101 protein-coding genes and 4 pseudogenes (2 of these 105 cut by a window edge) are annotated in these 115,343 nt (G+C 42.5%); 25 read left to right on the top strand and 80 right to left on the bottom strand.

Annotated features, from left to right (window positions below; translation table 11 throughout):
* From pfkA to OW255_RS14860, 13 genes are all read right to left on the bottom strand, one after another.
* Positions 1-810, bottom strand: partial view of a 6-phosphofructokinase gene (gene pfkA, locus OW255_RS14800; RefSeq protein WP_024838423.1) — the 5' portion only. 165 nt of this gene lie to the left of the window's left edge; the window shows 810 of its 975 coding nt (coding positions 1-810); its start codon is at positions 808-810; its stop codon lies beyond the left edge, outside the window.
* A gap of 60 nt (positions 811-870) precedes the next feature.
* A complete protein-coding gene (locus tag OW255_RS14805; RefSeq protein WP_268114492.1) occupies positions 871-4,353 on the bottom strand; it encodes a DNA polymerase III subunit alpha in 3,483 nt (1,160 codons plus the stop codon).
* A gap of 155 nt (positions 4,354-4,508) precedes the next feature.
* Positions 4,509-4,766, bottom strand: coding sequence for an HPr family phosphocarrier protein (locus OW255_RS14810; RefSeq protein WP_024838425.1), 258 nt, complete (start codon positions 4,764-4,766; stop codon positions 4,509-4,511).
* Between the two features lie 29 nt (positions 4,767-4,795).
* On the bottom strand, positions 4,796-5,764 hold the full coding sequence (gene whiA, locus OW255_RS14815; protein ID WP_024838426.1) for a DNA-binding protein WhiA: 969 nt from the start codon (positions 5,762-5,764) through the stop codon (positions 4,796-4,798).
* 2 nt (positions 5,765-5,766) lie between these two features.
* A complete protein-coding gene (gene rapZ / locus OW255_RS14820) occupies positions 5,767-6,648 on the bottom strand; it encodes an RNase adapter RapZ (RefSeq protein WP_024838427.1) in 882 nt (293 codons plus the stop codon).
* A gap of 19 nt (positions 6,649-6,667) precedes the next feature.
* Entirely contained in the window at positions 6,668-7,579 is a 912-nt protein-coding gene (gene murB, locus OW255_RS14825; protein WP_268114493.1) for a UDP-N-acetylmuramate dehydrogenase, read from the bottom strand.
* An 8-nt stretch (positions 7,580-7,587) separates the two neighbouring features.
* Complete coding sequence (gene hprK / locus OW255_RS14830) at positions 7,588-8,520, bottom strand: HPr(Ser) kinase/phosphatase (RefSeq protein WP_024838429.1); 933 nt, start codon at positions 8,518-8,520, stop codon at positions 7,588-7,590.
* Between the two features lie 73 nt (positions 8,521-8,593).
* The gene (uvrC, locus tag OW255_RS14835; protein WP_268114494.1) at positions 8,594-10,462 is read right to left on the bottom strand and encodes an excinuclease ABC subunit UvrC; all 1,869 of its coding nucleotides are present in this window, start codon (positions 10,460-10,462) and stop codon (positions 8,594-8,596) included.
* Between the two features lie 9 nt (positions 10,463-10,471).
* Complete coding sequence (locus tag OW255_RS14840) at positions 10,472-10,990, bottom strand: DUF1653 domain-containing protein (RefSeq protein ID WP_268114495.1); 519 nt, start codon at positions 10,988-10,990, stop codon at positions 10,472-10,474.
* 15 nt (positions 10,991-11,005) lie between these two features.
* The gene (locus OW255_RS14845; RefSeq protein WP_268114496.1) at positions 11,006-12,367 is read right to left on the bottom strand and encodes a putative glycoside hydrolase; all 1,362 of its coding nucleotides are present in this window, start codon (positions 12,365-12,367) and stop codon (positions 11,006-11,008) included.
* 119 nt (positions 12,368-12,486) lie between these two features.
* The gene (locus tag OW255_RS14850; RefSeq protein ID WP_268114497.1) at positions 12,487-13,257 is read right to left on the bottom strand and encodes a GNAT family N-acetyltransferase; all 771 of its coding nucleotides are present in this window, start codon (positions 13,255-13,257) and stop codon (positions 12,487-12,489) included.
* 15 nt (positions 13,258-13,272) lie between these two features.
* Positions 13,273-13,833: a DNA-3-methyladenine glycosylase I gene (locus OW255_RS14855; protein ID WP_268114498.1), complete on the bottom strand. Its 561-nt coding sequence runs from the start codon at positions 13,831-13,833 to the stop codon at positions 13,273-13,275.
* Positions 13,833-14,705, bottom strand: coding sequence for a methionyl aminopeptidase (locus tag OW255_RS14860; RefSeq protein ID WP_268114499.1), 873 nt, complete (start codon positions 14,703-14,705; stop codon positions 13,833-13,835). The genes OW255_RS14855 and OW255_RS14860 overlap by 1 nt, the downstream gene beginning before the upstream one ends.
* A gap of 182 nt (positions 14,706-14,887) precedes the next feature.
* Between OW255_RS14860 and OW255_RS14865 the strand changes: the two genes are divergently transcribed.
* Positions 14,888-16,366 (top strand): DUF1846 domain-containing protein, encoded by a 1,479-nt coding sequence (locus OW255_RS14865; protein ID WP_024838436.1) that lies wholly within the window; start codon positions 14,888-14,890, stop codon positions 16,364-16,366.
* Between the two features lie 78 nt (positions 16,367-16,444).
* Here OW255_RS14865 and OW255_RS14870 read toward each other — a convergent pair whose 3' ends face one another.
* The 7 genes from OW255_RS14870 to OW255_RS14900 form a co-directional block, all read right to left on the bottom strand.
* A complete protein-coding gene (locus OW255_RS14870; protein ID WP_268114500.1) occupies positions 16,445-16,984 on the bottom strand; it encodes a CarD family transcriptional regulator in 540 nt (179 codons plus the stop codon).
* Positions 16,985-17,223: 239 nt separating this feature from the next.
* On the bottom strand, positions 17,224-17,874 hold the full coding sequence (gene deoC, locus OW255_RS14875; protein WP_024838438.1) for a deoxyribose-phosphate aldolase: 651 nt from the start codon (positions 17,872-17,874) through the stop codon (positions 17,224-17,226).
* A gap of 19 nt (positions 17,875-17,893) precedes the next feature.
* A complete protein-coding gene (locus OW255_RS14880) occupies positions 17,894-19,219 on the bottom strand; it encodes a pyrimidine-nucleoside phosphorylase (protein WP_024838439.1) in 1,326 nt (441 codons plus the stop codon).
* 15 nt (positions 19,220-19,234) lie between these two features.
* Positions 19,235-19,666, bottom strand: coding sequence for a cytidine deaminase (locus tag OW255_RS14885; RefSeq protein WP_268114501.1), 432 nt, complete (start codon positions 19,664-19,666; stop codon positions 19,235-19,237).
* A gap of 12 nt (positions 19,667-19,678) precedes the next feature.
* Positions 19,679-20,854: a phosphopentomutase gene (locus OW255_RS14890; protein ID WP_268114502.1), complete on the bottom strand. Its 1,176-nt coding sequence runs from the start codon at positions 20,852-20,854 to the stop codon at positions 19,679-19,681.
* A gap of 54 nt (positions 20,855-20,908) precedes the next feature.
* Positions 20,909-21,244, bottom strand: a complete 336-nt coding sequence (locus tag OW255_RS14895) for a cyclic-di-AMP receptor (RefSeq protein WP_026891808.1) — start codon at positions 21,242-21,244, stop codon at positions 20,909-20,911.
* 112 nt (positions 21,245-21,356) lie between these two features.
* Positions 21,357-21,935 carry an NUDIX hydrolase gene (locus tag OW255_RS14900; protein ID WP_268114503.1) on the bottom strand — a complete coding sequence of 193 codons (579 nt, stop codon included), beginning with the start codon at positions 21,933-21,935 and terminating at the stop codon, positions 21,357-21,359.
* A gap of 87 nt (positions 21,936-22,022) precedes the next feature.
* Between OW255_RS14900 and OW255_RS14905 the strand changes: the two genes are divergently transcribed.
* Positions 22,023-22,616, top strand: coding sequence for a ferritin-like domain-containing protein (locus OW255_RS14905; protein ID WP_268114504.1), 594 nt, complete (start codon positions 22,023-22,025; stop codon positions 22,614-22,616).
* Positions 22,617-22,643: 27 nt separating this feature from the next.
* Here the strand turns inward: OW255_RS14905 and OW255_RS14910 are convergent, their stop codons facing one another.
* The 5 genes from OW255_RS14910 to OW255_RS14930 all read right to left on the bottom strand — a co-directional run bounded on the left by OW255_RS14910 (position 22,644) and on the right by OW255_RS14930 (position 28,467).
* Positions 22,644-24,554 carry an endonuclease MutS2 gene (locus OW255_RS14910; RefSeq protein ID WP_268114505.1) on the bottom strand — a complete coding sequence of 637 codons (1,911 nt, stop codon included), beginning with the start codon at positions 24,552-24,554 and terminating at the stop codon, positions 22,644-22,646.
* A 318-nt stretch (positions 24,555-24,872) separates the two neighbouring features.
* Positions 24,873-25,904 (bottom strand): NUDIX domain-containing protein, encoded by a 1,032-nt coding sequence (locus OW255_RS14915; protein WP_268114506.1) that lies wholly within the window; start codon positions 25,902-25,904, stop codon positions 24,873-24,875.
* Positions 25,894-26,319 carry a ty transcription activator TEC1 gene (locus OW255_RS14920; protein ID WP_268114507.1) on the bottom strand — a complete coding sequence of 142 codons (426 nt, stop codon included), beginning with the start codon at positions 26,317-26,319 and terminating at the stop codon, positions 25,894-25,896. Before OW255_RS14920 ends, OW255_RS14915 begins: the two co-directional genes overlap by 11 nt.
* Positions 26,320-27,188: 869 nt before the next feature.
* Complete coding sequence (locus OW255_RS14925; RefSeq protein ID WP_024838448.1) at positions 27,189-27,929, bottom strand: MerR family transcriptional regulator; 741 nt, start codon at positions 27,927-27,929, stop codon at positions 27,189-27,191.
* Between the two features lie 64 nt (positions 27,930-27,993).
* Positions 27,994-28,467 carry an LURP-one-related/scramblase family protein gene (locus OW255_RS14930; protein WP_268114508.1) on the bottom strand — a complete coding sequence of 158 codons (474 nt, stop codon included), beginning with the start codon at positions 28,465-28,467 and terminating at the stop codon, positions 27,994-27,996.
* 768 nt (positions 28,468-29,235) lie between these two features.
* On the opposite strand from OW255_RS14930, the gene OW255_RS14935 reads away from it, so the two are divergent.
* From OW255_RS14935 to OW255_RS21100, 3 genes are all read left to right on the top strand, one after another.
* Positions 29,236-29,709 (top strand): hypothetical protein, encoded by a 474-nt coding sequence (locus OW255_RS14935; protein WP_268114509.1) that lies wholly within the window; start codon positions 29,236-29,238, stop codon positions 29,707-29,709.
* A 21-nt stretch (positions 29,710-29,730) separates the two neighbouring features.
* On the top strand, positions 29,731-30,624 hold the full coding sequence (locus OW255_RS14940) for a hypothetical protein (RefSeq protein WP_268114510.1): 894 nt from the start codon (positions 29,731-29,733) through the stop codon (positions 30,622-30,624).
* A gap of 89 nt (positions 30,625-30,713) precedes the next feature.
* A complete protein-coding gene (locus tag OW255_RS21100; RefSeq protein ID WP_268116615.1) occupies positions 30,714-31,022 on the top strand; it encodes a BclA C-terminal domain-containing protein in 309 nt (102 codons plus the stop codon).
* A gap of 240 nt (positions 31,023-31,262) precedes the next feature.
* On the opposite strand, the gene OW255_RS14950 is transcribed toward OW255_RS21100, so the two are convergent.
* The 3 genes and pseudogenes from OW255_RS14950 to OW255_RS14960 form a co-directional block, all read right to left on the bottom strand.
* Positions 31,263-31,490, bottom strand: a complete 228-nt coding sequence (locus tag OW255_RS14950; RefSeq protein ID WP_024838451.1) for a hypothetical protein — start codon at positions 31,488-31,490, stop codon at positions 31,263-31,265.
* A gap of 191 nt (positions 31,491-31,681) precedes the next feature.
* Positions 31,682-32,326 (bottom strand): endonuclease III, encoded by a 645-nt coding sequence (nth, locus tag OW255_RS14955; protein WP_035318555.1) that lies wholly within the window; start codon positions 32,324-32,326, stop codon positions 31,682-31,684.
* A gap of 59 nt (positions 32,327-32,385) precedes the next feature.
* Positions 32,386-33,624 (bottom strand): annotated as a pseudogene (locus OW255_RS14960) (endonuclease Q family protein); the annotation flags it as partial.
* A 285-nt stretch (positions 33,625-33,909) separates the two neighbouring features.
* Here OW255_RS14960 and OW255_RS14965 point away from each other — a divergent pair.
* Positions 33,910-34,137: a hypothetical protein gene (locus OW255_RS14965; protein ID WP_268114511.1), complete on the top strand. Its 228-nt coding sequence runs from the start codon at positions 33,910-33,912 to the stop codon at positions 34,135-34,137.
* Positions 34,138-34,264: 127 nt separating this feature from the next.
* On the top strand, positions 34,265-35,275 hold the full coding sequence (locus OW255_RS14970) for a DUF6612 family protein (protein WP_268114512.1): 1,011 nt from the start codon (positions 34,265-34,267) through the stop codon (positions 35,273-35,275).
* Between the two features lie 53 nt (positions 35,276-35,328).
* On the opposite strand, the gene OW255_RS14975 is transcribed toward OW255_RS14970, so the two are convergent.
* Positions 35,329-36,510: an MFS transporter gene (locus OW255_RS14975; protein ID WP_268114513.1), complete on the bottom strand. Its 1,182-nt coding sequence runs from the start codon at positions 36,508-36,510 to the stop codon at positions 35,329-35,331.
* Positions 36,511-36,624: 114 nt separating this feature from the next.
* On the opposite strand from OW255_RS14975, the gene OW255_RS14980 reads away from it, so the two are divergent.
* Positions 36,625-37,542: an AraC family transcriptional regulator gene (locus OW255_RS14980; protein WP_268114514.1), complete on the top strand. Its 918-nt coding sequence runs from the start codon at positions 36,625-36,627 to the stop codon at positions 37,540-37,542.
* Positions 37,543-37,648: 106 nt separating this feature from the next.
* Here the strand turns inward: OW255_RS14980 and OW255_RS14985 are convergent, their stop codons facing one another.
* The 16 genes from OW255_RS14985 to ulaG all read right to left on the bottom strand — a co-directional run bounded on the left by OW255_RS14985 (position 37,649) and on the right by ulaG (position 51,994).
* Positions 37,649-37,852 carry a hypothetical protein gene (locus OW255_RS14985; RefSeq protein ID WP_024838457.1) on the bottom strand — a complete coding sequence of 68 codons (204 nt, stop codon included), beginning with the start codon at positions 37,850-37,852 and terminating at the stop codon, positions 37,649-37,651.
* Positions 37,853-37,920: 68 nt separating this feature from the next.
* A complete protein-coding gene (locus OW255_RS14990) occupies positions 37,921-38,574 on the bottom strand; it encodes an ABC-2 transporter permease (RefSeq protein ID WP_268114515.1) in 654 nt (217 codons plus the stop codon).
* On the bottom strand, positions 38,571-39,419 hold the full coding sequence (locus OW255_RS14995) for an ABC transporter ATP-binding protein (protein WP_268116616.1): 849 nt from the start codon (positions 39,417-39,419) through the stop codon (positions 38,571-38,573). The genes OW255_RS14990 and OW255_RS14995 overlap by 4 nt, the downstream gene beginning before the upstream one ends.
* A 5-nt stretch (positions 39,420-39,424) precedes the next feature.
* Positions 39,425-39,796 (bottom strand): GntR family transcriptional regulator, encoded by a 372-nt coding sequence (locus OW255_RS15000; RefSeq protein ID WP_024838460.1) that lies wholly within the window; start codon positions 39,794-39,796, stop codon positions 39,425-39,427.
* A 91-nt stretch (positions 39,797-39,887) separates the two neighbouring features.
* Positions 39,888-41,564: a methyl-accepting chemotaxis protein gene (locus OW255_RS15005; RefSeq protein WP_268114516.1), complete on the bottom strand. Its 1,677-nt coding sequence runs from the start codon at positions 41,562-41,564 to the stop codon at positions 39,888-39,890.
* A 281-nt stretch (positions 41,565-41,845) separates the two neighbouring features.
* Positions 41,846-42,877: a tocopherol cyclase family protein gene (locus OW255_RS15010; RefSeq protein WP_268114517.1), complete on the bottom strand. Its 1,032-nt coding sequence runs from the start codon at positions 42,875-42,877 to the stop codon at positions 41,846-41,848.
* 150 nt (positions 42,878-43,027) lie between these two features.
* Entirely contained in the window at positions 43,028-43,984 is a 957-nt protein-coding gene (locus tag OW255_RS15015) for an L-lactate dehydrogenase (RefSeq protein ID WP_024838463.1), read from the bottom strand.
* A 73-nt stretch (positions 43,985-44,057) separates the two neighbouring features.
* On the bottom strand, positions 44,058-44,894 hold the full coding sequence (locus tag OW255_RS20860; RefSeq protein ID WP_326498133.1) for a methyl-accepting chemotaxis protein: 837 nt from the start codon (positions 44,892-44,894) through the stop codon (positions 44,058-44,060).
* A 141-nt stretch (positions 44,895-45,035) separates the two neighbouring features.
* Positions 45,036-45,755: an L-ribulose-5-phosphate 4-epimerase gene (locus OW255_RS15025; protein WP_326498134.1), complete on the bottom strand. Its 720-nt coding sequence runs from the start codon at positions 45,753-45,755 to the stop codon at positions 45,036-45,038.
* 13 nt (positions 45,756-45,768) lie between these two features.
* The gene (locus tag OW255_RS15030) at positions 45,769-46,818 is read right to left on the bottom strand and encodes a hypothetical protein (protein WP_268114518.1); all 1,050 of its coding nucleotides are present in this window, start codon (positions 46,816-46,818) and stop codon (positions 45,769-45,771) included.
* A gap of 13 nt (positions 46,819-46,831) precedes the next feature.
* Positions 46,832-47,677, bottom strand: coding sequence for an L-ribulose-5-phosphate 3-epimerase (locus tag OW255_RS15035; protein ID WP_268114519.1), 846 nt, complete (start codon positions 47,675-47,677; stop codon positions 46,832-46,834).
* Between the two features lie 63 nt (positions 47,678-47,740).
* Positions 47,741-48,502: a DeoR/GlpR family DNA-binding transcription regulator gene (locus OW255_RS15040; protein WP_268114520.1), complete on the bottom strand. Its 762-nt coding sequence runs from the start codon at positions 48,500-48,502 to the stop codon at positions 47,741-47,743.
* Positions 48,503-48,598: 96 nt separating this feature from the next.
* Positions 48,599-48,901: a PTS sugar transporter subunit IIB gene (locus tag OW255_RS15045; RefSeq protein ID WP_268114521.1), complete on the bottom strand. Its 303-nt coding sequence runs from the start codon at positions 48,899-48,901 to the stop codon at positions 48,599-48,601.
* Positions 48,902-48,912: 11 nt separating this feature from the next.
* On the bottom strand, positions 48,913-50,397 hold the full coding sequence (locus tag OW255_RS15050; RefSeq protein WP_268114522.1) for a PTS ascorbate transporter subunit IIC: 1,485 nt from the start codon (positions 50,395-50,397) through the stop codon (positions 48,913-48,915).
* A gap of 17 nt (positions 50,398-50,414) precedes the next feature.
* Entirely contained in the window at positions 50,415-50,870 is a 456-nt protein-coding gene (locus tag OW255_RS15055) for a PTS sugar transporter subunit IIA (RefSeq protein ID WP_268114523.1), read from the bottom strand.
* A gap of 20 nt (positions 50,871-50,890) precedes the next feature.
* On the bottom strand, positions 50,891-51,994 hold the full coding sequence (gene ulaG, locus OW255_RS15060) for an L-ascorbate 6-phosphate lactonase (RefSeq protein ID WP_268114524.1): 1,104 nt from the start codon (positions 51,992-51,994) through the stop codon (positions 50,891-50,893).
* 492 nt (positions 51,995-52,486) lie between these two features.
* Between ulaG and OW255_RS15065 the strand changes: the two genes are divergently transcribed.
* Positions 52,487-53,341 carry a DUF4238 domain-containing protein gene (locus tag OW255_RS15065; RefSeq protein ID WP_268114525.1) on the top strand — a complete coding sequence of 285 codons (855 nt, stop codon included), beginning with the start codon at positions 52,487-52,489 and terminating at the stop codon, positions 53,339-53,341.
* Positions 53,342-53,443: 102 nt separating this feature from the next.
* Here OW255_RS15065 and OW255_RS15070 read toward each other — a convergent pair whose 3' ends face one another.
* Together OW255_RS15070 and OW255_RS15075 are read right to left on the bottom strand one after the other, a co-directional pair.
* Positions 53,444-55,330 carry a heavy metal translocating P-type ATPase gene (locus OW255_RS15070; protein ID WP_268114526.1) on the bottom strand — a complete coding sequence of 629 codons (1,887 nt, stop codon included), beginning with the start codon at positions 55,328-55,330 and terminating at the stop codon, positions 53,444-53,446.
* Between the two features lie 117 nt (positions 55,331-55,447).
* On the bottom strand, positions 55,448-55,666 hold the full coding sequence (locus OW255_RS15075; RefSeq protein WP_268114527.1) for a cation transporter: 219 nt from the start codon (positions 55,664-55,666) through the stop codon (positions 55,448-55,450).
* A gap of 161 nt (positions 55,667-55,827) precedes the next feature.
* On the opposite strand from OW255_RS15075, the gene OW255_RS15080 reads away from it, so the two are divergent.
* From OW255_RS15080 to OW255_RS15090, 3 genes are all read left to right on the top strand, one after another.
* Positions 55,828-56,193 (top strand): ArsR/SmtB family transcription factor, encoded by a 366-nt coding sequence (locus OW255_RS15080; protein ID WP_268114528.1) that lies wholly within the window; start codon positions 55,828-55,830, stop codon positions 56,191-56,193.
* 13 nt (positions 56,194-56,206) lie between these two features.
* A complete protein-coding gene (locus OW255_RS15085) occupies positions 56,207-57,061 on the top strand; it encodes a helix-turn-helix domain-containing protein (RefSeq protein ID WP_268114529.1) in 855 nt (284 codons plus the stop codon).
* 132 nt (positions 57,062-57,193) lie between these two features.
* Positions 57,194-58,594 carry a L,D-transpeptidase family protein gene (locus tag OW255_RS15090; protein WP_268114530.1) on the top strand — a complete coding sequence of 467 codons (1,401 nt, stop codon included), beginning with the start codon at positions 57,194-57,196 and terminating at the stop codon, positions 58,592-58,594.
* Between the two features lie 72 nt (positions 58,595-58,666).
* Here the strand turns inward: OW255_RS15090 and OW255_RS15095 are convergent, their stop codons facing one another.
* The 9 genes from OW255_RS15095 to OW255_RS15135 form a co-directional block, all read right to left on the bottom strand.
* Positions 58,667-59,971, bottom strand: coding sequence for an acyl-CoA thioesterase/bile acid-CoA:amino acid N-acyltransferase family protein (locus OW255_RS15095; protein WP_268114531.1), 1,305 nt, complete (start codon positions 59,969-59,971; stop codon positions 58,667-58,669).
* Between the two features lie 17 nt (positions 59,972-59,988).
* A complete protein-coding gene (locus OW255_RS15100) occupies positions 59,989-60,453 on the bottom strand; it encodes a MarR family winged helix-turn-helix transcriptional regulator (protein WP_268114532.1) in 465 nt (154 codons plus the stop codon).
* A 256-nt stretch (positions 60,454-60,709) separates the two neighbouring features.
* Positions 60,710-62,143 carry a protein adenylyltransferase SelO gene (locus OW255_RS15105; RefSeq protein ID WP_268114533.1) on the bottom strand — a complete coding sequence of 478 codons (1,434 nt, stop codon included), beginning with the start codon at positions 62,141-62,143 and terminating at the stop codon, positions 60,710-60,712.
* A 317-nt stretch (positions 62,144-62,460) separates the two neighbouring features.
* Positions 62,461-62,589, bottom strand: a complete 129-nt coding sequence (locus OW255_RS15110) for a hypothetical protein (RefSeq protein ID WP_268114534.1) — start codon at positions 62,587-62,589, stop codon at positions 62,461-62,463.
* Between the two features lie 263 nt (positions 62,590-62,852).
* Positions 62,853-63,254 carry a hypothetical protein gene (locus OW255_RS15115; protein WP_268114535.1) on the bottom strand — a complete coding sequence of 134 codons (402 nt, stop codon included), beginning with the start codon at positions 63,252-63,254 and terminating at the stop codon, positions 62,853-62,855.
* A 404-nt stretch (positions 63,255-63,658) separates the two neighbouring features.
* Positions 63,659-63,793, bottom strand: a complete 135-nt coding sequence (locus tag OW255_RS15120) for a hypothetical protein (protein WP_268114536.1) — start codon at positions 63,791-63,793, stop codon at positions 63,659-63,661.
* 183 nt (positions 63,794-63,976) lie between these two features.
* A complete protein-coding gene (locus tag OW255_RS15125) occupies positions 63,977-64,990 on the bottom strand; it encodes an AbiH family protein (RefSeq protein ID WP_268114537.1) in 1,014 nt (337 codons plus the stop codon).
* Positions 64,991-65,037: 47 nt separating this feature from the next.
* Complete coding sequence (locus OW255_RS15130; RefSeq protein WP_268114538.1) at positions 65,038-65,364, bottom strand: hypothetical protein; 327 nt, start codon at positions 65,362-65,364, stop codon at positions 65,038-65,040.
* Positions 65,364-65,555 carry a LysR family transcriptional regulator gene (locus OW255_RS15135; protein WP_268114539.1) on the bottom strand — a complete coding sequence of 64 codons (192 nt, stop codon included), beginning with the start codon at positions 65,553-65,555 and terminating at the stop codon, positions 65,364-65,366. The genes OW255_RS15130 and OW255_RS15135 overlap by 1 nt, the downstream gene beginning before the upstream one ends.
* A gap of 160 nt (positions 65,556-65,715) precedes the next feature.
* Here OW255_RS15135 and OW255_RS15140 point away from each other — a divergent pair.
* Positions 65,716-65,970: pseudogene (locus OW255_RS15140) on the top strand (tyrosine-type recombinase/integrase); the annotation flags it as partial.
* Complete coding sequence (locus tag OW255_RS15145) at positions 65,906-66,151, top strand: hypothetical protein (RefSeq protein ID WP_268116654.1); 246 nt, start codon at positions 65,906-65,908, stop codon at positions 66,149-66,151. The pseudogene OW255_RS15140 and the gene OW255_RS15145, both read left to right, overlap by 65 nt.
* A 91-nt stretch (positions 66,152-66,242) precedes the next feature.
* Here the strand turns inward: OW255_RS15145 and guaA are convergent, their stop codons facing one another.
* Both guaA and uvrA read right to left on the bottom strand, forming a co-directional pair.
* The gene (gene guaA, locus OW255_RS15150; RefSeq protein WP_024838486.1) at positions 66,243-67,784 is read right to left on the bottom strand and encodes a glutamine-hydrolyzing GMP synthase; all 1,542 of its coding nucleotides are present in this window, start codon (positions 67,782-67,784) and stop codon (positions 66,243-66,245) included.
* 552 nt (positions 67,785-68,336) lie between these two features.
* Positions 68,337-71,162 (bottom strand): excinuclease ABC subunit UvrA, encoded by a 2,826-nt coding sequence (gene uvrA, locus OW255_RS15155; RefSeq protein WP_268114540.1) that lies wholly within the window; start codon positions 71,160-71,162, stop codon positions 68,337-68,339.
* Positions 71,163-71,822: 660 nt separating this feature from the next.
* Here uvrA and OW255_RS15160 point away from each other — a divergent pair.
* Positions 71,823-72,275, top strand: coding sequence for a GNAT family N-acetyltransferase (locus tag OW255_RS15160; RefSeq protein WP_268114541.1), 453 nt, complete (start codon positions 71,823-71,825; stop codon positions 72,273-72,275).
* 123 nt (positions 72,276-72,398) lie between these two features.
* Here the strand turns inward: OW255_RS15160 and OW255_RS15165 are convergent, their stop codons facing one another.
* From OW255_RS15165 to OW255_RS15205, 9 genes are all read right to left on the bottom strand, one after another.
* The gene (locus OW255_RS15165; protein ID WP_268114542.1) at positions 72,399-75,767 is read right to left on the bottom strand and encodes an ATP-binding protein; all 3,369 of its coding nucleotides are present in this window, start codon (positions 75,765-75,767) and stop codon (positions 72,399-72,401) included.
* Positions 75,748-76,398 (bottom strand): DUF4194 domain-containing protein, encoded by a 651-nt coding sequence (locus OW255_RS15170; RefSeq protein WP_268114543.1) that lies wholly within the window; start codon positions 76,396-76,398, stop codon positions 75,748-75,750. Before OW255_RS15170 ends, OW255_RS15165 begins: the two co-directional genes overlap by 20 nt.
* Positions 76,395-77,756, bottom strand: a complete 1,362-nt coding sequence (locus OW255_RS15175) for a Wadjet anti-phage system protein JetA family protein (protein ID WP_268114544.1) — start codon at positions 77,754-77,756, stop codon at positions 76,395-76,397. Before OW255_RS15175 ends, OW255_RS15170 begins: the two co-directional genes overlap by 4 nt.
* Positions 77,757-77,975: 219 nt before the next feature.
* A complete protein-coding gene (locus OW255_RS15180) occupies positions 77,976-80,126 on the bottom strand; it encodes a methyl-accepting chemotaxis protein (protein ID WP_268114545.1) in 2,151 nt (716 codons plus the stop codon).
* A gap of 226 nt (positions 80,127-80,352) precedes the next feature.
* Positions 80,353-82,329: an ATP-dependent zinc metalloprotease FtsH gene (gene ftsH, locus OW255_RS15185; protein WP_268114546.1), complete on the bottom strand. Its 1,977-nt coding sequence runs from the start codon at positions 82,327-82,329 to the stop codon at positions 80,353-80,355.
* Positions 82,330-82,469: 140 nt separating this feature from the next.
* Complete coding sequence (locus OW255_RS15190) at positions 82,470-83,450, bottom strand: ABC transporter permease (protein WP_024838494.1); 981 nt, start codon at positions 83,448-83,450, stop codon at positions 82,470-82,472.
* 16 nt (positions 83,451-83,466) lie between these two features.
* The gene (locus tag OW255_RS15195) at positions 83,467-84,567 is read right to left on the bottom strand and encodes an ABC transporter permease (protein WP_081752422.1); all 1,101 of its coding nucleotides are present in this window, start codon (positions 84,565-84,567) and stop codon (positions 83,467-83,469) included.
* Positions 84,564-86,093: an ABC transporter ATP-binding protein gene (locus tag OW255_RS15200; protein WP_024838496.1), complete on the bottom strand. Its 1,530-nt coding sequence runs from the start codon at positions 86,091-86,093 to the stop codon at positions 84,564-84,566. Before OW255_RS15200 ends, OW255_RS15195 begins: the two co-directional genes overlap by 4 nt.
* Before the next feature lie 116 nt (positions 86,094-86,209).
* Entirely contained in the window at positions 86,210-87,469 is a 1,260-nt protein-coding gene (locus OW255_RS15205; RefSeq protein WP_024838497.1) for a BMP family ABC transporter substrate-binding protein, read from the bottom strand.
* A 425-nt stretch (positions 87,470-87,894) separates the two neighbouring features.
* Here OW255_RS15205 and OW255_RS15210 point away from each other — a divergent pair, with 425 nt between their 5' ends.
* The 7 genes from OW255_RS15210 to OW255_RS15240 all read left to right on the top strand — a co-directional run bounded on the left by OW255_RS15210 (position 87,895) and on the right by OW255_RS15240 (position 96,983).
* Positions 87,895-89,499, top strand: coding sequence for a CTP synthase (locus OW255_RS15210; RefSeq protein WP_024838498.1), 1,605 nt, complete (start codon positions 87,895-87,897; stop codon positions 89,497-89,499).
* A gap of 203 nt (positions 89,500-89,702) precedes the next feature.
* On the top strand, positions 89,703-90,884 hold the full coding sequence (locus OW255_RS15215) for an ABC transporter substrate-binding protein (RefSeq protein WP_268114547.1): 1,182 nt from the start codon (positions 89,703-89,705) through the stop codon (positions 90,882-90,884).
* 122 nt (positions 90,885-91,006) lie between these two features.
* Complete coding sequence (locus OW255_RS15220; protein WP_024838500.1) at positions 91,007-91,888, top strand: branched-chain amino acid ABC transporter permease; 882 nt, start codon at positions 91,007-91,009, stop codon at positions 91,886-91,888.
* A 10-nt stretch (positions 91,889-91,898) separates the two neighbouring features.
* A complete protein-coding gene (locus OW255_RS15225) occupies positions 91,899-93,002 on the top strand; it encodes a branched-chain amino acid ABC transporter permease (protein ID WP_024838501.1) in 1,104 nt (367 codons plus the stop codon).
* The gene (locus tag OW255_RS15230) at positions 93,002-93,868 is read left to right on the top strand and encodes an ABC transporter ATP-binding protein (RefSeq protein ID WP_268114548.1); all 867 of its coding nucleotides are present in this window, start codon (positions 93,002-93,004) and stop codon (positions 93,866-93,868) included. Before OW255_RS15225 ends, OW255_RS15230 begins: the two co-directional genes overlap by 1 nt.
* The gene (locus OW255_RS15235) at positions 93,855-94,565 is read left to right on the top strand and encodes an ABC transporter ATP-binding protein (protein WP_024838503.1); all 711 of its coding nucleotides are present in this window, start codon (positions 93,855-93,857) and stop codon (positions 94,563-94,565) included. The genes OW255_RS15230 and OW255_RS15235 overlap by 14 nt, the downstream gene beginning before the upstream one ends.
* 339 nt (positions 94,566-94,904) lie before the next feature.
* Positions 94,905-96,983, top strand: a complete 2,079-nt coding sequence (locus OW255_RS15240) for a M6 family metalloprotease domain-containing protein (RefSeq protein WP_268114549.1) — start codon at positions 94,905-94,907, stop codon at positions 96,981-96,983.
* Positions 96,984-97,111: 128 nt separating this feature from the next.
* Here the strand turns inward: OW255_RS15240 and OW255_RS15245 are convergent, their stop codons facing one another.
* From OW255_RS15245 to rimP, 10 genes and pseudogenes are all read right to left on the bottom strand, one after another.
* The gene (locus tag OW255_RS15245; RefSeq protein WP_268114550.1) at positions 97,112-98,155 is read right to left on the bottom strand and encodes a C40 family peptidase; all 1,044 of its coding nucleotides are present in this window, start codon (positions 98,153-98,155) and stop codon (positions 97,112-97,114) included.
* A gap of 57 nt (positions 98,156-98,212) precedes the next feature.
* Positions 98,213-99,166, bottom strand: a complete 954-nt coding sequence (locus tag OW255_RS15250; protein WP_024838505.1) for a bifunctional riboflavin kinase/FAD synthetase — start codon at positions 99,164-99,166, stop codon at positions 98,213-98,215.
* A 2-nt stretch (positions 99,167-99,168) separates the two neighbouring features.
* On the bottom strand, positions 99,169-100,071 hold the full coding sequence (gene truB / locus OW255_RS15255; RefSeq protein ID WP_024838506.1) for a tRNA pseudouridine(55) synthase TruB: 903 nt from the start codon (positions 100,069-100,071) through the stop codon (positions 99,169-99,171).
* Positions 100,072-100,082: 11 nt separating this feature from the next.
* Entirely contained in the window at positions 100,083-101,033 is a 951-nt protein-coding gene (locus OW255_RS15260) for a DHH family phosphoesterase (RefSeq protein ID WP_268114551.1), read from the bottom strand.
* A gap of 12 nt (positions 101,034-101,045) precedes the next feature.
* Entirely contained in the window at positions 101,046-101,408 is a 363-nt protein-coding gene (gene rbfA, locus OW255_RS15265; RefSeq protein WP_268114552.1) for a 30S ribosome-binding factor RbfA, read from the bottom strand.
* Between the two features lie 88 nt (positions 101,409-101,496).
* Positions 101,497-104,547: a translation initiation factor IF-2 gene (gene infB / locus OW255_RS15270; RefSeq protein WP_268114553.1), complete on the bottom strand. Its 3,051-nt coding sequence runs from the start codon at positions 104,545-104,547 to the stop codon at positions 101,497-101,499.
* A gap of 52 nt (positions 104,548-104,599) precedes the next feature.
* Positions 104,600-104,932 (bottom strand): annotated as a pseudogene (locus OW255_RS15275) (L7Ae/L30e/S12e/Gadd45 family ribosomal protein); the annotation flags it as partial.
* Positions 104,925-105,194, bottom strand: coding sequence for an RNase P modulator RnpM (gene rnpM, locus OW255_RS15280; RefSeq protein ID WP_026893349.1), 270 nt, complete (start codon positions 105,192-105,194; stop codon positions 104,925-104,927). The pseudogene OW255_RS15275 and the gene rnpM, both read right to left, overlap by 8 nt.
* A gap of 23 nt (positions 105,195-105,217) precedes the next feature.
* Positions 105,218-106,396, bottom strand: a complete 1,179-nt coding sequence (nusA, locus tag OW255_RS15285) for a transcription termination factor NusA (RefSeq protein ID WP_026893348.1) — start codon at positions 106,394-106,396, stop codon at positions 105,218-105,220.
* A gap of 29 nt (positions 106,397-106,425) precedes the next feature.
* Positions 106,426-106,893 carry a ribosome maturation factor RimP gene (gene rimP, locus OW255_RS15290; protein ID WP_026893347.1) on the bottom strand — a complete coding sequence of 156 codons (468 nt, stop codon included), beginning with the start codon at positions 106,891-106,893 and terminating at the stop codon, positions 106,426-106,428.
* 265 nt (positions 106,894-107,158) lie between these two features.
* On the opposite strand from rimP, the gene OW255_RS15295 reads away from it, so the two are divergent.
* Both OW255_RS15295 and OW255_RS15300 read left to right on the top strand, forming a co-directional pair.
* A complete protein-coding gene (locus OW255_RS15295; RefSeq protein WP_268114554.1) occupies positions 107,159-107,926 on the top strand; it encodes an ABC transporter ATP-binding protein in 768 nt (255 codons plus the stop codon).
* The gene (locus OW255_RS15300) at positions 107,919-108,716 is read left to right on the top strand and encodes an ABC transporter permease (protein ID WP_268114555.1); all 798 of its coding nucleotides are present in this window, start codon (positions 107,919-107,921) and stop codon (positions 108,714-108,716) included. The genes OW255_RS15295 and OW255_RS15300 overlap by 8 nt, the downstream gene beginning before the upstream one ends.
* A gap of 118 nt (positions 108,717-108,834) precedes the next feature.
* On the opposite strand, the gene OW255_RS15305 is transcribed toward OW255_RS15300, so the two are convergent.
* Positions 108,835-109,452, bottom strand: coding sequence for a helix-turn-helix domain-containing protein (locus tag OW255_RS15305; RefSeq protein ID WP_268114556.1), 618 nt, complete (start codon positions 109,450-109,452; stop codon positions 108,835-108,837).
* Positions 109,453-109,982: 530 nt separating this feature from the next.
* Here OW255_RS15305 and OW255_RS15310 point away from each other — a divergent pair.
* Positions 109,983-111,114 (top strand): annotated as a pseudogene (locus tag OW255_RS15310) (IS3 family transposase).
* A gap of 466 nt (positions 111,115-111,580) precedes the next feature.
* Here OW255_RS15310 and OW255_RS15315 read toward each other — a convergent pair.
* Both OW255_RS15315 and OW255_RS15320 read right to left on the bottom strand, forming a co-directional pair.
* Positions 111,581-114,142 carry an SIR2 family protein gene (locus OW255_RS15315; protein ID WP_268114557.1) on the bottom strand — a complete coding sequence of 854 codons (2,562 nt, stop codon included), beginning with the start codon at positions 114,140-114,142 and terminating at the stop codon, positions 111,581-111,583.
* A gap of 471 nt (positions 114,143-114,613) precedes the next feature.
* A protein-coding gene (locus OW255_RS15320) for a pirin family protein (protein WP_268114558.1) crosses the window boundary here: on the bottom strand, positions 114,614-115,343 show its 3' portion. The gene runs 287 nt beyond the window's last position; the window shows 730 of its 1,017 coding nt (coding positions 288-1,017); its start codon lies beyond the right edge, outside the window; the stop codon is at positions 114,614-114,616.

Below are 115,343 nucleotides of genomic sequence, written 5' to 3' on the forward strand. Positions count from 1 at the left end.
GGAAGCGTAAACACGGTCTTTACAGGTAGGCGCTCCGCCTCTTTGCATATGACCAAGAATGGTAGCTCTTGTCTCAATTCCGGTAGCGGCTTCAATTCTTCTTGCCATAGAAGAAGAATGACCGATGCCCTCTGCATTGATAATAATGTGATGCTTCTTTCCGCGCTTTCTGTTTTCGATAATCCGGTTGATTAAAGACTGTTCATCTCCATCATACCGCTCTGGTAGAAGGATATCCTCGGCTCCGTTTGCAAAACCGCACCAAAGGGCAATGTATCCTGCATTACGGCCCATAACCTCGATGATGCTGCAGCGCTCATGAGAAGTAGAGGTATCACGTACCTTATCAATGGCTTCCATCGCCGTATTCACAGCTGTGTCAAAGCCAATGGTATAATCCGTGCAAGCAATATCCAAATCAATGGTTCCCGGAAGTCCAATGGTATTAATTCCAAGTGCAGACAGCTTACCCGCTCCACGGAAGGATCCGTCTCCGCCGATTACCACAATGCCGTCAATGTTATTCTTCCGGCAGATTTCGGCGCCTTTTTTCTGCCCTTCGGCAGTGGTAAACTCCTGACATCTGGCTGTATAAAGAATCGTTCCTCCGCGATGGATGATATCAGACACACTGGTGCTGTCCATATCCACGATTTCTTCCTGCAGAAGGCCCGCGTATCCCCTCATGATTCCCTTTACCTTTAATCCTTTATGGATTGCAGTCCTGACAACAGCGCGAATTGCAGCATTCATACCTGGTGCATCGCCGCCGCTGGTTAAGACGCCAATGGTTTTCACTTGATTTGCCATAGTAACTTCCTCCTGATTTATGGATACTAATATTGTTTTTCAATACGTACACGTTGTATTCTAATTCATTTTGCCAATCTTTTCAAGTTTTTTTTCCACAACTTTGACATTTTTTTCACCAAGTTTCTTGGCTAAATGACGAATCAGCTCTTCATCGGCGTTGACATTGCGATTGCTAGGAAGAACCTTTTTTGCCCGTTCTTTTTCCAGATAGATGATAACAGAATCACTACCTTCTGATTCCTTTAATTCTTCTAAAAGCTCCCGTTCACTGCCTGCATAAGCGTCTTTGTCCGGGAATTTAAGCCAAAGCTCCTTAGGAAGAACGGAAAAGGGAATTACCCGCTCGCAGACCAGTTTTCCTACAGGATCATCACCAATGGATACTCTTCCCTGGATAAATACTTTGGATTCTTCTATAAAAACGTCACGTTTGCTTTCATAATCCTTGGGAAACACGATTACTTCCACAGAACCAAGCAGATCTTCCAGAGTAATAAAAGCCATCATTTTGTTGTTTCTTGTAGTTTTTACTGTTTTCCCGGTAATCATTCCTCCGATGGTCACATAAGAACCGTCCTGCACCTTTGCGGCTCCGATTTCCTCATCTACAATAAAGTCATTGGTGACCGCAGTGATATTGTTTCTCCAGGTCTCCTCATAGGCTTCCATGGGATGACCGCTTAAGTAAATGCCAAGGGTCTCCTTTTCAAATGCCAGGATATCCTCTTTGATAAACTCTCCCACATCCGGAAACGTAATCTGGTAGTGAGTCTTTTCCTCTTCTCCTGCAAAATCAAAAAGAGTCATCTGGCCTTCCATGGTATTTTTACGATCCTTGCTCCTTTGATCTAAAAGCTCCGGAGCAATCAAAAGCTTCTGCTTTCTCGTCCCTGGAAGGGTATCAAGGGCTCCTGATTTAATGAAGTTTTCCAGGGTCCGCTTGTTGACTTCCTTGTTGCTCATCCGGTCGATAAAATCTTCCATGTCATGAAACACCCCATTTTGCTGGCGTTCCTGAACAATAAGTTCCACCACGGATCTTCCCACACTCTTGATGGCAGAAAGGCCGTAACGAATGGATCCTCCTGACACAGAAAATCCGCTTTCTCCCTCATTAATATCAGGGGGAAGAATCTGAATGCCCATCTGTCTGCAGTTTAAAATATATTCCGATACCTTTGTTACATTATCCATAACAGAAGTCAGTAAAGCTGCCATAAACTCCTGAGGATAATAGTACTTTAAATAAGCTGTCTGATAGGAAACCACTGCATAAGCGGCCGCATGAGACTTGTTAAAGGCATACTTGGCAAAATCGATCATCTCATCGTAGATGCGGTTCGCCACCTTTTCATCTATGCCATTGGCAATACAACCGGTAACTCCTTCCTCCGGATTACCATAAACAAAGTTCTGGCGCTCCTTTTCCATGACGTATGTCTTCTTCTTTGACATGGCTCTGCGGACAAGATCGCTTCGGCCCATGGTGTAACCAGCCAGATCCCGCACGATCTGCATAACCTGCTCCTGATAAACAATACAGCCGTGTGTCGGCCTTAAGATAGGTTCGAGCTGAGGACAGTCAAAGGTGATCGACGCCCTGTCATTCTTCCCTTTTAAGTATTTGGGGATAAAGTCCATAGGACCTGGACGATACAGGGAGATTCCGGCTATAATGTCCTCCAGGCTTTCTGGCTTTAACTCTTTCATAAAGCTTTTCATACCAGAACTCTCCAGCTGGAACACGCCTTCGTCTTTTCCGGTACCAATGGAATTTAAAACAGCCTTATCATCATAATTAATAAGGTCCATATCAATGATAATATCCCTGTTTTTCTCCACTTCTGCGACTGCCTTCTGGATAACGGTCAGGGTACGAAGTCCCAGGAAATCCATCTTTAACAGTCCCAGTTCTTCCAACGTTGTCATGGTAAACTGAGTCGTGATGGTTCCGTCCGCAGCTCTTGATAAGGGGACGTATTCATCCACTGAATTCTTACTGATTACTACTCCTGCCGCATGCATAGAGGTATGCCTTGGCAATCCCTCCAGACGCATAGACATATCAATTAAGTATTTGACCTCTGAGTCCTCATTGTAGGCACTACGAAGGTCAGGGCTTTGTTTTAGGGCCTTCTCAAGGGTCATGCCAAGATCACCCGGGATCATCTTTGCAATGGCGTCACAGCGGGCATAAGGCATATCAAGCACTCTTCCAACGTCACGGACCACACCCTTTGCTGCCAGAGTACCAAAGGTCACGATCTGAACCACCTGATCCTTTCCGTACTTCTCCACCACATAATCGATGACTTCCTGCCGCCGTTCGAAGCAGAAGTCAATATCGATATCCGGCATGGATACTCGTTCCGGGTTCAGGAAACGTTCAAACAGAAGGTTATAGCGTATGGGATCAATATTGGTGATGCCCAGACAGTAGGATACAATACTGCCGGCGGCAGACCCTCTTCCTGGCCCCACCATAATGTCCTGGGATCTGGCATAATGGATAAAGTCCCAAACGATTAAGAAGTAATCCACGTAACCCATGGAGTGGATGACATCCAGCTCATAATCAAGCCTCTCCTTTAAGGTTCCGTCATCCTCCGGATAATGCTGTTTAAAACCATCGGTACACAGTTTATTTAAATAAGACCAGGAATCAAACCCTTCCGGCACCTCATATTTAGGAAGCTTGGTCACACCAAACTCGATATCTACGTTACAGCGGTCTGCGATTTTCTGAGTGTTGTCAATCGCCTGAGTGGCAAAAGAAAACAAGGTTCTCATCTCTTCCTCAGACTTGCAATAATACTGGCCCCCCTCATAGCGCATCCGGTTCTCATCTGCAACCTTTTTCCCCGTCTGAATGCATAAGAGGATGTCGTGTGGCGCCTCATCTTCTGCATAGGTATAATGGATATCATTGGTCGCCACCAGGTCAATCCCGAGTTCCTGACTCATGCGGACCAGTCCCTGATTGACGGTCTGCTGGGCCGGTATTCCATGGTCCTGAAGCTCTAAAAAGAAGTTTCCCTTTCCAAATATCTCCTGATAATGAAGGGCTGCCGCCTTTCCCTGATCGTAAAGACCACGGCTTATGTACCGCTGGACCTCGCCTGCCAGACATGCACTAAGAGCTATGATTCCTTCGTGATACTTCTCTAAAATCTCATAATCCACTCTTGGTTTATAATAAAATCCATCCACAAATCCCTTGGAAACAATCTTCATCAGGTTTTGATACCCTTGGTTGTTTTCCGCAAGAAGTACCAGATGGTAGTATCTGTCTTCTCCGCTGTTTACCTCCCGGTCAAATCTTGAACCGGAGGTCACATATACCTCGCACCCAATAATGGGCTTGATTTCCGCTTCTTTGGCTGCTCTGTAAAAATCGATCACACCATACATGACACCATGGTCTGTGATCGCTACACTGTCCATACCAAGTTCCTTGACTCTGTGCACAAGCTCTTTGATTTTACTGGAACCATCCAAAAGACTGTATTCTGTATGGACGTGTAAATGCGTAAATGCCATCTGTCGTATCTCCTTCTTTCCTTATTTCTTCTATTATAGCACAAAGGGAGTCGCCCTGAAACATCTTATCCCAACTTTTCAAAAACAACAAGAGGCGGAGCTTCCATACCGTTCTATGGAAATCTCCGCCTTATCATCTACCTATTATTTCAGAATCACTCATGATTGCTTAAATATTTCTCAATCTCGGTAACAGCCTGTTCCTCATCCGTACCTTCCGCTGTGACCGTAATCTGTTCCCCAGCCGCAAGACCAAGGGTCATCATCCCCATAATGCTCTTTGCATTGACTCTTTTGGATTCGATCTCAACATAGATGTTGCTGTCATACTGACTTGCAACCTGAACTAACATAGCTACCGGTCTGGCTTCTAAGCCTGATGCGAGTTCCACGGTGACTGTTCTTCTTACCATAATTATCCTCCTCATTCCTATGAACGAATCTATTCCATTCTGCTGCCCATACCTGCGGTGCGCAGACGCCCTGCCAGATCACAAAGTTTTCTCAGCCGGTGATTCACTCCTGATTTTCCCACTGGTGGGTCAAGCGCTTCTCCAAGCTCCTTTAAGGTAGCTTCCGGTCTTTCAAGTCTCTCTCTGGCAATCTCCCTTAAATTGTCGGGGAGATTATCAAGTCCTATTGTATCTTTGATATACTCTATATCTTCTATCTGCTTAACCGCAGCGGATACCGTTTTGTTAATGTTGGCAGTTTCGCAGTTTACCTGACGGTTTACGCTGTTACGCATGTCCTTTAAAATCCTGATATTTTCAAGCTCCATTAGGGTAACCGGGGCTTCCATCACATTTAAGATATCTACGATCTGGTTTCCCTCTTTGATATAGACCACGTAATAACGCTTTCTTTTTACAATTTTTGCTTCAAGGCCAAAGGTGGCAATAATATTCTTTAACTGCTCTGCTTTCTCTTCTGTTGCACAAACGATTTCAAAATGATAGAATTTCTCAGGATCGCTAATGGAACCTGAGGATAAAAAAGCTCCTCTGATAAATGCTCTTCTACAGCAGGACTGCTGGATGACTACATTCTGTACTACATTTAAGTTTTCCCCAACTTCTCCGTTTTCATCAAGAAGCTTTACTGCATGCAAAACCCTAAGGGCATCCTCATGCTCCCGGATTGTAACGGTATACGTCCGGTTCTTATTCAAGTAAGCGTTTCTTCTAATAGAAACATCAGTACTTATATTAAATGTTTTTTTCAATAATGTAAAGTACTTTCTTGCAACTGCTACATTTTCCGTATGAATTTTAATGGTGTATCTGTCTTCTTCGGATATGATTATTTTCCCGCAAAGACTGATAATAGCGGCCATCTCCGCAATCTGACAATGCCTTGCCGGACTGATCTGCCGGGAAAGCTCTTCTTTTAACTTGGAAGAAAATGACATGTCTAGCCCATCCTTTTCCGTATACTATCCTTATCAATATCTCTGTGCTCTATCTTAAGCCCGAATTCCTCACTGGGCTTAAGCCTGTCATAGACTGCTTTTGCAATGGTTACGGAACGGTGCTTGCCTCCGGTACAGCCAATGGCTATTACCAGCTGGTTTTTCCCTTCCTGCACATAATTGGGAATGAGAAAGTCCAGCATATCATATAGCTTGTCCAAAAACAAGTCAGCGGTTCCATGTTGCATGACATAGTCCCGCACGATCTTTTCTTCTCCGGTTTTGTGCCGAAGGTCTTCCACATAATAAGGATTTGGGAGAAATCTCACATCAAACACCAGGTCTGCATCAGAAGGAATCCCATATTTAAAACCAAAGGAAAGCAGAGTAATGTATAGATTCCGGTACGATTCATGGTTAACAAAAATCTTCTCCAGTTCCTGTCTCAATTCTTTTGTAAGAAGCTTGCTGGTATCTATAATATAATCTGCCTCTTCCTTTAAGAACGCCAGCTTTCCCCGCTCTTTTATGATACCACTGTCAATCCGACCACCTGCTGCCAGAGGGTGCGCCCTTCTGGTCTCCTTATACCGCTTGATGAGTGTCTCATCACCAGCATCCAGGAAAAGGATCTCAAAGGGCACCCGGTTTCTGGACCATTCATCAAAAATCCGATTCAGTACCGACAGATCTTCTCCGCTTCGGATATCAATTCCAAGAGCAGCATTGGGTATGCCGTCCGGATTGTTAAGGGTCAGTTCTGCGAACTTTTCAATCAGAGGGATGGGAAGATTATCCACGCAGTAAAACCCCATGTCTTCCAACATCTTTAACGCCTGCGTCTTGCCTGCTCCAGACATGCCAGTTATTATTACAAGCCTCACGTTGTTCTCCTTTGCACTGTTAGAACTTACCCAGCGTCTTTACTTCCATCTCAAGCTCTACTCCGGATTTTTTTCTTACCCGTTCCTTTACTTCCTCACAAAGTGCCTTAATATCCGCCGCAGTGGCATGATCTTTATTGATCACAAAACCGCAATGCTTATCTGATACCTGTGCACCACCCAGGGTAAATCCCCTCAGTCCTGCATCTTCAATCAGCTTACCTGCAAAATAACCTTCCGGTCTTTTAAAGGTACTGCCTGCACTGGGATATTCCAAAGGCTGTTTTTCTTTTCTTCTTCCGGCAAGTTCATCCATCCTGCTCTTAATAGAAACCGGATCTCCCTCCTTTAACCGGATTTTGGCATCCAGTACCACGTATTGCATTGGTATGATGCAGCTGGTTCGATATCCAAGATTCAGCTCTGGAGCTGGAATTTCTTTTACTTCGCCCTCAGGAGTCAATACCCTGACAGAGCGCAGCACCTCTTTCATCTCAGAACCATATGCACCGGCATTCATTACAACCGCTCCTCCCAGTGTACCCGGGATGCCTGCTGCAAATTCAAACCCTGTTAAGGATGCCTTATAAGCCTCCTGGGCAATCCGGGCTAAAGAAAGTCCGGCACCAGCCTGAACAATCCCTGTTTCCCGGTCCACTTCACAGCCTGCAAAGCCGTCCATGGATATCACAACTCCGTCAAACCCTTCATCTCCCACCAGAAGATTGCTTCCATTTCCCAGAATGAAATAAGGAACCTCTTCTTCCCGGCATACACGCAGAACACCAGAAAGCTCCTTTTCGTCGGTTGGAGTTACAAAGCAGGCAGCAGGTCCGCCTACCTTGAAGGATGTATGCTTTCGCATCTCTTCCCCTACTTTTATATGGTTTTTATCGGCTGCACCAAGAAGTTTTTCATAAATATCAGTCATCAGACACCTCAATCATCCTGTTTTCTTGACAGGTTTGCCTGGACGCGGTTATATAATTCCTGAGCCGCGTTGTACCCCATCTTCTTTTGTCTGTAATTAACAGCCGCTGATTCAACGATAATGGCCAGGTTACGTCCTGGACGTACTGGAATGGAATGACACACCACCCGGTTTCCTAAAAATTCCGTATACTGGTCTTCAATCCCCAGTCTGTCATATTCTTTATCTTTATCCCAGTCTTCTAATTTAATTACCATATCAATGGCCTGGGTATCTTTTACGCTTTCCACACCGAACAGGGTCTTTACATCAATGATTCCAATTCCCCTTAATTCGATAAAATGCTTTGTAATTTCCGGAGCTCTTCCGATCAGGGTCGCATCACTTACCTTACGAATCTCCACAACATCATCGGTCACCAGACGATGTCCTCGTTTGATCAGTTCCAGAGCTGCTTCGCTTTTTCCGATACCGCTCTCTCCCATGATAAGCACGCCTTCACCAAAAACATCCACTAAAACACCGTGAATGCTGATGCAGGGAGCCAGCTTAACTTTTAACCAGCGGATAATCTCTGCCATTAAGTCAGATGTGGTCTTATCTGAAACAAGGCAGGGAACGCCGTAATGGTTGCAAAGAGCCAGGATATCCTCATCAGGAACCTGGCTGCGGCTGTATACCAGGCACGGAATCTGACAGGCTAAAAGCTTATCGTACATCTCAAGCTTTCTCTCTCTGCCCATCTGATTGATATATTCCTGCTCCACATAGCCGATGATCTGCACTCTTTCATTATCAAAATGATCAAAAAATCCAGTAAGCTGCAGTGCCGGACGATTGACATCAGGATGGCTTAATACAATTTTATCCGCATCAATCTCCGGAGTCATATTCCTAAGACTCATCTTTTCGATCAAATCCGTAATCGCTACTCCATGCATGGCGAAACGCTCCTTTTTCCATCTGTTTTTTTCATACTAACACAGATTCCGTATTTTGAAAAGCTTATAATGGTCAATGAAAAAAATCATAAACGCTCTTAGCCGCTCTGGCGTTCATGCCCGGAACTTTTAAAAGTTCCTCCATGGAAGCTTCTTTTATAGGCTCCAGCCCTTTAAATTCACGCATAAGCGCTTTTCTGCGGTTTGGCCCAATTCCTTCAATATCATCAAGGATGGACTTCACCTGTCCCTTGCTTCTTAAGCTTCTATGGTATTCAATTGCAAACCGATGGGCTTCATCCTGGACTCTTGTTATCAGCTTAAAGCCTTCAGAATGCCGGTCAATGGGAATCTCCACATTGTTATAGTAAAGTCCCCTGGTACGATGGTTATCATCCTTTACCATACCGCAGACGGGAATTGCAAGCCCCAGATCCTGAATAACCTGAAGCGCAATATTTACCTGCCCCCGGCCGCCATCCATCATAATGAGATCCGGAAAACGGGTGAAGCTTCCAAACTCTTCATCCACGCCCTTTTCCTTTAGCTCCTCTGCTTCCTTTAATCCATGGGAAAACCTTCTGGTCAGCACCTCATGCATGGAGGCATAGTCATTGGCTCCCTTTACCCATTTTATTTTAAACTTTCGATAATCATTACGCTTTGGTTTGCCATTTTCGTAGACTATCATAGAGCCTACTGACTCGAAACCGCTGATATTTGAAATGTCGAACGCTTCAATTCTCCTGACTTCCGTAAGCCCAAGCCAATTGCCCACTTCGTTCATGGCTCCAATGGTACGCAGCTCTTCCCGTTTGATCTTTTCCTTATCCTGAGATAAAACAAGGGCAGCGTTCTTCTCCGCCAGCTCCACCAGACGTTCCTTCTGGCCCTTTCTTGGAACCATGATTTTCACCTTCTGGCCTCGCTTGGCAGACAGCCATTCTTCGATTACCGTATCATCCTCAAGTGCAGTCTGTACCCACAGCTCCTTGGGAACAAAGGGCGTTCCTGCATAGAACTGCTTTACAAAGCCAGTCAGAATCTGCTGGTTATCCTCAGCTGCTCCAATATTTACATGAAAATGCTCCCGGCCGATCAGCCTGCCTTCCCGAACAAAAAATACCTGAACAACGGCATCCTTTTCATCCTTAGCCATGGCAATGATATCCCGGTCTTCCATACCGCTGTCCGTAATCTTCTGCTTTTGGGCGATCTGCTTTACGCTGTTTAACAAATCCCTGAATTCAATGGCCTTTTCATAATCCATCTCTTCTGAGGCAGCCTGCATCTTCTCCTCTAACATGGTAATGACCGGACTGTATTTCCCGCCCAGAAATTCCAGGGCCTGACTAATAGACTTTCCGTAATCTTCCTTGTTAATATAGCCCTGGCACGGAGCCTGACACTGCTTAATATGGTAATTTAAGCATGGCCGTTCCTTGCCGATATCTCTGGGCAGATTCCGGTTGCAGGTTCGTATCTGATATAGCTTATGAATCAGCTCTATGGTATCCTTCACAGCTCCAGCGCTGGTGTAGGGACCAAAATACTTGCATTTGTCCTTTTTCATCTCTCTGGAGAACAAGACACGGGGAAAGTCCTCGTTTACCGTAACTTTAATATAAGGATAGGTTTTATCATCCTTAAGCATGGTATTATAGCGAGGACGGTGCTCCTTGATCAAGTTGCATTCCAATACAAGAGCTTCCAATTCCGAGTCTGTTATAATGTATTCAAACCGGGCGATCCTCGACACCATCTGTTCGATTTTTGCCGTCTTGTTTCTGCTGCTTTGGAAATACTGCCTGACCCTGTTTTTTAAGCTGATTGCTTTTCCTACATAGATAATTTCGTCCCTCCTGTCATGCATGATATACACTCCAGGCTGGGACGGCAGTTTTTTTAATTCTTCTTCTATATTAAATTCGATGTGGTCCATGAAAACGAATCACCTCAATCTTGATCCATCGTACTTATTTTGCAGTTCCAGATGCCGTTTAATTGCGTAATACTTCTCTTCCGGCTCAGAATCCAGCCGTCCAATCTCCAGTATTTCACAAATAGCAAGAAGCTCTTCCGGTGAAAATTCATCCTTTCTGTCGAAAAGAACCTCCAGTTTCTCATGATACGTCCTTGCGTCAAGAAAAGCAAGAAGATTTTTATTGGTTCCCCTTAAATCTTCCGAATGACTCTCTGCGGGAGCCTCCTCCTGGGGGACTGTTTCCGGAGCTGCTTCTATGTTTATCTTCTCAAACCGGTATTTTTGCTTTACTTCTGGATACTTCTCATGATCCACCTCACTGACAAACATATCAAAAGGGCGGACATATACCTGATAGGTACCGTAAAGTGCCTGATATACCACCATCTTTTCCCTTGTTTCCGAGTGAGTGGCTACCGATACGATCTGATACATCTTATCTTTAAAATGTCTGTAAAAATCTCCTGGCCTGGGTTCTTTTTCCATGGCTTTCCTCACTTCCTAATTCCTGGAACCACCTGTGGTTACAATCACAACATTTGGTTTTTTCCTGACGTTCGTTTTTTTATCTTCAGAGCTTTCAGACGTGGGCTCTTCCTCAGCCACCTTTCCCTCCAGGCTTTCATAAGCCTTACTGGTCTCCGCCTGGGAGGCACTGGCAGACGGCCTTAAGCGCTCCAGCTCTTTTTGTTCTTTTTCCCCTTCTTCTTTGGTAAGAAGTCCTTCCCAGGTATAGCGGTTGGAGGCACTCCAAAGAATCCACTCATCATATCCGGCATCGTAGACCGCCTGAATCTGAGCTCTTACCTCCTTGGGTCCATAAGGAATATAATGATCCAGATATGAGGCAGTAAAGTCCTGAAGCCAGGGTCTTACCACTGCCTGCTTTCTGCCCTCTTTCCTATTTTCCAGAAGCTCCTTTTTGGAAAGCTCCAAAGCTGCCAGAACGGTATTGTAGGGCTCTGTATCTGGATGATCAATATTAAAGTTTCCATCGCTGTAGTGGGATGGATAAATCATAGGGCAGATGTAGTCCAGATGCTCTGCCATGTCATAATAAACTTGTCCCACTCGCTGCGCATCCACATTGCTTCCAATAATAGTGCCAAATACATCAGCCGAAACATAAATATCATGAGCAGAAAGCTTTTTGTATGCGTATTCTATAAATTCCGTAATGACATCTGTCTTTGAGCGGCCCCTTGTATCCTTCTCGTCAAACACCACCTGATTCATGGAGCTGTCTGTTGCAAAACGGATATAATCAAACTGAACCTCATCAAAGCCAGCCACCGACGCCTGGGTCCCAACTTCCACAAGGTAATCCCAGACCTCCTGGCGATAGGGATTGACCCAGGGAAGTCCTTTGTTGTCCCGGTGAAGGCTTCCGTCCTGATTTTTCAATCCCCATTCCGGTTTCTTTTCTGCCAAATAAGGATCGCGGAAAGCCACGACCCTGGCTATGGTATAAAGCCCTCTGGATTTCAGTTCTTTCATCAGGGCATCCATATCCTTGATGCATCGATCCTCAGCACCGATTTCCTGTACCGTGGGAGCCCCGTCCATGGCAAAGGTAATACGCCCATCATCATTTTTCACATCAATGACAACCGTATTGATCTCAGTTCCCTTAATCTTATCAAGGATTGCCTCCATGCCTTCGGAGCCTGCCATATAGCCGGAGATGTAGATTCCCCTCACCTTTACCGGCTTCTTCCCAGGCTGGGCCGAAACCTTAACGGCACTCTCTTCCACTTCTTTCCTGGAGGATTCTGTTTCCTCTGATTCGGTAACCTTTTTGTATCTGCTGCATCCGGATGCCACTAACGAGCACACAATTACTGCCAAAAGCCATCTTTTCATAATACTCTGTTCACTTTCTCTATGGTTTAAGGTGTTGTATTGTAATAATTATTTAACATTTTACCACAAATTGTAAAATTTACCAGTTAAAATGTTATATATGCCGGATGCAGTCGTTTTTAATATCCGTTTATTTCGTATGCCGTATATTCGTAGTCCCTTTCATAACCAAGCTTTTGGGCCAGGGCAACAGAGCCTGGATTCTGGGCGTCCCAGCTTGGGTAAAGTCCTCTTTTTAAACATTCCAAAATCAGTTTTGCTCCGCAGGCAAGGGCAGATCCCCGCCGCCTGTAGTCTGATCTTGTATCGATTTCTATTTCAATGCCACCAGGATAGGCCGAATAAGATGATGCTCCCGCAATCACCTGACCGTCTAAAAGCACGGCAACTCCAAGCCCCATTTTCTCGTATTCCTCATAGGTTTCAAAAAGGGAGCATAAATCTCTGGACCAGCTTTCCGCTAAAATCTTATGATACAGATTCCGGTTAATCATCTCCATGGTAAATGGCTCAGACAGATTATTTACAATGCTTTCTAAATATTCTTTATTAAATCCGCGGCCATGCTTTTTAATGGCGTACCTAGTCACTTTTTTCGCCTGGTTCTTCCAGACCTCTTCGATCTTAGCCGCCCATGCTTCATCTCTTGGAACCATGATGATAAAATCAGATTCTCTTCCCTCTGGCTTATTGCGGATCAGCTCCTCCAGGGGTTCTCCTGAAAAAAAGCAGAAATCTCCCAGGACGATCTGAGCGGATTTTGGTGGTTCACCATCATCTGCATAGGCTCTTCCCATAACACCACCCAGACAGGACCATATCATGGTTTCTTCCCAGCCAGCAAAGAGCTCTTCTATCAAAGAAGTATCTTTTAATTCAATAATTCCCAATCTTTTTCACTCCTTCTATGGGTTTCCATGGTAGCAGAAGCAGGAAAGCTGGTGATCATTAACCACACCAACTGCCTGGAGGTAGGAATAAATGGTCACTGAGCCGACAAAGCCCATGCCTCTCTTTTTTAAATCCTTGGAAAGGCTGTCAGATAACGGGGTCTTCACTGGGAAATTATCATCCTGGTTCACAATGATTTTCCCATCGGTAAAGCCCCATAAGTATTTGGAAAAGGAACCAAATTCCTTTTGAATCTCAATAAATATACGTGCGTTCTTAATGGCTGCTTCCATCTTCTTACTGTTTCTTATAAGTCCCTGATTCTGCATCAGCTCTTCCAGCTTCTCTTCACCGTAGGAAGCCACCTTTTCCACATCAAAGTTGTCAAAGGCCTCCCGGAATTCCTCCCGCTTCCTTAATATGGTAATCCAGGAGAGGCCAGCCTGAAATGTCTCTAAAAGAAACATTTCATAAAGCTTTTTATCGTCGTATACCGGAACTCCCCATTCTTCGTCATGGTATTTTACATAGACCGGTGATTTTTCATCCACCCAAAAACATCTTGTTTTCTCCATTATCTGGCTAGCACCTCCGGGCCGTCTTCTGTAATTAAAATGGTGTACTCCCACTGGGCAGAAAGGCTGCCATCCTGGGTATAAATCGTCCAGCCATCCTTGCTGTCTTGCACCACATCTGCTTTACCGGCATTGACCATAGGCTCAACGGTAAAGATCATGCCCGGAACAAGCAGCATATCGGTTCCCCGCGTACCAATGTGGCTGACCCATGGCTCTTCATGGAAATCAACACCTACGCCATGGCCTCCGATTTCTCTTACCACAGTATATCCATTGGCATATACGTATTCGGAAACAGCGGCTCCAACGTCTCCCAAATGTCCCCAGGCCCTGCATTCCTTAAGGCCAAGGTCCAGGCTTTCCTTTGCAACACGTACAAGTTTTTCTGCCTCTGGAGATACCTTGCCGATGCAGTACATTCTGGAAGCATCTGCGTAGTACCCGTTTACAATGGTAGTTACATCTACATTGATAATATCCCCTTCCTTAATGATGCGCTTCGGACTGGGAATTCCATGGCATACCACATCGTTAATAGAGGTACATACACTCTTTGGATATCCTTCAAAATTAAGGGGGGCTGGAATACCTCCCAGGCGAATGGTATTTTCATGAACCAGGGTATTGATATCCTGTGTCGTCATTCCTGCCTTTATATTCTCACTGACAATGTCAAGAATCTGATTGTTTATAACGCCAGCATGACGGATGCCCTCAATCTGGGCCGGTGTTTTTATCATATGGTGCTCCGGAACCTCATCACCCATCACTGCATAATTTTCTAATCTTTGGTCAAAAGCCAGATGGCAGTTTTTATATTTCTTACCACTGCCGCACCAGCATGCGTCGTTTCTTCCTGTTTTAAGCATTTCGTACCTCCTTCTTACTACACCGTTTTAACATGTTTAGCCAGGAATGTAAAGTGTTTCGCTCAAATAAAGAAACAAGAGAAAATCTCATGGCTTTTACATCCTTTCTATGATACAATTTATTGATATTAAAGGCAAAGAGTTTATGAAGGCTCAAAACAGGAAACACAATGGAGGAACAAATGAAATTTGGATTTGACAACAACAAGTATTTAAACATGCAGTCAGAGCATATCAAGGAGCGGATCGGTCAATTTGGGGACAAGCTTTATCTGGAGTTCGGTGGCAAGCTGTTTGACGATTATCACGCTTCCAGGGTACTGCCGGGATTTGAGCCTGACAGCAAACTCCGCATGCTGATGCAGCTTTCTGACCAGGCAGAAATTGTTATCGCTATCAGTGCAGCCGATATCGAAAAGAATAAGATCCGTCACGATCTTGGCATCACTTATGATGTGGATGTATTCCGCCTCATTCAGTCCTTTACGGATAAGGGACTCTATGTAGGAAGTGTAGTCATCACCCAGTATTCCGGACAGAAGTCTGCTGATGTATTTAAAAGCAAGCTGGAAACCATGGGAATCCGTGTATACCGCCATTACATCATTGACGGTTATCCAAGCAATATTCCTTTCATTGTCAGCGATGAAGGCTATGGAAGAAATGATTATATAGAAACAACAAAACCTCTTGTCATCATCACAGCACCCGGACCAGGAAGCGGAAAGATGGCTACCTGCTTATCCCAGCTTTATCATGAAAATAAAAGAGGGATCAAAGCTGGCTACGCGAAGTTTGAGACCTTCCCCGTTTGGAACCTTCCATTAAAGCATCCGGTGAACCTTGCCTACGAGGCAGCTACCGCTGATTTAAATGATGTTAACATGATTGACCCATTCCATCTGGAAGCGTACGGCACCACCTCCGTTAATTACAACCGTGATGTGGAGGTTTTTCCTGTATTAAGTGCTATCTTTGAAGAAATCTATGGAGAATGCCCCTATAAATCACCTACGGACATGGGTGTGAATATGGCTGGTTTTTGTATTATAGATGATGAGATCTGCAGAGAAGCTTCCATGCAGGAAATTATAAGAAGATATTATCAGGCGCTCTTAAGACTGGCTAAGGATACTGGCTCCAAGGATGAAGTCTATAAGATCGAGCTTATATTAAAGCAGGCAAAAATCACAACTGACAAGCGTCCGGTGGTTAAGGCTGCCAATGAACGGGCAGAAGCAATGGGCTCTCCCTGTGCGGCCTTACAGCTGGAAGACGGAAGAGTTATCACAGGAAAGACCACCAACCTTCTTGGTTCCTCTGCTGCTCTTTTACTTAACGCAGTCAAGGCATTAGGAGATATCCCTCACGATGTACATCTAATCGCTCCTTCCGCCATTGAGCCTATCCAGAAATTAAAAACTTATTATCTGGGAAGCAAAAATCCAAGACTGCATACAGACGAGGTCTTAATTGCCTTATCAACCTGTGCCGCCACAGACCCCAATGCACAAATTGCACTGGAGCAGCTGCCTAAATTAAAGGGATGCGAGGCTCATACTTCAGTCATTCTTTCTGATGTGGATATGAAAACCTTTAAAAAATTGGGAGTTCATCTGACCTGCGAGCCGCTTTACGAAGAAAAGAAAATTTATCATTAAGCCAGGTCTTACCATTTCAGCCCAGGCAAAGAATAGAAAAAATGCGTCTTGAAATTCAGACGCATTTTTGTACTTCTATCACGATTTTATATCAACCGATGCAACAGGACTATCCTCTTGACTTACCTGCTCTTCCACAAGACCTTTCACCTTGGTCCGATCCATCAAAAGAGCAGCAGCAAGTTCTCCATAAAGAAGCTCCTGAGCCATATTAAAATAGAAATCATCCTTTGCCGTACTCTTCTTTCCTTCTGCCAAACGCTTCTGTTTCTTTAAATAGAGCGTCTTAATAATCTGCATCCAGCCAGTACCTTCATTTCTCTGCATGATCTCCTTGTATTTGCCTTCTCTTTGTCTGTCATCTACCACCCAAATGGTTTCTATGTCTGGAATCTGGTCAATCAGTTCCAATGCCTCTTCTTTGGTAACAGCAGGTCTTATGGCTGCTTTTTTATTGTCTACCGGTGTATAAACCGCGCTGTGCTGCTCCTCGTAAAGCGGCTTTAGCGTATAATAAAGCCGGTCTTCCTGGGCCGCAGACATAGCAAGACTTCCAATGGCGTTCACCTTGCAAATACCATGGGTACCATACATAACCAGATCGTTTACCTGAAACATAATGCATTCCTCCTGACTGAAAAACAACACAATATTGCCAATGTTACAACTACTCTCCTATAAGTATAACACTTTACACCATGTTTTGTCAGTATTTTTTTGTTTTTTAGTCATTTTCGTGAAATATTACCAGATACAACCCTTGTATTATTTGTGCAATTTAAGTAATTATCCCATAAAAATCACCCTAAATATCCAAACATTACCAAAATGTCAGATATTTAGGGTGCTTTTTATGGTCAGTCTTTTTTAGCTGCCAGCTTAACTGCTGCACTTGCACCTACCCGGCTGCATCCAGCTTCAATATAAGCCCTTAAATCTTCCAGAGTGCGCACTCCGCCTGCTGCCTTGATTTTTACCTCTGGCCCGATGTGCTCTTTAAACAGCTGGATATCAGAAAGAGTCGCACCAGCAGTTCCAAATCCGGTAGAGGTCTTAATATAATCAGCTTTTGCAGCAGTTACTGCTTTGCACATGGCGATCTTCTCTTCTTCTGTGAGATAACAGGTCTCAATAATGACCTTTAAGATCTTGTCTCCTGTTTCCTGCTTTAACAAACGAATTTCTTCTTCTACTTTTTCATAATCTCCGTTTTTCACGTCAGCGAGATTGATTACCATATCCACTTCATTGGCTCCGTCTTCAATGGCTTTCTTGGTCTCAAGAACCTTTGACTCTGTAACACTGTAGCCAAGTGGAAACCCTACTACCGTGCATATATTCAGATTTGGAAATTCCTTATGAACTCTGCTGATATAACAGGGTGGAATGCATACAGAAGCAGTTTTATATTCCAAAGCCTCCTGACAAAGCACCTTAATCTCATCCCAGGTTGCAACCGCCTTTAATACGGTATGGTCTACATAGCTTAACATTTCTAAATCAGTCATTTGTTTGATTTCCTTTCTATTATACAAGACGCTCTGCGCCTGCTTTTGTAACTCTTGCATAGATGAGAGGCTCTGTGGCCGGCTTTTCATCACTGATGGTGACTGCACTTATAAATTCCTCTACGGAAGCCAAAAACAGCTCTTCCTTAGAAGTATAGAGCACTGCCATAACTTCTCCCTCCGCTACGCTTTGGCCCACCTTCTTTTTAAGAGCAATTCCGGCAGCAAAATCAATTTCACTCTCCTTCGTGATTCTGCCAGCTCCAAGCATGGAAGATGCAATGCCGCAACGCTCCGTATCCATATGAGTGATGTAGCCACCTTTTGGCGCTTTTACCTCCAGCTTAAAGGGAGCCTTTTGAAACAGAGAAGTATCTTTTATTACGGAAGAATCACCCCCCTGTGCTTCCACCATGGCAATCAGGCGCTTTAGTGCACTTCCATCAGCTATGGTCTTTTCTGCCATGGCCCTGCATGCGGAAAGATCACCTTTTCCTGCCAGAAAGAGCATGCCGGAAGCAAGCTGTAAGCATACCTCTGTCAAATCCTCCGGGCCATCTCCTTTTAAGGTATCCACTGCCTCTATGACCTCCAGGCTGTTGCCGATGAGACTTCCAAGAGGAATATCCATATTGGTGATCAGCGCCATGGTTTTCTTCCCTGCGTGTTCCCCAATAGCCACCATCTTTTCAGCCAGGGTAATGGAATCATCAAGGGTTTTCATAAATGCTCCACTGCCTGTCTTTACATCGAGAAGAATGCAGTCACTTCCTGCTGCCAGCTTTTTGCTCATGATGGAGGCTGCAATGAGGGGTATGCTGTCTACCGTGGCAGTCACGTCCCGAAGGGCGTAAAGCTTTTTATCGGCGGGTGCCAGATTGCCGGACTGCCCGATGACAGAAAGTCCTGTGTTGTTTACCACCTGAAAAAATTCTTCTTCCGTAAGGGTCGTACGCATCCCGGGTATGGACTCCATCTTATCAACCGTTCCACCGGTATGTCCAAGACCCCGTCCAGACATCTTTGCAACCTTGACTCCGCAAGCCGCCACAATAGGTGCCACCACCAGGGTGGTCTTGTCTCCAACACCGCCTGTGGAATGTTTATCCACCTTTATGCCTTCAATGGGAGATAAATCCACCATATCACCGGAGTGAGCCACTTCACTGGTCAAAGTGGCTGTCTCCTTATCATTCATTCCATTGAGATAAATGGCCATCAGCATTGCTGACATCTGATAATCAGGAATCTCCCCCTTTACATAGCCATCTATCATAAAACGGATTTCCTCTTCACTGAGAGTTTCTCCGTTTCTCTTTTTTGCAATTACATCATACATCCTCATGGTTTCCCTGTCCCCTCATTCACTGGATTTTAAATTATCATTTGTAAATCCCATCGGAAGTATTTCCTTTAAGGTATAGACCGAGGTCTTTTCTCCTGCTCCCAGGATAATTTGAAATTCATCAGGATCGCAAAACTCTGCCATGACCTGCCTGCAAACTCCGCAGGGAGCACAAAAATCTCCTTCTTTCCCTTTTTTATTGCCTACGATGGCAATGGCCTCAAATTCTGTAACGCCTTCTGAGACCGCCTTAAAAAATGCCGTCCGCTCTGCGCAGTTGGTAGGGGAGAAGGAGGCATTCTCGATGTTACAGCCTCTGTAGACCGTTCCGTTCTTTGCCAGAAGAGCCGCTCCCACACAAAAGTCCGAATACGGTACATATGCATTTCTTTGCGCCTCATAGGCCTCTGCCACCAACCTGTTTTTCGTTGCTTCCTCAAGCTTCATGGGCACCTCCTGTTATTTTGCTACCTCATCTAAAAAGCTCTTGCCTGCGATGTCACCCTTTACTCCAAATAAATCAAGAACCGTAGCAGCTATGTCTGCAAAGGTATCTCTTGTGCCAATGGAAACGCCTGCTTTGATTCCCTCTCCATAGATGAGCATTGGTGTGTATTCTCTGGAATGGTCGGTACTTGGAGTTCCAGGGTCACAGCCATGGTCAGCGGTTATGATAAGGACATCATCTGCTCTCATGCCTTTCATGAATTCACCTAACTGCACATCGAAATCCGTAGCAGCCTGAGCATAGCCCTTTACATCGTTTCTATGGCCGTATACCATATCAAAATCCACCAGATTCACAAAGCATATGCCATTAAAGTCATCCTTTTGCGCTTCCAGTGTCTTAATCATGCCATCAGTATTATTCACAATAGAAGTTGTTTTATCAATTCCTTTTCCTGCAAAGATATCGTATATCTTTCCAATTCCAATGGTATCAAAGCCAGCCTCTTTCAGGCAGTCCAGCATGGTAGTCTTAGGCGGAAGAAGGGAAAAATCATGACGGTGAGGGGTCCGTTTAAAATCAGGGTAAGTCCCGTCAAATGGTCTGGCAATTACCCGGCCAAGGCTGTGCTTTCCAGTCAGTAACTCTCTTGCAATCTTACAATAGCGGTAAAGCTCCTCAAGAGGCACCACTTCTTCATGAGCAGCAATCTGGAACACGCTGTCTGCCGAAGTATAAACAATCAAATCCCCAGTCTCTACATGCTCTTTTCCGAAATCTCTGATGACATCGGTTCCGGAGTAAGGCTTATTACAGAGAATTCCTCTGCCCGTCTGCTTCTTAAATTCAGAAAGGATTTCCTCTGGAAATCCGTTGGGATAGGTGGGAAGAGGCTCTTCGGATATAATTCCGGCAATTTCCCAATGGCCTATGGTGGTGTCCTTTCCCTGGGACTTTTCTGTCATGCGTCCGAAGGAACCCACAGGCATCTCTTCTTTTTCTCCTGCTGTTACGCCATCTATGTTGAACATTCCCAGTTTTTTCAAATTAGGGGTGTAATACTCGTCTGCTTTTGCAATGCTTCCTAAGGTATTGCTTCCTTCGTCATGAAATTTCGCAGCATCTGGTGCTTCTCCAATCCCAAAGCTGTCTAATACAATTAAAAATACTCTTTTTGTCTCTGACATATTCATACCTCCTGTTACGAAAAGGGATTGCTCTGCAATCCCTTCGACATTTCGTCAAATTTTTTCAAATCTTTCCACATCTGTTACAAATATAGTAGCGCCGCCCAGTTCAACCGTGGTCGGCATCATCATAAAACCAGAGGATACGGATGCCAGGTTGGGAGCCGGTACATTATATGTTATCTTCTGGCGTTTCCCACAGGTGTCTTTAATCAGATTAATGACCACTTCTACCTGCTCGTCTTCTGTACCTATCATCAAAGTCGTATTTCCCTTTTTTAAGAAGCCGCCTGTAGTGGCAAGTTTTGTCACGCTGTACTGGTGTTCATTCAGTGCATCGGTCACCCGGTTTCCATCATCGGAGCTAACGATAGCATAAATTATCTTCATATCTACCACCTCACTTTTCATTTGGCAAAACTGCATTTATTAGATGGTTCTATTATAAAGCATAATCAGGAAAAATAAAACAACCAATCCTAAAATTTTTATAAGTTTTCTGTTAATAAGCAAGATTCTGCATTTTATAAAGAAGCTTTTGATAAATTCTCTCGCTCATCCATGGTTCATTCACCGCATGCAAGCATTCACTGAGCGCAAACCAGCCGACTGCACTGTTTTCATCCTCTTTGTTACGGATAGACAGCGTGTCATCCGCCTCCAACAGATACGTCACATTCAAATGAAGATGAGAAGAGACATAAGCTCCTTTTTTCTCATGACCGTCCACCGTGAGAATCTCCAGAGAAAAAATGTCCTTGCTCACCGGCACGACTTTGCTGATTCCAGTTTCTTCCATGGCCTCTCTAAGAGCTACCTTTAGAAGATCCTTTTCTCCGTCCGCGTGTCCTCCGGTCCAGGCCCAGGAACCATAGATGTTATGATAAGCCATCAGGGTTTTGGTGCGGGAGGGATTTACCACCCAGCCGGAAGCCGATAGATGGGCCTCATCATTTTCCCTGTAAAAGCAGGAATCTCCCTGGCGCAGATAGGAAAGAATCAGCTCCTTATCCTTCTCCTCCTGTTCATTCCATGGCTGAAACCGTTCTACATCATTTATCAGCTGTTCTCTTTGATTCATGCTCTTTTGTCCCCTTTTCATCGTTTTTCAGGCATACTCTACCGCCTTAAGGATATATTTTATTGAATAAGTAAAACGAGGTGTTATATGAAATTATCTTCTCTTGTGTTTTCCGATCCTTCTCCATGGCCACCCATAGAGATTGTATCCCAAAATGAACGGTACGCAGCCGCCATGTTATCAAACATTGGTGCCTGCAATTCAGAAATGTCTGCCATCAGCCTCTATATCTATAACAGTCTCATTACAAAGAATTTCTTTTTTGAGATTGCAGAGTGTTTTCACAAAATCAGTATGGTGGAAATGCGCCATCTAAATGCATTCGGAGAGCTGAGCGTTCTTTTAGGAGCAGACCCCAGACTTTGGAGCCGGCAAAACGGTCGGATGCAGTACTGGTCACCTTCCTGCAATCATTACCCTACCATCATTGGCGAGCTGGTGACCAACGCTCTTAATGGTGAGCTGGAAGCCATACGAAAATATCAGGCTCAAGCACAGTGGATCGATGACTGTAAGATTCAGGCCGTCTTAAACCGGATTATCGCAGATGAACAATGTCACGTTGAAATATTCCGGCTTATTCTGGCTGAGCTAAACGGCGAAGCCCTGATTCAATCCGCTGAATACATTGAGGCAGAGGAAGAATCAGAACTCACAGAAGATGAATATGAACCCTTATAATCCCGGATTCTTAAAGAAGGCCTGGTCTTACTCTGTCCTGATTTCCAGGCCTTCCTGATATCCCTTTTCCATCTTGTGCCGTGCTTTCCTGTTTTCCACCGTATCAAAGATGATGGAAAAATCATAATCCTGGGGGTATAATTCAGCGGCCGGAACCAAAAGCTTTATCCGCTTGTGGTTAATCCATATTTTCTTATCCGGCAGCTGGACCTGCAAAACACCCTGGTCATTGACCGGCCTGCATACAATTCCCTTTTTCTTATCTGGCAATACATACACACTGTCACCAATGGTAAATTTGGTCAGTAACTCATCTTTATGCTGGGCACTGTTGATTCCTTCCCCCTTCTTGGCTTTTGGGGCCTTTCTCACTTTTTCCCATTCGATATCCCCATTGTTCTGATCCGATTCTTCCCACGCTCCGTAGGCATATCTTCTGGCTCTTTCAATCATCTGTTCTGGCATACCAAGCCTAGTTGCTATGGCCAGCGCGCAGCTTTCTCCTGCCTCTCCGATTTCCATACGATACAGTGGTTTTAAGGTTTCCTCATCAAAGGCCATACGCGCATTGGTGATTCCTTCTCTTTCCTTTGCATAGGTCTTTACCTCTGGATAATGAGTGGTCGCAAGGAACAGACACCCCATGTGCCTTAGTTCATCCAAAATAGCGATGGCGATTCCCATTCCCTCAGCCGGGTCTGTACCTGACCCCAATTCGTCCAGGATAACAAGGCTCTCTTCTCCTGCCTCTTTTAAAATCTTCATCACATTGGTAATATGAGCCGAGAATGTAGATAGATTCTCCGTAATATTCTGCCCATCCCCTATATCACAAAGCACCTGTCGATTTAAGCAAAGCTCCGCTTCCTTACATGGTACATGAAGTCCGCATTGGGCCATAAGAGAAAACAATCCAACCGTTTTAATAGAGACGGTTTTCCCCCCTGTGTTTGGACCTGTAATAACAATACCTCTCTCCCTCTTTCCTAATTCAAAGTTGAGAGGGACCACGGTCCTTGGGTCCATAAATGGATGACGTCCTTCCACGATTCGTATGATGCGCTCCGAATTGACTACCGGCTCTGCCCCATTCATCTCCTGGCTCAGCCGCCCTTTGGCAAACAGGAAATCCAGCTTTTCCAAATAACGTTTGTTTTTCTCCAGTACCGGGAGATTATCTTCTACAAAGGCTGTCAGTGTATACAGAATCTTTCGTACCTCATTCTCCTCTTCAATGCGAAGAAGCTCCAGTTCTCCATTCATGGCAGCAATAACGGCTGGTTCAATAAAGAGTGTGGAACCTGTAGACGACTGGTCAATGACACTGCCTGGAACAGAGGATCTATAATCTTTTTTCACTGGGAGGCAGGTTTTTCCATTTCTTATGGTTATATAGGAATCTGAGAACCATTTTTTGTTTCCCCGCAAAATGGCTTCTGCTTTTGTTCTCAGGCGTTCCTCCATCCTGCCAATCTCCTGACGGACGTTTTTCAGGCTTTTGCTGGCATAGTCTTCCACTCTTCCATTTCGGATGCTTTCATAGATCATTCCAGATAAAGCCTCCAGGGGTTCTAACTCCAGCTCGTAATAGGGAAGACTTAATTCCAGATATTTGCATCGGTTCAAAAAATCTTTTAACCGCTTTACTCCAGTAAGCATTACGCCAATCTCCTCCAGCTCTTCAGCCATAAGGCAGCCTCCCTGTTTTGTTGTCGTTATGATAACCGAAAGGTCTTTCATGGCTACCGCAGGAGGAAGCCCCATGTTATCCAGTATAATCCTGGCTTCGGTGGTATCCCGTATGCTCTTTTTTACTTCACTCTCCTTCTGACTTGGCATCAGAGTCCTGATCTGTTCTTTTGCCGCTTCTGTATGGGATAAGTTTTCCAGTTCTTCTAATATACGATAAAATTCTAATGTTTGAAATGTGTGATTCATCTCGTTCTCCTTGATTTTAAATGATCGATAAGATTCTTAAAATCCATGGAGCATAAAGCAGCCGGTCTTTCAGACAACAAAAAAACCTGAGAGATTACAAATCGACATCTCGCAGGTCATAAACCTAATCCGTCTGTTCTGTATCTTCATGGGCAAAACAGGTACACAAAGCTAAGGGCAGGTAAATATACCTTCCTTTCCTGATTCCTGTTTTCAATATAAAATTGCTTTACGCTCCATGTTCAGACACAATTAACAAAAACACACATCCTATTCTTTTCTATTCTTTCATCAATATAACATATTAAGTCATTACGGTCAACGGGATTTTCTTGATTTCCACCAGTCAGCCAGCATAAGGATTTCCTTCTCATTGAGACAATGGTTTAAGACGCCTGTCCTCATCTGTAGCAGACATTCTTCATGGTCCATCCACAAAACAGATTCTACCTCGGCTGAATCAAGAATGAGCTGTGATTCTTCTACCGTTTTTTCGTAGGCATACACCTTACTGACCTCACGGTTAAAGAAGGTCCTGCCATAAAATTCTCTTTTATCAAGCTCACTTCGAAGCCCTACAAAGGAAAGCTCATCAGGTGCTGCCTCTATGCCCAGCTCTTCTTTCAGCTCTCTGACTGCGGATTCCAGATAGTCACTTCCTGCTGTTAAGTGTCCCGCTGAAGAAACGTCATAACAACCAGGGTAGGAATCCTTGTTTGCACTGCGTTTTTGCAAAAGAACATCAAAACCATTTGTTCCATTCGGCCTTATGATCCAGACATGGGCGGTGCCGTGAAGAATACCTTCCCGATGCATGAAAAACCGGGCCATGACTCTTCCGGTCAGGCTCCCGTCTGTATGTCTTTCATCCAGCAGCTCCATTGCTTCTCCATTTAACACGGCAGCGGATAGGCGTTCCCCCTGATAGACCAGCTTCAGCGAAAAAAATGGCAATTCATCCTTAAGCAGTTCAAAGAAAATCAGATCTCCTTCCCATAGAGGAAGCTGTCCTGTTTTTTCCTTTGGTACCCACTCTAAGCTGCCCTCATTGCATTCAATAAGAGTTCCTTTAAAATCGTCTGAGGTATATAAAAACATATATTCATCAGGATACTCATCGGATACAAACGTTATAATTCCTCTTTGCCGATAGGAATGAAGGGTGAGTCCTGTTTCCTCTTTCACTTCTCTTAACAGGCAATCCTCCGGACTTTCACCTTCCTCCAGATGTCCTCCGACCCCAAGCCACTTATCCTGGTTCATATCCTGTTTTTTCTTGATCCGGTGCAGCATCAGATAACTGCCATCCTGTTCGATATAACACAGGGTCGTAAGATTTTTATGAGCCATCTGTTTTTGCCATTCCTTCCTGTTCTTTGATTACCACATCCTCATTGGTATCCGTGTCTTTACACGCATCCCCGCTATCTGTATCCCCTACCTGTATCTGAACCACACAGTTGGTCTTTTCTTCGTCATAAAATACCGGTATCCGGTAAAGGCCAGGAGTGTTAAAGTCGCATTGAGACAAATCAAAACTGAATTTTGTATGATCATAGAGTTCCCTGGAAAAATACCCGTCTGCATTTAAATCAAGTGCCTTGCCGACATTGGTCCTAGCGTAAAAGGTGGTAGTGACATTCTTATCAAAGATAGGTTTTGTCTTGTTTTTCATGATCTGTGTTAGCAGGATCATAGCCGATGCCAGAGCAAATACTCCAAATAGACTGAATCGAATCCACTGTTTTCTTTTATTTTGTTCCATTTTCTCCTCCATACTCATATTAGTTTCTTATTTATCATTGGAATGCAGACCCTTTGGCTTTGATCCCCCCTTTTTAGAAAAAGCCCGACTGCAGGTTATCTTATGATGACTGCAGTCAGGCTGTATACCTGAAAATCAACCCGGCTGATTCTGGATCATTTGCTTTTTTCCGTGACTTGGAAGACAATTCCATCGCAGTCTATCTTATCACAGAATCTTAAGAATCATCTGTCTTGTTCCCTTAAGATTTTCTGAATTTCGCATCATTATTAATGCCAATCAGTTCGCAGGAGCATATAGCTCAATGTTGCGATGCTCCGCCGCCTTCAGAGACTCTTATTGGCTAAAACCATACTTCATTCAGGCCGCAGAAGAATTCGTCCGTTTGGTTTCAGGCACTTTTCCATCTTTGTTTTGTATATAAAAATAAAAGATTAACATCTACAAACGACAACAATACCTTTCCATTATTGTTAAGCATCCATTGCCTAACATTTACAGAATAAAAATTAAAGTGTTGTAATTCACTGCCCACTATTAATATATGATTTCTTCCTCATCCCAGTGTGCATGGATACCAGAGTGTTATAAACAACAAGGAAATATAACGCTTATAATCTAAATACTTAAACATTTGAAAGAATTAGAGAAACCCATCTAATAATATTTCGGAACATTCTAGAATTTATTAAGGATTTGGTTGAGATTTTTACGAAATTATGCAAATATCTTACTTGTAACCATGGCTGGGCCTGTATCACCAGCCACCAGGGTATTACTTTTGAATTGAACTCCATAAAAAGACCGGCCAATGGTGGAAAATTCATTGGCCGGTCTATGATATTTACAGGATTAAATCTTTGAAACAATTAATGGCTATTTCCATAAATTTTCATTGCCTGAGATAAAAAAACAGACAGTCCTTCTCCGTACTGGTCAATATTTTTCAGGAAACGTTCATCAGCCACGTACAGCTGCCCAAGGCCGGCAAATGCCTCCAGAGAATATTGATATCCGAAATTTTTATTAAAAAATTGGTACATATGGTCCATGGCATCCTGAGCGATCTTAGAATCCGGCTGTTCAAACCGTATCTTTCCAAGCTCTCTAAACAGCTCTTCCATGCCTTCTGCCACCTGTTTTTGTTCCTGAGGAGACATGGAACTTATTTTTGCATTGCTTTCATCAACTGCTTTGTCTCCCCAAAGACGGCGAGCCTCCTCTTCGTACGGATTATCACCCATTATAAATCCAGCAAACTTTTCTTTTTGCGTCATAGCTTCTTCTCCCTTCCACGACCTCATGGTCTTTTCCAGTGTATCCAGCATGATATTTATTCGCTTTTTTTCATGCAGAAGGTATTTTTTCTGCAGCTTAAACGCCTCTTTTTGATTGAAATCAGGGCTGGATATCATCCTTTTAGTATCTGCAAGAGAAAATCCACAGGCTTTAAAAAACAGAATCTGCTGCAGCAAATCCAAATCATGTTCTGAATATTCCCTGTAATCATTTTCCGGATTCCGGTCGGGGCATAGAAGCCCTATTTTGTCGTAATGATGAAGTGTGCGCACACTCACCCCTGTTAAAACAGCAACTTCATTGGTATTCATCGGATTTCCCTCCTTGCAGTATCTATGATAGAGTATTACGCAACGTAGGAGTCAAGAGCATATTTTAATTATTTTGACTGCATTTGACTGCATCAATGGCCAGCACGACCATAAGCGCCAGAAGACTGTCCTCCATATCAGGCACATCAATGATATAAGTATCTGTAAAATGGAATAATTGTTTTTCAATTACGGCTACTGTTTTTCCAGTAGATGACATAATTTGATAATCCCACTCAAAAAAGCTGCCTTCCACTCTCCAGCCTTTACAGTCTACGGAAAAGGAGGGCTTAAAGAACGTGAACTCCTTGCGGATAGTGCCTATGGTCTGACCGTTCACCTGTATGTCAAAGCAGGGAAGAAATGAGATAATATGCTCTCTTAAGGTGGCTAGATGGTTATCATACCGATCATAAATTTGAAGCTTGTGCCCCCAGGCTGGCGTTCCTTTTACCGTATAAATGGTATTTCCACTTTCGTCGTAGATGTCATAGCTGTCAAACCAGGAGAAAAAGCGTTGTTTGAACATTAATTTCATAAAATTGCTCCCTTTCCTAACATTTCATTCTTTTTCATTCATGTATCATCTAATTCCATTAGATTTTATTATTATTCACTCCATTATTATAACAGAATGCAAACTTTTTACATACTATTTTAAAAGATACTTTATGAAAGCTGCAGTGCTACTAAATTCATGAAACGTTTTTCTTCCTCTCCTGTTCTTAATTTTTCTGCAAAAACATGGAAAGTGATAAACGATAATTTACTGACATTTTTCTAAAATGTTACTTAGGGTACAAAAATTCTATTTTGTTCATAAAATATATAGGCATGATCATTTGCAGGATCTTGTCTAAAACATCTTGAAATGGAGGGTTGGAAATGGCTAATAGTGCGCTTCAAATTGAACTAAATACAGCTACGACTGTTGCTTCAGGTGCAAACGTCCTTTTTGATAGCATTGTCTATCAAGCTGGAGGGATCATCTATAACCCAGCTACAGGGGTTATTACCTTTACTGAGGCTGGGAGATTTGTAATTGATTGGTGGCTTGCCACACAATCATCTCAATCTACAAATGGCGCATCGTTTGCATTGTCATCTTCACAGGGAGATTTTCTGGAAGGAAATTCTCCAATAAAAACAGGTGAGGTCTTTGGGATTGGAATTGTTGAAGTTACAGCACCCCCAGTCACCTTGTCACTTGTAAATATTAGTACTGCAGAAGTGTTCTTCTCTCAAATAGTTCCCTTAAGAGGATCTTTAGTCATCGTAGAAGATGATATTACAGGAGGAGAGACTGGTGCTACTGGACCTACTGGTGCTACTGGACCGACCGGACCGACTGGACCGACTGGTGACACTGGATCTACCGGACCGACTGGTGATACCGGCCTTACCGGACCGACTGGTGCTACGGGTGCTACCGGACCTACCGGCGATACCGGACCTACCGGACCGACCGGCGATACCGGTCTTACCGGACCGACGGGTGCTACGGGTGCCACTGGGCCTACTGGTGATACCGGACCGACCGGACCGACTGGTGATACCGGTCTTACCGGACCGACTGGTGATACCGGCGCTACCGGACCGACTGGTGATACCGGACCGACCGGACCGACTGGTGATACCGGTCTTACCGGACCTACCGGCGATACCGGTGCTACTGGGCCGACTGGTGATACCGGTGCTACTGGACCGACTGGCGATACCGGTGCTACTGGACCTACCGGCGATACGGGTGCCACTGGACCTACCGGTGATACCGGACTGACTGGACCAACTGGTGATACCGGTGCTACCGGGCCGACCGGTGATACGGGTGCTACCGGACCTACTGGTGATACTGGGCCTACCGGACCTACCGGCGATACGGGTGCTACTGGACCTACTGGTGACACCGGGCCTACCGGACCTACCGGTGATACCGGCGCTACTGGACCTACTGGTGACACTGGTGCTACTGGACCTACCGGCGATACCGGGCCTACCGGACCTACCGGCGATACGGGTGCTACTGGACCTACTGGTGACACTGGTGCTACTGGACCTACCGGCGATACCGGGCCTACCGGACCTACCGGCGATACAGGCGCTACTGGACCTACCGGCGATACCGGGCCTACCGGACCTACGGGTGATACTGGACCTACCGGGCCGACCGGCGATACAGGCGCCACTGGTCCTACTGGCGATACCGGGCCGACTGGACCTACCGGCGATACTGGACCGACCGGACCGACTGGTGATACTGGAGCCACTGGACCTACTGGCGATACCGGACCGACTGGACCTACCGGCGATACCGGGCCTACCGGACCTACGGGAGCTACTGGACCTACCGGACCGACAGGTGATACCGGACCGACTGGACCTACCGGCGATACCGGACCGACTGGACCTACGGGGGCTACCGGACCTACCGGACCTACGGGCGATACCGGGCCTACCGGACCTACCGGGGCTACCGGACCTACCGGACCTACCGGCGATACCGGACCTACCGGACCTACTGGGGCTACCGGACCTACTGGAGACACTGGACCTACCGGACCTACGGGAGATACCGGACCTACTGGACCTACTGGTGACACTGGGCCTACCGGACCTACTGGAGCTACTGGGCCTACCGGACCTACCGGAGACACTGGACCTACTGGTGATACCGGACCTACTGGTGCAGGTGTAACAACGTTTGGTTTTGCTTATCAGCTGGCAACACTTGCAGATGCTACTGTTGTCGGAGGCGCTGATGTACCGCTCAGCAACAATGGTCCTCTGGCTGGAGTTACTCACACAGCTGGAACAACGACAGTAACAGTTCCTACGGCTGGAGTATATCAAATTGATTATTATGTCACTATAACTGCTGGTATTGGAGCATCTATAGCAATTGCAGTAAATGGTACTGTAGATCCTTCAACTCCTGTAACAGCGCTTGTAGCCACTGGAGAGGTTTCCGGAACTGCAATGCTAACATTAGCTGCTGGTGATGTACTGACTCTGAGAAACAACTCTGCAGTCGCCTTGACATTAGCTCTAGCGCCAAGTGTAGGTGCACAGTTTAATATTATTGAATTAGGTTAATTTATTGAAAGCTGGGCATTAGCTGACCAAAATCAGCTGGTGTCCAGCTATTCTTCAAGCACAGCACCCATTTTTATAGTGGTTAGTCATGAAACAGATAAAGCAGTTAGAGCCAATGTCAGCTACGTATATGAGAGTCTTTAAACAATGAAAGCTGCCAATTAACAGGATCACTACTGTTAATTGACAGCTTTTTTATCATTTGCAGAACATGCTATGTAAAATAATTCTGATATAAAACTACATCATGGCTGGTAGAACAGCCGTTGCAATAACAAGCAATAGATTTAATATCATACCAACCAGGGCACCAATTCCTGCAGCCTTAGATGACTTTGGATTTGTTGTTTTCCAAACAAGAAATAAAATCAGTCCTACAAGCGGAATAAAGAAACCTAAAACGCCCCACCAGTTACTCCCCTTTTGTGTTTCTTCTACACTTACTCTTTGCTCAATTGTACTCTCCATACTCTCCTTCACCTTTCCATAAATATGTAAACCATAAAGTTCCGCTTACATTATAGAACAAAAAACGACATTGTTGTTAAATATGTAACAATTAACCGTTTTGATGTAATAAATAGCAGATCTTAAATAATTTCCGGTCACACATACTGCAAAAAAAGCCCGGCAACCACGAGATAGCTGCCGGACCATTTTTATGATTCTATTTTTTTATCACACCACTCTTCCAGTACGCACTCCCCGCATCTTGCCTTTCTTGAGGTACAGACTGCCCTGCCATGGTAAATCAATTGAAAATTGATCCGGTTCCAGTGTTCCTCTGGTAAAACTTTTTGTAATTCCAGCTCTACCTGCACTGGATTTTTGCCCGCTGCCCAGCCAAGGCGCCTGGATATTCGGAATACATGAGTATCTACCGTAACGCCTGGTATTCCATAGGCATCAGCCAGGAATAAGGTGGCAGTTTTTCTTCCAACTCCTGCAAGGCTTAGGAGCCCTTCCATACTTGTGGGGACCTCTCCGCCAAAATTCTCTACAATCTGCTGACAGCATTTCTTTAAATTCTTTGCTTTATTTTTATAAATCCCCACGGAACGGATTGAATTCTCAATTTCCTCCACAGATGCTTCTGCCATATCCTTTACGTCAGGAAATCGTGTAAATAGCTGAGGAAGCGTCTCTTCCACCTGCTTATCGGTACTTTGGGCGCTGAGCATAATGGCCGCCAGCAGCTGCCAGGGCTGCCGGTGATAAAAGCCCTCCTTTGTGACTCCATAAACCTCGTCTAATTTATCCAGAGTCAGTTTCAAACGCTCTTTATTTATTTCTCCCTTTTTCATATGTATTCTCCTTCTGCCGCCGGATAATTCCCTTTTAACATCTACTAAGCTCTCTGTTATTCTATCTCTCCAGGCTCAAAAAGCTTTATGGTTCCGTATTCCCCGTCATATCCCGGACTGCATATCACCTTTTTCGCTCTAATCCGGGCGATACCTTCAGCGATCCATTCATTTGAGACCTTTTTGATTTCTTCAATGGGTATGTCTCTTAATATAGAAAATTCTGATCCAAGAGAATATAGTAGTTCCTGGTATTGATTTTGTACACGTTTGCTGGCTGTGGTATAGCCTGTGGAAGCTGCAACCACCTCCAAAAGGGGAACCAGACTTTCAAAAGGCTTTGCCCCCGATAGCAGGACCTCCTCATTACGATCGGCTAGCTGCTGGATTCTATGAGACACACCTGTGGTCAGCTTTTTGCCACAGACCGGGCATTTGCCATGGTAAGCCTTTGCCTCATCAGGAGAAAGGCATAGACCACATTTTCTATGACCATCATAGTGATATTTTCCCTCCTCCGGGAAAAATTCAATGGTGCCGGATAATCCAGTTCCTGTATTGATAGCTTTTTTAAGCCCCTCATAGGATAAGTCTATATCCATAAGGTTGGCTTCTCTTCCCATCTTAGAAGGAGAATGGGCATCGGAGTTAGAGATAAGCTGGAATCGGTCAAGAGCCGACAGCTTTCTGATCATGGGCGGATCCGAGGAAAGCCCGGTTTCCAGCGCATGGATATGAGGAGTTAAATCTTCAAAGCATTCCTCAATGGTATCAAAGCCAGAGAATGCGCCGAATAAGGAAAAATGCGGCGTCCAGATATGGGCTGGAAAAAATATGGCCTCAGGGCATGATTCTAAGGTCATTTCCAGCAGGTCCCGGCAATCAAGGCCTAAAATGGGACGTCCATCGGAATGAAGATTTCCGATTGCTTCTAATTTCACAGAAAGGCGCTCAGCTTCTTCCAGTCCTGGAAGGAGGATTACGCTGTGAACCTTTCTCACTTTTCCATGTTTTTTATATATAGTACTGATTTCCCCTGATATTACGAACCGTGGAGTTCTCATTTGTGGACGGTATCCCGGTTCCAGACAATATTCTTCTTTTAACCGGTATAGTCCATCTTCTGCTGGAACCAGCTTTTCCTTTAACTCTTCTCTCCATGCTCTATGAGTGAAATCTCCAGTTCCTAATAAATCAATTCCTTTTCTTCTTGCCCATAAATCCAGATATTCCGGGGTGCATTCCTTGCTGGTTGCTCTGGAATAATGGGAATGAATATGTAAATCTGTAATATACATGTTCTCACCTGCTTTTTATAGAGAAAAGGGGCATTATCTGCCCCTGTGCAAACTGAATTTGTTTCCTGGCTTCCTTTTTCTGCCGTGCCAGTCCACTTCGCTCCTGTTTTACTTTCTCCTGCTGTAATTTTAAAGTATGCTGTGTTTTTATCTTTGTAATTTTATTATAGCACGGCTGTATTTTCCATGGAAGCCCCATCTTTTTCCTTGAAAACTGGTCATAATTGACTGTAAGATTTTTTTATGCTAGGATATGCCTATCAATCAGGAGAAAGGATTTTTCAGATGAATATTATGAATTTAATGCAGTTAAAAGAAGCCTGGGGCGTGTTTAAAGAAAATCATCCTAAATTCCCCTTGTTTTTAAATGCTGCTTCAAAAAACGGTCTAAAAGAAGGAAGCGTGGTGGAGATTACTATCACACCTCCGGAAGGAAAAAGCATTACCACCAACATAAAGATAAAAGAATCAGACTTAAAGCTTTTTGAGCAGTTAAAATCCGCGTTCAAATAGTCCGCCACTGTAAAAAACATTGTTGTATTTACCAAAATATGGTACAATGAACCAATCATTATGGTAAAAAGCTTCGCTATGGTCCATATTGCGGCCTGCGAACTACAACAGGAGGATTAAAAACGGAATGAAACATTCTATAAAAATATTTGCCGTTGCATTGCTTCTGTCCTTCTCATTGACCCTATCTGCTTTTGCCGGAACCTGGATGGAGGATTCTAACGGGTGGCGCTGGCAGGAAAAGGATCAACTCTCCCCTGTATCTTCCTGGGAATGGATTGATTCCAATGGGGATGGAATGTCAGAATGCTATTATTTTGATGAAAACGGATATCTGCTTACCAATACTACCACCCCCGACGGCTACACGGTCAATGAAAATGGAGCCTGGGTGGCTGATGGCATGGTAAGACTAAGAGCTGCCAACCCGTCTGCCGCTGCCTCTGCTAAAAAGGAAGGTAGAGAGCTCTATTATCAGGCGATCAAGAAAAGCTCTGAACTTCAGGGGCTGGATATCAGCGGTGATATCCATATGAGTCTTTCTTATACTGACATGGAAGTTCCCATTTCCATGAAGCTGCGCTTACAATACCATGACATCAATACTCCCAACATGGAATTTCTTTCGGAGACAGCGATGCAGATGATGGGATCAAAGGACGCCCATCAATCCTTTTATAAAGATGGTACCTACTATTCCAACGGCGGCACTCATAAAAAATATAAGATGAAGATCGGCCATGAGGATATGACGAAGAATTTAACTCTTGGTGGATTGACCGGCCAGTTCTTTGCATTTATTGACAATGTTCAGATAGCAGCTGGTGATTCAGGAAGTAAGACCATCGTATATTCCAGCAGCGGAGACGGAATGGAACCATATCTCAGTAATATTAATAATGAAATATGGCCGCTTCTCAATGAGCTAGACTTCAAGATAAACCGAATCAGCGGCAAAGCAGTTCTCACCCCGGAGGGATATTTCTCCAAGGAGGACATCACGATTGATACCACCATGGAAGATGATGGGGAGACGGCTGGTTTTACCATGAACATCAGGCTGGATTATAACAACCCAGGCCAGGCTGTAACCATTAATTTTCCTTCTACCGATGGGTATGAAGTAGTCGTTTATTAACATGATATATTAATTGCAAAAGGGAGGAAACCAGCCGATGGTTTCCTCCCTTTTTATGCTTTAAGCTTTAACCGTAGCAGACATCTTACACTGATTACAAAAAGTATGGGAAATAGGACTGCAGCCAGAATTCCCATTTTCAAATTGTTACCTAGAATACCTGAGACCTGACCCACAAGGGTGGGGCCTGAAGAACAGCCTAAGTCCCCGGCCAGGGCAAGAAAGGCGAACATAGCCGTTCCCCCGCCCCGAATGGAGGCTGATGCCATACTAAAGGTGCCAGGCCACATGATCCCAACGGACAGACCACATATTCCACAGCCAATCAGCCCCAGTGCCGGATGGGGTGACAGGGAAATCAGAATATAGGACGCACTACATAAAATTCCGCTGTAGGTCATCATTTTTCCCAAATCGATTTTTTCTCCGTACTTACCGTAAAGGGCTCTTGACGTTCCCATCATAACTGCAAAAAACATAGGGCCTGCAAGATCACCAACCGCTTTTTTCACCTTAAGGCCCTCTTCGGCAAAGGCTGAGGCCCACTGGCTTACCGCCTGTTCGCCGGCTCCGGCACAGACCATTAGTATCATAAATACCCAGAATATCTTTTTACCTATAAGGGTCCTAAAGGAGATCCCCTCATCTTCCTTTATAAGAGGTGCGATTGGGACACGGAAGAAAGTAATCATGTTATAGAGCGGTATCAGCGCCCAAAAAAGGGCCAGTATCCTCCAGTTATCCACACCCAGTAATACAAAAAACACGGTGGAGATGAGAACCACACCAACATGGCCCCAGCAGTAGAAGGAATGTAGCATGCTCATAGCCTTTTCCTTATTTTCCGTGGGACATGCCTCTACCACAGGACTTACTAAGACCTCTAAAAGTCCCCCGCCTGCTCCATAAATCATTACCGCTCCTAAAAGTCCGGTCCAGGGATTAGAAAAAAATCCTGGAAGTACCACAAGGGAAACAAGACCAAGGGCACATAGAGCAAGGGCTGTAATCATGGAAATCCGGTATCCTACCTTGTCAATCACGCCCGCTGACAACAGATCCACCAATAGCTGGATGCCGAAATTAAAGGTAACAAGAAGGGCTATCCGGGATAATGGTATGTCGTATTCCTTTTCAAACGTAAGAAACAGAAGCGGTACAAAATTGTTAATTATGGCCTGTACAATATAGCTCATAAAGCAGGCGCGTATGGTTTTATTATAATCCTGACTCATTACTTTCCTCCCTGGTCTCATTTGTTGTATTATAACGCATAATAAAATCTGATTCTTGCAAGATATGGCCAATTTATGATATAATCTAGCCATTCTTTCAAAGGAGAACCATTTATGCAAAGCACTAGAATACAGACAGACGAATCCATGATGGAGCTTGCCTCCCATGGCTCAAAGGGTTTTCCTCTGCAATATTATTACGAAGACGTAGGTCAATTTGAAAACCGATGCATTGACTGGCACTGGCACAGGGAGTTTGAGCTGGTTTCCGTTACAAAGGGCATTGTACAATGCTCCATCGGCAACATCAGTCACATACTGGAAGACGGGGATGGCTTGTTTATTAATTCAGGAGCCATACATCGGTACGCTTCTGCAGGAAGCGCAGTGATTCCCAACGTGGTATTTTCACCAGAATTCATGGCACCGGAGGGAAGTCTGATTTATGAGCAGTACTTATCTCCCTTTCTCTCTTCCGGTATTTCTCATATCGTTTTAAAATCCATGATTCCCTGGCAAAAAAGCATCCTTAACAATCTTTTAAAGCTTTACAGCACCTGTGAGAATAAGGGGTCTGCCTGGGAACTTAAAACCCATACCTTGATCTGCCAGATATGGACAGAGCTATATGAACACCGAAACGAATTAGTCACCATGGAAAATACGGGAACCAACCGTATCTCCCAGGCCCGTTTTCGACGCATGACCATGTTTATTGAAGAAAATTACAGAAAGAGGCTTACTCTAGATGATATTGCTGCCTCGGTAGGCGTTAGTAAACGGGAGGCACTTCGCTGCTTCCAATGCTCCGTTCCCTTATCTCCCATTGAATACCTTAACAAATATCGGCTGAAGCAGGCCTCGAACCTCCTTCTTTCTACGGGCTATTCCATTAGCACAATAGCAGAATCCACAGGATTTGAGAGTACCAGCTACTTTGACCGCTTGTTCAAAAGAGAGTTTCACACGACGCCCAGAAAGCATAGAAATGCCTTGAAAAGGCAGGAGAAAGATATGGATAAGCAATTATAATAAGCTGCATATAACTAAAAACAGCTCCCCCTCACCAAAACTGTTTTCCTGCTGAAAACTGTCCCGGTGAGGGGGAGCATTGATATATTCAAAAGAGAATATAAGTCTACCTGGGATGAATGATAAATCCTATGAAAAAGAACAGGAAAAAGTAAATCAGAACCAGAAGAAAACAGATTTCTCCTGCCACGCGGATTTTAATAATTCTTATCCCCTTGGTCCATTTATAAAAATAATAAGATATTAATACAATTCCAAATGTGCCAAGCGAAATAGGCAGCCAGGCCATGATAAGAAAAATAAGATTCATCGTTTTACTCCTGAAGAACTTCCTTTTCTTATCTTCTCCCTTTTCCTTTCACTTATAAGCCGTGTTTATCAGAATTGCCTTTTCTCCATGATTTTAACAGAAAAACAATAGGAAATCCCATATATCACGGCACAGATGCATGCCAAAATCACAAAAAAGGGCGCTGGCCTTATGGTTCCTAACTGACGGAACGCTGCTGTTATATTCAAATTATTTAACTCAAAGAGTTTTGCAATGCCGAATACAACGGCAAAGATAGTTATGGATACTCCGAACAAGGCGATTCTTCCCTTTTCAATTCCAAATTTAAATTGAATGGGAAGATTCACTGCACAAAATAATTGTACCACAAAAAGATACATAAGCGCACCCGGAATAATTTCTCCCATATCCATATTCTTTCCTACCAATGATTTTATGAAAACAACAGCTAAAAACAAAATCCAGACAGTGAGACTTACGAGGATTCCAAACCCGTACTTTTCCCTTACATAATCTCTTCTGCTATAGGGCAGGGTGAAAAGAAAAGAGAATCCATTTTCAAACTCATCATAGCTGATGGTGGTAAATGTGAACATCATACACATCAGCGTCATATACCCGATGATATATGCCGGATTAAAATTAGCGAACAGCATCAGTGTGCAGATTATTGTAAACATGATGTAAAATTTCGCCTGGTTCTTAAACAAAATCAAATCCTTTATAAACAATCCTTTCATATCCGCTCACCTCGAATCATTAATGTCAGAATCTCATCAATGGTCCCTTTCTCCATAACGAGATCAGGATAGTTACGAGTATAATACTCCTTTTGGTCGGTAAGGCAATAGTAGCCGTAGGCTTCTTTCCTTCGTCTGATGATATGCTGATGATCCAGCTCTTCATACTGTTCTTTGGTAGCCTTTAATAATCCATAACGGTCAAGGAGCACATCTGTCTCTTCATGGAGAACGATTCGTCCCTGATCAAGCAAGTAAACATCATCACAAAGAGTCTCTAAATCCTTTGATATATGAGAACTAATGAGAATGGATCGGTCTCCTTCCTGCATATAAGCTCTGATGTAGTCAAGAAGTTCATCTCTGGCAATAACATCAAGCCCTGCGGTAGGCTCATCTAAGATCAGTATTTTCGCCTGGTGAGACATGGCTGCAATCAATTTAAGCTTTGCTTTCATGCCGGTTGAAAATTCCTTGATTCTCTTGTGAAAAGGAAGTCCTGCATCCCTGCATTTTTGTTCAAACTCTTCTTTATTGAATTTTTTATACAAATTCTTTAAAAAGGCAGATATATCAGAAAGGGTGAGATAGCCGCTGAATCCGGAATCGTAAAGTACAACCCCAATTTCTTCCCTTTCTTTCGCAGTCAGATCCTTGGGTTCCTTATTAAGGATTCTTATCTTACCTCCATCGACTGAAATAAGCCCCAGGGCTGACTTAAATATTGTTGTCTTTCCTGCTCCGTTAGGTCCTACCAGTCCGGTAATGTATCCTGTACGCAGCTCCAAAGAACAATCCAGACTGTAACCGTCATACTGCTTCTGTACGTTTTCCATTGTTAGCATCATAATCAATCCTCCAAAATGATACGAAACATCTCTGTTATGTCCTCGTCACTCATACCACAGCTCCTGCCCTTGCGAATGGCTGTCTCTAAGTCTGATTCCACTTCTTTTCTCTTCTCTTCCAATATCAAGCCTTGATTGGTGCAGGCTACAAAGCTTCCTTTCCCATGCACGGTTATGACAAAGCCCTCCTGCTCCAGTACGTCATAGGACTTTTTTACAGTCAGTGCACTGACTCTCAGTTCCTTTGCCAGACTGCGCACAGATGGAAGAGATTCTCCTTCTTTTAACTGGCCCTCCATAATAAGGCCCTTGATTTGTTCCACCGCCTGCTCATAGATCGGCTGCATGGAAGAGTTATTTATAATGATCTTCATAAATTTCCTCCTCGACAAACAGCATATAACAGTTGACCGAAAATGTCAACTGTTATATGCTGTTTATTTTAAACCTTATGTAATTAATTGTTTACTTTTTTAGCTGAAACTGGAAAATCAGATTACGAAGGGACTGGGCCTGACCGGTAAGCTCCTCACTGGAAGCAGAATTCTCTTCTGCCGTGGCAGCGTTTACTTCTACTACCTGAGAGATCTGGCCGATACCGTTGTCAATCTGTCTGGCTGCCATTGCCTGATCCTTTGATGCAGAAGCAATGCTCTCCACCTTGTTCATAACAACTTCTGTTCTTTCTACAATAATACTCAAGCCCTTAGCGGCTGTATCTGCGATTACAGCCCCCATCTCCACTGCCTCCAGAGAATCTTCGATTAACTGGGTGGAGGTCTTTGCTGCATTGGTACTCTGGCTTGCCAAGAGGCTTACCTGGTTGGCAACAACGGAAAAGCCTTTGCCTGCTTCACCGGCTCTTGCCGCCTCAATGGAAGCATTCAGTGCCAGGAGGTTCGTCTGAGATGCAATATCATTGATGGTATTGATGATCTTATTAATTTCCTGTGAGGTATTTCTGATTACCTCCATAGCACGGACCATCTCCTGCATGTTTTCATTTTCAAGATTGATACTCTTTGTAACATTCGTCATCTCATCGCTGATTTCAACTGCATTCTGCGCATTCTCAGAAATTCTTCCGGACATATCTGCAATGGTATCGGAAAGGTCTTTTACAATGGCCGCCTGATTGGCTGCGCCTTCTGCCAGGGTCTGAGCAGAACCTGCAATCTGCACGGATCCCATGGAAACTTCATCAGACACCTGACTGATATCTCCCAGACTCTGGGAAATCTTAGTGGTAAATAATTTCAGGGACTTTTCGATATTTCTAAAATCTCCTAAAAATTCATTTTTAAAATTCACATTAAAATTACCGGATGCCATGCTGCCCATAACGGAATCAATATCCTCGATATAGGATGCAATCTTTTGAATGGAGACCCTTAAGCTGTCAGCCACCTGTCCGATTTCATCGTTGGATACATATGTAATTTCCGTATGTAAATTTCCTTCTGCAATGTCTTTTGAAGCTGTCTCAAGCTCTCTAAGCGGAACTACAATGCTGGCGGAAAGCCGTCTTGCCATAACAATGGCAGTAACCAGTGAGATTACGGAGAAAACAGCTAGTAGTACTGAGGCAATATTCTCCACGACCTGGCTTGTTTCAAATTGCTGCAGGGCTTCCTTATCAGATCTTGTACCTGTGTTATCAAGGGCATCTGCAAGCATTTCAGAAGATTTATTATAATCTGTATTATAAAAGCTTATGGCCTGCTTCGTCTGTCCGTCTTCTACCAGTTGAACGAAATGATAGGTATCTTCTTTAAACTTGCTCACGGCCTCAGTTAAGCTCTGTGATATTTGATCGTCTTTTAGATTTGTTTTAATCACGTTGATATAACCGTCGATTTTTCCAAATCTTTTGTCAAAATCTTCTTTTTGTTCAGCTGTCACAGCCGGATCATTGGAAATGACTGCCCAAAGCATACGTTTGTTAATGGTCTGTACATCTTTTCGAATTTCCATCTGTTGTTTTGTGGTCTCATATTGTACGTGAAAAAAGGTATTGAAATGATTACCGATCTTACGAAAGCTTACGAGTGAAAAAACTGAAGAAAGAAAAATGATTAATACAAGGACTGCAAATACAAGATTCAATCGTCGGGAAATTTTAAGTCTGCTGCTTTTTTTCATAGGTGCTCCCCCTTTATCCTAAGATATGGAATTAGTAAATATATACAATATTATTATATCAATTATCTGCCATTTTTCAACATATTTTGCAGAATATTACAATTCTTTAAGGTTGTATTCTATTTATTATAGAACCCACCTAACAAAGGCACATACACATTAACATTTATTAAGAACAAGCCTCTGCTTTTCTAAATTTCTATGGATTCATATGTCGAAAAATGTCAACACAAAAGGGCCGATGCCACCTACCGTTAAATGGCATGCTCCGGCCCTCTGATTTATATGACTCCTGATTCGTATTCAAAGCTTACATAGTCACTGGAAAGGTCAAAAATCTGGTCCTCCCCTTTATACAAAAGAAATCTTCCTCGGAGCAGATGACCTTCCTTAATGAATCGGGTCATTCCTCCCTTTCCGGGAGCCATGAGTTTATGAGCAAAGGTAGGTATCTCTCGTTTTCCCTGGCTGCTTAAATAGACCTTTAAGGTATACTTCCCCTGTTTTAAAACAACCGAAGTCCGTCTTTTGCAAATGACCTTTACCCCAAGATAGGTGGCAAAGCGGTATTCTCTTCCCTTATAATGAATGACGCAGATGCAGCCCTCAAAGCTAGCTCCCATAAACGGGATACTGGCAACCGATACCATGATGGAGGCTGGCTCCTTAAACTGGTTGCATTGAATCCAAAGGTAATCTTTGGGAAAGGCTCTTCCTTTGTCGCCTTCCATGTATCCTTTTTCTCCTTCAAAATCTAACACCGTTCCATTTATCATGACTCTCCCATGAAGGGTATGAGACATGCTGATTACCTGGTGCCTGCATTCCATAAAGGGCATTAGCTCAAAGGGTCCCATAATGGAATACCGCAGAGGGCTGATGGGACCGTAATGAATGATTCCCTGAAGATCGATATCCTTTGATCTTATATTTAAGCGGATCCCGCGGTGGGAGAAAACATTAGGGCCCAGCATGATTCGGTTTTGTCTTCTGTCAACCAGATAATCCTCCTCAGAAAAATGGAGGAAATAAGAGGTCTCATTCCAGATAATCTGCAAAAAAGGGTGCATGGTTCCATTTTTCTCCACGCTGATACCAGGAATCAGCGCCAGTATACTATCCTTGTTCTGATGCTTAAAATACCAGCCTTCAAAAAATGCGAAGTTTGCATTGGTATAAAAAGTGGTAACACAGGAATCTCTTAAGCTGTCCCTTAACAAAACGGTTCTTCTTTGAAGCTTTTGATTGAAACGTCTTATCTCGCCCATGCTTTCCGGCCTTTTGTGCATGGTACATTTCTTATGTTGCGGCATTTGTCCTCAGTCTCCCATCTGTTCATTTTTCTGTATCAGTTAAACATAGGGTTACCAGATTTCATGCTCCGTAGTCAGCATATGGAGAGAAAGTATGATAGAAAAAAGCCTCGCCGGCAAATCGTTGATTTACCAGTGAGGCTCCTGATTTTATATTCCTTTTAAGACCTTGTCCGTATATTCCCGAATAATCTCTGCAGAGCTTCTAAACCGCTCCAGCTCTTCTTCTGTCATGTGTATCTCAAGTATGTCTGCTGCTCCTGTCCGATTTAAAATCGTAGGAACTCCGGCATACACTCCGTTTTGACCGTATTCACCTTCTAACAGTGTGGAAACCGGGATGATCCGGTTCTCATCGTAAAGAATTGCTTTGATGATTCCGGCGCAGGTGGTAGCGATCCCATAGTAAGTGGTTCCCTTTCTCTGATAAATCTCCCAGCCTTCCCGGACTGTTTTCTTTACGATTTCATCAAGATCCACATCTCCCAGCATGTCCTTGTTATCATGAATGATATCCTGGAATGGCTTTCCTGCTACGGTTACGGTAGACCAGGGAACCATCTGGGAATCACCGTGCTCTCCCATGGAATAGGCATAGATGCTTCTCGGATCAACATTCACCAGTTCTGCAATGAAGTTTTGAAGTCTTGAGGTATCAAGAGCACTTCCGGTTCCAATAACCTGATTTTTAGGAAGTCCTGATAATTGATATACGTAATGAGCCATAATATCGACTGGGTTTGAAACAACGATGAAGATGCCGTCAAAACCGCTTGCCATAATGGGGTCTACAATGGTCTTTACTATCTTTGCACTGACTTCTAAGGTATCAAGTCTGGTCTGACCCTTTTGGGGCGGTGCTCCCGCTGTAATTACTATAATATCGGCATCTGAGCAGTCCTTATAGCCTGCCACACGGACCTTTACGTTGCGGTCCAGATACTTAATCGTATCGCGAAGGTCAAGTACTTCTCCCAGCGCTCTCTCTTCATTAATGTCAATCATCAGGATCTCATCACAGATTCCCTGAGTCACAAGGCTGAATGCGGTTGAAGAGCCTACGAGACCGCAGCCGACTATGGCTATTTTTGATGTTTTTATCTTCATCTGTCAATTCCTTCTTTATGTTTAGAGTCATGATTATCATAACTCAAAAACTAAAAATTATCAAAGGAATTTTCTACAGATGTTCCACCAATCCTTCCAGCTTTTTCGCTGTGGCATTTAACTCACTGATAGAATTTACGATGTTCTTAAATTCCTGGGTTTCCTCATTAAAAATGGTGTTGGATTCGGTGATTCTGCTGTTGATGACAGTAATGGAAGCATTGATGCTTTTTAAAACCGTATCAATCTGACCAATGGAATCGTTGGTGGAGGCAGACATCTTCCTGATTTCACCTGCAACTACGGTAAAGCCTCTTCCTGCTTCTCCTGCTCTTGCTGCTTCAATGGCAGCATTGAGACCTAACAGGTTTGTCTGTGTGGAGATATCTTTTACAAAGTCCAGAATACCATCGGTATTTCTAGTGCTTTCATTGGCTTCATTTACCTTCACGGATATTTCGGAATTCATATTTTTTAATTGTTCAATTCCATTAGAAACACTTTTTGTAGATTCTGCAATCTGAGTGATTCCTGCTGATAAACTATTAACGATACTGACCAGGTTATTTCTTTTTTCCAGACTTTTTCCAAGGGTCAAAACCCCAATCACTTTTCTGCCCTTATCAAAAATGGGAACCGCATAGGACTTAAACGGGATTCCGTAAACCGTTGCCGGCACATCCATTACTGTCACCCTCCCGCTGTTAAGGGTCTCTCTGATGGCCCCCCCTGCAGGGATTAAATCTCCTGGCGTGATATGGAATCTTAACTGATTGCCATTCTCCACCAAAATAAATTTCTCTGTGTCTGTTAATGCGAAAGCAACATCATCATCAAATAAGCTGGATAAATACGGAATCACCTCATAAAATGAGTCCAACAACTGGTGCTCTGTGGTAAAATTGTTCATAATACCTTCCCCCTTCATTCGTTAAGCCGTCTTATGTAATTTCCTGGACAGATACTTAAAATTTATCATTTGTAAAATAATTCTATTTTAGTATATCCTTGGAAGTATGTCAATGCGAAGGGCTACAAGCTTTTAAATATTTCAGGATAAAATTGGGGAAATGTAACGGCCTGGTTTTTGTCCATAATAAGCATTGGCTCCATGCTTCCTTAAATAATGCTTATCAAGAAGCTCTCTTGGGGCAGGCTTCACATGGGGGTTGATCTGTTCACACCTGGCTGCCATTTTTGCCACTTCTTCTAAAACCACACTATGATGAACTGCCTCCCTGGCATTCTTTCCCCAGGCAAACGGCCCGTGATTTTTACAAAGACAAGCTGGAACTGCCATATAATCCTTATCTTTATAATAATCTGCAATCAAAATTCCTGTATTCTTTTCATAGGCACCGTTTATCTCCTCTTCATTCAGACAGCGAAGACAGGGAATTTCTCCATACATATAATCGGCATGGGTGGTGCCGTAGCAGGGAATTCCTCTTCCAGCCTGAGCCCAGCTGGTGGCCCAGGAGGAATGAGTATGTACCACTGCCCAAATATTTGGAAATGCCTTATAAAGCTCCAGATGAGTGGGCGTATCAGAGGAAGGATTTAGGCTCCCCTCTACAATATTACCCTCCAGATCCACCACGACCATGTCCTCTGGATGCAGCTTTTCGTATTCTACTCCGCTTGGTTTAATCACGAAATACCCGCTCTTTCTATCAATAGCACTTACATTTCCCCAGGTAAATGTCACCAGCCCATACTTAGGCAAATCCATGTTTGCTTCATAAACCTGAAGCTTTAAATCTTCCAGCATATTTTCTCCTCCTCTACGGTGCTATCCGGTACATAGAGATTTCATCGGTTTCACGGTTTGCACTAATCAGTAAATCATCTCCATCCTTCATCAGATGGCACACATTTGCCGGGCCGCAATCTCCATCAAGCACTTCCCACTGGTAATTGCTGGTTTCCTTGTTCCAGGTAAACAACAGAAGGTTTCTTTCCCCTTGTCTATGACCCACTACAAGACAAGGCTTTCCACACAAATTTCCTCCGTATATGGCATGGGTAAATTCTGCAGGTTTTTCATATTCATATACCTTTTGAAAACTACCAGCCTGTTTTTTATAGATAGAAATCTGATCCCCATGAAACGGAGATAATACCGCAAGCTCTTTTTCCCCATCTTCATCAAGATCCACAAGAACTGCATCACTGGAAGGAGTATGCAGCAATTCCCTTATCTCCCACGGTTCCCCCTTTACTGCTGGGGGAATGAATTGACAGATGCCTCCTTCAAATGAAACAAGCCCTGTTTCCACCCCCTCTTCCTCCACCCGGTAATATCCGTGGTTTCGAAGCATGTTATCCTTTAGGATCTCAAATTCCAGGGGATTATCTTCACTCAAGCTGCTTAAATCCTGAGGAAGTACGGCAGTATAAACCTTTCCAGGACTGGACCAGTCTTCTTTATATTCATGACCAGATTTTAAGGTACAGGCTAATAAATAATGAATGCCATTCCGTTTAAGAATATCAAACCGATGGATATGAGGAAGCTTTACCAGGGTTCTTATCTGCCAATCATCAGGGCCGACTGGCGTTACAATCACAATGCTGGATTCCTTGGAGTCATTAGGGGAATAAAATCTATGAGTGGCAAGAAACTGTCCGTCGGTTCCAGGAACCTGTACCATGGACATAGTACCCCCTGGCCCTTTCCATACGGTGTCCACGACCTTGCCGTCCATATCAAAGAGCAGGCACCGCTCTTCTTTCTCCGCTGCCACCAGAAAATGTTCTTTTCCCTTGTAGTTTAAGGGTGCCACAGAATAACATTTGGTCAAATGCTCCAATACCTTTTTTTCTACTTTCATTCTAATCTCCCCCTTAACACTGCTTATTCAGTATTTCTGTCATTCGCCGGTTGGCATCATAAAGGTCTTTCATCCATTCCTCATTTCCGGTGAACCAGAATTCCGTGACGAATTTTCGAATGCCCAGTTCCCATGCTGTCTCTATGGCACGTTCAAAATCCACATGCCCCATACCAAAAGGAATCTCCCGGAATTTTCCAGGTACCGTTTCTTTTAAGTGCATGGCGACCAGATGCCCCTTTCCTGCTTTTAAATCATCAAGGGCATCGATTCCATATGTTTTTGCTGCATTTGTGATGTTTCCGATATCCGGATAGACGTTTAGATACATAGAAGATACTAATTTTACATATTCCATGGACTTTTCCACTGTATTCATAAATTCCGTTTCCATGGTTTCAAATCCCAGTAAAACTCCGGCCTTTGCTGCGATTTCAGTGGCCTTTTTTAGATTATCCAGAAAATATTCTCTGGTATCCTCACTGGAATCCTCGTAATAAACATCGTAGCCTGCCAGCTGAATGATCCTCACTCCCAGGTCATCTGAAAGCTGGATGGCTTTATTCATAATATCCATTCCTTTTTCCCGTATCTCAGGGTCATGGCTTCCAAGGGGATATTTCCGATGTCCGCTAAGACACATGGTACGTATGGGAAGTCCTACGATTTTCATCATACTGATGAGTTCCAGCCGCTCGGCCTGGGACATGGATAAGCGGCTCAGCTTTTCCTCTGTTTCATCGATGCTGATTTCTACGAAATCATACCCGGCTGCTTTTGCCGCTTCCAGTTTTTCTTTCCATCCAAGCCAAGAGGGCATGGATTTCTCATATAATCCAAGGGTGTATGCCTTTTCCATAAATTTGCCTCCATACAGATGCAATCAAAATGGAAGCCCGGGCATTGTTCCACAATGATTGGTTTATTTATCCTTCCGTGAGACCACGTACACAGTTACGCCTTTTTCCCGTATGAGGTCAAGGGCTTCTGTGGATGCTTTTTCATCGGTAATCAAATACTTTATCTTGTCGATGGGGCAGCTGACAAAGCTGCTGTTCTTCCCAATCTTCGTATGATCTGCCAGGACGTATACTTCCTGGGTTGCATGACTGACCATCATTTCATTGATGCTCACTTCATTAAACAGTTCGGTCGTCATCCCATTTTCAGCGCTGATACCAGAGCATCCGATAAATGCCTTTTTCGCATAAATCGTCTGCAGATTCCTAAGAGCAAAATCTCCTACCATAGCTTCTTTTGGATAGCGCAGTTCACCGCCTGTCAGCACCACATTCACTTCCTGAGAGTGATCACAGTGAATGGCTTTTCCATTATTGGTTATGACCGTAACATTGGAACAAGAGATATGCTCCAGTATTTTTAAAGCATTGCTGCTGGTATTGATAAACAGGGTGTCATTGTCTGTAACAAATCCTGCTGCAAACTCAGCAATCAGTTTCCGGTAAAGAGAAATCTCATCCATAGGGTTTTGGGACGCAACAGCCCCTCCGTGGGTGCGGACAAGAAGCTTTCTGTCTTCTAAATACTGTAAATCTCTTCGTATGGTTATCAGAGATACTTCTAATATATCCGCCAGTTCATCTACCCGCACCCTGGGATTCTTTTCCATCAATGCCAGGATGCGGTTCCTTCTATTATCTACACAAGCTCGATCCTTTTTCATATTCTTCCCTCTCAATTCACAAAGATAGGTTCATCATACACATTATATCCTTTCAAGGAGCTTGTGTCACTTGTTTTATGTTCGTTTTGATTGTAATTAAAGAATTCCGTTTTCCCTCATCTTATCTTCCATTTCCTGAGGGGACATAATGTTCCGAAGTCCAATCACCAGGGTTCCTTTGTCCTGTGCACCCTTAAACATACTTACAAAATTCTGGGCACAAAATACCACATCGTACTGGGCCGCAGCTGTCTTTCCTTCGGAAAGGGCACAGTGATGGACCTTGGAAGGCTTTAATCCAACCTTATCAAGAACCTTCTGCATTGTCATTTTCATCATCAGGCTGGAACCAGCTCCGTTGGCGCAGCAAACCATAAAACTCATATTTTGTTTTACCATAATCCTTCTCCTTACTCCTGTTTCATTCCTTTAAGTTCTTTATAGGCTTCGTAATTCTCTGTAATGAGGAAATAGCCCTTTTTATCCTTGCGGTACTGAATCTGAGGAATCACGATCAAAGCGGCAAATACAATGGCAACACCTGCATAGCTTAAGAACTTCATGACTCCTGTCATAACAGGCCATACCACAGCCCAATCCCACATGCCAAGATATCCGCCGTAAGCAGCCATTCCTACCCAGCCTGCGATTAAGGCTGAACCAAAAACCTGACAGATGCCGGAAAAGAATGGAAGAAGAAGAGCCGCTTTAATTCCTCCTTTTTCATTGGCAAATACAGCTATGGTAGCATTATCAAAAAATACGGGCACAAAACCGCATATAACAAGGACTGGACTCTTTAATACAATAAGAGTGAGGATTGCAAGCATCTGTCCCACAAATCCTGCAAGAAAGCCAAGAGGAACTGCATTGGCAGAACCAAAACCGAATACAACAGCACAGTCAACTCCTGGGAGTGAACCTGGAAGCAGCTTATCTGCAATTCCCTGGAAGGAGGCGGTCAGCTCTGTGACGAAGGTCCTGACACCAAGCTGTAAAATAGCCAGATAAACGGAGAAATATAAACAGGTTTGAATGACATAAAAGAACATACTGGCTCCTTCTTTCATGAACTTCTGCTCCACCAGATAATCCCTGCCAAGTACACAGAGGATGGTACCGAAGAACATCACCATAAGAATGGAGGTACAAACCATGTTTTCATTAAATATGGACATGAAACCTGGCAGCTCGATATCATCAATCTTTTTGATATCCTTACCATCTTTTCTCTTACCAAACAGTTTCTCTGCCAGCCAGGTGTTAAAGGCAATCCCGAACATCTGCTGATGAGCCAGACAAAAGCCTGCTCCATCGGTCAGCTCCTGACAGGGCTTAATGGTCAGATTCGAACCAACGGCCCAGTAGGCTCCGAGGATCAAGGCCATTACAATTAAAAGTGCCACATTGTTATGTAACAGGAACGGACAGGCAAAGAGAATCAGCCAGTAAGCAGTTGCAGCCTGCTGCACCTGTACGTGTCCGGTGGTGAATAAGGCTCTCATTTTTGTGATTTTACGAAATCTTACCAGCAGGATATTTACTATAAATGCAATGAGAAGAAGAATCATGGCATTGCCGAAGGTTTTTCCAAAAACCTCTTCCACTCCTGCAGTTACTGCATTCTGGCCAAAGTAAGGATCAATTACCATGGCATTCATGTTAAAACGGTCTTTCAATCCCACCAGCACAGGCCGGAAATTACTTACCAGACCGCCGGAACCAACGGTCAAAATTAAGTAACCCACAATTGCTTTTAATACTCCGGCAAGAACATCGTACCATGGTTTACCCAGCAGAATGTATCCGATCATAACGATCAATCCAATCATAAATGCCGGCTGCTGTAATACATTGACTGCAAAAAACGACCAAATCTTTAATAATACCTCCATAAGAACCCCTCCCATGATTAATCCAGATAATCTTCCTGAATCCTCAGTAAATCTTCCGGTGTCTGCGCCTGCATAAGCGCTTTCACCGCCCCTTCATTCATTAAAAGCTCCGACAGCTTTGTCATATTTTCCAGATGCTGCTCTGGATTGCAGGAAGCAAGGGTAAAAAACAGTTTTGCTTCCTTATCCTCTTCCCCTGGTGCAAAGCTTACTGCTTTATCCAGCTTCATAAATCCAATCGCAGTTTTGTGCACTCCCCTGGCACATTCCTGGGAATGAGGCATTGCAACATTTGGCATGATAATGATATATGGACCGTATTTCTTAATACAGCTGATAATATCTTCCTTGTAATTTGACTCTACGGTTCCATCCCTCTCTAATGTTTCACAGCTCATACGAACCGCTTCTTCCCAGTCAGCGGCCTCTCTGGCAAATTTATAATGTCCCTGTTTTACAAATTCTTTTAACATCTGACTCCTCCCCAAACGCTCTACAGACAGGAACGAAACGGTATATTCTGCGGAGCTTCAAAGCAATCTTCAAATCCTCTTGGGTGGTGATATGCTTTTTTCTCCCGATCCACAGGATAAACGTATTTCCCCCCCACTTCCCAGAAAAATGGGTGGAACTGATAATCAAGACGATCCTTTTTCATATCGTAGAGAACCCGGATCTCATTCACATCTGCCATGAAATTCGTCCAGACATCGTAATGAATGGGAATGACCACATCGCACCGTAATGCCTCTGCCATGCGAAGGATATCGCAGGAGGTCATCTTATCTGCCATTCCAACGGGATTTTCTCCGTAGGAGCCGAACGCTACATCTACCTTATGGTCCTTGCCGTGCTTTGCAAAATAAATGGAATAATGGGAATCTCCGCTGTGATAGATATTTCCTCCTGGTGTTTTAATCAGGAAGTTAACTGCCTTATCATCCATATCCACCGGGCATCCCCCTGTCAGTTCTTCTCTGTCCGGGCCAGTGGAATCTGTGGTTACGAGACATGTTCTGTCAAAGGAATCAAGTACAACGATTTCCATATCTTTGATCTTAATGGTATCTCCGGGACGAACAATCCTACATTGCTCTTTTGGAACTCCCCATTTAATCCAGGTTTCCACTGATTTTAGGGGTCCGATAAATGGGACTGGAACCTCCTTTCCGTATTCATCTGTTGTTGTCATCCCGCTCTGGATTACGTGAGCCGCATATTCTGCGCTCATGTGGTCCTGGTGATAATGGGTTGCCAGCACCGCATCTACCTGACGGATTGCAAATGGGTCAATGACAAATGGGACTGCCCGCAAGTTGGGCTGCATGTTTCTGGCTCCGCACATGTTTGCCATCTGATGACCTACTGCCATCTTTCCGTCTCCATGGGTGCGCTTTCCGTTTCCACACCATAAATCAATGGTCAGGTTACCGCCCCCGGGAGTCTTTAACCAGATTCCGGTACACCCCAGCCACCACATTGCCACAGTGCCGGGCTTTACTTCTTCCCTCTCAATCTCCTCATTTAACCAGGTTCCCCATTCTGGAAATGTGCTCATGATCCAAGATTCTCTGGTTGTTTCGCTTACTTTGCTCATACCTTCTTCTCCTTTGATCTTAATGTCTGTTTTTTATGTTCATTTTATTTCTTAAGGTCATATTATCATGGTTTATGATAGTTATCAATGTTTTTATATGTTCGTTTTGTCATTATATGTTCGTTAGTAAAATTTTGTAACATTATACAGATTTTTGGTGTTTTTTTGTGCACTTTTACAGATTGTCTTTTTATTAGAATCTTTGTTTTGGCGTTACTTATATTGATGGAATGGTAAAAAAACAGAAACCTGGAGGTCATGATATTATGACCAGCTAGGTTTCTGTTGCTATTCAAATATATTTCTTTTAACTTACATCACAACGAAAACATAAGTAAGATACTAAGTCTTGTATTATATTAAAGAGTAGATATTAAAGCAATCATATCTTTATTTTTATCTATTTTTGTATAGTGCCTTGAAACATGCCTACAATATAAAACATGATATTTGTTATTATTAATATGTAATAATTAGTAAGGAGCCATTAATATGTCTAAACCAAGAGGAAATCATACTGTGCCAAAGACATACCTAAAATATTTTACAGATTTCAACTTTAAGATAGGTGTGTATGATAAATATACAAACAAAAATTTTATAACCTCTACTCAAAATGTTTCAAAAAAAAGAGACTTTTATCATGATACCTTATTAGAAAATATAATTTATTGGGAAATCTTCTATAATCGAACAGTAGAAAATTTAATATCTCCTACATTTGATAAACTTGATATGCTAAGCAAAACTACTGATAATTTTAATAAAGTTTTAGATTCTGATTTAAGAGTGAAGTTATCATATATAATTAATGCCCAATTAGCGCGTAGTTATAAGTCATGGGATACTTGGCTAAAAATTGCGTCGGATATATGCAATCAAAATCTGCCATCACATATAATTTCAACCCAAGCGAACCTGATAAAATTAGGCAAGACAAAAGCTGAAGCAAATAACATTATTAACAAATCATATTTACTAAAGACTTTAAATTCTAATGAGTTTGTACTATCAAACATGGAAACATTGCTAAAAATGACTTGGATTGTATTTAGAATTAGTGATACATCCAAAACCTTTTGTACAAGTGATAATCCAGTTGCCTTTTACCATATCGATTCTAAATCAAGTAACTTAATTGATTATGGGCCTCTTTATAATGGTTGTATTATTAAGTTTCCTATTAATTTTAAGCTATGCTTAATACTCATACCTTCAGACCATTTGGATACCAAAGAATTCATAGATTATAAGGACTGTATTATTAACGCCTCATCAGATTTAATAGATCTATGCAATCAAGCTCAAAATGAGCAATGTTATCGCCAAGTCTATTATAGACCTTAATAAAACTAATTTCATAGTATAACTTAATCCGTTTTGAAAATTTCTATCATCTATCTTTAGAAAATATGGGAGCAGATTTACATCTGCCCCCATAATCATTGTTTATAAGTTGTGAACACGAAGTGCACGAATCGCATTTAAGACTGCAATAATCATAACTCCTACGTCTGCAAAGATTGCAAACCACATATTTGCGATACCGATTGCTCCAAGGCCAAGGCAGGCAAATTTGATTACCAAAGCAAGTGTAATATTCTGGTATACGATACGAATACATTTGCGGGATATTTTAATTGCTTTTGCTATCTTCATCGGATCATCATCCATTAAAACTACGTCTGCCGCTTCAATTGCTGCATCCGATCCCATGGCTCCCATGGCGATACCAATATCTGCACGAGTCAGTACCGGTGCATCGTTGATTCCATCTCCAACGAAAGCAAGTTTTTCGCTATCCTGTTTTAGATTTAGCAATTCTTCTACTTTTGTTACTTTGTCTGCCGGAAGAAGGTCGCTGTAAACTTCGTCAATTCCAAGGGAAGCTGCTACCTGGTCTGCTACTGACTTTGCATCGCCTGTCAACATAACAGTCTTTTCAACTCCAGCATGTTTCAGTTCCCTGACTGCCTCTTTGGAATGAAGCTTTATAATATCAGAGATAACAATGTGACCTGCATAGGTTCCATTGATTGCCATGTGAATAATGGTACCTACGGAATGGCAATCCTGATATGGAATGTTTAATTTCTTCATCAGTTTACTATTTCCTGCTGCAACTGTTTCCCCATCAACCTTAGCAACAATTCCATGGCCGCTGATCTCTTCAATATCTGTTACACGATTACGGTCGATTTCTTTTCCATATGCTTTCTGTAAGCTTTTACTAATGGGGTGGGAGGAGGCACATTCAGCCAGAGCTGCGTATTCCAACAATTTTTCATTTTCAATCTCATTGTGATGCACACCACTTACTTCAAATACACCTTGTGTCAATGTACCTGTTTTGTCAAATACCACGTATTTTGCACGAGATAATGTTTCAAGGTAATTGGAACCTTTGATTAAAACACCTTCCTTGCTTGCTCCACCGATTCCGGCAAAGAAGCTAAGGGGAATACTGATTACAAGTGCACATGGACAGCTGATTACAAGAAATGTCAGAGCCCGGTAAACCCAAACATCCCACTGAGCTGGTACATTTAAAAATATCATCTGAACAAGGGGAGGCAGAATCGCCAGCGCTAATGCACTGTAACAAACAGCCGGGGTATAAATCTTGGCAAATTTTGAAATGAAATCTTCTGATTTGGATTTCCGTGAGCTGGAATTCTCCACAAGCTCCAGAATCTTGGAAACGGTAGATTCCCCAAACTCTTTTGTAGTCTGGACCTTTAATACGCCAGTCATATTGATACAGCCACTTATGATTTCATCGCCTTCTCTTGCATCTCTTGGCATGCTTTCTCCTGTCAATGCACTGGTATTTAAGGTTGATGTGCCTTCCTTTATAATACCATCAAGTGGCACCTTCTCGCCTGGCTGCACCACGATAATGCTTCCGATTTCGACTTCATCAGGGTCAACCTTTTGAAGTTTCCCGTCTCGTTCCAGATTTGCATAATCTGGCCTGATATCCATGAGAGCACTAATATTCTTTCTGCTCTTTCCAACCGCGTAGCTCTGGAACAGCTCTCCAATCTGGTAGAACAGCATAACGGCTATGCCTTCTACATAGTCACCGCTCTGTTCATAGATTGCTAGGATAAATGCTCCTAAGGTTGCCACAGACATCAAGAAGTTTTCATCAAATATCTGTCTGTTTAAAATGCCTTTTCCTGCTTTTTTCAATATATCGTATCCAATAATCAGATAAGTGGCAAAGTATAATACGAACTCTGCGATTCCTGTTACCGGAATAAAATGCAATACAATAAGCATCACTGCTGAAATAATGATTCTAGCCAGCATTTTCTTCTGCTTTTTATTCATGATACGTCCCTCCCTTTATGATGATTTATTATATGCTTATTCGTTCATATGTTTGAATGAAAGGTCACACCCCTTCCGCCTTCAGGCTTCCGGGGCGCATGTGTAACGGTATGCTGATTATAATTCTATTTCACAATCAGGTTCTACCTTCTTGCAGGCCTTCAAAACATCCTGCATCACAGCTTTTGGCTCCTGGCCATCTTTGAATTCAACAATCATCTTCTGAGTCATGAAGTTTACAGTTGCTGCTTCAACGCCTGAAGTCTTTCTTGCTGCATCCTCCATAAGGTTTGCACAGTTTGCACAGTCTACTTCGATTTTATATATCTTTTTCATAATGTTGATTCCTTTCTGCTGACGGATTGTACGATTAAGTACTTGTTTAATCTTTATGCGTGTAGTATAATTCAATAAAAATTATAAGTCAATGCTATCGACCCATACCCTACCAGAAGGGCGAAAAGCATTTCTAAATGGAATAAAAGGAGTGATGTTTTATGAATCATATAGAACTTCCACATAATCACGGGGAAGAGAAAAAGCTAGATCAATTAAAGGTACAATTATCAGAAGTGGATCAATATCAGACGGTCTCAGACGTATTTAAGCAGCTAGGGGATACCACTCGGATCCGTATCTTCTGGTTATTATGTCATTGTGAGGAATGCGTCATTAACATTGCTGCTATGATGGAAATGTCAAGCCCTGCCATATCCCATCATTTAAGGCCTCTGAAAAACAGCGGGCTGATTGTGAGCCGCAGGGTGGGCAAAGAGGTTTACTATCGGGCTGCGGAGACTGCACAGAGTAAATTATTGCATGAGATGATAGAAAAGGTAATGGAAATCATCTGTCCTAAGTAAGGAGTTGGATTCTATGGAAAAGCATGTGTTGTATCCTGGGATAGAATTGTTATTTTTTGATGTAAAAGGAGAAACTCTGCCCTATCATCATGAAGCACTTGATACTATTATGGAGATTAATTATTGTAAGTCTGGCCGGATTGGTTGGAGTATAGGGAATGGGAACAATGTTTATCTTGGTCCTGGGGATTTTTCCCTTCATACGATGAAGACTTGTGCTGCTTGTAATATTACTCTGCCCAATGGTTCTTATGAGGGGCTGACTATATTGGTGGATTTAAAACGATTGGATCAAAACCCGTCAGAACTTTTGTCCGGTACTGGTATTACAGGGGAATTTCTGTATGGGAAGTTTTGTGATAGAGGATATAGTTTGTCACTTTCCGGGAATGAGGAAACGGAATGCATCTTTCGGCCTTTTTTTGAGGAAGTGTCGGAGTTAAAAACGGTTTACTGGAAAATAAAGACCGTGGAATTACTGCTATTTTTGAGTAAGCTTGAGATTAAGGAGAAGGAGCAGATATCAGAGTATCAATCGGAGCAGATTGATATTATCAGGAAAATTCATGAGCAAATGGTTCATAATATGAATCAGCGATTTACAATCGAGTATCTTTCCAAGGAATATTTGATGAATCCTACTACTTTGAAACAGGTCTTTAAGGCTGTTTATGGGACTTCTATTGCGGCACATGTGAAAGGGCATCGTATGGAGGAAGCGGCGAGGTTGTTGGTGACTACGGATGATAGTATCGCTGAAATTGCGGATCAGGTTGGTTATACGAGCCAGAGTAAGTTTACTACGGCTTTTAAGGAGTATTTTGGGGAGTTACCTACGGAGTATCGGAAACGTAATTGTGGGCATTAACATAAGGCCACGCGGATATTGATGCTCAAAACTGAAAGCCGGCTTCTTTTGTAAGTGATTAGTATTAATTGCAATTTACTGAACATAAAATGATATGATCCCAGTGCATTGTGCAGGTGAGTGTAAGCTGTTATGAATTATGAAAATATGAGCGCTTGTGAAAAGCGGGAGGCCATAGAACTCCTGGGAATCATAGTTGCAGCTGTGTTGTTAGTGTATTTACTCATCTCCTTTTACTTCACCAGTCATTTCTTTTTTTCCACCACAATAAACGGAGCCGATGTATCTTTAAAAAACGAACGACAGGCGGATCAAAGTATAAGAAGATACACGGAAAATTATAGGCTCCTTCTGATGGAACGAGAAGGTAAAACGGATGAAATTACCGGACTGGAAGCTGGACTGGAATACAAGAATAAAACATATGTAAAAGAGGCGCTTCATGAGCAGAAAGCACTTCGATGGATCGGATCATTATTTAAAAAACAAAAATTTCTTTCGGAGAATTTATTTTCCTATAATGAGAACAAGCTGAATGTAACGTTCAATCAGTTAAACTGCTTTACACAGGCGAAAATACAACCTGAAAATGTGTCGTATCAGTTTATGGACGGACATTATCAAATGGTAAAGGAAATTTACGGAAATTTGGTTGAAAAAGAAAAACTGAAAGCTACTGTAGCAGACAGCCTTTTAAAAGGAGAAACAAAACTTGACCTGGAAGCAAACTCCTGTTACGTAAATCCCGTATATACCATGAAATCTTCCAAAGCCTTTAAAACCCTCAGGTATTTAAATAAATGCGCATCTACTCATGTCACCTATCTTTTTGGCAGTAACAGAGAAGTGGTTGATGGGAATTTGATTCAATACTGGATTACAGTAGATGAAAATCTGGATATTATGCTGGATAAGGATAAAGTCAGGGCCTATGTGAAGGCTATGGGGAAGAAATACGATACCGTAGGCGTAAAAAGAAGTTTTAAAACCTCCCTCGGAACAATGGTAGAAATTGAGGGGGGAATCTATGGCTGGAAGATTGATCAGGAAGCTGAAACATCGGCGCTGGCGGATCATATCAACTCAGGACGGACTCTTATAAAAGAACCTGCATATGTTCAAAGAGCAGTATCAAGAAATGGTAATGAAATCGGAGAAACATATGTGGAAATAAATATAACCAGACAGCATATGTGGTTCTACAAAGATGGCAGACTCATTGCCCAAGGCCCTGTGGTTACCGGAAATCCAAACAGGGGTAATGCCACAGTGACCGGAGCTTACATGCTAAATTATAAACAGGAAGGTGTATCGCTAACTGGACCTGGCTATGAAGCCGGTGTCCAATACTGGATGCCTTTTTACGGAAATATCGGAATTCACGACGCGAAATGGAGGCATGCTTTTGGGGGAGAGATTTATAAAAGGAATGGATCTCATGGCTGTGTGAATTCCCCCTATTATCTTGCTAAAGCAATATACGAATATATAGAATCCGGTATCCCAATTATTTGTTATGAGGAGAAAAAATGAGTAAATAAAATCACTATTATTTCTACAACGAGGCAGTTCACACCAGTTCGGAAAGTAATAAAGGAGATTAAATTAAATTTTACTCCACATATCCAAAAAATCTGTAGTTTCCTTCCAACTATTCAAACATGCATTTTGCCACTCTTTCACGTTTCCATTGCATTTTTTTAGGCTGGAGATAGATTGATAGGGTAAAGTAAGCATATGACCTGATTTTTCATAAGTGCAGTGCTTGTAATCATATCTAAATTTTTTTTCATGTAGTCTTTTAACAGCTGTTTCGCAATGAAGAAAGGAGGGCCATATCGAATCTTCCGCAGAAGAAAGGAATAAAATAGGTCCACTTATTTTTTCTACCTCTAGATTTGCTTTGTCTGTTCTTGCACTTGTTATTATCTTCTGATACATCCAACGGACAAGCTCCTTTTGGCCTAAGACTTTTTTGATTACCATTTTAATCATAACAGGGCAGGAGAATTTCAGGAAGGGCAGATCCTGTCCGCCATAAGTCCAGGACGAGTGGCGAGAAGGTATCATGCCTTTTAATCCTTCGTAAACATAACAGCTAGGTGTGTTGGCAATTACGCAAGATAGTTCATCAAAAATAGAGGCTGCTGCCAGAGCATATTCTCCTCCTTTGGAACGTCCATATATTCCAATGTGATTTTCATCAACACTATCCTGTAGTTTCAACCATTGTATAGAGTTTTCTATAATTTCAAGTGGTATTTGATTTAAGTCTGTTGAAATCCCCTTCATTCCAAAATAGCAGACTGCCAATGCAGAATATCCTCGTTGTGCCAGAATCTCAGCTATAGCCTGTGCCTTTTCTATCCTGCCTTCGCTTCCGCTTACGACAATCACAGTTGGTCTTTTTTTCACTTTCCGTGAGGTGAAATAGCGTGCAACATAGCTTTTCTGAACTAATGCTCTGCTTTCTATTGTTTCATCACAAAACCGCCTGATACATTCTTTAGATGCTAATACCTTCCCCTGTGATTCTACTGTGAAGCAAATATGATAGCTTCTGTTTTCACTGACGTCTGAAAGCGTTTTTAATGGCTTACTTTTATTAAGATGTTTCATTCTCATGGAATAGAAAAGCCCCATTCCATCACAAGCCTGATACGTCCCATCCACTGGAGAGTCCTTCTCTAATGAGATATTACCATTATGGTCTGCTGTAAAAATACCATAAGATTCCCATAGTGAGTTTTGTCCCTGCTCTGAAATTCCTGCATTTATACAATAATAATCACTTGTCACAGCTCGTATAACAATTTCTTGATTACTTTGCAATCCACTGATTGTTATATCAACCGCTTCGTCTATGAATGACCTTGTGGGATTTATTTCTATAAGGCATTCTTTGTCCATTATATAACCTTCTTTCATTAATAAAGAGGAACTCTTTCTTCATATCCCACCCAGTTGCTATCACCAAAAGCCGCGAATTTCTTAAGTAAATTCCATAACATCTGCAGTTCACTTTCATCAAGGTCTTTATACATCTCACTTAGATATGCATTACCTCTTTTGTAGTAATCCTGTATAAAGGATTTACGATTCTCTGAGATCTGAATCTGTACTGCACGTTGGTCTGTAACACTTTTCTCGATTGTTACAAAGCCCTTTCTTTCAAGGGCTGCTACAAGCTTTTTTGCATTTTGTTTTGAATAACCCATCATGCTGGCAATTTGATTGTAATTAGCTTTGTTTTTTGGTAAATGCATGATAGTTAAGAGCGCCATCCATTGTTTGACTGTAATGAAATCATCTAATTTGTCTCCTTCTGACTGAGCTTTATTAGATAAATAGAATATTGTTGATAGAATTTGTTGTAAGTAATATTGCTTCATAACTTTTTTCTCCCCATAATATAGACAACTAGTTGTCTATATTATGGGCTTTTGAATTAGTTTTGTCAATAATTTTTATAAATATGCGTTAACATTTTAAGGAGTTACTATTTGTTTATGGTTCCAGCATAGAAAACAGGTTCTATACTGAAAGTTGGTGTTTGCTTAAAAAGCACACTTCTAACTTTCAGTATAAAACCTTATAAGTTACGTATATGTTTATTACCAGTGATTTACATTTGGTCTAATTATCCACTCAAGTCCCGCAAAATGTTTTATAATGACAAAACTCAGGTGCAGGCAACGTTGAAAACTCTTCTTGTTCAGGTGTATATCTATAAGGATTTTTCAAGGCATCGAGAAGCTTGTGCATTTTGCTTAAATCCCCCTCATTAGCAGCAGCCAGTGCCTCTTCAACCCTATGGTTTCTTGGAATAATAGCAGGGTTATGACTTTTCATAAGCTCTTTGCTTTCATCCTTTGAAATTGATTGTCGGCTAAGACGTGCTTGCCACCTGTCATGCCAATGATGATAATCAGGACTGGTAAACAAATTCTGACCATCGTTTTTATCAAATGTTAAAGACTGAAATGTCTTCGTATAATCCGCTTTGTGTTGTTGCATTAGTTGCAAAATGTCTTTGATCAAAGATAGATCTTCTACTTCGTTATTATACAGACCCAACTTGGCACGCATTCCAGATAGCCAATGTTCTTGATATAAGCTCTCAAATTTTGCAAGCTCTTCTTGTGCAATACTAACAGCCTTATTCTTATCATCATGTAAAAAGGGTAGCAAGGTTTCTGCAAAACGAGCTAAATTCCAAACTGCCATCTTTGGTTGATTTTCATAGGAATATCGGCCGTGAGTATCAATAGAACTAAATACAGTCGTTGGGTTATAAACATCCATAAATGCGCAAGGGCCATAATCAATGGTTTCACCGCTAATGGCCATATTATCTGTATTCATTACACCGTGAATAAATCCAACCAATTGCCATTTAGAAATTAGCGATGCCTGCCGCTTAATCACTTCTCTTAACAGTTGCAGATATTTGTTTTCTAATGTAGCGATGCTTGGAAAATGGCGTTTGATAGTATAATCGGCTAAGCAGCGAACATCCTCCGATGTTCCAAAACGTGAAGCATATTCAAAGGTTCCTACTCGAATATGGCTTGCTGCAACACGTGTTAAGACCGCTCCAGGCATATATTCTTCGCGCGTTATAGTTTCTCCCGTTGTTACGACCGCTAAGCTCCTTGTTGTGGGAATACCTAATTCATGCATTGCTTCACTAATGATATATTCCCGAAGCATGGGGCCTAAAGCGGCTCGTCCGTCACCTCCCCTGGAGTATGGGGTTCTTCCAGAGCCTTTTAGTTGAATATCAAAACGTTCCCCTGAATCTGTTATTTGTTCACCAAGCAGAATAGCACGTCCGTCTCCTAACATGGTAAAATACCCAAACTGATGCCCGGCATATGCTTGTGCCAAAGGTTCGGCACCTTTTGGAATTTCATTTCCTGCAAAGACATCCAATTGCAGAGGTACTCCCAAAGAAGACGCCAATAAACGATTAAAAATGATAAGCTTTGGGGCACGCACAGTGGTTGGGGATTGATGCGTGTAGAAAATCTTCGGCAACTTAGTATAGCTGTTATTAAAATTCCATTTTCCCTGTTCCATTTTTTCATCCTCCTTAAGAAACTGAATATAAAACTCTCTTAGTATCTACCTATTTCATTTTTTTATGTTTCAAATGCAGGGTTAGCTTATCCATTTAGCCAAGCTTTAAGAAGAATAGATTTTACTGAGTTTTATTGTTATGAATATTAAGCATCTATATATGCATCAGATATTAATAGGTGCTCTCATTTTATAGCGTACAAAGAAGGTTGTACAGACCCAACCCTTACAATATGCTAAGATAGGTGTCATTTGGGTACCACTTTCTATATAAAAAGTTCGGGAACCCCTATAAATACTAGGGATTCCCGAATCTGTTAGTTTTTCAAACTCACAGCATCTAATTTGTCTTTGTCATTAGCTGAAGGATAATATCTTTTATATCCCCTAGGCGCTTCATTTCTTAATTCATCAAGTACATTAACTAAAATATTATATTTGCTCATTATTGTTCCCCCAAATAATTTTTGCTTATTCTATTACCTTTTATTTATAGTAACATAAACGTAAGAAGAATTGAATAATATCTTAATTTTTTATACTATATTTTAAGAATATTACTAAAATAAATAATTTTAAACAATTATAAATTAACATACACCGCAACAATTTCAAATCTGGTTCTTTTGTATAATAAAAGAGACGGGGTTGGCCGCCTCTAGGCACTATGTGACTATCTTTAATAAGTGACGATATTTACATTAACTATCTAATTGTCATGTATAAAAAACAAGAATATACATATTACAAATGCTATACCTAAGCATAAAGCGATTATCTTGTTATAATATGTATAACAAATGAAACCTGACCAAATTGCAATAAGTATTCTTATAACTCCATCAATTTTGTCTCCCGCATCTTCCGCATGAATAATAATGTTTATCCACTTCATTGCGCAACCTAATATTAATAAAGTCGTTACAATCAATAAGAAAATCCCACTCAATGCTGCCACACCGTATTCATTAGGATTGCGAAAAAAGTTTAAAACTGAATAATCACTATTAAGCATTATTAAATTTTTACTATGCACCATTAAAAGCATAATTGATAAAATACTGATTCCGTAATAAATAACTCTGTTTTTCAATGACGTCAATACAAACATAATTATCTCCTTTTTATTTCCATTATATACCAAAACTTACAAAAAGAAAACACCCATCGGCCAAAAATCGACAGGCGTTTTCAAAAAAGGAGATCAGAATAAATGGAAATTGGGAATTATTTATAATATGGCTACTTAATCACTGCTTTCTATCCGATTTGAAAAGCCATGAAGAAAACAGGCTTGTAAGGCCATTCAGGATGAGCTTAACCGGTATGAAACGGTGCAGGCCCAGGTGGAAGAAATCCATAAGAATGTAGCCTATACAGAGATCGGCAGAGAACAGGCTGTTAAGCAGCTTCTTGATGGATTCGCCCCTACAGTTCAAGCTGCTGCGAAGTACCACCGCACATTGCATGTGCATGCGCATGTGCGGGACACATGCGTGCGTACGTCTTCGCATCTTACGGTATCATTTTACCCTTCTTCTGGTCGAACCATTCTACTTTTCCGGTAAACATTCTTTCCTCTCCTTCCTCTCTGAATTCTGCAAACAAAAAAAGACGCAGGAACAACGAACCATCATTTTGATGAATCACTATTCCCACGCCTTATTATGGCTTCCAGGCTAACACCTGGGGTACTCGTCAATATTTTGTTTACTTATAGATATTATACCAGAAGGGGAGGGGGTATGCAAGCGAAAATCCTTATTTTGCAACGGATAAACTACATTTTTACATATCATTTTTATGTAATAATCAAGGTAAAGTATAGAACAATTACCCTAAAAATGTATTCAATCCACTGTATTCAATCCCATTTTCTAATTCCTCAAAAGTGATTTTCTTACAATCCAAAAGTTCTAAGGCTCTCTTTTTACCGAAAACGCTAATAATATTAACTACTTTACTTTCGTAATCTTCCTGATTATAAAAATAAATTACTATCTTCCCGGCTAGTACCTCTATATCTTTTATAATATAACCATCTGTATTGCTTAAAGAATGTCCAAAAAAGTATATTACAGTTGAATTATATGAAAAACTGCCATCAGAAAGTACTTTCGGAATATCGCTATGAGCAAACTTGGTCCTATCCAACAAACCTGTACGTTTTTGAATGTTTTGAAAATATTTTTTAAAATATACGAAATCCAAATCGTCATCATTAGAATCTTTTATTCCCAAAACCATATTATCACTTTTTATTGAACCGTGTACATAAAAAACAGAGCTATCATCAACTCCATACAGCTTATATGTATCTGTGTAATTAAAATTCACCACATAATCAAACTTAAAATCCAGAAGTTGTTTAGACCTTGTTTTTACATTTTCTAAAGTTACAACTTCATTCAGATATATTCTAAATGCCTTTATGAGCTCATCTAAATTCTTTCTGACTTTTTCTATAAACCATCTTTTATTAATGCAACCTCTAACATTAGGAGCATCAGAATGCATATAATATCTATCACCTTTAAGAAAAATAAATTCTAAATACTCTAAAATTTTTATTTCACTTCTTGAAAAATTACTCGTATCTTGTATCATACGGATATTATTTACAAATGGTAAACATAAAAACTTTTGAAAAATTGAAACTAAATACTCTATTTCATCTTCACAATCAATCCAGCCATCATTTTCATGGATAACTTTTCTAAAATGCTTAATAAATATGTTATCTTTATATTCACTATCTTCTGCATATTTTACAAAATCATAGTATCCTGTTCTTAATTCATGATATAAATCAAACCCGTTCCCAATAACCAAAATATTCTTATCCATCTCATTTCCCCTCCTCCTATGTACATTTCTATAATCATACACCACATTTATCCAAAGGAAAAGCACCCAGTTTCATTATTATAGTAAGCCCTTGCCATAGTGCACCCTGCCGTATCCAGTGCGTTTATGGCCTGTTCCCGGAATCCTAGGAATGAAAGCTCATACCCGTAAATCTTTCGGAAGAATCCCTTTGTAAGTTTCATATCAGGGCTTATGCTTTGTAGGAGCCGTTCCCGACTGGCCGGAACCTCTATTACTACCTGTTCTCTGCAAAACAGATTGTCAAACATACCACTACGCTCTGCCTGCTCCATACAATAAAACATTTTCTCTGCTTCTTCATCCGTCAGGGGTCTGCGCTGTGACAGATTCATTAGGAAGCCCCTTCCTGATCTTCAAGGCCAGTCCTTTCATAAAAATACTTCCTCGGTACTCTCCCGGCTCTGGTTATGTATCCCTTAACATTTATCTCGTCGATCATTTCTTTAATAAGTTTATAGCCATCTCTAACAGAACAATCCATGATCTCGGCCACTTCCTCTGCATTTATCATTAACTTACTCACCTTTTTTACTCCTTCCTGCAAATCCGCACAAATGTGGAAGTCACATAAATTTACGACATTGATGTTAAAAACCTCTTTACTCGTCATATAGGACGAATGGAAAAAGATTTATGATTCTAGGACAGAACGGCACCTTTTCACCATGAAAGGTGAATACCCTCTGCACGATCTCAGGCATAGCCACGCAAGCCTATTGATAGAATTGGGATTCTCCCCTTTGGCCATAGCTGACCGCCTAGGTCATGAGAAAGTAGAAACCACATTAAACACTTATTCCCACCTGTTCCCACACAAGCGTGATGAGATAGCTGAAGAACCGGAATTTTTTTTAAGGATGAGGATATTTTATAATGGTAAATATAGAAAATGCATTTACGAATGTAGGTTGGATTTTAATACCGTTCTCGTTTGTTAGTTATTTTTTATTGGGGTTAATTGCTTATAAATGGAAAGTTAGGTATAAAGCTAAATTAGTAAAAGCCATTTGGTATATCCTAAATATAGTTTTATCCGTAACTCATGATGTGACAACTGAAAATATAGCAGTTATGATTTTATGTTTTGAAAGCTACGAAGCTATTCTTGAATTTTTTTAGAAAAAAAATAAAACCTTAATTAATAGTTCCATTACAAAAAGAAAAGAGCCAGATTCCCTTGAATTTAAAAGGTTTTCTGGCTCTAAGTATTTTATTCAAACTCAATAGTAGCCGGCGGCTTCCCAGTGCAATCATACAGCACCCGGTTCACGCCTTTCACTTCATTTACAATTCTTCTGGTCACTGTACCAAGAACCTCCCATGGAAGTTCCGCAGATTCCGCTGTCATAAAGTCAGAAGTCAATACCGCACGAAGTGCGATCGCATAATCGTAAGTTCTCTCATCTCCCATACATCCAACAGAACGCATGTTAGTAAGAGCTGCAAAGTACTGTCCTAATCCTTTATCAACCCCAGCTTTTGCAATCTCTTCTCTATAGATTGCATCCGCTTCCTGAACGATCTTCACCTTTTCAGGAGTTACTTCGCCAATAATACGAACCCCGAGTCCTGGGCCTGGGAATGGCTGGCGGTAAACTAGGTATTCCGGAATATCAAGTTCCAGACCTGCTCTTCTAACCTCATCTTTAAACAGAAGTCTTAAGGGTTCAATGATCTCTTTAAAATCCACATGCTCTGGCAGACCGCCTACGTTGTGGTGGGATTTAATCACAGCGGATTTGCCAAGTCCTGATTCAATCACGTCAGGATAGATGGTTCCCTGTACAAAGAAATCTACAGCGCCTATCTTCTTTGCTTCATCTTCAAATACACGGATGAACTCTTCGCCGATGATCTTGCGCTTTCTCTCTGGATCTTCCACGCCCTTTAACTTGTCGTAGAAACGATCCTGAGCGTTCACGCGGATGAAGTTTAAGTCATAGTGGCCTTCTGGTCCGAATACAGCTTCTACCTCATCGCCTTCGTTCTTACGGAGTAAGCCGTGGTCAACGAATACGCAGGTTAACTGCTTGCCTACTGCTTTGGAAAGCATAACAGCAGCTACAGAAGAATCGACACCACCGGATAAAGCACAAAGTACTTTACCATCTCCAACCTTTTCACGGATAGCCTGAATAGAAGTTTCTACAAAGGAATCCATCTTCCAGTCACCGGAACACTTGCAGACGTTGTAAACGAAGTTTGAAAGCATGGTAGTACCTTCCTGGGTGTGCATAACCTCAGGGTGGAACTGTACGGCATAGAGGCCGCGCTCTTCGCATTCCATGCCTGCAACTGGACAGACGGGAGTGTGAGCGGTGACTTTAAAGCCTTCTGGTGCTTTTTCTATATAATCGGTATGACTCATCCAGCAGATGGTCTTGGAGCTGACATTTTTTAAGATTTTGCTGTCGGCTTCTACGTCAACTTCAGTCTTGCCGTATTCACTGACAGGCGCTGTGTTTACCTTGCCGCCCAGCATATGTGCCATTAACTGAGAACCGTAGCAGATTCCCAGAATCGGGATTCCCAATTCAAAGAGCTCCTTTTCACAGCGAGGTGACTCTTCCTTATATGCACTGTTTGGACCACCTGTAAAAATAATTCCTTTGGGATTTATTTCCTTAATCTTGTCCAGTGACAGCGTGTGGGGATGAACCTCACAGTAAACATTGCATTCTCTGACTCTTCTGGCAATCAGCTGGTTGTACTGTCCGCCGAAATCCAGAACGATAATCATTTCTCTTTTCACGGGTATTCCTCCTAATTTCATCTTTGACAAATAGCGCTTTGGGTTACATTATATTCTACTTCCTTGGGCTTGACAAGCATTTTCTCGAATTCAAAAAAAACATGTGGAAAGTCACAAAATATTAGGTGTGACACTCCCAAACAGCCATCAAATAGCCAGTGGTAGCGCTTGACCTGTTTTCACGATTATTTCACAAATTGGTCAAAGTTTTATCACAAGAAACATTTATGATATTCCTTGTAAACGATTGAAGCATTTTTTCTCATAAATACTTTTTCATATCACGCTGGCAGAATCCCCCTTCTGCCGGCGTCTTCCTTTTCTTAGGAATATGATACATTCTAACTGCTGCAATACACCACCGCACCTTGCATTTACATTCGTAAATTTATCCCTAAATTTGACCTATTTATAATATGTTCCCTTGTTCCAATATATCATACCTGCTATGATACAGGAAAATCCCGCCTGTTGAACCATACTGCTGTCATTTCTGACAGGCATGTTACAAAAGGCGGAATCTTCAATATCATTATAGTTATGAAACCATACTTATTCTAAATATTTCTTTATATAATGGCCGGTGTAGGAATCAGGACAAAGTGCCACGTCTTCTGGTGTGCCCTTAGCAATGACGGTACCGCCCTTGTCTCCTCCTTCAGGGCCAATGTCAATGATGTAGTCCGCAGTCTTAATGACCTCCAGATTATGTTCAATGACAACTACCGTATTGCCGCCCTCTGAAAGCTTTCTTAAAATCTCAATCAGCTTGTGAACATCAGCAAAATGAAGTCCCGTGGTTGGCTCGTCTAAAATGTAGATGGTCTTACCCGTTCCACGCTTGCTTAATTCTGTAGCCAGTTTAATTCTCTGGGCTTCACCGCCTGATAATTCTGTGGAAGGCTGTCCAAGTCGGATATAGGAAAGTCCTACATCATTCAGAGTTGATATTTTTCTTGAGATAGACGGTACATTTTCAAAAAACTTTACGGCTTCTTCTACGGTCATATCAAGAACATCATAAATGTTTTTTCCCTTATATTTCACATCTAAGGTCTCTCGGTTGTAACGCTTTCCATTACATACTTCACAAGGGACGTAGACATCAGGAAGAAAGTGCATCTCTATCTTGATAATACCATCACCATTACATGCTTCACAGCGTCCGCCTTTAACGTTAAAGCTGAAACGGCCTTTGGAATAGCCCTTTGCCTTTGCATCAGGGGTGGAGGCAAATAAGTCACGAATCAAGTCAAATACACCTGTATAGGTGGCTGGGTTAGATCTTGGTGTTCTTCCAATTGGGGACTGATCGATGGCTATGATTTTATCAAGCTGATCCACGCCCTCCAGGGACTTATGCTTTCCTGGAACAGTTCTTGCCCGGTTTAATTTCTTTGCCAGAGCTTTGTAAAGAATCTCATTGACAAGAGAACTCTTACCGGAACCCGATACACCGGTGACACAGGTCATGACTCCAAGAGGGAAAGAAACATCAATGTTTTTTAAATTATTCTCTTGTGCTCCCTTTACAGTCAGATATCCGGTTGGCTCTCTGCGCTCTTTGGGTACTGGAATCTTAATGCGACCGCTTAAATAAGCTCCGGTGACTGAATTCTTATTCTTCATGATCTGCTTTGCAGTTCCTACTGCAACAACATTACCACCGTGCTCTCCGGCACCTGGACCGATATCCACAATGTAATCGGCTGCCATCATGGTGTCTTCGTCATGTTCTACCACAATTACGCTGTTTCCAAGGTCTCTCAGATGAAGAAGGGTCTTTAACAGCTTGTCATTATCTCTCTGGTGAAGACCGATACTCGGCTCATCTAAGATATAAGCAACGCCAACCAGTCCGGAACCAATCTGGGTTGCCAGACGGATTCTCTGGGCCTCTCCGCCGGACAGGGTTCCTGTAGCACGGCTTAAGGTCAGATAATCAAGACCAACATCAATGAGGAAGGAAACTCTTGCTCTGATTTCTTTTAATATCTGATCACCAATGGCACGCTGCATAGGAGTCAGATTCATCTGGTCAAAGAACTCACGGAAGCGGACGATGGACATATTGGTGGCTTCGTAAATATTTTTATCTCCTACCGTAACGGCAAGTGATTCTTTTTTCAGTCTCATGCCGCCGCAGGCTGGACATGGGGTGATGCGCATAAAGGTCTCATACTCAGCTTTGGAGGACTCAGAATAGGTTTCCCGGTATCTTCTGGCAACATTCTGTACTAGTCCCTCAAAGGCAACGTCGTAGATGCCTTCTCCTCGCTGTCCCTTATAATATACTTTTACTTCCTTTCCATTGGTTCCATGGATCAGGATGTCATGTACTTCTTTTGGATAATCCTCAAAGGGAGTATTCAGCTTAAAATGATACTCCTTTGCCAACGCATCCAGGACCGCACGGGTATAGCTTCCCTTATCGGTACAGGACTGCCAGCCAAGAACGGTAATGGCTCCTTCATCAATGCTAAGGCTCTTGTCCGGAATCATCAGATCTTCGTCAAACTCCATCTTATATCCAAGACCAAAACAGTCCGGGCAGGCTCCAAATGGGTTATTAAAGGAGAAGCTTCTTGGCTCAACTTCGTCAATGCTGATGCCGCAGTCCGGGCAGGAAAAGCTCTGACTGAAATTAATCGGATTCCCATCTATCACGTCTACGATCATAAGGCCATCTGCCAAGTCCATAACAGTCTCAATGGAATCGGTCAGACGCTTTTCTATGCCTTCCCGGATAGCCAGACGATCTACTACGACTTCTATGTTATGTTTTATGTTCTTGTCCAGCTTGATTTCTTCAGACAGCTCATAGAGATTGCCATCAATTCGGACTCTGACGTAACCGCTTTTTCTGGAGTTTTCCAGTACCTTTGCGTGCTCGCCTTTTCTTCCGCGGACCACTGGAGCCAGAAGCTGAATCTTTGTTCTCTCTGGCAGCTCCATAATCTGATCTACCATCTGATCTACGGTCTGTTTCCGAATCTCACGTCCACACTTCGGACAATGAGGGATTCCTACTCTTGCATAAAGAAGTCGTAAATAATCATAAATCTCCGTTACCGTACCTACGGTGGAACGTGGATTACGGTTGGTAGACTTCTGGTCAATAGAAATGGCCGGCGAAAGACCTTCAATGTTCTCCACATCCGGTTTTTCCATCTGGCCCAAGAACTGTCTGGCATAAGAAGAAAGGGACTCCATATAGCGTCTCTGTCCCTCTGCATAAATGGTATCAAAAGCCAGGGAAGATTTTCCCGAACCGCTTAAGCCCGTTAAAACTACCAGCTCATTCCTTGGAATATCCACGGAAACGTTTTTTAAATTGTGCTCATTGGCACCTCTTATCTTAATATACTGTTTTGCCATAATGTACTCCTGTTATCAACTGACATCCTGAATGGCACTGCCTCAGGATGGGGGCCTCCTCAGCCCACTCCCTTATAACACAACAACTGATTTTTCCAATTATATCACACTATTTTGCTTTTTGCAAACATTTGTTCGATAATAAATCTACAATTTAGTCTTTCTGATCAAAGACCAGCAAACTCCATTATATATCATGCAACAGAGAAAAATAACTATGAAATCGCATCCATTCCAGGATACATTAAGGAAGGCAAGAAGAAAAAGAATGAGGGATTGATATAAAATAGATACAAGAGTTGCCAGGGGGGAACCCCTGATTTTTCATATGCGAATGCACATAGAATGTAACACACGCTCCATAAGTTCACAGGCTAATGGCATGTGATGTGATATGATGTGATATGATGTGATGCGAAGTAAGATATAGTCGCTTTTCTTATTTATAGAGAAATAATATTTATTTATCAAGAAGAAAAGCTACTTTTCTTGACATCCACCTTTCTATTATATATGATTTTATTTATTCTCAAAAAAATATTCTAAGATACGCGTTAGTACATTACATGTGCATATGCGTATGCTTGAACACATGGGTGGGCACGTGTTGACAGCTTGCAGATTCTAACAAAAAAGGTATAAATACAAGGAGGAAAAGACTTGAGGTTTGAATATACGAATTCAGTCAGTCAGGATTTCATTTTACTGTGCCAGGAGCTGGATGAATCTTTAAATGAACAGGTTGGCGGAGAGAAGAACCGCTCTCAATATGCCCAGTACAATTATTTGGATGACATTAAAGATGTGATCGTGGCCTATGACAATGATTTACCCGTAGCATGTGCCAGCTTCAAACGGTATGATGAAGAATGTGCCGAGGTAAAGCGGGTTTATGTGCGTGATGAATATCGGGGTAAGGGAATATCTAAAAAGCTTATGGAACTGATTGAGGTCTATGCCAAAGAAAAAGGATTTCAAGCTCTGATACTGGAGACCGGCAGGCCAATGACCACGGCAATCCATTTATACCAGGGCATAGGGTTTGAGACCATTCCTAATTATGGGCAATATAAAGATATGGCTGATTCCATCTGCATGAAAAAGGTACTATAATTTACCTGCCTAATTCATAGAAACAGGGCCTAAGCAAGCGCATTGATCTATTGATCTGCACAGCTTAGGCCCTGTTCGACTTTTTACTCTATAATTTCTTTCTTATAAGGATAGATGTTCTTTTTAGCTCTCCACGTCCTCATCAAGCTCCTGCATCAGTTCCGGGAAGCTCTCCCGTTCAAATTCCTGTATGGATATGGACTTCTTGTTTGGATTGGCGAAAACAAAGGTTTTGTCCACATTTTCCACGTAATTCTGGATTTTATCGTTGGTGGCACTGATAATTGCCTGAAAGCCAAGACCACGGATCAGCTCGATACAGCTTGCTACCTTTTCTGCGTCCATTTTCGAAAATGCCTCGTCAAGAACCACCAGGCGAATGGTAGGATTTCTTTGCACCTTTGGGGACTGGCTGATGCGGTAGGCCTGCGCAAAGCTTGCAAGAAGTGCCACATAAAGGGGGTTCTGGCCCTCTCCGCCGGAGTTTTTCTTAAGCATTTTACTTAAGCGGATTTTAATGACTTCATCTTCATTTTGCACCAGCTGCTGCATGTCAAAGGACAGATAGGTGCGGTAATCTGCGTACCGGTCCATATTTCTCTTGGCTTCCTCCATCTGCTCCGGGGTGGCATTGTCCGGCGGGATGAAGATATTAATAAGGTCATTGATGATTTCTCCGTACTGATTTTCGTGCTCCATGGTGAACAGGTTCATCTGGTCATCCACAGCATCCGTTAATTGAGAGGGATTCACCTCCAGGGAGTCATCCATGAACATGTCGTAATAACGGCCGTCCGGTCCTTTGTTCTTACCGATGACAAACTGGTATTTATCCTTACCGAAATCAAGACGGCTGATGATCCGGTTCAGTTCATCCTTTCGCTGAATGGCATCCCGGATGGCACTACGTATCTTGAACATGAAATCGTCTTTAAAATGAAGAACGGCTGATTTTGCCTGTTCTGCTGCCATTTTCCGATACTCTTCCAGATTTCCGCATTCCATCAGTTCCAGTAGTCTGTCGTACTCTTCATTGTCCTTTGAGGTAAGAGAGCAGTTTCTGTTGGGATATTTCCTTCCATACTCTCCTCTGGCAGAGACAAGAATAGAAAAGGCATCATCCCTTGCTTCCTCTGCCTTCTTTGACAGAGCATAGAACCGGTCCTTCAACCGGTCGTATCTCGGGATTTCTTCTGTCTCAAAATACGCTCTGCTTTCCTCTTCCAGCTCTTCCTCTGGTTCCAGGCTGCTTGTCTTCTCCACCAGCTGTGACTGAAGCTCCAGAATCTCTTTTTGATATCCTTCGATCTTACCGCTGCATTCAAAGATCAGCTTATCTAAGGCTCTTTGCTCTGCCCGCTTTCCGTCACACAGTATTAAAATGGCTTCCCGCTCCTTTTCCCACTCGCTGACATTTTGGGCTTTTATTTTCTCAAGCTTCTGTTCCAGCTTCTTTTTTTCTTTTTCCTTTTGATTTAAGGAGTTCATATCCTGCTGCCATTCCAGATAAACGCTTGTTTCTTCTGATAAGGCTTCCATGGAAAGAATTCTCTGGCATTCTTTTAAGACCTCTTCCTGAGGCTTTTTCTCTTCCTCCATGGAAATAAGGCTCTTTTCCAGCAAACGGATTCTTCTGCGGACGCTGTCCTTGCCGATATAGGCAAATTTCGTGTAATTGTCCGGATTCATATGCTGGAGCCGGAAGGTGTGATACAGCATGCAGTCTGGAGTCACTCCTACCTTGCAGCGGCGAAGCTCCTCCACGGTCAGGCATTTTACAACGCGGCCCAGGAGAAGATCGATGTAAGGCTGTAAGTAGGTCTCACGCACCACGACCTCCTCGGACAACGCTCCTTCCATTACCTCACTGGTATGCTTTGACGCTTCCTCGGTATCCAGAACTGCCACGTTATAGTATTCGTTCCTATCTAGCTCCCCATAGATTTCAAGGGCTGTCTTAGCATATGCCGGAGATACCACCAGAGACAGCTTGTGATTGCCCATGTAGCCCTCAACGGCATTTCTCCAGGTTTCGTCCCTGATATCCAGAAGGTCTGCTAAAACCCACACTTCTACGGCTTTTCCCGTCTCTTCTAAAAGGCGCTTCTGGACATAGGCTCTGGCCCGTTCTAAATATTTGGGGTAGGCTTTATTGCCTGCTTTAAGCTGGGTCAGTTCTTCGCTTGTCTGGCGCTCTTTTTTGCGGATATCACGTAAGGTACCTTCCGCTTCTTTTTTGGTCTCTTCTGTCTCTTTTTGCATTTCAGCAATGGAACGTTTTAACCGGATGAGAGTTTCCTCATCTGCTTCCTTTTTGCCAAATGCCTCGATATCCCAAATGGTCTGGTTTGCGGTGGTATCTTCTTCCACCCATTCCTTCAGCTTATCCGAGGTCTGGGACCATTTGACAGCACTTTTGTTTAAATGACCGATCAGTTCCTCTGTCGCATTCCACTGATTTTTTAAGTCCTCATATCCGGTGGAAGAGATTCTTTTAAGAAGCTCTTCTCCCTGCAGCGTCAGATCTTTCACCTGACCTTCCAGGCTGGTCTTTTGCTCTTCCTGACGAAGGAGGTCTTCCTTTGCAAGCCCAGTTTTATCCGTCAAAGCCTGGATTCTTGTCTGGTAGTCCTTGATTTCCGCTTTCCGGAAAAAGTACATATTTTTATGAATCTGGTCATTGAACTCCTGGACCCGATTGTATTTATCCGATAGTTCCTTTAGAATACTGATCTCAACCGACGTATCCTCGATTTTCTTCCGCATGCGGCCATACTGCATGACGCTTTCCTGCATATCCTCAATATGGATATCCTGGTCCATGCAGATGTATTCCTTTACGAAGTCCTCCAGCTTGATGTTCATTCGAAATGGAATGGCCCGTTTAAAGAGCAGTGGAAATTTCTCTGAATCAAGGCCGCCTAAATATACATCATAGAGCTGTCTCCGAAACCGCTCGTTATGGGACGTTGCAAAATACTCCTCCTTCGTATAATTAGAACGAAGGGTTGCAGTAATTTCCTCTATGGTCATGGCCCGGTCAGACGTCCGGTATCCATTGTCCCATAATGGACCCTTGTGCCAGAAGAATTTTCTGGAGATTTCATTGGTGGAGGTCTCTACATCAAAAACAACGCCAACGCACTGGAACGCCTCCGTATCAGTTCGCTCCAGCTCCAGCACAATGGTGGTTGAGAAATTCTGGTTTCTTAAGTAGGCAAATTCATTGTTCTCTCCAATGTTCACCATGCCCCGCAGATATTCAATGAGATTTCGGTCGGAATCATCGGCAGCCGCCTTATTAAAGAAGCCCCGACCATCGGTATTGGCATATAGAAGAATCTGCATGGCATCGATGACCGTAGATTTTCCGCTGCCGGAATGACCAGTAAAGAAATTGATTTCTTTATGGAAGGATAAGGTTTTCCGGTTGATATAATGCCAGTTGTTTAACAGGATCCTGGAAAGAGCCTCAAATTTCTGATTCGTCATCGCTGTCCTCTCCTTCTTCAAATGATTCTAACAGGCCCCTGACGTCGTCACCAAAAAGTACCACATTGATACAGGGGTAGATGATCAGCCGGCTGTCCCCTTCTAAGTCTTCCAAAAGGTCTAAGGGTTCCAGTACCTGATATTTCTTTAACAATGCTATGGTCCTTCTGATTTCAGTAGGAGCTGGCTGCTTTTTAAAGAGCCGGTAGCTTCCAAGCTTCTCGTGGATATCACTTAATGTGGTATAAACATTGACGCTTGTAGATACCTCTGCCATCTGTTCGTCGTAAATCAGCTTTAAAACAAGAAGATATAGGGTAGCAAGCTTTGGAAGCTTATCTCCCATGGTCGTTTCTCCCTGAATATAAATGATCCCAAGCTGGCTGTTTTCCAGAATGGATACACCGATTACGGCAAGATAGGAACGGATAAATTCCAGATGCTTGTTGCAGATTCGAAATTCCTGATTATAGGCAAAGCGTTCGGTCCGCTTATCGTACTTGTGCTCCAGCACAAAGGTCTGACGCAGGAGTATTTTTAAGCCGTCGGTGACTTCTCTTTTCTCCTCCTGGCTTAAAGCGTCATAATATGGAATCTGGCCGATGGCGCCAGCAGTCTCTTCGTATGTCATGATTCATTCCTCCTTACAAACACCAGCTTGGGGTAGCGGTATCTGCCATTGTCAATCAATTCCGGTTCAGGATTTTCCACTCCGTAAATGCTTTTTCGTCTGGTGGAATAATCATAAGCCAGAATCAGCATTTCAAAATCCTCTGCCGTTTTCACCGTATGCTCTGTCACTTCCATACGACCGTGATCCATATGGGAAGCCAGATAGCTTTCGATCTCTTTTCGGCTGTAACGGTTCTTTAGCCGGTTTAAGTTTAAAATCTCCTGAGCTGTCAGCTCCACAGATTCCTCATCTGCTGCAAGGGTCTCTTTAAAGACAGACCTTGGCTTTCTTTTCTTATATAGAGCATGCTCCGATAAAATGGATACCTGGGATAAGTTCATCCGATTGCCAGTCTCCTGGATCGCAGCTTCCTGATCCTCTGCCTCTGATAAATGATTTAAAAGGCGGATGACAAGGCCCTTCATGTTATCTTCCTGATTGAGCAGATAATTAAGCCTTGTTACGGTGGCCCGGATATACCTGGAATGTTCCTTATCCATGTTGGCGATCCGGTGCTCAATATCATCGAATCCACGCTCAATTTGATCCAGCTTTTCGGAAACATCTGCTGCCGTTACTTTATTCCGGCTGCGGACGCTCATCTCTTCCATCCACTGGACATCCTCCCGCATAGCGCTGATCCAACGCTTGATATCATTTTTATAGAGATAGAAGTTATCAGAGGTTTTTAAAATGTGGTATTTCTTTTTTACGATTTCTTCCACATAGCCTTCCAGATGATCCTTTAAAAGCTCTCCGTATGCCCTTTTTTCCAGGAGGCTTGCAAAGAACTTGTCCATGTTGTGAAGCATGTCCTGAAGTGTCTTGTTGAGCCGTTTCGTGTTGACGTAAGCTGTATTTAACAGACTGATGCTGGCTCTGGGATCATTCTTAAGGGAAAAGAGAATGGCGTAAATGTTCTGGATATAAATCTGAGTCTCATCTTCTTCGTCTGTGGTAAGCTTAAAAAATGCCTCAATCATAACAGCAGCGTAATCAGGGATTACGATATGGACTGTCATGGAGGCATAATCATCTACTTTTCGAAGCCAACCGGCTCTTAACAGCCAGTTAAGCACTCTGGCGGCAGGGGGTTCCAGCTCATCGGCTTCCTCCTCCAGCTCATCTTGCCAGATGACGAACCGTTTCTGGAGAAAGTATTCGTCAAGCACCTGGAGACAGACCTCTCTGCTTAAAAAGTAGTTGCTGTATTCGTATTCTTCATTAATTCTCAGCAAAGCTTCTATGTAGGTAGACCGGTTGATGGAACGGAACAATCCCCAAAAGCGGTCGGGTATTTCATTCATCAGTATCATAATTCTTTCGCTTCCTCTCCCGTCCTTCTGCTGTGATTCTTACCTTTCAGCGGCTTTTTTGCAGAAACGGACAAAAAGAAACGGCTATCATAGGTTCATGACAGCCGTTATGTTTTTTTAAGGCTTCTCCTTACATTATAGCAAAAATCTCCATTTCTTACAATAACATTATACTGGCTGATGGTATCTGCCTCTCATGGTATCTGCTGATAATGATGATTAGTATTTTGAAGAATGGTAGCTCTGTACTTCTTCTGGAATCTCAATCTCCTGGGAATCATGGGAAACAGCATTGTATGCAGAATATCCGCTGTCAAATGCCTCCTGCTCCTTGACTGGGGCAGCTCCCATATCCTGTAGACGGAATTTTTCCACTTCCTGTTTTAATAACTGAGCCTGGGCATCTAATTCTTCACTGGATGCAGAACTTTCTTCCGCAGTAGCCGCATTGGTCTGAACTACTACAGATACCTGGGTCAGGCCCTGGTTAATCTCATCTATGGCTTCCACCTGTTCATAAGAGGCAGTTGCAATCTCCTGAATGGTCTTTTCTACCAGTGCAGAATGCTCTGCCACTTCCTTTAAGATACGGGTCGTCTCACGGGCAATTTTTCCTCCCTCTGAGACGGTCTCAACAGAGTGTCCGATCAGCTCTGCTGTCTGCTTGGCGGCCTCCGCAGATTTACCAGCCAGATTCCGTACTTCATCGGCAACGACTGCAAAGCCTTTTCCTGCTTCGCCGGCTCTTGCAGATTCCACAGCCGCATTCAGGGCCAGAATATTCGTCTGGAATGCAATGTCCTCAATCACCTTGGTTATGCTGGATATCTTATCGGAAGCCTGTCCGATTTCCTTCATGGATTGATCCAGCCTCTCCATGTAGGCATTGCCTTCATTCATTCCGTCACTGGCCTGTTTCACATAATCGGTTGCTTTTTGAACATTGGCTGCATTCTCCTGGGCTCTGTTTGCAACACTGGTTATGGAAGAGCTTAATTCTTCCACCGTAGCGGCCTGCTCCGTAGCGCCTGCTGCCAAAGCCGTGGAAGCATCTGAAATCTGCTTGGAGCCATCTGCCACACGTTCTGAGGCTTCCTTTATCTTACCAAAAACGGAATTCAGATTTAAAGTGATTCGATTTAAAGAATCCCTGATCTTTACAAAATCACCCTTATAATCCTGGGTTGTTGTAACGGTACAATCTCCTTTTTCCAGTCCGCTTAAAATCATGGATATCTCATTGATATATTGATTTAAGGTATTAACCGTCTGCGTAAAGGACTGAGAAAGGATTTCAAGCTCATCACCTGAGCTTACCTGTGGTACTTCAGTATGTAAATCTCCCTCTGACAGGGCCTCGATGCGTTTCACCAAATTGATGATGGGGGTTACAATAGGAGTGGCAATGCGGAACGCAAAGAGCAATGATACCCCGATTAACAGAACCGTCATAAACGCAGTCATACCCACAGACTGATAAAATGCCATCATCATCTCTGACTTATCGGAAACGACTGCCATGGACCAGCCATCGGTATTGGTGACCGGTGTATATCCCATAATCAGAACTTTACCCTTAAAGACTGATTGCCGGATACCTGTATTTCCTTTTGCCATATCCTGAATATTATTAGAGAGAACAGAAAACGCTTTGTCCGTTTTTCCCATTTCAATATAGTTGGTCTCATTTGCTACGGTCTCTCTGTTTTTATGGGCAACCACCTTACCTGTTTTATCCACAATAAAACCATAGCCTGATTTACCTATGGAAACTCCGTCAATCATGTTGCTGAACGTATCCGCATCCATGGCTCCAGATATAATTCCGTTGAATTGTCCGTTATTGACTTTCGTGGCAATCACCAGAATGGTTTTTCCAAGCACCTCGCTGTGGAAGGTGGAAGAAAGATAGGTCTCTCCCTTCATTGCCTGGATAAAATATTCCTGATTGCTTATATCGCTTCCATTGCTGGCTTTTCCGTTGACATCTGCTGTAATCAAATCGATAAAGCCATATTGCTTTGCCAGCTTGTCAAGAGCCTCTTTTCTCTGATCCGGGCTTTTATTCTGATCTGTTATGGATGTGTACTGGGATGCGGATTCAATCTTTGTCTTATAGACTTCAATGGCATTCTCCACGGACTGACTATAAGCCTTGGCCGATTCCATCAGTCGCTTATCGGTGTTATCTTTCGTATCACTATAAAACATAAAACCATTGACTACTCCAAAAAGAATCGAAATTGATACTGAGAGACTGATGATACCAATTAACAATGTCTTTTTAATGGATCGTTTCTTTCCAGTTGAAACCTGGCCTTCCTCTTTTTTTCTAATAGCCTTTTGTAATAATTGACTCTTCCTTTCCATGGTCATATCCCCCACTTATCCTTTGTATTTTTCTAACCGTTTCTTTCCAAATCGTATTTGAATTATATAACAAATAGCAGATATTTGTCAAATATTGTAAAATCTAGTCATAAGGCAAGTGTTAGCGTATATCAAGGGACAAAATAACAGCTATAGTCCTAGACAATTATTTTTTAAATTCCATAAAAAAACCGCTGCAGCCTTAGCTAACAGCGGTTTGATTCATCTAATTTTTATTATCTCCAAGGTGAGAATCTGATTCTTTCTCAGCTTCCTTTTCTTCAACCCAGTCTGTAAGACCGTCAGAAAGTTCTGCTTTGTCTTCCCCCTCAGCATCCTTCTTTTTCTCATCCGGTTCAGGAATTCCTTTTGCCTCCCGGAAAATCTTCATGAATTCCTTACCAGTAATGGTTTCTCTTTCAATCAGGAACTCTGCAATCTTATCCATGACATCACGATTCTCCATCAGCAGGGATTTGGCTTCTTCATAGGCTTCCTTCAGCATTCTCATTACTTCGTCATCTACCTGGGAAGAAGTTGCTTCTGCACAGTTCATCACAGTACGGCCGCTTAAGTACTGGTCTTCCTTGGTAGCAAGTCCAATAAGACCAAACTTATCTGACATACCGTATTGAGTCACCATAGCTCTGGCAATCTTAGTTGCCTGCTCTATGTCATTGGCAGCTCCTGTGGTAATGGAATCAAATACGATTTCTTCAGCCGCACGGCCAGCCAGATAGCCTACCAGCATGGCATGAAGCTCTTTTTTGGAATTTAAGAATTTCTCTTCTTCCGGTACCTGCATCACGTATCCCAGAGCACCCATGGTCCTTGGAACAATGGTGATTTTCTGTACTGGTTCTGCATCTTTTTGCAGGGCACTGACCAGGGCATGGCCGACCTCGTGGTAGGAAACGATACGGCGTTCTTCCTTATTAAGAACACGGTCTTTCTTTTCTTTACCAACCAGCACTACCTCAACTGCCTCAAATAAATCCTTCTGTGCCACGGCATGACGTCCGTTCTTAACTGCCAGAATGGCGGATTCGTTAATCATGTTTGCAAGATCAGAACCAACGGCTCCAGAGGTTGCAAGAGCGATGGCATCAAGATCAACGGTCTCATCAAGAAGAACGTCTCTTGCATGAACCTTTAAAATATCCACACGGCCTTTTAAATCGGGCTTATCCACGATAATACGGCGGTCAAAACGACCTGGTCTTAAAAGAGCCGGATCTAGAATCTCCGGACGGTTGGTCGCCGCAAGGACTAAAAGACCCTTGGAAGAGTCAAATCCATCCATCTCTGAAAGAAGCTGGTTGAGTGTCTGTTCTCTCTCATCGTTACCGCCTCCAAACCTGGAATCACGGCTTTTTCCGATGGCATCCACTTCATCGATAAAGATTATACAGGGAGCGGATTCCTGGGCCTGTTTGAATAAATCACGGACGCGGGAAGCACCCACACCTACGAACATTTCAACAAAATCGGAACCTGACAGGGAATAAAAGGGCACGTGAGCCTCTCCTGCTACTGCCTTGGCAAGAAGGGTCTTACCTGTTCCCGGAGGGCCTACAAGGAGGGCACCTTTTGGAAGCTTGGCTCCAATCTTCGTATATTTCCCCGGATTATGAAGGAAATCTACAATCTCAGTTAAGGATTCCTTTGCCTCGTCTTCTCCCGCCACATCCTTAAAGGTGATACCGGTTTCCTTCTGCACATAGACCTTGGCGTTGCTCTTTCCAACTCCCATCAGTCCGCCGCCGCCAACCCGGCGCATCATGAAGTTCAATAAGAATCCCATGGCTGCAAATAAAAGCAGATAGCTGACTATGGTCTGAATGAAGAAATTGCTGTCTTTTCGAGTCCTTACGATATCTACACCTGCATCATAAAGCCGTTCTACCAGCTTTGAGTCAGAGTCCATACGAACCGTGTAATAGCTGACTCCGGGCTTGTATCCTTCCCAGGTGTTCTTAGGCGTAATGGTAATCTTTGTATCGTCTACATGAACAGACTCTACTTGTTTCGCATCAACCATATTCATAAAGGTGTCGTAACTCAGTTCTTTATTGGTCCTCGTTGTAATTGCATTGTGCAGATAAGAAATTCCTGCTACGGCAATCAGAAACGCAGCGACCCATATAACGATGGCCTGGGTATTTTTCGGCATCTTGTTTTGATTCTGATTCTTGTTATCCATCTGTGTAAAGTCTCCAATCCGGATAGTTTCTACCCATTATATATCTCTATCATTATAGTGTCAGTCTCCCCATAAATCAAGAAAAGAATTATAAAATCCTTATAAACACCCGGACTGGTTTTATTTTTCAAAAATGTAATTTACCGTTCCTCACGGAAATATGCCTGACCAAGACTTTCCGGTGGCTGGTGTTCCCTTTTTTTCCTTAAACTGGAAATGATGAGCACGATAATGGTTACAACGTAAGGCAGTGCTTTGAATATTTCCTGTGACCCACGGCTTAAGCCTGGGATATATAAATATAGGATGTAAAGTCCACCAAACAGCAAGGAACCCCAGATGGCTCCTACCGGCTTCCAAAGGGCAAAAATGACTAGAGCGATGGCAAGCCAGCCTCTGTCACCAAAACCGTTATTGGTCCAGGTTCCTCCGGAATATTCCATTACAAAGTAGAGACCGCCAAGACCGCTTAAACCGCCGCCAATGCAGGTTGCCAGATACTTGTAGGCAGTAACAGGAATTCCTGCTGCATCCGCAGTCGCCGGGCTCTCTCCTACGGCTCTTAAGTTCAGGCCTTTTCTCGTTTTATTTAAGAAAAGTGCAAGTGCGATTGCAAGTGCAACGCCAAGATACGTAAGAAAACCATAAGAAAACAGAGCCTGTCCCAAGACGCCAAGCTTAGAAAGTCCTGGAATGGGAGTCTTAAATGCCTGTCCGGTCACTGCAACAGAGATCTGTCCAACACCGCCTGCAAGCTTTGAAAGAGAGCCGCCGAAAAAGTTGCCAAATCCCACACCAAAGGTAGTCAGTGCAAGTCCGGTTACGTTTTGATTTGCCTTTAAGGTTATGGTCAGTATGCTGTAAATCAGTCCGCCAAATGCAGCACACAAAAAGGCACATAAAAAGGAAATCAGCACGCCAACCAGTCCATTGGGAGCCGCTGTAGAATTTTCATATAAAAAGGCGCCGATCAGTCCTGCAATGCCTCCCATATACATCATGCCCGGAATCCCCAGATTTAAGTTACCTGATTTTTCTGTCAGGATTTCTCCAAGTGCGCCATAGAGAATTCCGATTCCCTGACCGATCACTTTTTGAATAAAGATTACCAAAAGTCCCATGATCTATTACTCCTTCCTATTCTGCCGATGAACGTTTGCCGCCCCGGAACCTTACTTCATAGTCAATAAAGAATTCACAGCCCAGAATAAAGAAAAGAATGATGCCGGTAATAACGTCGGAAGCATTTTCATTTAAATTGAACTGAGAGGCGATCTGTCCGGCTCCCTTTTGCATGAATACAAGGAAGAAGGAAACAATGATCATGGCAAAGGTGTTGAATTTACTGAGCCAGGAAACGATGATGGCAGTAAATCCTCTGCCGCCTGCCGTACTGGTGGAAATCGTATGGCTGGCACCGCTTACGATGATGAATCCGGCAATTCCACATAAGGCACCGGAAAGAGCTACGGTTCTCATAATTACTTTTTTCACGTTAATTCCGGCATAGCGTGCAGTATTGCCGCTCTCTCCCACGACGGAGATTTCATAGCCCTGCTTGCTGTGCTTTAAGTAAAAATACATGGCAATGGTAAGCCCTAATACAATGATAAGATTCCAGCCATATTCCAGACCAAAGAGCTTTGGAAGCCAGCCACCCTTTGTCGCAGAGTTAATGGTTCCAACGGAGTTAGATCCCTTTGGATTTTCCCAGAAAATGATACCAAAGGTTACTACCTGCATGGCAACATAGTTCATCATCAAGGTAAATAATGTTTCATTGGTATCCCAGTATGCCTTAAAGAAAGCTGGAATGCAGGCCCAGATCATGGCTGCTATGGCGCTTCCAAGGAACATGAGGGGAAATAATATAAAAGGAGAAAGAGTATTTCCAAAATAGATCATCATAGCGGCGGAAGTTACGCCTCCAATTAAGACCTGACCTTCTGCACCAATATTCCAGAATCTCATTTTAAATGCCGGAGTGATACCAACTGCGATACAAAGCAGCACCAGGGTATCTCTTATGGTCATCCAGATTCTTCTCTTGGTACCTACGGCTCCTTCAAAGATTCCTTTATAAACTTCAATCGGATTCAGTCCAGTCAGTGCCACGATGACTCCTGCACAGACTACCAAAGACAGAAAAACCGCAATGAGGCGAATCATCCATGCCTTCCATGGTTCAATGGATTCCCGCTTTGCCGTTTGAAACAGCGGCTCTTTTCCCTTCATCATTCCTGATTTCCTCCTGTTTTCATCATCAGCTTTCCGATTTCTTCTTTTGTGGCACTTCTGCCGTCAACGATACCGCTTATGGTTCCGCCGCACATCACAAGGATGCTGTCACATAATTCCATGAGCACATCAAGATCCTCACCAACACAGATAACAGCGGTCCCTTTCTTTTTCTGCTCATTGAGCAGGTTGTAGATGGTGTGGGAGGAATGAATATCGAGTCCGCGAACCGGATATGCCACTAAAAGTACCGATGGTGCCGATGCGATCTCACGTCCGACTAATACCTTCTGAACATTACCGCCTGACAGCTTTCGTACTGGTATTGAAGTTCCCGGAGTGGCAATTCCAAGCTCATGAATCAGCTTTTCTGCCAGTGCCTTTGGAGATCTTCGGTCTGCAAAAAAGGAACGGCCTTTTTTGTAGCTTCGAAGCATAATATTATCCGTTAAATCCATGGTACCAACAAGTCCCATACCCAGACGGTCTTCCGGAACAAAGGAAAGCCGGACTCCAGCCTTTGCAATATCGGCTGCGCTCATAACGGTCAGTTCCTTTTCTCCGCCTTCCGGAGGGTAATAAAGGGCAGAACCTCTGGTGGTTGGAATCAGTCCCGCAATGGCCTCTAAAAGCTCTCTCTGGCCGCTTCCTGCGACGCCTGCAATTCCAAGAATCTCTCCGCTGTTAGCGACAAAGGTGGCGTTTTCCAAGGTGGTGATCCCTTCCTTGCTTACACAGGTAAGCCCATGTATCTCCAGTCTTTTTTCCGGGGAAACAGGATCCGGACGTTCTATGTTCAAGCTAACTTTTTTTCCTACCATCATTTCGGTCAAGGATTCTTCTGTCGCTTCTTTTGTCTCGATGGTACCGATATACTGGCCCTTTCTAAGAACCGATACCCGGTCAGACAAGGTAAGTACTTCATTGAGCTTATGGGTGATGATGATAATGGAATGACCTGCTTTTCTCATGTTGCGGAGTACTGCAAAGAGGCGGTCCGCTTCCTGAGGGGTAAGTACTGCCGTAGGCTCATCTAATATAAGGATGTCCACCCCACGGTATAACAGCTTAACGATCTCAACGGTCTGCTTCTGGGACACTGACATGGTGTAAATCTTCTGGTCAGGGTCTAAATCAAATCCGTATTTGGCGGTGAGGCTGTTGATTTTATCGCTGACTGCTTTCCGGTCAAGAAGCTCCTGTCCCGGTAGGCCTAAAATGATGTTTTCCGCAGCAGTAAACACCTCAACCAGCTTAAAATGCTGGTGAATCATACCAATTCCTAAATCAAAGGAATCCTTGGGAGACCGTATGGATACCTCTTTTCCATTCACCGCAATCTGCCCCTCATCAGGGTAATAGATTCCGGAAATCATATTCATAAGTGTTGTTTTGCCGCTTCCGTTTTCCCCCAGAATCGAAAGTATTTCTCCTCTCTTTACAGACAGGCAGACTTTGTCGTTGGCAGTTACCTTGCCAAACCGTTTGGTGATATTTTTCAGTTCAATGGCATAATTATCGTTCACCGGGACATCCTCCGTTTCATTTTTTCCTGCTTTTCCCATTCCATTCTTTAATAGCAAAAAGCGGGGCCAAAATATCTGGCGCCGCTTTTAAGCCTGACTCATTTCCGTCTGAGCATTTATTTATCAATGGTAGTAATACCATCAATTAAGATATCAAATGCCGGTGCAGAACCGAATTCAGACTCATGGAAATATCCATTGGATACGTATTCCACGTCACTTCCATCCTTTTTATAGGTTTCAAGCTTTTTGCCGCCTACTGTAAAAGTAGAAGTATCAAATACGTGAAGGGTTCCTGCCTTAATGGCATCTTCTGTTTCTTTTACCTTCTCTTCCGTTCCAGGAGCTATTGCATCCTTATTCAGTTCGGTAATGGAAACAGCTCCGTCCTTGTAGCCCTGGCACCAGTCTGTGTCAATGGCCTTGCCGTCAATCACACTCTGTACTGCATAGGTCACGTATGGAGCCCAGTTGATGGAGGCTGAAGTAAGTGCAGTCTTAGGAGCCGTTGCAAGCATGGAGATGTTGTAGCCTACATCTGGAACGCCGGCTGCTTCACAAGCAACAGGAGCGCCAGTGGTATCTGCATGCTGGCTGATTAATACACAGCCATTGGAAATCAAAGCATCGGCTGCTTCTTTTTCCAGATCAAAGCTTCCCCAGCTGTTGGTATACTTAACTTCCATAGTAGCCTGCGGACATACGGAACGTACGCCAAGGAAAAAGGAAGTATAACCGCTGATTACCTCTGCGTATGGATAAGCGCCTACATAACCGATCTTTACTGCGTCTTCTTTTACTTTTCCATCCTGAATCATCTGGTTTAACTTAAGTCCAGCTACGACACCGGATACATAACGGGATTCATATACGTTAGTAAAATAATTATGCATATTGCTTAAGCCGCTTAATTTTGCCTGATATCCGGTTGCATGACAGAACTGAACCTCTGGATATTCTTTTGCAGCTTCTATAATATAGGATTCGTAACCAAAGCTGTTGGCAAAAATGATGTTGCAGCCCTGATCCGCAAGATCCATAGCCGCATCTTTTGCACTCTCGTCTTCTGGAACGTTCCATTTTACAATGATCTGGTCATCGGATAAGCCAAGGGCTTTCTTCATATCCAGGGCACCATTGTAATGAGCGGCTGTGTAGCTCTCGTTCTCATCGCCGATGTAAATAAATCCTACCTTTAAATCTTCTTTGGCGACTTTGCCTTTTGGGTCAGCAGCTTCTGTTTTACCAGCTTCTGTTGCCTGACCTTCTGCTTTTGTTGTAGCTGTAGCGGATGGGGAACCGGAGTTACCGCAGGCGGTTAATGACAGAGCCATAAGTCCTGCCAGAGCCAGACCAACCAACTTCTTTGATTTCATAACTAATCCTCCTCAAACGTGTGCGCTTTGGTGTTGTTAACCTCTATAAATTGCAAAATTTACATTACCCAGTATAACATCGTTTTAAGGCTTGTCAATAAGAAAAATGTCATTTTTTACACTATTTCTTTCCACCATAAGCGGGCTTAATTATCATTAATAAGCGGCTATTATAGTATGGTGTTTTTTAACCTTTTTCATCATATTTTTCCCATTTTTCTTTTTCGATAAAAATGAAAAGCAAATGGTATAATATAATAGAAGAAATACCATCCACTTCCATATAAATATAATCCACCCAAAAAATTTCCACTTAATTATTTTAGTTTTTTATGTTTGGCTCTGGATTTTTTTTTTGAATAGGTGTATAATCACTTTTTTGAAAACATCCCCATACCATCACCACAGAAGGAGGTTACACTGTTATGTCAGTGAAATACGTATTTGTCACCGGAGGCGTTGTGTCCGGACTTGGCAAAGGTATTACCGCAGCATCGCTTGGTCGACTGTTAAAAGCCCGAGGCTATAAAGTCACCATGCAGAAATTCGATCCTTATATCAATATTGATCCAGGTACCATGAATCCCGTTCAGCATGGAGAAGTTTTCGTGACAGAAGATGGAGTAGAAACAGATTTAGATCTTGGACACTACGAACGTTTTATCGATGAGAGCCTGACCAAAAATTCCAACGTTACAACTGGTAAGGTTTATTGGACCGTATTGACCCGCGAACGACGGGGAGACTTCGGGGGAGGCACCGTACAGGTTATCCCTCATATTACCGACGAAATAAAAAGCCGTTTTCACCACAATCACAATTCCTCTGAAACAGAAATTGCTATCATAGAAGTAGGCGGAACGGTAGGCGACATCGAAAGCCAGCCTTTCTTAGAGGCAATCCGCCAATTCCAACATGAAGTAGGCCGCGAGAATGCAATGCTGATCCACGTGACCCTGGTTCCATATCTGAAAGTTTCCGAAGAACTAAAAACCAAACCGACCCAGGCCAGTGTAAAAGACTTACAGGGAATGGGTATCCAGCCCGACATCATTGTATGCCGTTCCGAACAGCCCCTTGATGACGGAATCCGAAGCAAAATCGCACAATTCTGTAATGTTCCCAAGACTCACGTAATCCAGAACCTGGATGTTGAGGTATTATATGAACTTCCCCTTGTTATGGAAGAAGAACATCTGGCTCAGGTCGCATGTGAGTGTTTAAAGCTCCCATGTCCTACTCCTGATTTAGCAGAATGGGCTGCCATGATTGATAACTGGAAGCATCCGGAAAAGGAAGTGACCATTGCATTAGTAGGCAAATACATTCAGCTTCATGACGCTTATATTTCCGTTGTCGAGGCATTAAAACACGGCGGCGTATATAACCGTGCCGACGTTACCATTAAATGGGTGGATTCTGAACTCGTGACCAATGAGAATGCAGATGAATTATTCAGCGATGTCAATGGTATTCTTGTTCCGGGAGGCTTTGGTAGCCGTGGAATCGAAGGAAAGATTTCTTCCATACAATATGCCCGCGAACATAACATACCATTCCTTGGCATTTGCCTTGGCATGCAGATGGCCATCGTGGAATTTGCCCGCAATGTAGTCGGTTTTGCCGATGCTCATACCTCAGAGCTTGATATGGATACCACACATCCCGTGATTCATTTAATGCCAGACCAGAATGATATTGAAGATATTGGCGGAACTCTTCGTCTTGGTTCTTATCCTTGTGTTCTGGACAAGTCCTCCAAATCCTTTGAGGTGTATGGAGAAGAACTGATTCACGAACGCCACAGACATCGTTATGAGGTAAATAACGATTACCGTGAAGATTTAACAAAAGCTGGAATGAAGCTTTCCGGTATCTCTCCAGATGGACGAATCGTAGAGATGGTAGAAATCCCGGCTCACCCATGGTTCGTAGCGACCCAGGCTCACCCAGAGTTTAAATCAAGACCAAACAGACCTCACCCGCTGTTCCGTGATTTCATCAAGGCAGCTGTTGAAAATAAAAAATAATGACACCGAACGATGGAGTTCAGGTTCTTACTTAGAATCTGGCTCCATTTTAATTTTGCGAAAATAAGAATTTACTTTAAATTATTATTTTCTTTTATTTTTTTCTTGCACTTTTCTCATCTTCTGCTATAATAATATGCAACGTGTGTCCGCAGGGAAGACAGTTGTGCTCATAGGAGATACACATAAGGAGGATATGTATTATGAAATTGAAAAAAGTTTTTGCACTTACTCTTGCTGCTTGCTTAAGCGCTTCTCTCGTTGCCGGCTGCAGCAGCTCAGGTTCCTCAGGATCTTCAAACAGCGGCGAAAAGGTTGTAAAAATTGGTGTATTTGAGCCAACCACCGGAGAAAACGGCGGCGGCGGCTTCCAGGAAGTCTTAGGCGTTCGTTACGCCAACCAGGTTCACCCAACCGTGAAGATCGGTGGAGAGGACTATAAAGTTGTATTAGTGGAAGTAGATAATAAATCCGATAAAACAGAGGCTGTCAATGCAGCACAGAAGCTTGTAAGCCAGAAGGTTTCTGCTGTTATCGGAAGCTATGGTTCCGGTGTTTCCATTGCCGCCGGACAGATCTTTGCAGATGCCAAGATTCCGGCGATCGGCGCTTCCTGTACGAATCCACAGGTTACCCAGGGAAATGACTATTACTTCCGTGTATGCTTCTTAGATCCCTTCCAGGGAACGGTTATGGCAAACTATGCCAATGATAACGGAGCAAAGAAGGCAGCCATTATTACACAGCTTGGAGATGATTACTCTTCCGGACTTGGTTCTTTCTTTAAAACCTCCTTTACAAAGCTTGGCGGTACTGTAGTAAGTGAAGAACAGTTCCAGACTAACCAGACAGACTTTAAAGCAATCCTTACAAACATTAAGGCGCAGAACCCTGACATTATCTTCGCTCCTTCTTCTATTACAACAGCCCCTTTAATCATTAAGCAGGCCCGTGAGCTTGGAATCACAGCTACCATTGCTGCTGGTGATACCTGGGAGAACTCAACAGTTATCGACAATGCAGGAACCTCCGCAGACGGAATCGTTCTTTCTACTTTCTTTGACGAAGCAGAGCCAGCCAACGACGAAGCTGCTTCCTTTATCTCTGGTTTCAAAACTTACTTAAAGGAACAGAAGCAGGATGAAATCATTCCAGCCGTATCTGCCCTTGGCTATGACGCTTACTTAAGCGCATGTAAGGCAATTGAAACTGCTGGTACTACCGATGGCGAAAAGATTAAAGACGCTTTAAAGGGAGTATCCATTGAAGGCGTTACCGGTAATATCTCCTTTGACGAGAACGGAGATGCTAAAAAGGATATGGCATTTATTAAGACTGTTGAGAACGGAAAATTCAAATTCCTGACAACAACTACCGTAAAATAACAAATTACATCGCAATGATGCAAACATCACCGGATGAGTGGGGACGCATTTCCTTCCCCACTCGTTCCATTTGTAACGGGTACCTTTTCCATATACTTCACAGATAGGAGGCTTTTCGCCACATGAGTCTTTCAACCTTTTTACAGCAGTGCCTGACCGGTATTTCCCTTGGCGGTGCATATGCTCTCATAGCCATTGGCTATACGCTGGTTTACGGAATCCTTCGCCTCATCAACTTCGCCCATGGCGATATTTTTATGATGGCAGGCTATTTCATGATATTTGCCATGGCAAGTTTTCCATGGTTCATTTCCATTCCACTGGTGCTCTTCATCACCGTTGTTCTTGGTGTTTCCATTGAACGGGTCGCTTACCGCCCCCTTCGTTCCGCTCCAAGAATGTCTGTTATGATTTCAGCCATTGGTGTTTCCTACCTCCTGCAAAATCTTGCTACATACTTATTTACTGCCCTTCCAAAGGGATATCCTGAACTTCCTGTCTTAAAGAAGATTTATCAGATCGGAGGTCTTTCTGCTTCCTTCGTTACCTTCTTAACACCGGTCCTTACTCTCATTATTGTGTATGTTCTTATGGTCCTGATCAACAAAACAAAGATCGGAATGGCAATGCGTGCTGTGGCAAAGGATTACGATACTGCCTCTTTAATGGGAATCAAGATTAATCGGATCATTACCTTTACCTTTGCAATCGGTTCTCTTTTAGCTGCTGTCGGCTCTATCCTCTATTTTACAGACCGTATGACCGTGTTCCCATTCTCCGGCTCCCTGCCGGGCTTAAAGTGCTTCGTAGCTGCGGTATTCGGAGGAATCGGCAGCATTCCAGGTGCCGTCATTGGAGGCTTTATCCTGGGACTTGGAGAAACTGCCCTGGTTGCAACCGGGTATTCTACCTTCAGCGATGCATTTACCTTTGTTCTGTTAATTGCCATTCTCCTGATCAAACCTACTGGCTTGTTCGGTGAGAAAACAACCGATAAAGTGTGAGGTGTCTTTTATGAAGAAAAAAGCAGTATCCAAAAACAGACTCTATACTCTGATCGCCCTTTTATTTGTCATTGGAATCCTGGGTATTTTACAGGCTAACAGTGCTCAGTACAGCTATCAGATTTCCATTCTGGAACGAAGTGCCATCTATGCGGTGGTCGCTGTTTCCATGAATTTACTCACCGGATTTACCGGACTCTTTTCCTTGGGCCAGGCCGGATTCATGGCAATCGGTGCTTATACGGTTGCTATACTGACAATCCCAGTAGACAACCGTGCAAGCGTTTATTATGTAGACGGAATCGCACCAGCCATTGCAAATCTCCAGTGTCCCTTCTGGCTGGCACTCATTTTAGCAGGAGTTTTTTCTGCTGCCATTGCTGCCTTAATCGGGATTCCGGTACTTCGTTTAAAAAGTGATTATTTAGCCATTGCTACCCTTGGTTTTTCTGAGATCATCCGTGCGGTAATTTCTGCCCCACAGTTAAATAAAATCACCAATGGTTCTTATGGACTTAAGAATATCCCAGGCTTTCCAAACCTGTTTGTGGCCTTTGGCTTATGTGCCCTCTGCATCCTTCTTATGGTGCTTTTGATCAATTCCTCTTATGGCCGTGCATTTAAGGCTCTTCGTGAGGATGAGGTGGCCGCTCAGGCTATGGGACTTAATTTATTCCGTTACAAAGAGCTGGCTTTTGTAATTTCCTCCTTCTTTACAGGAGTTGGCGGAGGTCTTCTTGCTATATTCATGCGCTCCATTGATTCTAAGACCTTCTCCATTAACTTGACCTACGACATTCTTCTTATTGTCGTTCTTGGTGGAATCGGAAGTATTACAGGAAGCGTCATCGGCGCATTTTTAGTTACTGCTGGAAGAGAATGGCTTCGATTCTTTGACAATCCTCTTACCATTGGAGGCATTGACATTCCTCTGTTCCGTTCCGGCTTTCGTATGGTCATCTTCTCCATTCTTCTTATGGCAGTGGTGCTCTTCTACCGCCGTGGAATCATGGGAAGCAATGAGTTTTCATGGGAAGGCCTTGGAAGGCTGATCCGCAGCATTCCAGACAGATTAAAGAAGAAAAATAAAACACATAAGGGGGAAAACATATAATGTCAGCGGAAGCAAAAACTCCAGTCAATGTCCTCCATATGGAGGATGTTACCATGCAGTTTGGCGGCGTAGTAGCTGTCAACGGACTCACCCTTGATGTAAACCAGGGCGAAATCGTGGCACTCATTGGTCCTAACGGTGCTGGAAAAACAACTGCCTTTAACTGTGTTACCGGTATTTATGAGCCTACCTTTGGTAAGGTTGATTTCATGGGAGAGACCATTCTCTCTAATACTCCCAAGGGAAAAGCGGCGAAAACATACTTGGGTGAAGTAACTCCCAGACCGATTACCGTGATCCGAAATACACCGGATAAGATTACCCAGAAGGGCATAGCCAGAACCTTTCAGAACATTCGTCTCTTTGGGCAGCTTACTGTATTCGACAATGTTCTTATTGCAAAGCATATGCGGGCCAGACAAAATGTGTTTTCCGCCACTCTTCGTTTAAACCACAAGGAGGAAGAGCGGATGCGGGCAGAGGCCACTGCTCTTTTGGAGGAGCAGAATCTTCTCCACTTAAAGGATGAGATTGCCTCTTCTCTCCCTTACGGTCTGCAAAGACGTCTGGAGATTGCAAGAGCTCTGGCTACCGAGCCAAAGTTTCTTCTCCTTGATGAGCCTGCGGCTGGTATGAATCCACAGGAGACCCAGGAGCTTACGGATTTTATCAAGCAGATCCGGGACACCTATCATTTGACTGTATTTATGATTGAACACCATATGGATCTGGTCATGCAGATCTCAGACCGAATCTATGTACTGGATTTTGGAAAACTGATTGCACAGGGAACACCGGATGAAATCCAGAACAACGAACGGGTTATTGAAGCATATCTGGGGGTGAGTGACGATGCTGAAGATTGAGAATTTAAAAGTGAACTACGGGGGCATTGAAGCCGTAAAGGGCATTTCCTTTGAAGTGCCGGATAAAAGCATTGTAACCCTGATCGGTGCCAACGGCGCCGGAAAGAGTACCACGCTCCGCTCCATTGTAGGCCTTGTAAAGCCTTCTGCCGGAAGCAGCATTACTCTCGATGGAGAAGAGCTCATCGGACTTGATACTACACAGGTCGTATCCAAGGGCATTGCTCTAGTGCCGGAAGGCCGTCATGTGTTTCCCGATATGACCGTACTTGAAAACATTAAGATCGGGGCTTATTTAAGAAACGACAGTCTGGAAGACGATATCAACTGGGTCTACAGCCTGTTTCCAAGGTTAAAGGAACGAAGCTGGCAGCTCTCCGGAACCTTATCCGGCGGTGAGCAGCAGATGCTTGCAGTCGCAAGAGCCTTAATGAGCCACCCCAGAATCCTCATGATGGATGAACCTTCCCTTGGATTGGCACCTCTTATCGTTAAGGACTTGTTCTCCATTATCAAGGAAATCAATAAAAAGGGCGTGACCGTACTTTTAATCGAACAGAATGCCAATATGGCCCTTCACACGGCTGATATCGGATATGTACTGGAAACCGGAAGAATCACCTTATCCGGTGCGGGTAAAGAGCTTCTGGCTGACGAATCCGTGAAAGCAGCTTACCTTGGTAAAAAGAAACATTAATCATAAGGAGCCATTGCTCATAAGTGAAAGACCGCTTATGGAGCAATGGCTTCTTTTTTCTGATTCCAGCTCTCATTTTTCTCACAAAGTTTCTCTTCTAATCGTCAAAATTCCTGATTTATTTAACTAATATTGTGTTTTTTAACAACATGTTTGCAAATATAACTATATCATTAATAATTCTTAATATTAATAGCATTTTATTAACTATTGCAATATAAATTCGATAATAATTTCAAGTAATAAATTAATTTAAGGAGGTGATTCCCATGTGAATTTAAATTAGTCATTGAAAGCAATATCAGTTTATTACAAAAGAAAAAGTAAAGGGGAAAATGAATGAGTAAAATGATTAAGCTATTGGCAACTGGATTAGCTGTAGTATCCATGTCTTCCATGACGAACTACGCTGTTTTAGCTGCTCCTTACAACAACAAAGAGTTTGAATTAGCACAGCCTGATGGAACCAGGGTTTCCGTATCCATTACAGGCGATGAGTATTATCAGCATATTGAAAGTCCGGACGGATATACGCTGATCCGTGATGAAAACGGCTGGATCTGTTATGCAGAATTAAACGCTGACCAGACAGAGTATGTGTCTACGGGAACGGTTTACAACACAAGCAGTGAACGAAGATCCACTGACGAGCCTCAGCGGGGCGGTGGCGGCCTTCAGAAGCATTTAAAGATCAAGAGCGATGCAATCAGGGAACAGGCGGATGAAGTGAGGAACAGGCTTCATGGAAATGATTTTAAAAATACCCCAAAATCAGAAAACAGTTTTGAAAATTCACTGCTGGATTCCAAGGTAGCCGCATCTGGTGATGTAAAGGGATTGACGATCCTGGTTGATTTCCCAGATAAAAAAAGCGATATTTCCCAATCCGAAATAGAACGCTTCTTCAACGAAACCGGGTACCGGGGCTTTAACAACAATGGGTCTGTGAGGGATTATTATTATGATGTCTCAGGCGGCAGAGTCACCTATACCAATAATTTAATTGGTTTCTATACCGCAAAGCATCCGAAAACATATTATGATGACATTTATGAGCAGACAGGCTCCTACGCAAAATCCAATGAGTTTGCAGAAGAAGTATTTCAGTGGCTGAAAAGCTCTGGATATAATCTTTCCTCTTTAACCACAGATTCTAAAGGATACTTAAAAGCTGTGAACATTCTTTATGCCGGAACTCCGGATGCAGGCTGGGCAAAGGGATTGTGGCCTCATCAAGCCTGGTATCCAAAGTCAGATTATATCAATGGAGCAAGAATCCAGAAATATGAGATGACTAACATCGGACGGGATTTGTCTCTTTATACCATCTGCCATGAAAGCGGTCATATGATCTACGGATACCCGGATCTTTATGATTACGATGGTGATTCCCAGGGCACTGGTATGTACAGCTTAATGAGTACCGTGGCAAATGACAAAAATCCGGTTCCACCGGATCCATATTGCAGAAATGTGATATCTCGCTGGAATCTTCCCATAAATATGAATGAATACAATGCCGGAACCAAGTTTGCCGCAGTTGCTGACGGCAACGGTAATTCCTATACCTACAAATGGTCAGGCAATCAGTCAAACGAGTATTTCCTCATTGAGAACCTTCAGAAAACCGGCAGATATGCTGACCTTCCTGATGCAGGACTTGCCATCTGGCATATTGATGAAAAAGGAAATAACTCCAGAAATGAAATGACACCGAGTAACCATTACTTAGTTTCTCTGGAACAGGCCGATGGAAATTATGATATGGAGAGAAATAGGAACGGCGGAAACAGGGGAGACTTATTCCGGAAAGGATACAAGGATTCCTTTACCAGCAGCACCACTCCAAATTCCAAATGGTGGAATCAGTCAGCCTCTGGTCTTGAAATATCCCAGATCAGCAACGCAGGCTCTGAGATGACCTTTGTTCAGGCCTCCAACGGCCAGAACCCAAATCCTGACCCCGACCCAGATCCTACCCCACAGCAAAAGAACATCGCAGGACTGGCAACTCCTACAGCCTCTTATGTTTCTGATTGGGAAAGCATCCTTGCATTAAATGATGGAATCGACCCTACCAGCTCAAATGACAGAAGCGGCGCTGTTTACGGCAACTGGCCGGAGACCGGTTCTCAATGGGTACAGTATACATTTAATGAGACTCACACCATCACAGGCAGTGATATTTATTGGTTTAAAGATGGTCAGGGAATTGATGTGCCCGCATCTTACCGTATGTATTACTGGGATGGAAGTGCATGGCAGGATATAAAGAATCCAAAAGGCCTTGGTACAAAGACCAATCAATATAACACCACGACCTTTACACCAGTCACAACCTATGCAATCTCCATTGTTATGGAATCAAAAGGAACCAGCTCTACCGGTATCCTTGAATGGAAGGTATACGGAAACTAAAAAAAATTTATTCTAAATTCATACACCAAAAAGGAACTGTGACCACAAAGCCCTTATATATGGCTAAATGGTTACAGTTCCTTTTCTTTTACATGTGCGGTCGTATATCGATTTTTTAACAGGTTTCACTATTGGATCACCCGGCGTATGGTAACCGGTTTCCTGTAATTCCACGAGGAAATTTTAATCCCGCTTCTTCGGTTTGCTGCATGAACGATCTGGCCTTTTCCGATGTACATAGCCACATGGTCGATCTGGCTTCCACTGGAATAGAACAACAAGTCCCCCGGCTCCATGTTGGAGGCTGGAATTGCCTCTCCCTCTGCCGCCTGTTGCCTTGAAGTTCTGTCAAGCTGTACTCCTGCCGCATGCTCCATAACATACTGGACAAAACCAGAACAGTCTGCACCGGTATTTGGATCGGTGCCTCCCCACCTATAAGGCTTTCCAACGAAATTAACCGCATAATTTACAACCTGGGTACGCATGTCACTGTTTTTCTCTGCTTCCGGTATGGTGTAAGCTATGGTGGCAAATTCCGGCACATAGGCATAGGCAGCCTGGCCCTTATATTCTATCTTGGCCCAGCCATCACTTCCAGAAAGGAACCGATAGGTTTCTCCCTCATGGATTCTTCCTAAAATCTGGGCATCGGTACTTGGCTGGTTCCTGACACGAAGGGTATCGGTGTTAACACGAAGCATCAGCTTCATATCGTAATAAGCGATGGCCCTTGCTTCTTTTCCAGTCACCAGATACTGTCCATACACATAACCAGTGATTTGTCCTGATTTTATCTTATACCAGCCATTTTCCTCCGACAGCACGCTGGCTCCGGAATGGCTTTTTAATTTTCCTACGATTTCCGCATCATTCTTTGGTTCTTTTCTGATATTTAAGGAATCCTCTACGACTGCCACTCCAAGATTACTGAATATGGTCTGAAAGGTTCCTATTCTCATTTTTTCCTGCGTAAGACCGGCCGATTTTTCTTCTGACTTCTGTTTTTCGCTTTTCTGGTACTTGTCCATATAGACATCGATTCCAGCTACCGGAGTACCGGTAGTCACAGTCGTCTTGGTTCCTGCGGCCTGCACATCTGCTGTTGCAATCCATACGGCACTGCCGCATGCGATTGCGAAGCCCAGCATTTTCCATGCTTTGTCAGTCATATGCACGTTCCTTCGCAAGTTATTCATTTTTAACCAGGCGGTGTGGCCGCCTTTCTTTTACAACTGGATATTCAGTTCCTCAGAACGGCTCTTTAAATACTCCATTCCATAGTCCCTGTCTTTTTCTATCTGCACTTTTAACTGCTCCAATCCGTCAAATTTCCGTTCAGGGCGGACGAAGTGCAATAGCTGTACTTCTATAGTCTTTCCATAAATATCCCTATTTATACCATAAATGTAAGTTTCTGCTCCTACGGGGGATCCACCTTCCACGGTGGGCTTCTTTCCGATGTTGGTAATCCCTCCATAATAGCAGCCTTCTATATAGACTCTGGATACATAAACGCCAAAGGTCGGCAGATGTTTTTCCGGCTCCGGTACAATATTCGCAGTAGGAAAGCCTAAGACCGGGCCTCCCAGATGATTGCCATGAACTACGTTTCCATGAATGGAATAAGGCTCACCTAAGAGCTCATTGGCCTTTTCCATATTTCCGGCATCCAGCAGCTCTCTGATGTATGTACTGCTGATATCACGGTGATCATCCTTTTCTTTTTGAATGACAATTAATTCGTAACCATACCGGTCCTTCCACTGATTTAGGCTGTCCGCATTTCCTGCTCCCAGATAGCCAAAGGTGCAGTCCGTGCCGACTACTATGGTCTTTGCATTCATCTGACCTACCAGTATTTCCTTTACAAATTCCTCCGGGTCCATATGGGCGGTTTCCATGGTAAAGGGGTATTCTACCAGATAGTCGATGCCGATTCGCTCCAGATTGTTTTTTCTCTCCAGATTCGTAGTAATGACCCGCTGCGTGCTTTCTGAATCCAGGATACTTGGTGACATGTCAAAGGTAAAAACGGCAATCTGATATCCTTTTTCCTTTTTTACTTCTGCCATCTCCCGAAGAAGCTTCTGGTGGCCCCTGTGGCGTCCGTCAAACTTTCCAAGTGTGACCACCGATGGTTCTTCGATCTGAAATTTCCTGGTTCCGGTTATATACTCCATCTTTATTTTCCTCCCAGAAATACCTTTTGGGGCTTAAGCAAGTTCCTTTCTCTGTCAGGCTCATAAACTCCAATAAAATGATTCTCACTGTCATAAACTCTCACCGGTCCGTCCACCGTTACAGAGCTTTCCATCCCTTGATTTCTTAAAAATGGGTTCCCATTATGAACCAGCTTATCAAATTCCGGTTTCATGACAATGGCGGGATAATTCTCAAATACCTTGTCCACAGCAAGGATACGTTCTCCCAAAGTTCCTTCGTCTCTAAGCGCTTCAATCTGGGACAGAGTAAGGCTCTCCTCCAGACAAAATCCTGAGACCTGGGTACGGGTCAATGACTCCATACAGCCGCCGCAGCCCAGCTTTCTTCCAATATCATAGCAAAGGGTCCGGATATAAGTTCCCTTGGAGCAGGTCACTGTCATAGTGACTCTGGGAAGCTCTATTTTATCCACCCGGATTTCCAGTATCTCTACGGGCCTTGCCTTCCGCTCCACTTCTTTTCCTGCTCTGGCAAGCTCATAAAGCTTCTTGCCGTCTACTTTCAGGGCAGAATACATGGGGGGAATCTGGTCATAATGCCCCAGAAAGCTTAATACCGCCTCACGGATTTCCTCTTCCTCTCTATGAACCGGATATTCAGCAAGAACCGTCCCTGTCACATCCTGAGTGTCAGTTTCTTTTCCAAGAAGTAGGACTGCTTCATATGTTTTCGTCTTATCCGTCAGCATATCACAGAGCTTGGTCGCCTTACCAAGACAGACAGGAAGCACTCCTTCTGCCATGGGATCTAAGGTACCGGTATGTCCTATCTTTTTCTGCTTTAAAATACCTCTCATTTTCGCCACGACGTCATGAGAGGTAAATCCTTTTTCTTTATACACATTGATGATGCCGTCTGCCATCGTCCGTTCTCCTAATTAAGCTGTTTTGCGATCTGATCTGATAGATTGTTGATCACATCGTGAACGCTTCCTGTCATTGTACAGCCAGCAGCCTTTTTATGACCGCCTCCGCCAAAGTATACAGCGATTTTACTCACATCAAGATCAGAAGTGGAACGAAGACTTACCTTATATTCTCTGCAGGCAGTCTCATACATAAAGATGGCACATTCCACACCTTCCGTTATCCTAAGCTGGTCGATGATTCCATCCATATCACTTCCTGAGACACCGTAAAACTCCATGTCTTTCTTGCTGATTGCGCTGAAGATACATTGGCTGTTATGAAAGGTTATGCTTTCCAGCAGTGCCCTTCCAAGAATTTGATTCTGAATATATGTTTTTCGGTAAAAGCTGTCATCGATGATTCTGGAAAAATTAATTCCTTTTTCCATCAGCTTTCCGGCTATTTCCATGGTCTTTCTGGATGTAGAGTCATATTTGAATACTCCGGTATCATGTATGATGCCGGTATAGATACATTCTGCCACTTCCCTGCTGATCTTAGCTTCATCAAGAAGGCCGTAAAGCACTTCACAGGTTGAGCTGGAATGTCCTTCCACAATATTTTCACCGGCATAGCCGATGTTGGTGATGTGGTGGTCTACACAGATGCTTTTTTTTGCCGTATTTAAATACTTCACCGCTTCTCCAAGGCGAAGGGTATCGCTGCAGTCAAGACAAATACACAGGTCATACTCCTTGTCTTTTGAAAAATCGCTGACAATTCGGTCAAAATGATTTAAATAATTAAATTTATCCGATGGCTTCTCTAAGTATACCACCGTCTCTATCTGAGGATAGTTTTCTTTTAAGTAATTATATGTTGCCAGACAGGAACCTACACAGTCCCCATCTGGTCTGACATGGCCCATAATGGCCGCATTTTTTACATCTTCAAGGATTGTATCAAGGTAACTCAAAGGTGCACCTCCTTAATCTTTGATGTCTTTTGTAACCTCTTCAATCAGTCTGGACATGTTAACGCCATACTCAATGGACTGATCCAGAATGAATTTAATTTCAGGTGTGTTGCGAAGATTGACTCTTCTTGCCAGTTCTCTGCGGATATAGCCTTCTGCGCTCCTTAAACCTTCAATGGTCGCTTTGCCGGCTTCCTCATCTCCCAGAATACTGATATAAGCCTTACAGAATTTTAAGTCTGGAGTTACCTCAACGGCAATTACAGTTGTCATAGGGTGGATTCTTGGATCCTTGATTTCCAGACGGATAATCTGGCTTAACTCCCTCTGGACTTCCATATTGATTCTTGTATTCTTTATACTGTTTTTACGCATGTTATTCCTTTCGCTTTTCATCCACATTTTCAAAAAGACCAGCCCGCAAAAACGGGCTCATCTTTCTAAAATCCAGGTGGAGTGGTTCCTAGCGGGGAACCTCCACCATGGTATATGCTTCGATCATATCGTCTTCCTGGATATCGTTAAACTTCTCAAATACAAGACCACACTCGTAACCGGTTGCTACTTCTTTTACATCATCTTTAAATCTCTTTAAGGATGCTAACGGTCCTTCGTAAATCTTTTCTCCAGCTCTTGTAATACGAACGCTGCAGCCTCTTACGAATTTACCATCCATTACATAGGAACCTGCGATCGTACCTACACCAGATGCCTTAAAGGTCTGGCGGACAATGGCGTGACCAGTAACCTGTTCCTCAAAGATAGGATCAAGCATACCCTTCATGGCTGATTCCACATCTGCAATCGCCTGATAGATTACTTTGTAAAGTCTCATATCTACTTTTTCCCGGTCCGCAATGGATTTAGCTGTTACATCAGGTCTAACGTTAAAGCCAATGATGATAGCATTTGATGCGGAAGCCAGGGATACGTCGGACTCATTGATGGCACCAACGCCGCCATGAATCACTTTTACCATAACTTCTTCATTAGACAGCTTCACAAGACTCTGCTTTACCGCCTCTACAGATCCCTGTACGTCAGCCTTTACGATGATTGGCAGTTCTTTTACAGTACCTGCTTTAATCTGGCTGAATAAATCATCCAATGATAACTTAGCTTTTGTATCTTCCAGTAATTTATTCTTACCTTCTGAAATAAATGTTTCTGCGAAGCTTCTTGCTTCTTTTTCAGTCTCAGTTCCAACCAGGACTTCTCCAGCATTGGGAACGTCATTCAGACCTAAAATCTCTACTGGAGTCGATGGGCCTGCTTCTTTTACTCTGCGTCCCTTGTCATCCATCATGGCACGAACTTTTCCGTAACAGGATCCGGCTGCAACGGTATCACCAACACGTAAGGTACCTTTTTGTACCAGTACGGTAGCTACCGGGCCTTTGCCCTTATCAAGCTCTGCCTCAATAATAAGACCTCTTGCACGGCGGTTTGGATTCGCCTTTAATTCTTTTACTTCGGAAGTAAGAAGAATCATCTCAAGAAGCTCTTTGATACCTTCCTTTGTATGAGCTGAAACCGGTACAAATACAGTGCTTCCGCCCCAGTCTTCTGAAATCAGCTCATGCTCAGATAATTCCTGCTTTGCACGATCAATGTTAGCACTTGGCTTATCGATTTTGTTGATGGCAACAATAATCTCTACGCCTGCAGCCTTTGCATGGTTAATGGCCTCTACGGTCTGAGGCATAACTCCGTCATCTGCTGCAACAACAAGGATTGCAATATCTGTGGACTGAGCACCTCTCATACGCATGGCTGTAAATGCCTCATGTCCTGGTGTATCTAAAAATGTGATGTTCTGTCCGTTCACCTCAACCGTATAAGCACCGATATGCTGTGTGATACCGCCTGCCTCTCTGGTGGTTACGCTGGTCTGACGGATTGCATCAAGAAGGGAAGTTTTACCGTGGTCAACATGGCCCATAACACAAACAACCGGTGGTCTGGTAACCATATCTTTCTCATCTTCTTCTTCCTCTTTTAACAGTTCCTCGATTACATCTACTTTCACTTCTTTTTCGCAGAGTACATCGTATTCCATCGCGATCTCTTCTGCCTGTTCAAAGTCGATTTCTGTATTTAAAGTGACGATTTTACCCTGTAAAAACAGCTTCTTTACAATGGCTGATGGCGTAAGCTTCATGCTTTCTGCCAGCTCTTTAATGGTCAGTCTCTCTGGGATTATGATGGTCTTAACTTCTTCGACCTTCGCTTCTCTGTGTACTGGTGGCAGGATTGGAGCTTTGCCCTTACCGCCTTTTACTGCACCTTTGTTTACGCTATCATCATCTTTGTCTCTTTTATCAAATCTGTCATTCTTATAGTTATTCTTTGTTGCGCGGTTGCTGGTAGGCTTTGCCTGGATTGGAGTATCAAAGGATCCTGTCTTAGCTCCGCCATCTCTTCCATTTCTTCCGCCTGGACCTTGTGGTCTTCCATCACGATTTCCCTGGTAGCCGCCCTGGCCCTGTGGTCTTCCATCACGGTTTCCCTGATAGCCGCCGCCCTGTGGTCTTCCATCACGATTTCCCTGATAGCCGCCTTGGCCCTGTGGTCTGTTTCCTTGGTAACCGCCCTGGCCCTGTGGTCTATTTCCCTGGTAGCCACCCTGGCCCTGTGGTCTGTTTCCCTGGTAGCCGCCCTGGCCTTGTGGTCTTCCATCACGATTTCCCTGGTAGCCGCCCTGGCCCTGTGGTCTTCCATCACGATTTCCCTGGTAACCGCCCTGGCCCTGTGGTCTTCCGTCACGATTTCCCTGATAGCCGCCCTGGCCCTGTGGTCTTCCGTCACGATTTCCCTGGTAACCGCCCTGGCCCTGTGGTCTATTTCCCTGATAGCCGCCCTGGCCCTGTGGTCTATTTCCCTGGTAGCCGCCCTGACCCTGCGGTCTTCCGTCACGATTTCCCTGGTAGCCACCCTGGCCCTGTGGTCTTCCGTCACGATTTCCCTGATAGCCGCCCTGGCCCTGTGGTCTTCCGTCACGATTTCCCTGATAACCTCCCTGGCCCTGTGGTCTATTTCCCTGATAACCGCCCTGGCCCTGTGGTCTATTTCCCTGGTAGCCGCCCTGACCCTGTGGTCTTCCGTCACGGTTTCCCTGGTAACCTGTGCTATGTTCTCTGCTCGTGTCAGATCCTGATGACGCGGACTGCTCACTTACCTGCTGGTTTCTTGCAGGATATTCTCTCTGAGATCCTGACTGATTCGGTCTCTGATCTCTTCCGCCCTGGCCCTGTGGTCTGCTCTGAGCATTCTGGGGACGAAATACTGCTGCTATTTTCTTCTTCGGTGCATCAGAATCATCACCTTCATGGGCATCAGAATGTCCCTGGGCGTTTGTTCTGCTGTGACCGCCCACTTCCTTTTTTACGATTGCTGCCTGTTCTTCTGAAATATTTGAAGAACTTTTTAAATTTATATTATGCTTTTCCAAGATATCCAGTATCTCCTTACTGCTGTCTTTGCCGAGTTCCTTTGCCAGATCATATACTCTCATGTTTTCCTCCATTCTGTGCACATTCTACAGCACATGCGGGTAGATGTGAAGGCTCATTCTCACACTCACTACCGACCATTGTATTCATTAGTTTCACGACTGCCTTAGCAAATCCACTATCCATAATGACGAGAGACGCCCGCATCTCTTTGCCCATAGCGTGGCCCAGTTCATCTTTACTTGCAAAGAAGTAGATTGGAACTTTATAGTAAGTACACATGTTGGTAAACATCTTTTTGGTATTATCTGAGGCTTCTTCTGAAACAATTACTAATGACGCCTTTCCTGCTTTTACAGATTTTTCTGTCATAAATTCCCCGCTGCCAATCTTACCTGCTTTGGTGGCCAGACCAATTAGATTCAGGATCTTCTGTCTGTTATCCAATCTGTTCCATCTCCTTTTCCAATGTTTCGTATACTTCCTTTGGTATTGCCATCTTAAAGGAACGCTCCAGCCCCTTATTCTTTACCGCCTTATGAAAACATTCCATAGAAGGGCACAGATAAGCGCCGCGGCCGTTTTTACGACCAGTCGCGTCAAGAACGATTTCGTCCTCCGAGGTCTTTAACACACGAATCATCTCTTTTTTACTTTTCATCTCACCACAGCCGATACACTGTCTGAGGGGTATTTTTTTTGTACTCAAGTTTCCATCACTTCCCGTTTTCTTTATTCCTGAATATTGCCGTCCTGATACTCTTCCTGGTAGTCTGATGCTTCTATATCGCCGCCTTCCTTATATTCACTTGCAAATTCTTCGAAGGATGTATTTCCATCCTGGTATTCAAGACCAAGTTCTTCAAAAAGCCCAAGTTCTCTTGCCTGTGTCTCACTCTTGATATCGATCTTGTATCCAGTCAGCCTGGCTGCAAGTCTTGCATTCTGCCCTTCCTTACCAATGGCAAGGGATAACTGATAATCAGGAACGATTACCTGGGCTTCCTTTGATTCTTCATCTGCTACGACACAGATGACCTTTGCAGGACTTAATGCATTCTCGATCAGATATGCAGGATTGTCATCCCAATTGATGATATCGATCTTTTCGCCTCTTAATTCATTAACGATGGAATTAACTCTGGCACCATTTAAACCAACGCAGGCACCTACCGGATCAACGTTTACTTCGTTGGATTTTACTGCGATCTTGGTTCTGGAGCCAGCTTCTCTTGCAATGGCTTTGATCTCTACCGTACCGTCTTTTACTTCTGCAACTTCAGATTCAAAGAGACGCTTTACAAGGTCAGGATGAGTTCTGGAAACAGAAATTCTTGGTCCTTTTGGAGTATCCTTAACTTCCAGCACAAGAACCTTGATACGCTCGGTCGCTTTAAATACTTCGCTTTTTACCATCTCGGTTTCATTTAAAATGGCGTCTACTTTACCAAGATTAATGCTCACATTTCTTCCAAGATATCTCTGTACAATTCCTGTAACCACTTCTCTTTCCTGGCAGAACCAGTCGTTATACAGTGACTTTCTTCCTTCCTCACGGATCTTCTGCAAAATAACGTTCTTGGCATTCTGTGTGGCAATTCTTCCGAACTTCTTTGAGTCGATCTGACAATGGATCACATCTCCAAGTTCGTACTTGGGATTTGTCATCTTTGCATCTGCAAGACTGATCTGAAGCAGAGGATCTTCAACTGTTTCAACCACTTCTTTTTCTGCAAATACATTAAAATCGCAGGTATCACGGTTGATGCTGACTTTAACATTATCTGCTTTGCCAAAATGGTTTTTGCACGCTGTAAGGAGAGAATTTTCAATCGCTTCCAGAAGAGTTTCCTTGCTTATGTTATTCTCCTTTTCCAGAATATTCAGTGCTTCTAACAGTTCCTTATTCATTTTTTTATCCTCCTAATATTTCTTACTGTTTAGAAATCAAATGCCAGCCGGATCAGTGCGATTTCCGGACGGTTAATCACAAGCTCGGTTCCATCTTCTATGGTTATGGTCACAGTTTCCTTATTATAAGACTGTAATGTTCCATTAAAATCTTTCTGTTTGTTCAATGCCTTATATAAACGGATATCTACTTCTTTTCCAATGCTTCGTTCAAAGTCTTTATCCTTCTTTAGAGGCCTTCCAAGTCCCGGGGAGCTGACCTCTAAAATATAACTGTCTTCAATGAAATCCTTTTCATCCAGCCATTCTCCCAGCCTCCGGCTGATGATCTCACAGTCATCTACTGTGATTCCGCCTTCTTTATCTATATAAGCACGTAAGTACCAGTTTCCTGCTTCTTTTATATATTCCACATCGACCAGTTCAAAATTGTTTTCTGTCATAAGGGGCATCAAAAAGCTTTCTGTCTTTGCTTCATATTGTTCCCTTTTTGCCATATTCCTCCCACCTTTCCAAACAAATGGAAAGAGTGGACTTGCGCCCACTCTTTATCCGTCAAACATTCATGTTATCCATAGTAGTATAGCACCGATTCCCAGGTAATGCAAGGGCTTTTTCTCTTTTTTCCCGTTATTCCCGTAATCCTCCACGATTCATTCCACTTCGACAAATAGAAAGGAAATTGTAGACATATCTTCACACTCCTTTTTATTGTACATATTATAACACTATATCAGATTAATATATCGAAAAGGAGGACCCATGAAGCCTAAACTGGAAGTTCGCGGGGTCAGTTACTCCTATCATTCCCTTGAGGGTGAGACGCTGGCCCTTTCTGATATATCTTTTACGGCAGAAAACGGGGAATTCCTTGCAATCGTCGGACCCTCCGGCTGCGGGAAATCTACCCTCTTATCTCTTCTCAGCGGATTGCTGACTCCTGATACGGGAGAAATTCTTATAGACGGTGTTTCCCAGTCTGAATCATTCTCAAACATCGGCTATATGCTGCAAAGGGATCACCTTTTTGAATGGCGGACGATTATGGGAAATGCGGAGCTTGGCCTTGAAATACAGAAAAAGCTTGACAGCAGTTCCAAAGAAAAGCTGCATCAAATGCTCTTAACCTATGGTCTTGGAAATTTTGAGCAGGCAAAACCATCTGAATTATCCGGAGGCATGAGACAGCGTGCCGCACTGGTCCGCACTCTGGCTCTGGAGCCTGACCTTCTTTTGTTAGACGAACCGTTTTCCGCACTCGACTATCAGACCAGACTCTCTGTCTGCGATGACATCAGTTCTATTATAAAAAGCACCCAAAAAACAGCAATATTAATCACCCATGATCTTTCCGAAGCAATCAGTGTTGCGGACAGGGTCATCGTACTGACAAGCAGACCGGGACGGATGAAAGCCATTGTACCGGTTTCTTTTGGAGATGATTATATACGGCCGCTCATGAGGCGAAACATGCCGGAATTTTCTGTCTTCTTTAATCAGGTATGGAAGGAGCTGCAGAACCATGATTGAGACTCATCCATCCTTAGCCCAGCAGGAATTTATTGAAAAGGAAAAACAGCACCGGCGTAATGTAAGGATCTTACGTCTGATGCTTCTGGTTCTCCTTTTATCGATCTGGGAGCTTAGCGCAAGACTGGGAATTATTAATGACTTTATCTTCAGCTCCCCTACCCGTGTGACCATGACCTTTATTGACATGGTAAAGGATCATTCCATTTTTGTTCATACCGGAGTGACGGTAATGGAAACCCTCATAAGCTTTGTTCTGGTTGTCGGCTTCGGACTCCTTATTTCCATACTTCTCTGGTCCAGCCGTAGCATATCTGAGGTACTGGAACCTTATCTCGTTATGCTTAACAGCCTACCTAAATCCGCCCTTGCCCCCATCTTAATTGTATGGTTAGGCAATAACATTAAGACCATCATTGTTGCATCTATTTCAGTTGCTGTCTTTGGTTGTATCATGACTCTCCACACGGGTTTCTCCCAAACAGACCCGGATAAAATCAAGTTGATTTATTCTCTTGGAGGGACAAAGAAGGATGTGTTATTAAAGGTATTGCTTCCAAGCTCGATCCCTTTGATTATCAGCAATATGAAGGTCAACATCGGACTTTGTCTGGTTGGTGTTATTATTGGAGAATTCCTGGCAGCTAATAAGGGGCTGGGATATCTGATTATCTATGGCAGCCAGGTGTTTAAGATGGATTTGGTTGTTATGAGCATTGTGATTCTCTGTATTGTGTCTGCGATTTTGTATCAGGGGATTTCTATTTTGGAGAAGAAGATTAAGTTTTAACTGTTTCATTCGTTTAAGGAGCTTTAAAGCATTCATTAATCATGCTGCAAAGCTCCTTAAACTTTCTCCTATCCTGCAACTGTGATTTTAAAAAGCTCTAATGCTATGCTATTTATTTTTATTCAGACCATTGCATTTGATTATCTGGAATTCCTAGTTCCCTACAACGTTCACATACTAACTGTTTTTCTTCCTGATTTCCAATGCTGTATTTCAAGATCAAATTCTTAAAAACGATATACTTAATATTATCAGACTTAAAATCCACAAACCAGTTTTCATTAGGCGTATCGCCTGATTTCATCACTTTTGAAATTTCTTCTGGAAAATTACTGTACTTTGAGGAAAAAAATAACACAGTCCAATATTTTGGTTTTCCTGCAGTCTTCCATATCTCTATTTTTTTTATTTCCAATAAGTCAAGAACGTTTTCTTCGGTAATACTTTCCTTTATTAATACTCCTTCATATAATGTACTGTTATCATTTATTGGCAGACTCTTTCCACAGCATGAAACATCTTTTACTCCATCAATATCAAATTCATCTTTTAATAATTCATCAATGGAAACTTTAAATAACCTGCTTAAAAAGATTATTTTTTCCATTTCCGGAATAGCAATATCTGATTCCCACTTTGTGATTGCCTGTCTACTCACATTACATAGCTCCGCTAATTGTTCTTGTGTAAGACCATTCTCTTTTCGTAAATATTGTATTTTCTCAGATAATTTCATAATGACTCCTATTTCACTAAATAATTATTTTGATATTTCTATTTTAGCAGAGACATTTTAGAATAGCTATTAACTATAAAGTTCTTTTATGCAACCAATAGTTGCACGAAATGAAGTTCAATAGTGCAAGACCTCCAGCCAATCATTATAAAAATATAATCACAGCTATAATTCAAATCATATATATTTAAAATTATAATTAATACTGTTGCATGCTTACCAATTCACCATATCCAACCATATCATTTTGTACCCACAGCTCTTTAAGATAAATTTTGTAGTTATGGGCATTGTAATTCTGTATTGTAGCTGCGATTTTATATCAGGGAATATCTTTGTTGGAGGATAAAATTAAGTTTATCTGTTTGATTTATAAAAGGAGCTTTCAGTAGAATACCCATCATACTGAAAGCTCCTTTTATCTATTTCACTATCTAATATGCATAATTTTTGGATCTATATTATAAAAGTGGGCACGATAAGTAACTATATATTACAATTAAGTAGACACAAAAAGGAGTTATCTACTCATGTCCACAAGCAAAACTGGAACACGGTATGACGAGGACTTCAAACGTACTCTCGTTAACCTTTATCAATCCGGCGGTAAAACACAGGCTGCTCTCTGTAAAGAATACGGGGTATCCCTACCCCCGCTTACCCGTTGGATCAAACAATACTCTACCGTTAAAACGGATGATGGCGAAGTCTTGACTGCCAAACAAGTGAAAGACCTTCAAAAACGCAATGCTCAGCTTGAGGAGGAACTCCTCATATTAAAAAAAGCGATTGCCATCTTCACGCCACACTCCAGCAACGATTAGATGCGGTTTATAAGCTTTGTTTTCAGCATGACACAAAAATTGTTTGCCATGTACATATTATAAGCATTTCCACTCCGTACCTGCTAACCACACCAAAGAAAATCAGGAGATAGCCAAACGAATTTTTCAAATCTATGCTGATTATAACAAGCGTCTTGGTGCATATAAGATTACCTATGTCCTCCGGCGTGATAATGGCATCCACATCAGTGTTGGACGAGTGTACCGACTGATGAAAACACTTCAATTACCACGTATGTCCACGGAAAAGACATATCGTTACTGTCGGCATAAAGATAATGGTAATTGCAACAATTATCTTCATCAAGAGTTCAACCCGAAATCCCCTGATATTGTCTGGGCTAGTGATTTCACTTATAATAAGGTCTCCAGGAAATGGTATTACCTTTGTATTGTAATGGATCTATTTTCTCGCAAAGTCATTTCTTGGAACATTTCAGCACTACCTGATGTCAATCTGGTATTGACTGCATTCAAAAAAGCTTATGATAGAAGGAGGTGCCCTGCAGGGCTCATGTTTCATTCTGATCGAGGATCTCAATATACTGCATTTGCTTTTAGACAGTTATTAGATTCTCTTAATGTAATGCAGTCATTTTCTAAGAAAGGCTATCCCTTTGACAACGCCTGCTGTGAAAGTCTCTTTAAATATCTAAAAAAAGAAGAAACCAACCGAAAAACCTATCACTCTTTACAGGAACTGCAGTTATCCGTATTTGAGTACATTGAAGGTTTCTACAACTCTAGGAGACCACATGTTTCTCTTGGACTGCTAACCCCTAATGAAAAAGAAGAACTCTTCTGGAATCAACCTTAGTAACTGATTCCAGAAAGTTTTTCTAATAATCGTGTCTACTTACTTGACTACAGTGCATATTCTCTCTTATGTTTTGTTTCTTCATATGCTGACTGCAATAAATATAAATCTGAATCCGCATTAATTATTCACTCAATTTAACCACTACAGCCATATTATAATGACTTAATAAAGAAATATATTAAAATTCAAGCTTATTTAGTAGCATTCTAATTTCTTTATATTTTTTAGACCCACACTACATGTAATATAAAAGAAAATGCGATATTGATAATTAAATATTTAACTATAAATGCTCTATACAATTTCACTTAGCTAAATAATATCACACGTGTTCTAATAGATTTATTATATTAATTAATAATGGTGGACATTGCAATAATTATAAGATACTTAGCTTAGTCAGACTAAGACATATATTAGTCACTTTATATACTTTTATTTAAACAAACCAACTAATATAAGGCTATATCGACTCAACTAAAACATCTATATCTTCATTACTCTGAATGCTTTGGCTCATTAAATTATAATAAGGGCTATTAATACTTATTCTTATTATAGATTGTTTACCTAAATAACACAATAATTTATAAAAATCTTGCATTGCATTAGCAATATATTTATCCTCTGATTTGTAAACTTCATTTAGTATATCACGAATTTCACAAAGCTCTTTAGTTGCAACATCAACCTTAAACTTTCGTATTAATTTAACTTTTTCAGTAACATAGCAACTAATTGAAAACGGTTTTGCTTTCTTAATATAAAAATCTTTGCTATAAATAAGTTCTTTTATAAGGCGTTCTCCTGTATCGAATAAAACTAAGGCCTCCGACACATTAGACTGACTATTAGCAAATTTAAGATAATTTCTTGCTATCGCATGCTTAATTTTAAAAGAATTTGGCTGTATATGTTGAGCAAATTTCAAGTGACTTAACGCTTTGGCAAAATCACCATTTTGTTGCTCATATATTCCTAACTGTAACCAATAATAGCTAATATTTTCAAAATAATCTTTTAATTCATATAGTAAATTTCCAATTTCTTTTATGCTAAATATAAATTGATCACTTAGTTTTTTTTCTTTGAGTAAACTTTGAAAAACAATAATCCATATATCATTATTTCCTTCATGTACATATCTTGAAATGAATATAAGTAATTCTTTTATAATGCCATAGACCTGTTGTCTGTTTTTCTTTATTATCTCATCCTGAAATAAAGAATTTCTTAAAGAAAGCCCTTGATCATCATACCTTATATAGTCTACTATTTTCAAATTTTTAATATCTATATTTACCGCCAAGTCAACTGCTTTCCCATATCTTTCATTGAATAATTCCATTGGATAGTATTCTATATCAGCTTTATCAAAAATTGCGATTTCTAACAATAATCTAATTTCGTCTCTTGATAAATGGCTTACATCTAACATTTTTCTTTTTAGCTTTTTTAGTATGCCTTTTCCATATGTTAAATCTATAATTAAACTAACTATACTACGCTTCCTTAAAATTTCTTGTTGTCTCTTCGTTCTAGGTAATTCTATCAAACTTGATAAATACTTTTTATCAGATAATTTTTTTTCTATTATTTTAGCATCGCTATCAGTTATTATATCTGTACACTCAAAATCAGTATAACAATTACCCTCTAAATAATATTTTTTTCTGTTATGATAATATATACGAGAAGCACATAAGAACACTACAGTTTTTCCTAAATAGTTATCTTGAAACATTTTTTCAATTTCATTATAATAATAACTTGCATTATCAATAATAATAGCGTACTGTGAAAAATCAGTCTTATTTATATATTTCTTGATTACATTTCTATTTATATACCCACCTTTATATTCCATTACTTCATAATCTTGATTATGTAGGTATACCCCTAGTTGCTTTAGTAATGTACTTTTACCAGAGAAAGAGCCTCCATATATGCAAAAGCACTTTGTAGTTGATTTTCGGGCTATTAATTCTTCTAATCTATTTTTTGCTAAAATTAATGTATCATTTTCAAATGTCCAACTTTCAAAAACATCTTGCCAACTGCAATTAAAACCTTGATAGATACTACTCTCATATGGCTTTTTGAAAATATGCATTATATCATCGAGTCTAAAAATTTTACTATAATTCAGTTCCATTCTAACTTTTTTAACTTCATCTGGAGCATAATTTAAAGTATGAAGAAATCTCAAAAATTGTTCTGTAGTCCATTCTATAACGCTTGCATTTAAATTCTTGGCTTTTTGCTTAAGAGCTAATGATGGATATGGCTCTATAAAAAACAACTTGTTTTTGTTACTCTGTAATTGTAAACTTCCGTAAAGTTGAAGATAGTATTCAAAGTCTGGTTCATCAAGTGATGCACCAATAAAAATGATGTCACTTGTGGAGTATAATTCACCTGTAAAAGCCATTAAACCCAAGTCAATTTTTTTTGTAATTAGCTCATTATACTCATCTTTACTAAATATATATCCTGCATCTGGTTTTTTAACATCTCCATGGAGTTTTATCAACATCATATTTTCGCCAATACTATTAGGTATATATTCCTTTAACCCATAGGAAAAATATGATTTTTTCACATTCTCATAAATATTTTCTACAAGATCATCAATATTTACAGTATATATCCGTTTCCACGGATAGTCCACTAAATATCCGTGAAACCCCTCATTATTAAATACTGATTTAGCCCTCGCATTTTTTAATCGTTCTGTCAAAAATTTTTCTCTAGCTGTTTTCCCCCCGTACATATCATCAATGCAACTACATAGTTCTCTTATTTTATATTGCTCTATTTCTTTATATTCCATCTCTGTAATTTCTTTTTGATTTACTTTACCTATTACAAAATTCTGAATTAATTCAAGACAGATCTCTTTTCCTGTCGGCATTGTACCGGAATCACAAATTGCATCTCTAGAAAAACCTGCACCTAAAAATAATGTTGGGCAATTCCCTATTAGACTGCTTTTCAGCTCCTTTACTTCTAATTCATCACTCATATCTCATCCCCCCCTTTTTAAACTATACGTTTAAATGATTATAATACGTTTAAAATAATACACTTTTAATCATAAACCGTTTATCAATATAAAATTACAAATGATAGAAATAATGTAATTTTATAAGCTTATTATATACACTTTTTTATTTCAAATCAACCATTATCCGTATATTATACTTTTATGGTAAATTTTATTTATTTAATATATAATAAATCATTTTATACTACAGCACTTCAAGATAAATTTGTTTGTTATGAGCATTATAATTCTCTTTATTGTATATACGATTTTGTATCAGGGGATTTCTTTGTTGGAGAAGAAAATTAAGTTTTAATTGTTTCATTAGTCAAAGGAGCTTTCAGTAGAATAATTATCATACTGAGAGCTCCTTTTATCTATTTCACTATCAAATATTCATAGTTTATGATTTACCAAGTATATCCTATACGTTTATACATGATTTATATATTACCTTTTTACCACACTTCCATCTGGATAGCGGGCGAATCTTCCCATCTCCCTTTCATGGACCGGCTCATCATCTGGCCATGGCCAGCCTCCGAACTGGGTATTCTGATAATCTTCATATGCATTTCGTATTTCCTGTTCGGAATTCATAACAAATGGTCCATATTGCACCACCGGTTCATTGATGGGCTCTCCTTCCAGTAGTAAAACGTAGCTGGTTTTATCTCCATTTACCACTGTAATGTCATCTTCTCCTGAAAGCTTGATTCGGGAAGAGGGATCTATGTTTTTACCGTCTATGGTAATAGAACCGGTTCCCTCATAAAAATACAGGTTGCGGTTTAAGGTCTTAGAACCAGCAATGATATGAAACTCTGCCTCTGGCTCCAGCTCCACAAGCTGGATTCCTACATGATTTTCTTCCTTTGCTGCCCATGAATTTTTCGTTGGCTCCAGGCTTTTTTTATCTTCACATCTTCCGGCAATTAATCGGATGGTTGCTGTCTTTCCTTTTTCATTGGTATGCTTTATCACTGGAATTTCTTCTGCCCATAGCATCTTGTAATCCGGGTCTGCGAATTTACTCCTTGCCGGTAGATTCAGCCAGATCTGAAATAGTTCAAGGGGATTTTCCTTATCCTGATGCACCAGGGGGAACATCTCTACATGCTGGCAGCCTGCTCCGGTGGTCAGCCATTGGACGTCGCCATTCCCATAACGTCCTTGGGCT

Origin of the sequence: Lacrimispora xylanolytica, from assembly GCF_026723765.1 — a bacterium.
In the GTDB taxonomy this organism is placed as follows: domain Bacteria; phylum Bacillota; class Clostridia; order Lachnospirales; family Lachnospiraceae; genus Lacrimispora; species Lacrimispora xylanolytica.

Bases quoted from the DNA above. Each gene is read 5' to 3' on its own strand.
- rbfA (WP_268114552.1), bottom strand. From the start codon at position 101,408: ATGCGTAAAAACAGTATAAAGAATACAAGAATCAATATGGAAGTCCAG.
- OW255_RS15015 (WP_024838463.1), bottom strand. From the start codon at position 43,984: ATGAAGATAAAAACATCAAAAATAGCCATAGTCGGCTGCGGTCTCGTA.
- OW255_RS15040 (WP_268114520.1), bottom strand. From the start codon at position 48,502: ATGAAAAAGGATCGAGCTTGTGTAGATAATAGAAGGAACCGCATCCTG.
- OW255_RS15195 (WP_081752422.1), bottom strand. From the start codon at position 84,567: ATGATGAAGGGAAAAGAGCCGCTGTTTCAAACGGCAAAGCGGGAATCC.
- OW255_RS15210 (WP_024838498.1), top strand. From the start codon at position 87,895: ATGTCAGTGAAATACGTATTTGTCACCGGAGGCGTTGTGTCCGGACTT.
- OW255_RS14845 (WP_268114496.1), bottom strand. From the start codon at position 12,367: ATGAAAAGATGGCTTTTGGCAGTAATTGTGTGCTCGTTAGTGGCATCC.
- rimP (WP_026893347.1), bottom strand. From the start codon at position 106,893: ATGGCAAAAAGGGAACAATATGAAGCAAAGACAGAAAGCTTTTTGATG.
- OW255_RS15045 (WP_268114521.1), bottom strand. From the start codon at position 48,901: ATGGTAAAACAAAATATGAGTTTTATGGTTTGCTGCGCCAACGGAGCT.
- OW255_RS15240 (WP_268114549.1), top strand. From the start codon at position 94,905: ATGAGTAAAATGATTAAGCTATTGGCAACTGGATTAGCTGTAGTATCC.
- OW255_RS14980 (WP_268114514.1), top strand. From the start codon at position 36,625: ATGCAAAGCACTAGAATACAGACAGACGAATCCATGATGGAGCTTGCC.
- OW255_RS15180 (WP_268114545.1), bottom strand. From the start codon at position 80,126: ATGGAAAGGAAGAGTCAATTATTACAAAAGGCTATTAGAAAAAAAGAG.
- OW255_RS14965 (WP_268114511.1), top strand. From the start codon at position 33,910: ATGAATATTATGAATTTAATGCAGTTAAAAGAAGCCTGGGGCGTGTTT.
- OW255_RS15170 (WP_268114543.1), bottom strand. From the start codon at position 76,398: ATGACATACGAAGAGACTGCTGGCGCCATCGGCCAGATTCCATATTAT.
- OW255_RS15070 (WP_268114526.1), bottom strand. From the start codon at position 55,330: ATGAATAAAAAGCAGAAGAAAATGCTGGCTAGAATCATTATTTCAGCA.
- OW255_RS14865 (WP_024838436.1), top strand. From the start codon at position 14,888: ATGAAATTTGGATTTGACAACAACAAGTATTTAAACATGCAGTCAGAG.
- OW255_RS14810 (WP_024838425.1), bottom strand. From the start codon at position 4,766: ATGGTAAGAAGAACAGTCACCGTGGAACTCGCATCAGGCTTAGAAGCC.
- murB (WP_268114493.1), bottom strand. From the start codon at position 7,579: ATGACTGATATTTATGAAAAACTTCTTGGTGCAGCCGATAAAAACCAT.
- OW255_RS15075 (WP_268114527.1), bottom strand. From the start codon at position 55,666: ATGAAAAAGATATATAAAATCGAAGTAGACTGTGCAAACTGTGCAAAC.
- OW255_RS15230 (WP_268114548.1), top strand. From the start codon at position 93,002: ATGTCAGCGGAAGCAAAAACTCCAGTCAATGTCCTCCATATGGAGGAT.
- hprK (WP_024838429.1), bottom strand. From the start codon at position 8,520: ATGCATGGAGTAGCGATTACGGATTTGATCGAAAAGATGAGTCTTAGG.
- OW255_RS15055 (WP_268114523.1), bottom strand. From the start codon at position 50,870: ATGTTAAAAGAATTTGTAAAACAGGGACATTATAAATTTGCCAGAGAG.
- OW255_RS15305 (WP_268114556.1), bottom strand. From the start codon at position 109,452: ATGAAATTATCTGAGAAAATACAATATTTACGAAAAGAGAATGGTCTT.
- OW255_RS14920 (WP_268114507.1), bottom strand. From the start codon at position 26,319: ATGGAACAAAATAAAAGAAAACAGTGGATTCGATTCAGTCTATTTGGA.
- OW255_RS14950 (WP_024838451.1), bottom strand. From the start codon at position 31,490: ATGGAGAGTACAATTGAGCAAAGAGTAAGTGTAGAAGAAACACAAAAG.
- OW255_RS14915 (WP_268114506.1), bottom strand. From the start codon at position 25,904: ATGGCTCATAAAAATCTTACGACCCTGTGTTATATCGAACAGGATGGC.
- OW255_RS14995 (WP_268116616.1), bottom strand. From the start codon at position 39,419: ATGCTAACAATGGAAAACGTACAGAAGCAGTATGACGGTTACAGTCTG.
- OW255_RS14855 (WP_268114498.1), bottom strand. From the start codon at position 13,833: ATGGAGAAAACAAGATGTTTTTGGGTGGATGAAAAATCACCGGTCTAT.
- OW255_RS14930 (WP_268114508.1), bottom strand. From the start codon at position 28,467: ATGAAATTAATGTTCAAACAACGCTTTTTCTCCTGGTTTGACAGCTAT.
- OW255_RS14870 (WP_268114500.1), bottom strand. From the start codon at position 16,984: ATGTTTCAGGTAAACGATCTGGTTATGTATGGTACCCATGGTATTTGC.
- OW255_RS15250 (WP_024838505.1), bottom strand. From the start codon at position 99,166: ATGGAGTATATAACCGGAACCAGGAAATTTCAGATCGAAGAACCATCG.
- OW255_RS15110 (WP_268114534.1), bottom strand. From the start codon at position 62,589: ATGAGCAAATATAATATTTTAGTTAATGTACTTGATGAATTAAGAAAT.
- OW255_RS15245 (WP_268114550.1), bottom strand. From the start codon at position 98,155: ATGACTGACAAAGCATGGAAAATGCTGGGCTTCGCAATCGCATGCGGC.
- OW255_RS15130 (WP_268114538.1), bottom strand. From the start codon at position 65,364: ATGAATCTGTCACAGCGCAGACCCCTGACGGATGAAGAAGCAGAGAAA.
- OW255_RS15050 (WP_268114522.1), bottom strand. From the start codon at position 50,397: ATGGAGGTATTATTAAAGATTTGGTCGTTTTTTGCAGTCAATGTATTA.
- truB (WP_024838506.1), bottom strand. From the start codon at position 100,071: ATGGCAGACGGCATCATCAATGTGTATAAAGAAAAAGGATTTACCTCT.
- OW255_RS15000 (WP_024838460.1), bottom strand. From the start codon at position 39,796: ATGAAGATCATTATAAATAACTCTTCCATGCAGCCGATCTATGAGCAG.
- OW255_RS15095 (WP_268114531.1), bottom strand. From the start codon at position 59,971: ATGGACAAAGAATGCCTTATAGAAATAAATCCCACAAGGTCATTCATA.
- OW255_RS15175 (WP_268114544.1), bottom strand. From the start codon at position 77,756: ATGATACTGATGAATGAAATACCCGACCGCTTTTGGGGATTGTTCCGT.
- OW255_RS15215 (WP_268114547.1), top strand. From the start codon at position 89,703: ATGAAATTGAAAAAAGTTTTTGCACTTACTCTTGCTGCTTGCTTAAGC.
- deoC (WP_024838438.1), bottom strand. From the start codon at position 17,874: ATGACTGATTTAGAAATGTTAAGCTATGTAGACCATACCGTATTAAAG.
- OW255_RS14840 (WP_268114495.1), bottom strand. From the start codon at position 10,990: ATGGAAAAAGAACCCAGGCCAGGAGATTTTTACAGACATTTTAAAGAT.
- OW255_RS14805 (WP_268114492.1), bottom strand. From the start codon at position 4,353: ATGGCATTTACGCATTTACACGTCCATACAGAATACAGTCTTTTGGAT.
- OW255_RS15010 (WP_268114517.1), bottom strand. From the start codon at position 42,877: ATGCCGCAACATAAGAAATGTACCATGCACAAAAGGCCGGAAAGCATG.
- OW255_RS14895 (WP_026891808.1), bottom strand. From the start codon at position 21,244: ATGAAGATAATTTATGCTATCGTTAGCTCCGATGATGGAAACCGGGTG.
- whiA (WP_024838426.1), bottom strand. From the start codon at position 5,764: ATGTCATTTTCTTCCAAGTTAAAAGAAGAGCTTTCCCGGCAGATCAGT.
- OW255_RS14910 (WP_268114505.1), bottom strand. From the start codon at position 24,554: ATGAATCACACATTTCAAACATTAGAATTTTATCGTATATTAGAAGAA.
- OW255_RS14970 (WP_268114512.1), top strand. From the start codon at position 34,265: ATGAAACATTCTATAAAAATATTTGCCGTTGCATTGCTTCTGTCCTTC.
- OW255_RS15005 (WP_268114516.1), bottom strand. From the start codon at position 41,564: ATGAAAAAAAGCAGCAGACTTAAAATTTCCCGACGATTGAATCTTGTA.
- ulaG (WP_268114524.1), bottom strand. From the start codon at position 51,994: ATGAGCAAAGTAAGCGAAACAACCAGAGAATCTTGGATCATGAGCACA.
- OW255_RS15125 (WP_268114537.1), bottom strand. From the start codon at position 64,990: ATGGATAAGAATATTTTGGTTATTGGGAACGGGTTTGATTTATATCAT.
- OW255_RS15085 (WP_268114529.1), top strand. From the start codon at position 56,207: ATGGAAAAGCATGTGTTGTATCCTGGGATAGAATTGTTATTTTTTGAT.
- OW255_RS15100 (WP_268114532.1), bottom strand. From the start codon at position 60,453: ATGAAGCAATATTACTTACAACAAATTCTATCAACAATATTCTATTTA.
- OW255_RS14925 (WP_024838448.1), bottom strand. From the start codon at position 27,929: ATGAATACCAATGAAGTTGCTGTTTTAACAGGGGTGAGTGTGCGCACA.
- OW255_RS15190 (WP_024838494.1), bottom strand. From the start codon at position 83,450: ATGGGACTTTTGGTAATCTTTATTCAAAAAGTGATCGGTCAGGGAATC.
- OW255_RS15165 (WP_268114542.1), bottom strand. From the start codon at position 75,767: ATGACGAATCAGAAATTTGAGGCTCTTTCCAGGATCCTGTTAAACAAC.
- OW255_RS20860 (WP_326498133.1), bottom strand. From the start codon at position 44,894: ATGAACAATTTTACCACAGAGCACCAGTTGTTGGACTCATTTTATGAG.
- OW255_RS15105 (WP_268114533.1), bottom strand. From the start codon at position 62,143: ATGGAACAGGGAAAATGGAATTTTAATAACAGCTATACTAAGTTGCCG.
- nusA (WP_026893348.1), bottom strand. From the start codon at position 106,396: ATGAATAAGGAACTGTTAGAAGCACTGAATATTCTGGAAAAGGAGAAT.
- OW255_RS14885 (WP_268114501.1), bottom strand. From the start codon at position 19,666: ATGAAGCTTGAGGAAGCAACGAAAAACAGGTTGGTGGCAGAGGCCTAT.
- OW255_RS15235 (WP_024838503.1), top strand. From the start codon at position 93,855: ATGCTGAAGATTGAGAATTTAAAAGTGAACTACGGGGGCATTGAAGCC.
- OW255_RS14975 (WP_268114513.1), bottom strand. From the start codon at position 36,510: ATGAGTCAGGATTATAATAAAACCATACGCGCCTGCTTTATGAGCTAT.
- OW255_RS14990 (WP_268114515.1), bottom strand. From the start codon at position 38,574: ATGAAAGGATTGTTTATAAAGGATTTGATTTTGTTTAAGAACCAGGCG.
- infB (WP_268114553.1), bottom strand. From the start codon at position 104,547: ATGAGAGTATATGATCTGGCAAAGGAACTCGGCAAAGACAGCAGTAAG.
- OW255_RS15295 (WP_268114554.1), top strand. From the start codon at position 107,159: ATGAAGCCTAAACTGGAAGTTCGCGGGGTCAGTTACTCCTATCATTCC.
- OW255_RS15115 (WP_268114535.1), bottom strand. From the start codon at position 63,254: ATGTTTGTATTGACGTCATTGAAAAACAGAGTTATTTATTACGGAATC.
- OW255_RS15030 (WP_268114518.1), bottom strand. From the start codon at position 46,818: ATGAAAGTAGAAAAAAAGGTATTGGAGCATTTGACCAAATGTTATTCT.
- OW255_RS15145 (WP_268116654.1), top strand. From the start codon at position 65,906: ATGGTAAATATAGAAAATGCATTTACGAATGTAGGTTGGATTTTAATA.
- OW255_RS15080 (WP_268114528.1), top strand. From the start codon at position 55,828: ATGAATCATATAGAACTTCCACATAATCACGGGGAAGAGAAAAAGCTA.
- OW255_RS15025 (WP_326498134.1), bottom strand. From the start codon at position 45,755: ATGCTGGAAGATTTAAAGCTTCAGGTTTATGAAGCAAACATGGATTTG.
- OW255_RS15220 (WP_024838500.1), top strand. From the start codon at position 91,007: ATGAGTCTTTCAACCTTTTTACAGCAGTGCCTGACCGGTATTTCCCTT.
- uvrC (WP_268114494.1), bottom strand. From the start codon at position 10,462: ATGGACCACATCGAATTTAATATAGAAGAAGAATTAAAAAAACTGCCG.
- OW255_RS14905 (WP_268114504.1), top strand. From the start codon at position 22,023: ATGAAATTATCTTCTCTTGTGTTTTCCGATCCTTCTCCATGGCCACCC.
- OW255_RS14900 (WP_268114503.1), bottom strand. From the start codon at position 21,935: ATGAATCAAAGAGAACAGCTGATAAATGATGTAGAACGGTTTCAGCCA.
- uvrA (WP_268114540.1), bottom strand. From the start codon at position 71,162: ATGGCAAAACAGTATATTAAGATAAGAGGTGCCAATGAGCACAATTTA.
- OW255_RS15300 (WP_268114555.1), top strand. From the start codon at position 107,919: ATGATTGAGACTCATCCATCCTTAGCCCAGCAGGAATTTATTGAAAAG.
- OW255_RS15205 (WP_024838497.1), bottom strand. From the start codon at position 87,469: ATGAAATCAAAGAAGTTGGTTGGTCTGGCTCTGGCAGGACTTATGGCT.
- OW255_RS15315 (WP_268114557.1), bottom strand. From the start codon at position 114,142: ATGAGTGATGAATTAGAAGTAAAGGAGCTGAAAAGCAGTCTAATAGGG.
- nth (WP_035318555.1), bottom strand. From the start codon at position 32,326: ATGAAAAAGGGAGAAATAAATAAAGAGCGTTTGAAACTGACTCTGGAT.
- OW255_RS15035 (WP_268114519.1), bottom strand. From the start codon at position 47,677: ATGGAAAAGGCATACACCCTTGGATTATATGAGAAATCCATGCCCTCT.
- OW255_RS14880 (WP_024838439.1), bottom strand. From the start codon at position 19,219: ATGAGGATGTATGATGTAATTGCAAAAAAGAGAAACGGAGAAACTCTC.
- OW255_RS14890 (WP_268114502.1), bottom strand. From the start codon at position 20,854: ATGTCAGAGACAAAAAGAGTATTTTTAATTGTATTAGACAGCTTTGGG.
- OW255_RS15065 (WP_268114525.1), top strand. From the start codon at position 52,487: ATGTCTAAACCAAGAGGAAATCATACTGTGCCAAAGACATACCTAAAA.
- OW255_RS15225 (WP_024838501.1), top strand. From the start codon at position 91,899: ATGAAGAAAAAAGCAGTATCCAAAAACAGACTCTATACTCTGATCGCC.
- OW255_RS14860 (WP_268114499.1), bottom strand. From the start codon at position 14,705: ATGCTTAAAACAGGAAGAAACGACGCATGCTGGTGCGGCAGTGGTAAG.
- ftsH (WP_268114546.1), bottom strand. From the start codon at position 82,329: ATGGATAACAAGAATCAGAATCAAAACAAGATGCCGAAAAATACCCAG.
- OW255_RS14985 (WP_024838457.1), bottom strand. From the start codon at position 37,852: ATGAATCTTATTTTTCTTATCATGGCCTGGCTGCCTATTTCGCTTGGC.
- OW255_RS15090 (WP_268114530.1), top strand. From the start codon at position 57,194: ATGAATTATGAAAATATGAGCGCTTGTGAAAAGCGGGAGGCCATAGAA.